We start from the raw sequence: 113,897 nt of genomic DNA, 5'->3' as shown, positions 1-113,897 counted from the left end.
GCTGCTGCGCGGCTGGCTGACGGAGCGCGGCTGATGGGCGGCGCACTGGCCAGCACCCTGGCCGGCGTGGGGGCCCGCAAGGCCGCCGTGCTGCTCGTGCAGATGGGCAAGACCCGCGCGGCGACCGTGCTCAGCCACCTCGAGGAGCACGAGGTCGAGGCCATCACCGCCGAGATCGCCCGGCTCGACTCGATCTCCGCGGCCGAGTCGGAGGCCGTGCTGGTGGAGTTCCGCGACACCATGACCGCCCGCGAGCACATCAGCCGCGGGGGCCTGGCCTTCGCCCAGCAGGTGCTCGAGCAGTCGATGGGCTCCGAGCGCGCCGCGCAGATCATCGAGCGGCTCCACGCCGCCGCGGTGCAGATGCCCTTCCAGTTCCTGCACCAGGCCGACCCCGCGCAGCTGCGCTCCTTCATCGTCGACGAGCACCCGCAGGTCATCGCCCTGGTGCTGGCCCACATGACCGCCGACAAGGCCTCACTGCTGCTCTCGGGGCTGCCCCCGGAGCAGCAGGCCCAGGTCGCCCACCGCATCGCGGTGATGGACCGCACCTCCCCCGACATCGTCCGGGCCGTCGAGGCCACCCTGGAGCGCAAGCTCTCCTCGATGCTGCAGCCCACCGACATGTCGCGCGTCGGCGGCCTCGACCCGCTGGTCAACATCATCAACGCCTCCGACCGCTCCACCGAGCGCCAGATCGTCGAGGGCCTCGAGGTGCTCGACGCCGCGCTGGCCGACGAGGTCAAGAGCCGGATGTTCATGTTCGAGGACGTCGTGCACCTCGACGACCGCTCCGTGCAGCAGGTGCTGCGCCAGGTCGACACCGCCCAGCTGGCGCTCGCGCTCAAGGGCGTCGCCGACGCCGTGCGCGACAAGATCACCCGCAACCTCTCCAGCCGTGCCGCCGAGGGCCTGGTCGAGGAGATCGAGCTGCTCGGCCCGGTGCGCCTGACGCAGGTCGAGGAGGCGCAGCAGGGCGTCATCCGCACGATCCGCCAGCTCGAGGAGCGCGGCGAGATCATGGTGCGGCGAGGGGGCGACATTGAGTTCGTCGACTGAGGCCCTGCTGCGCGGGGCCCCCGCCGAGGCCGCCACGGTCGCGGCCACCCCCGAGCTGCGTGACGGCTCCTGGACCCGCCTCGGCGGGAGCAGCGTGCTCGGCGACCTGGTCACCGAGCAGGCGCTGGCCGGGCTGGCCGAGAGCACCCGCACCGCCGCCCGCGCCCAGGGCTACGCCACCGGCTGGGCCGAGGGGCGCCGCGAGGCGGCCGCCGAGGCCGCCGCCGTCGCCGCGCGGGCCGAGCAGGAGCGCGTGGCCGCCGAGACCCGCCGCGAGGCCGAGCACCGCGCCGCCCTCGCCGGTCTCGAGCGCGCCGCGAGCGCCCTGCAGCGCACGGGCGCCACGGTGGCCGCCGACCTCGAGGAGCAGGCCCTGCGCCTGGCCCGCGAGCTGACCCGGGAGCTGGTCGGCCACGAGCTGCGCACCTCCCCCGACCCCGACGCCGACGTCGTGCGCCGCGCGCTGGTCGTGCTGCCCTCCGGCGTGCCGGTCACCGTGCGCCTGCACCCCGAGGTCGCCGCCAGCACCGTGGCCGCCGACCTCGCCGGCCTGGCCGGCCCGGCCGGCCAGCAGCTCACCGTCGTGCCCGACGCCGGGCTCGAGCGCGACGACGCCGTCGTCGAGACCGCCGAGCAGGTCGTCGACCTGCGCGTCGGCGCCGCCCTCGAGCGCGTCGCGGAGGCCCTGCGATGAGCGCCGTCACGACCTCCCCCGTCACGCACCCCGTCACGCATCCCGCCGGCGCCACGTCGCTGCGCGAGCGCCTCGACCGCGGCCGCGGCGGGGCCCTGCGCGCCGCCGCACCGCTGCGGCTGGGCCGGGTCAGCGAGACCGTGGGCCTGCACCTGCGCGTGGTCGGGCTGCGCGGCGCCGTGGGCGACCTGCTCGAGGTGCGCCCCGCCGACCGTGCGCCCGTGCTGGTCGAGGTGGCCGCCAGCTCCACCGAGGGGCTGGTCTGCCTGCCGCTGGGCCGCACCGCCGGCATCGAGGTCGGTGCTCCGGTGCACCACACCGGCGGGCCGCTGCGGGTGCTCGTCGGCGACGCCCTGCGCGGGCGGGTGCTCGACGGCCTCGGCCGCCCCGTCGACGGCGGGCCGGCGCTCGACACCCTCCCCGGGCTGGCGCTGGTCGACGTCGACCACGCGGCCCCCGACGCGCTCTCGCGACCGCGGATCGACCGGCAGCTCGGCCTCGGCGTACGCGCCCTGGACACTCTGGTGCCCTGCGGCCTGGGCCAGCGCCTGGGCATCATGGCCGGCTCCGGGGTCGGCAAGTCGAGCCTGCTGTCGATGATCGCCCGCGGCACCGACGCCGAGGTCTCGGTGATCGCGCTGATCGGCGAGCGCGGCCGCGAGGTCCGCGAGTTCATCGAGAACGACCTCGGCCCCGAGGGCCTGGCCCGCTCGGTGGTGGTCGTCGCGACCTCCGACGCCCCGCCCGTCGAGCGGCTGCGCGCCGCCTTCGTCGCCACCCGCATCGCGGAGTCCTTCCGCGAGGCCGGCCGCCACGTCGTGCTGATGATGGACAGCCTGACCCGCGTGGCCATGGCCCAGCGCGAGATCGGGCTCTCGGCCGGCGAGCCGCCCGCCACCCGCGGCTACCCGCCCAGCGTCTTCGCCCTGCTCCCGCGCCTGCTCGAGCGGGCCGGCACGGCCCCCGGCGGCTCCATCACCGGGCTCTACACCGTGCTGGTGGAGGGCGACGACCTCCAGGACCCCATCGGCGACACCGCGCGCTCGATCCTCGACGGCCACGTCGTGCTCACCCGGCGCCTGGCCACCGCCGGGCACTTCCCCAGCATCGACGTGCTCGAGTCGATCTCGCGCACCACCGGCGCCGTCACCGGCCCGGCCCAGCGTGCCGACGCCGTGGCCCTGCGCCGCATGCTGGCCGCCCACCGCGACGTGCGCGAGCTGGTGGAGATCGGCGCCTACGTCGCCGGCACCGACCCCGACGCCGACGCCGCCCTGGCGCGGATGCCCCGCATCGAGTCCTTCCTGCGCCAGGACATGGAGGACAGCACCCCGCTGCCCGAGGCCTGGTCCCGACTCCAGGAGCTGGTGGCGCCGTGAGCCGCACCGTCCACGACCCCGGGCTGCGCGCCGTCGCCCGCGTGCGCGGCGTGCGCGAGCGCGACAGCCGCCTCGGCCTCCAGACCGCCCTGCGCGAGCAGCGCACCCACGAGCTGCGCGTGGCCGAGCTCGAGCAGGCCGTGCGCGACCACGCCGGCTTCGTCTCCGGCGACCTCGCGGAGTTCGTGGCGCTGCGCCAGTCGCTGGCCGCGCTGCGCCACGCCGCGGTCGAGGCCCGCTCCGACCTCGACACCTCCCGCCGCCTGGCCCTGGACGCCGGCGCCTGGTGGCGCGCCGACAAGGCCCGCCTCGGCGCCGTGGAGGGGCTGCTCGAGCGGCGCGCCGACGAGCGCGCCGCCGAGGCCGCCCGCGGCGAGGCCGTCGAGCTCGACGAGGTCGCCGGCCGGCTGTGGCTGCGCGCCGAGCAGGCCGCGCAGGTCGGCGAGCCCGGCGCCACCACCACCACCGCCACCACCACCACCGGGAGGGCCGCGTCGTGAGCGTCAGCGAGATCACCTCCCGGATCGCCCAGATCCAGTCGCAGCTCGCCCTGCTCGGCCCGTCGCAGAGCAGCGGCAGCGCCTTCGCGGCGAGCCTCAGCGCGGCCTCCTCCGCGGCGGGCGCCTCGGCCACCGGCGCCGCGGGGTCCGGCTCGTCGTCCGGCGGCGGCTCGGCCCTGGCCGCCGACGTCATCGCCGAGGCCAAGAAGTACGTCGGCATGCCCTACGTCTGGGGCGGCAGCAGCCCGGCCGCGGGCGGCATGGACTGCTCGGGGCTGGTGCAGTACGTCTACGGCAAGTTCGGCGTCGACCTGCCCCGGGTCTCAGCCGACCAGGCCCGCGCCGGGCAGCCGGTGGCCTCGATGGCCGAGGCCCGCCCCGGCGACCTCATCGCCTGGGACAACTCCAGCCGCAACAACGGCGCCGACCACATCGCCATCTACCTCGGCGGCGGCAAGATGCTCGAGGCACCGCGCACCGGCCTCGACATCCGCATCGTCGACGTGCCGAGCACGCCCGACTACATCCGCCGGGTCCTGCCCGACGCCCCCGTCGGGGCGGCCGGGGCGCCCGCGGCCGCGGGCAGCAGCCGGGTCAGCGGCGTCCCCTTCAGCGACCTCTTCAACGCCGCGGGCCAGCGCTACGGCGTCGACCCCGTGCTGCTGGCCTCGGTGGCCCGCCAAGAGTCGGGCTTCGACCCGAAGGCGGTCAGCCCCGCCGGCGCACAGGGCCTCATGCAGCTCATGCCCGGCACCGCCGACGGCCTCGGCGTCACGAACTCCTTCGACCCCGCGCAGGCCGTCGACGGCGCCGCCCGGCTGCTGCGCGACCTGCTCGACCGCTTCGGGCGCACCGACCTGGCCCTCGCCGGCTACAACGCCGGCCCCGGCGCGGTGCTGCGCTACGACGGCATCCCGCCTTACCCCGAGACGCAGCACTACGTGCGCTCGGTCATGGCCATGGTGCGTGCCGCATGAGCGTGATGCCCCAGGGCGCCGCCCTGCCCGCCACGGCCCGCGCCGCCTCCCGCCCCGGTACGCCGACCAGCGCCACGACGCCCGGCCCGGCCGGCGCGGGCGCGGTCGACGGCGCCGCCTCCGGCGGGGGCTTCGCCGCCCTCGTCGCCGGCCTCGTCGACGCCATGGCCGACCACGACGGCGGCGGGCCCGGTGCGCCCGGGACCGCCACCGCGGCAGGTCCTGCCACGGGCGCCGGCCCCGACAGCGGCAGCGAGGGCGGGACCGACGGCGAGGCCGGGGCCGAGCAGGCAGGCACCCTGGCCGTGGTCGACCCCACCGCGGTGCTCCTCGCCGCCCTGCCGCTGCCCCAGCAGCCCGGGGCCACAGGGCAGCAGGCGGCGACCGCCGGGGCCGGGACGACCACCGGTGCAGGCACCGGCTCGAGCACCGACGGGTCCGCCCCCACCGACCTCACCGAGCTCACCGCCCCCACCGCCCCCGAGGCGCCCACCGCCGCCGGGTCGCAGCAGCACGGGGCGCAGCAGCACGGGGCCCAGCAGCACGGGGCGGAGACCGCAGCCGCGGCCCCGGCGCAGACCGGACCGCAGGACACGGCGTCCACCCGCGCCGACCGGACCGTGCAGCCGGGACAGGGAGGGGCGGACCTCGCGGCGCTCGACGGCGCGTCACCCGCCACCGCCCCGGACGCCGCGGGAGGCACGGGCGCCACGACCGCGCCGGCCGGCACGACGCCGGCCCCGCCGTCCCCGTCGACTCGCCAGGTGACCAGCCAGGTGACCGGCCAGGTCTTCCCCGAGGTGGTGCGGCTCGCGCAGACCCAGGCCGGCCCGGGGCAGCGCACCACCCAGCACCTCACGCTGCGTCTCGACCCCGGCACGCTGGGCGAGGTGCGGGTGACGCTGAGCATGGGCGAGCACGGCCTGCGGGTGCGGATGGTGGCGGCCCACGAGGGCGCGCGCGACGCCCTCCAGCAGGGCGCGCCCGAGCTCCAGCGGCTGCTCGAGCACCTCGGCGAGACCCGTGTGAGCGTGCGCGACGCCGCCGGTGCGCCGGCAGCCGCGGCAGCCACCCCCGGGGGCACGAGCGCGCAGGACGCGCGCGGCGACGCCCCCGGCTCCTGGTCGGGCTCCGACCACACCGACTCCGGAGAGCGTCCCTCGGGCGACGCGAGCCGGCAGCAGGAACGGCAGGCACGGACGTCTGCCGACCACATCGCCAGGGATGGCACCACGAGACCGGCCCACCCAGGATCCCTGGGAGCCGGCTCAGCCGACCCGCAGACGTCAGGGGCCCGTCGGGCCCTCGACGTCAGCATGTGAGGAGGACCCGTGTCGATCTCGGCCACGGAGGCGGTCACCGGGGGTGGACTGCAGGCGCTCGCGCCGGCGACCACGTCCGCGTCGTCGCCCGACAAGGACATGTTCCTGCAGCTCCTCGTGGCGCAGCTGCGCTACCAGGACCCGATGAACCCCGCCGACACCGGGGAGTTCCTCTCCCAGTCGGCGCAGTTCACCGCCCTGGAGAAGATGCAGGACGTCGCCGACCAGACCGCGCTCGTGCTCGGCGCGCAGATGGCCTTCGGGGCCAGCAGCCTGGTCGGGCGCGAGGTCAGCTACACCCTCGCCGACGGCACCGAGGGCACCGGCACCGTGCAGGGCGTCACGTTCGAGGCCAGCGGCCCCGTGCTCGACGTCGACGGCACCGACGTACCCCTCGTCAACGTCCTCACCGTCGCCGGCGGAGCCTCCGCCCCGACGGCCGCCGGCAGCGGCACCAGCTCCGCCAGCACGTCCGCCACCCCCGCCCGACCCTGACCAGCACCTCCGAGAGGACCCCCTCATGCTTCGCTCGCTCTTCGCCGGCATCTCCGGCCTGCGCGTCAACCAGACGATGCTCGACGTCACCGGCAACAACATCGCCAACGCCAACACCACGGGCTTCAAGTCCAGCACCACCGTCTTCAGCGACACCCTCAGCCAGATGCTGACCGGCGCGTCGGGCGCCAACGCCAACCGCGGCGGCACCAACCCGATCCAGGTCGGCCTCGGCGTGCAGGTGGCCGGCACCGCCAGCAACCTCAGCCAGGGCTCGGCGCAGATGACCGGCCGCTCGACCGACCTGATGATCCAGGGCGACGGCATGTTCGTGGTGCGCTTCGGCAACGAGCAGCTCTACACCCGCGCCGGCGCCTTCACCTTCGACGAGTCCGGCACCCTGGTCACCCCGTCGGGCGCCCGCGTGCAGGGCTACGCCCTCGACGCCGCCGGCGACCCCACCGGCGGGCTGGTCGACATCACCCGCGACACCGCCGGCCTGACCCCGGCGGTGCCCGCCGGCGTGGAGCTCACCTCCTACTCCTTCGGCAGCGACGGCAAGCTCCGCGGCGTCTTCTCCGACGGCGTGCAGCGCGACATGGCCCAGCTGGCGCTGGCCGACTTCAACAACCCGATGGGCCTCGAGCGCGTCGGCGAGACGGCCTTCCGCGAGTCGGCCAACTCCGGCCCGGCCGACCTCGGCGTCTCCGGCCAGGGCGGCCGCGGCACCCTGATGGCCGGTGCGCTGGAGATGTCGAACGTCGACCTCGCCGCGGAGTTCACCAACCTGATCCTCGCCCAGCGCGGCTTCCAGGCCAGCAGCCGCGTCATCACCACCTCCGACTCGGTGCTCGAGGACCTCGTCAACATCAAGCGCTGACGCGACCGCGCCGTCGCACGGCGCGCTCGTCGTCGCCCCGGCCCGCGGCCGGTCGCCCACCCGGGCGGCCGGCCGCGCTCGCGGGGAGGACCGGACTGATCCCGTGCCGACCCCTCAGGTCGGCCCCGCCCCGACCGATGGACATCGTGACGGCCACGGACGGCTGTCGCTCGACCGCACTAAGGATGGTGCCCCGCATGATCTCGCTGACCCGTCTCTCGGGCTCGGTGTTCGCCCTGAACTCCGACCTGATCGAGCGCATCGACTCCACCCCCGACACCGTCATCACGCTGGTCGACGGGTCCAAGTACGTCGTCGCGGAGAGCATGACCGCGGTCGTCTCGATCATCCGGCACCACCGCGCCGAGCTCATCGCCCTCAGCGGCTACGTGCGCATCGGGGAGCAGACCCCCGAGGCCCTCGGCAGCGCCCGGGCTGCCCTCGACGTCGACCTCGGCGAGCAGCTCGCCGGGCGTCGCCCGGCCCTGAGCGTGGTGGCCCACCACGCGCCGCGCGCCGCCGAGACGGGGCCCGACGCCGGGCTGGCCACGGGTCTCGACACGGGGCTCGACGTCGGCGCGGACCACTCGGCGCTCGCGCCGCTCGGACCGGGAGCCACCCGATGAAGGACGCCGCCACAGCCATCGGCATCGGCCTGGGCCTGGTGGTCATCGTGACCGCCAACGTGCTCGAGGGCGGCAACCCGATGAGCCTGCTGCTGCTGCCGCCGATGCTGCTGGTCTTCGGCACCACGCTGCTGGTCACGGTGGCCGGCGGCACCATGGCCGACGCCAAGGGGGCCGTGGCCTCGCTCAAGCGCGCCTTCACCGGCGGCGACGTCAAGCCCGCCGGCGACGTCGTCCCGGCGGTCGTCTCCCTGGCCGAGAAGGCCCGGCGCGAGGGCCTGCTGGCGCTGGAGGACATGGTCAAGGACGTCGACGACCCCTTCCTGGTCAAGGGCGTCACGATGGCCATCGACGGCACCGACCCCGACGAGGTCCGCGACATCCTCGAGGCCGAGGTGGCCGCGAAGCGCAAGGCCGACAAGCAGTCGGCGAAGTTCTGGGCCGACGCGGGCGCCTACGCCCCCACCATCGGCATCATCGGCACCGTCATGGGCCTCGTGCACGTGCTGGAGAACCTCGCCAGCCCCGAGGAGCTCGGCCACCTCATCGCCGCGGCCTTCGTCGCCACGCTGTGGGGCGTCATGTCGGCCAACGTGCTCTTCCTCCCCCTCGGCAACCGGCTCAAGCGCCTCGGCGAGCTCGAGGTCGCCCGCATGGAGATCGTCATCGAGGGCGTCGCCGCCATCCAGGCCGGCTCCAACCCCCGCGTGATCGCCGCCAAGCTCACCTCGCTGCTGCCCGCCGGCGAGCAGCCCGCGGCCGTCGCCCCCGGCCAGGCCCAGGCGGCCTGAGCCGTGTCGGCCCGACGCAAGCGCCACGAGGAGCACGAGGAGCACGAGAACCACGAGCGGTGGCTGGTGACCTACGCCGACATGGTCACGCTGCTCATGGTGCTCTTCATCGTCATGTTCGCCATGAGCCAGGTCGACGAGAAGAAGTTCGCCGAGCTCAAGGAGGGCCTCGCCGCCGGCTTCGGCGCCAGTGACCAGGTGCTCCAGGGCGCCTCGTCGATCCAGGAGCAGCCCGGCTCGGCCGCCGTGGCCCCGGTGCGCCCGCAGCTGGCGCTGGCCGACCTGTCGGAGAAGGACCGCGCCGTCGTCGAGGAGGCGCTCGCCGAGACCGAGCGCCTCGAGCAGGACCGCCGCCGCGCGGAGGCCGGGTCGGAGGCCGAGCGCCTCGACGAGGTGCGCGAGCGCCTCGAGCGGGCGCTGCGGGCCCAGGGCCTGCAGGACGACGTCAAGGCCACCTACGACGAGCGCGGCCTGGTGCTCAGCCTGGTCTCGCGCCACGTCGTCTTCGAGTCCGACCTCGCCACCCTCACCGCCCGCGGCGAGGAGGTCGTCGACACCCTCGCCCCGGTGCTGCTGGCCATCCCCGACCGGCTGCAGATCGACGGGCACACCAACCAGGTCGACGTGCAGCCGAAGTACTTCGCCACCGACTGGGACCTCTCGGCCGCCCGCGCCCTCACCGTGCTCCGACGGCTCGACGAGCGCTTCGGGGTGCCGGCCGAGCGGCTCTCCCTGGCCGCCTACGGCCACGAGAAGCCGCTGGTCGACCCGTCGGAGCCCGGCTCCCAGGCGGTCAACAAGCGCGTCGACATCGTCGTGCTCACCCGCCTGCCCCGCGAGGTCGCGCAGCTGCTGCCCGACGCCGCCGGAGCCCTGCCCCGCGACGGCGCGCCCGGCGGTGACCGGCGCGGTGCGGGCGAGCCCCGCGAGGAGGACGCCACCCCGACCCCCGGCGGGTCCACCGACGACGGCGCCGTGCGCGCCGACGGCCTGCCCGCCGATCCCACCGACCCGACCGACCCCTCCCAGGGAGCCCCCCGATGACCACCACGACACTGCCGGCGGCCGAGGCGACCGCGGCCGAGCCGAAGAAGAGCAAGAAGAAGCTGATCGTGATCGCCCTCGTGCTGGTGCTGGCCGCGGGTGCGGCGTACTGGTTCGTCCTCAAGCCCTCGGGCGCCGAGGCCGCGCCGGAGCCCGGCGAGGTGCTCGTGCTCGAGCCGGTGCAGGTCAACCTCGAGTCGGGGCACTACCTGCGCGTCGGCATCGCGCTGCAGCTCACCGCCGACGCCCACGAGGCCGACGGCAGCAAGGCCCTCGACGCCACGATCGAGCTCTTCAGCGGCCGCACGGTCGAGGAGCTGGCGGTGGGCGAGGACCGCGAGAAGCTGAAGGAGAAGCTCAACCACACGCTGGAGGAGGAGTACCACGGTGACGTGATGGAGGTGTACTTCACCGAGTTCGTCACCCAGTAGCCCCGCCGCTCCACCCTCCTCAGACGGCCGTCGCCACGACGGCCGGGGGTCCGTCGACCCGTTTCTCCTCAGGTGCTCCCACGCGCCGCCGATGGGCGGGGCGTGAGCCTGCCGACCGCGTTGCCGTCCTCCCCGGTCGCCGACCCCCGACGGCTCGGACCGACGGGTCGCTCGCGCCGCCGCGACGGCGCCGCCACGGCCGTGCCCTACGACTTCCGTCGCCCGATCCAGCTCTCGCGCGAGCACCTGCGCATCCTCCAGGTGGGCTTCGACGGCTTCGCCCGGCAGGCCACCACGGTCTTCACCTCCGCGCTGCGCTCGGTGTGCCAGGTGAGTCTGGCCGGCATCGACCAGCGCACCTACGCCGAGTACGTCGACAGCCTCGCGCCGACCACCTACCTCACGCTCTTCGCCCTCGACCCGGTGCCGGGCCGCGGGGTGCTCGACCTCCCGCTCAACGCGGTGATGTCGTGCGTCGACCACATGCTCGGCGGGCCCGGCCAGGCCGACCAGCCGCAGCGCCCGCTCACCGAGATCGAGAGCGGCGTGATCGCCGGCCTGGTCGAGCGCCTGCTGGCCGAGATGCGCTACTCCCTGGCCGCCATCGTCACCCTCGACCCCGAGGTGACCGGCGTCGAGTACAGCCCGCAGTTCGCCCAGGTCGCGGGCGCCGCCGACGTCATGGTCTCGGTGGGCCTCGACCTGCGTATCGACGAGCGCGCGCACCGGATGTCGCTGTGCCTGCCCTTCGGCGGGCTGCTGCCGCACCTCACCGCGGCCGCCGCGCCCGCGCCCGTCTCCAGCCGTGAGCGGACCCAGCGCGCCGAGGCCGCCGCGCTGCTGCACGAGACCTTCCAGGAGGTGCCGGTCGACGTGGCCGTCCGCTTCCGCAGCACCGCGGTCGACCCCGCCACGCTGTCCGACCTGCGGCCCGGCGACGTGCTGCGCCTGGCCCACCCGGCCTCGGCCCCGCTCGACGTGACCGTCGACGAGCAGGCCTTCGCCCACGCCACCGCGGGCACCCAGGGCGCGCGTCTGGCCGCCCTCATCGTCGCGGCCGGCGCCGCTCACACCCAGGAGAACCGATGACCAGCACCCTGCCCGCCGGGGGCTCCCCCGCCGACGCCCTCGCCCTGGCCGCCGCGGAGGCCTGCGCCACCGTGCTCCCCGCCAGCGAGCCGCTCTCGGCCGGCGACCCCCAGCCCGGCACCGAGCACGTCGTGGGCGTCTTCGCGGGCGCGGCCGTCGCCGACCTCAGCGGTCCGGCCGGCGGCCGGGTCTCGGTGCTCGTGGGCGAGGAGCTCGTCTCCGCGCTCCAGGCCAGCCCGCTCGGCGGCCTCGATCTCGGCGCCGCCGTGCAGCCGGCGCTCGACGCCGCTGCCGCCGCGCTGGGCGCCACCGCCCAGGCCGCCCGCTCGGTCGACCTCGAGCTGCTCGTCCCCGAGCTGACCGGGCCCAGCGGCGGCGGCTTCACCGCCGTGCCGCTGCTCGGCGCCGGCATCGTCGCCGCCCTCCTGGTGCCCGACACCACCCTGGCCGCCGCGCTCGCCGCCCAGGCGGCCCAGTCAGCCCAGGCGTCCCAGGCCGGCCAGGCGGGCCAGGGCTCCCCGGCCGGCGGCCCGGCGGCCACCACGGTGGACCCCTTCGGCCAGCCCGTCGCCGGCCGTCCCCTGCCCGCCACCGGCCAGGCCGACAACGTCCGCTCCATCGCCGACGGCCGCCGCGGCATCGAGATGCTCCACGGTGTGGAGATGGAGGTCACCGTCGAGCTCGGTCGCACCCGCATGCCCGTGCGCGACCTCCTCGCGCTGGCCCCCGGCGCCGTGCTCGCCCTCGACCGGGCCGCCGGCAGCCCCGCCGACCTGCTGGTCAACGGCCGCCTCATCGCCCGCGGCGAGGTCGTCGTCGTCGACGAGGACTTCGGCCTGCGCGTCACCGAGATCCTCGACCAGGGCGCGGTGGGCTGAGCATGGCCGAGCTCGCCCTCCGGATGGTGGTGTCGCTGGCGGTGGTCGTGGGGCTGCTGCTGCTCATCGCCCGCCTCGGCGCGCGCCGCTTCTCCGGCCGCGCCGGCGCCGCCGTGCAGGTGCTCCACCGCCAGCAGCTGGGCCGCGGCTCCGCGCTCACCGTGGTCACCGTCGGCGGCCGCACCCTGGTCCTCGGCACCACCGAGCAGCAGGTGCGCGTGCTCGCCGAGCTCGACGCAGACGAGGCCGCCACCGTTGCCGGACAGGACGGCGCCGCGCTCGACACCGACGCCGACGCCGACGCCGGCACCGGCACCGGCGACGGCGACCGCGAGGACGTGACCACGCGGTCGCCCCGGCTCGCCACCGTGACCGCGCTGCCCTCGCTCAGCGTCGTGCCCGCCCCCGCCGACGAGCCCGAGCCCGCCACCGAGCAGCCCGAGCAGACCTCCCCCACCGACCTCGGGGACCCGGTCGACCACAGGAGCGAGGGCCCGCAGCAGCAGGGGACGGCGGTCACCGTCGTCACCGACGACGCCCCGGCCCAGTCCGCGTCGTCCGCCCCGGCCGCCCCGGCCGTCGCGGCCGTCGCGGCGGTCCTGCCCGCCCTCGGCGAGCAGCCGGGCCCCTACGCCGGCCACGCCGCCGCGATCCTCGGCCGTCTCGCCCCGGCCGGCACCAGCGCCGGAGCCGGCCCCCGCCCCACGCACGAGGCCACCGTCGGGACGGCCGCCGAGGCCGCCCCCGACCTCACCGGCGACCTCACCGGCGGGCTCACCGCTCCGGACACCGCCGTCGACACCGGGTCGCTCGCCGCGGCCGCCGTGTCGGGCCGCCACCGCTCCGACCACCCGGCCCTCACCGGCCCGGCCCCCGCGGCCGCCTTCGAGCCCGTGCGCCCCGACCCGACCGCGCCTCGCGTCGTCGCCCGTCACCGGGTCGCCACCACCGCCCCGGCCCTCGGCCCCGGCGCCACCCCGGTCGCTCCCGCCGTCGCGGCACCCGCAGACGTGCCGGCGGTCGTGCCCGCGCTCGTGCCCGCGGTCCTGCCCGCGGCGGGCACCGCCGCCGTCCCCGCTCCCCCGCTCGGAGCCACCGCGCCTGCCACGGTCTCCGGGCTCCCCGCGGCCGCGGCCGTGGCGGTCCCGGCTGTCAACCCCGCCGAGCTGCTGCTCGCCCAGGAGACCGCGACCGCCGCCACCACGGCAGCCACCGTCACCGTCGACACAGCGACCCCGGCCACCGCGGTCCCCGCGGCCGACGACTTCGCGGCCCAGCTCGCCGCGTGGCTGGCCGACCCCACGCCCCTCACCACCACCGCGGCCGACGCGACCGGCACCGCCACCACCGGCACCGCCACCACCGGCGCCACGCCCGGCACCGAGGCACCGGCGGCCGGCCCCGGGCGCGCGACCCGCACCGAGCGGCGCACGGCCCGCGGCCTGGTGCGGCGCGCGCGCCGTACGGTCACGGAGCCCGCCGCCACCCAGGCCGCGCCGGCCGCCCCCGCGACCCCCGCGCCGGCCCCCGCCCCCGCCCGGCCCGCTGCCCGCGGCACGGCCCCGGCGACGCCCACCACGTCGGGCCCGCTGGCCGGATCGGTCCTCTCCCCCCAGACCTGGCGGCAGGCCCTCGCCGCGGTGTCGGGGCGCGCGTCGTGACCCCGGCGCGCCTCGGGCGCGCGACCCGGGCCCCCCGACGGGTGGGCGCGCTGGTCGCCGCTGCCCTCGTGACCGGTCTCGTCACCCTCGCCGCGACCGCCGTGCTGCTGCTCGGCGCGTCCGCTCCCGCCTCGGCCACCGACCTCGCCCCGGCGCCGACCGCCCCGGCCTCCCCCGCCCCGACCGCCGGAGCCACCGACCCCGCGCCGGCCGGCACGGGCGCCCAGCGGCCCGGTGCCGGGCTCACCGGCCCCGCCGGCCCGACCGCCGACCCCGGCGGCGACGTCACCATCGACCTCACCGGCCTCACCGACAAGCCCAGCTCCTCGGTGACCCTGCTGGTCACGCTGACCCTGCTGTCGCTGGCGCCGGCGATCCTGCTGACCTGCACCAGCTTCACCAAGATCCTCATCGTGCTGGGCCTGACCCGCAACGCGCTGGGCCTGCAGCAGACCCCGCCCAACCAGGTGCTCGCCGGGCTGGCGCTCTTCCTCAGCCTCTTCATCATGACCCCGACGCTGTCGGCCATGAACGACGCGGGCGTGCAGCCCTACCTCGACGGCGACAAGACCTCGGCGCAGTCCTTCGAGGACGGCATCGAGCCGCTGCGCGAGTTCATGCTCGACCAGACCGGCGACGAGGAGCTGCGGCTGCTCACCAACGTCGCGCGCCGCGACCTGCCGGACGACCGCGACGACGTCGGCATGACCACCCTCGTGCCGGCCTTCATCCTCAGCGAGCTCAAGGCCGCCTTCATCATCGGCTTCATCATCTTCATCCCCTTCCTCGTCATCGACATCGTCGTGAGCGGGGCGCTGATGGCGCTGGGCATGATGATGATGCCGCCGGTGATGGTCTCCCTGCCCTTCAAGCTGCTGCTCTTCGTGCTGGTCGACGGCTGGGCCCTGGTGATCAAGGCGCTCGTGTCGAGCTACGGCACCACCTAGCTGCCCCCACCGCCCCGCGCCCACCACGCCGCCACCACCCCGCGCGCCACCGCCGCCTGTCCGAGGGACCCACGCCGATGACCGACACCGCCATCATCGAGATCGCGATGCAGACCATGATGGTCGCGCTCAAGCTCTCCGCACCGATCCTGGTGACCGCCCTCGCGGTCGGCTTCGCGGTCTCGCTGTTCCAGTCGATGACCCAGATCCAGGAGTTCACGCTCGCCTTCGTGCCGAAGGTCGTGGCCGTCGGCATCGCCATCCTGGTCAGCGGCAACTGGATGCTCCACACGCTCGTGGTCTTCACCCAGGACCTCTTCGACATGATCCCGCGCCTGCTCGCCTGAGCCGGCCACCGGACCAGCCCCCGACCCGCACCAGACCCCGCCCCAGACCGAGACCCAGACCGAGACCGAGCGAGCACCAGATGACCGTCACCGTCACGGGCGAGCCGCTGCTGGCCTTCGTGCTGGCCGCGGTACGCATCGTCGCGTGGCTGGTGGTCGTGCCGCCCTTCGCGTCGCGGTCGATCCCGACCACGGCCAAGGTCGTCCTCAGCCTGGGGCTGGCCTTCGCCGTGGCGCCGCTCATGGCCGACTCCACCATCCCGGTCGACACCTTCGGGCTCCTCACCACCGTGCTGACCCAGGTGATGATCGGGCTGTCGATGGGCTTCCTGACCTCGCTGCTGTTCGCGGCCGTGGCGGCGGCGGGCAGCATCATCGACGTCTTCGGCGGGTTCGCGCTGGCCGCCGCCTTCGACCCGCTGGCGATGAACATGAACACCGTCTTCGGCAAGTTCCACCAGATGCTGGCCACGGTGCTGCTCTTCGTCAGCGGCGGCCACCTGCTCGTCGTGGGCGGGCTGCTGCGGACCTTCGAGATGCTGCCCATCGGCCGGACGCCCGACCTCGACGGCGGCGCCGACCTGCTGCTGCGCGCCTTCGGGGTCTTCTTCGTCACCGCCGTGCAGGTCGCCCTGCCGATGATCGCGGTGCTCTTCGTCGCCGACCTCGGCCTGGCCCTGATGACCAAGGTCGCGCCGCAGCTCAACGCCATCAACGTGATGTTCCCGGCCAAGATCGGCCTGACCCTCATGCTGCTCGGCCTGTCGTTCCCGGTGCTGCCGGGCCTGGTGCGCCGCCTGGTCGAGCTCTCCCTCGAGCTCACCGCGGCCTTCGCGGGAGGAGGCTGAGGTGAGCGGGTCCAGCGGGGAGAAGACCGAGAAGCCGACACCGAAGAAGCTCAAGGAGTCGCGCAAGGAGGGCCAGGTCGCGCGCACCCAGGAGCTCGGCCCGTGGATCGCGCTGACCCTGGCCGCGATGGTGATGCCGCTGCTGCTGACCCGCGAGCTCGACGCGATGCAGCGGCTGATGACCGCCTGCCTGCGCGCGGTGGAGGACCCCTCCCCGGAGCGGGCGATGGCGCTGCTGGGCGAGGGCGTGGGCGGGGCCTTCCTGGCCCTGGTCGTGCTCGCCTCGGCCGTCGCGGTCGTCAGCGTCGCCGGCACCCTGGCCCAGGGCGGCTTCTACCTCGCCACCAAGGCGGTCAAGCCCACCTTCTCCAAGCTCGACCCGATCAAGGGCGCCAAGCGCATCTTCGGCCCGCAGGCGCTGTGGGAGGGCGTGAAGATGCTGGCCAAGTGCTCGGTCGTCGCGATCCTGGTCTGGTCCTCGATCAAGGCGCTGATGCCGCTGCTGGGCGGCATGGTGCCGATGGGCGTCGTGCTCACCGCGGGCGGCGAGCACGCGCTCGCCCTGCTGCGCAACGTCGCCGTCGCCGGCGTGCTGCTGGCCGGCGTCGACTACGGCATGCAGCGGCGCCGGGTCGGCAAGCAGACCCGCATGACCAAGGACGAGGTCAAGCAGGAGCACAAGATGTCGGAGGGCGACCCGCTGGTGAAGAGCGCCATCCGCGCCCGCCAGCTCGCCGCCGCCCGCAACCGCATGATCGCCGACGTGCCCACCGCCGACGTCGTGCTCGTCAACCCCACCCACGTCGCCGTGGCCCTGAGGTACGACGCCCAGCGCGGCGCCCCCCTCGTGGTGGCCCGCGGGGCCGGCGCGGTCGCGGCGCGCATCCGCGAGGTCGCCACCGAGGCCGAGGTGCCGCTGGTGCAGGACGTGCCGCTGGCCCGGGCGCTGCACGCCTCCTGCGAGGTCGGCCACGAGATCCCCGCCGAGCTCTTCGGCGCCGTCGCCCACGTGCTGGCCTTCGTGATCAGCCGCAAGCGCCAGGGCCGCCGCGGCGGCAGCCACCGCAGCCCGCGCCTCGACGCCGCGCTGCCCACCGTGCCCCGGGCGGGCCGGCGCCGGCGGCGTACCGCTCCGGTCGTCCCGGCCATTTCCTCAGACCCGGCGCCGAGCGGCCGATAGGCCGGGCGACGCCAGGACGGTGTCGGCTGCGCCACGGACGGCGGGGACCCGCGATCGACCCGATCGCCCCTGACGCAGACGACCCCGGAAGGCGGCTCCATGGACGGCTCGCTCAAGCGGCTGACCCAGCTCGGCGTGCCCGTCGGCATCGTCATGATCGTCGTGATGCTGGTCATCCCGCTGCCGGCCGCCGTGCTCGACCTCCTCATCGCCGCCAACATCACCGGCGCGCTGCTCATCCTGCTCACGGCGATGTTCGTGACCCGCCCGCTCGACTTCGCGTCGTTCCCGGCGCTGCTGCTGGTGATGACGCTCTTCCGCCTGGCGCTCAACGTGAGCGCGACCCGGCTGGTGCTCATCGACGGCTACGCCGGCAAGGTGATCGAGACCTTCGGCCACTTCGTGGTGGGCGGCTCGCTGATCGTCGGGCTGATCATCTTCTCGATCCTGCTGATCATCCAGTTCGTCGTCATCACCAACGGCGCGGGCCGCGTCGCGGAGGTCGGCGCCCGCTTCACCCTCGACGCGATGCCCGGCAAGCAGATGGCCATCGACGCCGACCTCAACTCCGGTCTCATCGACGAGGACCAGGCCCGCCAGCGCCGCGCCGAGGTGCACGCCGAGGCCGACTTCTACGGCGCGATGGACGGCGCCTCGAAGTTCGTCAAGGGCGACGCGATCGCGGCCATCATCATCACGCTGGTCAACCTCGTCGGCGGCTTCGCCGTCGGCATGGCCCAGATGGGCATGTCGGCCGGCGACGCGGTGACGACGTACTCGCTGCTGACGGTCGGTGACGGCCTGGTCTCGCAGATCCCCGCCCTGCTGCTGTCGGTGGCCACCGGCCTGGTCGTCACCCGCAGCGCCGGCGAGGGCGACATGGGCTCCGACATCGTCCGCCAGATCACCGCCAACCGGATGCCGCTGCGCATCGCCGGCTTCGCGGGCATGGCGCTCTGCCTGATCCCGGGCCTGCCCAAGATCCCCTTCCTGCTCACCGGCGGGGCGCTGCTGCTGCTCTCGACCCGCGTGCCCGACGACGCCCCCGCCACCCCCGGCAGCCCGGCGGCGCTGGCCGCCGCCGCGGAGGCCGCCGCGATCGAGGCGCCCTCGCGCGACCACCCCGAGACCCTCGCCGAGGAGATCCAGGTCGACCCGCTGGGTCTGGAGCTCTCGGCCGACATCATCGACCTCGTCGACGTCGGCTCCGGCGGCGACCTGCTCGAGCGGGTCAAGGCGCTGCGCCGCAAGGTCGCCGGCGAGCTCGGCGTGGTGGTGCCGCTCGTGCGCACCCGCGACAACCTCGACCTGCCCTCGCGCACCTACGTCATCAAGCTCTTCGACATCGAGGTCGCGCGCGGCGAGGCGCCCCCGGGCACCGTGCTGGCCATCGGCGACTTCCTGGGCTCGCTGCCCGGTGAGCCCACGCAGGAGCCGGTCTTCGGCCTCGACGCCAAGTGGATCCCCGCCGAGCTGCGCAGCCAGGCCGAGCTCAGCGGCGCCACCGTCGTCGACCGCAGCGCCGTCATCACCACCCACCTGGCCGAGGTGGTCTCCTCCCACGCCGCGCGCCTGCTGGGCCGCGAGGACGTGCGGATGCTCACCGACGTGGTCAAGCGCAGCCACCCCAACGTCGTCGAGGAGCTCACCCCGGGCGCCCTGTCGCTGGGCGAGGTGCAGCGGGTGCTCCAGCACCTGCTCGACGAGGGCATCTCGATCCGCGACCTGGTGCGCATCTACGAGGCGCTCTCGCTCAAGGCGCAGTCGAGCAAGGATCTCGACGGCCTCGTCGAGGCCGCCCGGGCCGCGCTCGGCCCGGCCGTGGTCGCGCCGCACCTGGTCGACGGCGTCGTGCACGTGATCAGCTTCGAGCCGCAGTTCGAGCAGCGGATGCTCGAGTGCCTGCGCATCACCGAGCAGGGCGCCATGATCGCGCTCGACCCGGTGACCCTCCAGACGGTCATCGGCGGGCTGGCCCAGCTGCTGGTCGACGCCGAGAACCGCAACGTGCGCCCCGTGCTGGTGTGCGCGCCCGGGCTGCGGCCCGCCGTACGCCGTCTCATCCGACCGGCGGTCGACCGGCTGCCCGTGCTGTCCTACCCCGAGCTCACCGGCACCGCCCAGGTCCGCTCCGCGGGCGTGGTCAGCGGCGAGCGCGTCATGGAGGTCACCTCGTGAACCTGCTCTCCGGCCCGGTGCTCGGCGCCGCGGCGCTCGTCGCCTCCCCCGCGCTCTACGGCGGGTTCGTCTCGGGCGCGGTCACCGTCGACGTGGCCGTCACCCGCTGGCTCGTGGCCGTCGTGGTCTGCTGGGTCGCGATCTCGCTGGTGGCGATGATGGTCGGCGAGCCGCCGGCCGCGCAGCCGGCCGTCGTGCCGGCCGACGAGACCCCGACCGAGGAGCTGCCCGCCCAATGAACGGGTCCGGTGAACGGGTCCGGTGAGCTGGGCCCGGACGTGGGACGACCCGCAGGTGTGGCTCCGGGGAGCCGCTCCGGCGGACGTGCGACCGGATCACCTGCGGGTCGGGTGACTGCTGAGGATTCACCAGCAGCCGGAGGGACTTCCACCCCTCGTTGGCGCTGGGCTGCTAGCGGGCAGCCACCTCACGCGTCCTAGAAGAAATCATTCTTCGGACCACCTCCTTTCCCGTGTGCGACCACGGTAGGTCGACGTCGGCGGCGTCACAAGGGGTTTTCGTCGGGCCCCTGGACCGACCCCCGGACCGCCCCCTGGACCGCCCCGTCGGCCGGGGCCTCGACCGCGGCGAACTGGCTGGCGTGCAGCCGGGCGTAGGCCCCGGCGGCGGCGAGCAGCTCCTCGTGGGTGCCCTGCTCGACGATGGCCCCGTCCTCCATCACCAGGATGAGGTCGGCGTCGCGGATGGTGGAGAGCCGGTGGGCGATGACGAACGACGTGCGGTCGGCGCGCAGCGCCGCCATCGCGTGCTGCACCAGCACCTCGGTGCGGGTGTCGACCGACGACGTCGCCTCGTCGAGGATGAGCAGCGCGGGCGCGGTGAGGAAGGCCCGGGCGATCGTGACGAGCTGGCGCTCCCCCGCGGAGAGGTTGGAGCCCGACTCGTCGACGACGGTGTCGTAGCCCTCGGGCAGCGAGCGCACGAAGCGGTCGACGAAGGTCGCCCGCGCGGCCTCGAGCACGTCGTCGGCCGACGCCCCCGGCCGGCCGTAGGCGATGTTGTCGCGGATGGTGCCCTCGAAGAGCCAGGTGTCCTGGAGCACCATGCCGATCTGCCCGCGCAGCCGCGCCCGCGACATCGACGACACGTCGACGCCGTCGAGGGTGATGCGGCCGCCGTCGAGCTCGTAGAAGCGCATGACGAGGTTGACCAGCGTGGTCTTGCCCGCCCCGGTCGGCCCGACGATGGCCACGGTCTGGCCCGGCCGGGCCACGAGGGAGAGGTCGGTGATGAGCTCGCGGTCGGGGCTGTAGGAGAACGACACGTGCTCGAAGGCCACCTCACCGCGTCGTACGCCGGAGCCCGCAGCCACCGTCGTGCCCCCGGCCCCGGCCTCGGTCGCCTCGTCCGGGTCGGGGCGCTCGAGGTCGGCGTCGAGCAGCTCGAAGACCCGCTCGGCCGAGGCGACGCCCGACTGCAGCAGGTTGGCCATCGAGGCGACGGTGGTGAGCGGCTGGGTGAACTGGCGGGTGTACTGCACGAAGGCCTGGACCTCGCCCAGGGTCAGCGAGCCGCTGGCCACGCGCAGGGCGCCCACGACGGCGACGACGACGTAGTTGAGGTTCCCGATGAACATCATCGCCGGCATGATCAGGCCGCTGACGAACTGCGCGCGGAAGCTGGCGTCGAAGAGCGCGTCGTTCTCCTCGGTGAAGCGCTGCTCGACCTCGCGGCGACGACCGAAGACGCTGACCAGCTCGTGGCCGGAGAAGGCCTCCTCGACCTGGGCGTTGAGCTGGCCGGTGCGCTTCCACTGGGCCACGAACTGGCCCTGCGAGCGGCGCATGATGGCCCGGGTCACCAGCAGCGACAGCGGCACCGACACCAGCGCCACGAGGGCCAGCAGCGGGGAGATCCACAGCATCATCGCGAGCACGGCCACCACGGTCATCAGCGAGGTGAGCAGCTGGCTCATCGTCTGCTGGAGGGTCTGGCTGACGTTGTCGATGTCGTTGGTGACCCGGCTGAGCAGCTCGCCGCGGGGGCTGCGGTCGAAGTAGGTGAGGGGCAGCCGGTTGAGGGTCTCCTCGACCTCCTCGCGCATCCGGTAGACGGTGCGCTGCACCACCCCGTTGAGCACGTAGCCCTGCAGGAAGGCCAGCAGCGAGGCCGCGACGTAGACCCCGAGGGCCAGCAGCAGCACCTGACCGACGGCGTCGAAGTCGACGCCGCGCCCGGGCACGACGTCGAGCCCGCGGGCGGCGTCGGGGAGCTCGGCCGCGTCGGCCCCGGCGTACTGACGGCCCAGCAGGCCCGCGAAGACGAGGTCGGTGGCGCGCCCGAGGATGCGGGGGCCGACGGCCATGAGCAGCACGCTGACCACGCCGAGGGCGACCACGAGCAGCGCCGCGGTGCGCTCCGGGCGCAGCCGCGCGACCAGGCGCTTGGCCGACGGGCCGAAGTCCATGGCCTTCTGCGCCACGCCCCCGCCGCCCATCGGGCCGCGGCCGGGGCCTCCCGCCGGCGGCGGGGGCCGGTCGGTCGCGCGCAGCTGGCCGGGGCGCTCCTCGGTCGTGCTCACGCGCCCACCCCCGCGGTCGCGCTCTCCTGCGAGGCCACGATCTCCTGGTAGGTCGGGCACGAGGCGAGCAGCTCCTCGTGGGTGCCCTGGCCGACCACCCGCCCGTCGTCGAGCACGACGACGAGGTCGGCGTCGCGCACGGTCGAGATCCGCTGCGCCACGACCACGACGGTGGCGTCGCGGGTCACGGGCCGCAGCGCGGCGCGCAGCCGCGCGTCGGTGGCCAGGTCGAGGGCGGAGAAGGAGTCGTCGAAGAGGTAGAGCCCGGGGCGGCGCACCACGGCGCGCGCGATCGCGAGGCGCTGGCGCTGCCCCCCGGAGAAGTTGGTGCCGCCCTGGGCCACCGGCGCCTCCAGGCCCTCGGGCAGCCGCTCGACGAAGTCGCGGGCCTGGGCGATCTCGAGCGCGCGCCACAGCTCCTCGTCACCGGCGTCGGCGCGGCCGTGCCGGAGGTTGGAGCGGATGGTGCCGCTGAAGAGGTACCCCTGCTGCGGCACGAGACCGATCTGCTCCCACAGCACGTCGGGGTCGAGGTCGCGCACGTCGACGCCGGCCACCCGCACCTGGCCGGCCGTGGCGTCGACCAGGCGGGGCACGAGGTTGACCAGGGTGGACTTGCCCGAGCCGGTCGAGCCGACGACGGCCACCACCTGCCCCGGCCGGGCCGAGACGGTGACCCCCGAGAGCACCGGCGACTCCGCGCCGGGGTAGGAGAAGCCGACGTCGACCAGGTCGAGGTGGCCGCGGCGGGCGGGGTCGGGCGTGGTCGGCGTGGCCGAGGGCACCACCGAGCTCGACGTGCCGAGCACCTCCGCGATCCGGTCGGCGCACACCGCCGAGCGCGGCACCTGCATGAGCATGAAGGTCGCCATCATCACCGACATCAGGATCTGCATCAGGTAGGACAGGAAGGCCGTCAGAGCCCCGACCTCCATCTGGCCGCTGTCGACGCGCTGCCCGCCGAACCAGATGACCGCCACGCTGGAGACGTTGACCACGATCATCACCAGCGGGAACATCGCGGCCAGCCAGCGCCCGGCCCGGGTCGCCACGGCGGTCAGGTCGGCGTTGGCGTCCGCGAAGCGCTCGGTCTCGTGGGGCTCGCGCACGAAGGCGCGCACCACGCGCACCCCGGTGATCTGCTCGCGCAGGACGCGGTTGACCTCGTCGATGCGCGACTGCATCAGCCGGAAGCTCGGCACCATGCGGCTCACCACGAAGCCGACCGTCACGAAGAGCGCCGGCACGACCACGGCGAGCACCCAGCCCAGCCCGACGTCCTCGCGCAGCGCCATCACGACGCCGCCCACCATCATGATCGGGCTCGACACCGCGATGAGGCAGGCCATCAGCACGAGCATCTGCACCTGCTGCACGTCGTTGGTGCCGCGGGTGATGAGCGAGGGCGCACCGAAGTGGTCGACCTCGCGCTTGGAGAAGGTGCCGACCCGGGCGAAGAGCTCCCCGCGCAGGTCGCGACCGAGGCTCATCGCCGTACGCGCCCCGAACCAGGCGGCGCCCACCGAGCACACGATCTGCACCACCGAGACCGCGAGCATGACGGCGCCGACGCGCCAGATGTAGGCGGTGTCGCCGGTGGCGATCCCGCGGTCGATGATGTCGGCGTTGAGGCTGGGGAGGAAGAGCATCGCCAGCACGCCGACGAACTGGAGCCCGACCACGGCCAGCAGCCAGGGCCGGTACGCCGCGAGGCGCTCGCGCAGCAGCGGGATCAGCACGACGCCTCCTCCCGCACCGGCCGCGCGGGCCGCGCCGGTGTGGTGGCGCGCTCGGCCGGGACGACGGGGTCGGCGGGGTCGGCGGGGTCGGCGGGGTCGGCGCAGGTGGGCCTCGCTGCGGGGGCGAGCAGTCCGGTCAGCACGGTGTCGACGATCTCCTCGGGGCTCAGCAGGCGGCCGTCGGCCACCTGCTCGTGGCTGCCGGCGAAGGTGAGCAGGCGCAGCCGGTGCACCATCTCCCCCGGCTCGACGCTCAGGTGCTCGGCGTCGGCACCGACCAGCTCGACGCACGCCCGCTCGAGCCGGGCCCGCACGGCGTCGGCCTCCGCGGAGTCGTGCAGGTGGGCGGGCGGCCCGAGCATCCCGACCTTGCGGATCAGCCCGAAGGTCGCGCGGAAGCGCTGCTGCAGGATCGACACCAGGCGCACCATCCGGTCGCGCAGGTGGAGCGCCGGGTCGATCTCGGCGATGCGGTCGAAGATCGCGCCGTGGTCGAAGGCCCGCACGAGCGCCGCGTCGACCAGCTCGTCCTTGCTGGCCACGACCCGGAAGATCGTGCCCTCCGCGATCCCCGCGGCCTCCGCGATCTGCTTCGTGGTCACCGCGCGGCCGTGCTCGCGCAGCAGGCGCAGGGTGACGTCGACCAGCTGGTCGTGGCGCTCCTGCGGGGTCATCGGCGCGGCGCGGGGAGGCATGCCTTCGAGCGTAGATGAGTGAGCACTCACTCACAAGGCTGTCCGGACCTCCTGCGCAGACGTGGCGGCCCAGGACGGCTCGGGGCCGCCGACCCGCTGTACGCCACCCTTCCGCCACCCGCCGCGACCGCCCGCCGGAGCAGCGGCGCGCCGGCTCCCGCGACTGACGACCCCCGCCGGGTCCGGCGCGCCTGACAGCCACGGTGGACTCGCGGCGCCCGCGACCGATGTCCACCGCAGCCGGCGCCCGCCGCCACCCCCGACAAGTGGCGGCAAACGACGAGCCGGAGGGTCACCAGCCTGTCGTTCGCCGCCACTCGGCGACCAGCGGACGACCCCCGCCAGCGCCGGCGCGGCACCCACGGTGGAGTCGCGGCGCCCACGACGGACGCCCCCGACAGCCGGCGCGCGCCGACGTCCGCGACAAGTGGCGGCAAACGACGCACGCGGGCGCCACCGAGCTGTCATTCGCCGCCATTCCACGACCAGCCCCGCCAGGTCGGGCGCGCCCCAACACCCACCGCGGTGCGGCGCGCCAGCAGTGGGGTCGCGGCGCCCACGACGGACGCCCCCCGCAGCCGGCGCGCGCCGACACCAGCGACAATTGGCGGCAAACGACACACGCGGGCGCCACCGAGCTGTCATTCGCCGCCACTCCACGACCTGCCGAGCCCGTCGACCGGGACGGGTGCGCCCCACGCCCGCGACGAAGTGGCGGCAAACGACGCACCCGAGGGCCACCAGCCTGCCGTTCGCCGCCACTCCACGACCGGCCGAGCCCGGCGACCGGGACGGGTGCGCCCCAACGCCCGCGACGAAGTGGCGGCAGACGACGCCCCATAGGGCCGCCAGCCTGTCGTTCGCCACCACTCCACGACCAGCGGACGACCTTCCTCGGGGCGTGCGCGGCAGGGCCCGCGGTGGAGTGGCGACACCCGCGACGAAGTGGCGGCAGACGACGCACCGGAGGGCCACCAGCCTGTCGTTCGCCGCCACTTCGCGACCTGCGGAGGACCTTCCTCGGGGCGGGTACGCGACAGTGCCCACGACGGAGTCGTGACCGGTGAGCCGTCGGCGGCGCCCGTCCCCGGGAGCACGTCGGGTCGCAGCACTCACCGACCGGCCGCTCACCGGCCTTCGACTGACCGCCCGACCACCGAGGTCGGCGCGGCGCCGGCGTGGGCGCCACCGTCCCCACCTCCGAGCTCGTCGGCCAACGAGACCACGAAGCCGCCGAGCATGAACGCCGCGATGGCCGCGACCAGCGTGGAGGTGGCGGGGGCGGGCACGAACCGCCGCAGCCCCACCACCTCGACCGTCGTCGCGTGGAAGGCGTGCGTGAGGGCGTGCCCCTTGCCGCGGGCGAGGAGCCGCCGGTTGACGGGGTAGGCCGCCGCGAAGGCGGCGAGCAGGGCGATCGACATCGACAGCCAGAAGGTGGTGTTGACCAGCCCCGCGTCCATGGCGCCCGGGATGAGCGCCATGACGGCGTTGTCGACCAGCTCCATCGTGGCGATCGAGAGCGTGTCGGCGGCGAGCACCACCGACAGCGCGGCGCCGAGCCCCAGCCCGGCCCGCAGGAGCGGCAGGGTCGAGAGGAGGTAGCCGAAGAAGAAGGCGAGCGAGACGGCGAGCAGCACGGTCCAGCCCGTGCTCAGGCCGATCGCGGTGCCGATCATCAGCCCGAGGATCTCGCCGACGGCGCAGCCGGTGAGGCAGTGCAGCGTCGCGCTCACGGCCATCGACCGTGACCCGAGGTCGTGCCCTGCGTGCCCTGCGTGGCTCTCGCGGCCGGCGTCGTCGTGGCCGTCGTGGTGGTCGTGCTGGTGGTCCTGGGTGGTGCTCATCGTCTCCTCCTCGGGTGGTCTCACAGACACAACATATACCCCCAGGGGGTATATGTTGTCTAGGCTCCCGGCATGGAGGACGCCAGCGCCGCGCAGCGGTCGAGCGACGGGACCGACCGCTTCGTCGCCCACGGCCTCGTGGAGCGCTGCGGGCGGTACCTGCTGCTCAGGCGCCGCGAGGGGCGCTACCTCGGCGGGCAGTGGGACGTGCCGGGCGGCACGGTCGAGCCCGGCGAGTCACCGGCCGCGGCCGCGGTGCGGGAGTGCTGGGAGGAGGCGGGGCTGACGGTGCGCGCCGGCGCCGAGGTCAGCCACCACCGCAACCGCGACACCGAGGGCCGCGACCTGGTCTTCCACACCCTCACCTACGCGCTGCAGGAGACCGGACCGCCCGTCGAGGTACGGCTCAGCGCGCACGAGCACGACGCCCACCGGTGGGCCACGCCGCAGGAGGCGGGGTCGCTGCCCCTGGTGTGGCACGTCGCCCTGACCCTCGCCGCCGTCAGCGCCGCACCCGAGGCCTGAGCGACAGGACGAGGCGGGACGGGTCGGCTCAGGCGGGCGCCGAGGCGCCCTGCCAGCTGGCCAGCATCGGCAGCACCCGCGCGGTCCGCGAGTCGGGCTGCGCGGTGTAGACGACCAGACGCTGGTCCTGGTCGTGGGGCGGGGAGACGATCTCGATGTCGAAGGCCAGGTCGCCCGCCACCGGGTGCGCGATCTGCTTGGCCACCGAGGCGTAGTCGCGCACGGCGTGGTCGACCCACCAGCGCTCCACGTCGGGGTCGCGGCGCAGCTCGGCCACCAGGTCGCGCAGCCGCGCGTCGTGGGGATGGCGGCCGAGGTCACGGCGCAGCGCGGCCACGGCGGTCGCGGCGAAGTGCTCCCAGTTCACGATCCGCTCCCTGGCGAGCGGATCCAGGAAGAGGAAGCGCACGAACGACGTGCCCGGCGCCAGCGGTCTCAGCACCGCCGCCAGCAGCGCGTTGGAGGCCAGCACCTCGGTGCGCTGGCCCAGCAGCACCACGGGCAGGTGGTCGAGCGCGGTCATCAGCCGCAGCAGTCCCGGGTCGGGACGCTGCGACGCGGTGGTGGACCGCGCGGTGCGGGCGGGCGGTCCCGCCAGGTCGACCAGGTGGGCCTGCTCGGTCTCGTCGAGTCGCAGCGCCCGGGCGAGCGCGTCGAGCACCTCGCGCGAGACGTTGGCCTGCCGCCCCTGCTCGAGGCGGCTGTAGTAGTCGGGGCTGACCCCGGCCAGCACGGCCAGCTCCTCCTTGCGCAGGCCCGGCACGCGCCGCGGCCCCGGGAACGGGTCCATCCCCGCCTGCGCCGGGGTCAGCCGGTCACGCCGCGAGCGCAGGAACGCCCCCAGCTCCGCCCGGTCCCGTCCCATCACCCCAGCCTAGGCGCGCCGCGCGGCCCCTGCCTGGTCCTGGCGTGCCCAGGTCGGACCCGCCCTGGCGCACGGCCCACCGAGCCCGTTGGCTGGCGCGGTGACCTCCACCGGACCCACCACCGCACCCACGTCCCCCACCACCGACCCCGCCACCGACCCCGCCACCGACCCCGCCCGCTTCCTCGCCGGCCGCACCGCCCTCGTCACCGGCTCCAGCAGCGGCATCGGCGCGGCGATCGCGACCGACCTCGCCGCCGCCGGGGCCCACGTCGTCGTCAGCGGCCGCGACGTCGCCCGCGGCACGGCCGTGGTCGAGCGGCTCCGCGCCGCCGGCGGCCGCGCCGACTGGGTCGCGGCCGACCTCACCGCGTCGTACGCCGACCTGCGCCGCTTCGCCGGCGAGGTCACCGAGGTGCTCGGCGGGGGTGTCGACGTCCTCGTGCACAACGCCGCGGTGTGCCCGCCGGTGGACACGCTCGGCCTCACCGACGAGGACCTCGACACCGCGCTGGCGGTCAACGTCCGCGCGCCGCACGTGCTGACGGCCGCCCTGGCGCCGGGCATGCTCGGGCGCGACGGCGCCTGCATCGTGGTGATCGGCTCATGGATGGCCGGCGTGGGGCACCCCTTCGTCGGCCTCTACTCCGCCACCAAGGCCGCCGAGGCGCAGCTGGCGCGCAGCTGGGCGGCCGAGTTCGGCCCGCGCGGCGTCCGGGTCAACACCGTCTCACCGGGCCCGACCCGCACCCCCATCAACGACTCCGACGGCGACGTCATCGCCTCGATGGTCGCGGGCACCCCCGCCGGTCGCGCGGGGCGACCGGAGGAGGTCGCCGCCGCGGTCACGTGGCTGGTCTCCCCCGCAGCCGCCTACCTCCACGGGGTCGACCTGCCGGTCGACGGCGGCATCACCGCCACCCGCCCGGTCTGAGACGACCGGGCGGCACGACCGTGGGGCCACGGCCGGGCGAGAGACGCTCAGGGCGCGAGGCGCCGCGTGGTCCAGCCGGCGCCCTCGCGCCGGTAGACCAGCCGGTCGTGCAGGCGGCTGGGCCGGCCCTGCCAGAACTCCACGACCTCGGGGCGCACGACGTAGCCGCCCCACTCCTCCGGCACGGGCACGTCGCCGCCCGCGAAACGCTGCGCGGCGGCGGCGTAGGCCCGCTCCAGCTCGGCGCGGTCGGCCACCTCCGAGGACTGGTGGGAGGCCCAGGCGCCCAGCTGGGAGCCGCGCGGGCGCACCGCGAAGTAGGCCTCGACCTCGGCCCGCGGGAGCCGGGCGGCCGTGCCCTCCACGCGCACCTGGCGCTCGAGGTCGTGCCAGGGGAAGAGCAGCGCGCAGCCGGGGCGGGCGTCGAGGTCGCGGCCCTTCGCGGAGGAGTGGTTGGTGTAGAACACGAAGCCCCCCTCGCGGCCGTCCCCGTCGGCGCCGTGCAGGCCCTTGAGCAGCACGGTGCGCGACGTCGGCGTGCCGGCGGCGGTGACGGTCGAGACGACGACGGCGTTGGGCTCGCCGATCCCGGCCGCCACGGCCTCCTCCAGCCAGGTGCGGAAGAGCTCGAGCGGGTCGTCGGTCAGCTCGGTCTCGGCGAGGCCGCGGGCGGCGTACTCGTGGCGGAGCGTTCGCAGGTCGGTGGCCATGTACCTGACAGTAGGACGGCTGACACAATGCCGAGGTTGCCCACCGCGGCGACCCCCTCTGACCATCCGACACAGGAGTCGAACGCATGCCCGAGGTACACCACGGACTGGAAGGCGTCGTCGCCTTCGAGACGGAGATCGCCGAGCCCGACAAGGAGGGGTCCGCGCTCCGCTACCGCGGCGTCGACATCGAGGACATCGTCGGCCGGGTGCCGTTCGAGAACATCTGGGGCCTGCTGATCGACGGCACCTACGCCCCCGGCCTGGCCCCCGCCGAGCCCTACAACCTGCCCGTGCACACCGGCGACGTGCGCGTCGACGTGCAGGCCGCCGTGGCCATGCTGGCGCCGGCCTTCGGCTTCGGCCAGACCTACGACATCTCCGACGAGCAGGCCCGCGAGGACCTCGGCCGCGTCGCCGTCATGGTCCTCTCCTACGCCGCGCAGTCCGCCCGCGGCCTGCACGCCCCCGTCGTGCCCCAGAAGCTCGTGGACGAGGGCAGCACCCTCGCCGAGAAGTTCCTCCTCCGCTGGAAGGGCGAGGCCGACCCGCAGCACGTCAAGGCCATCGACGCCTACTGGAGCAGCGCCGCCGAGCACGGCATGAACGCCTCCACCTTCACCGCCCGCGTCATCACCTCCACCGGTGCCGACGTCGCCGCCGCCTTCTCCGGAGCCATCGGCGCGATGAGCGGCCCGCTGCACGGCGGCGCCCCGAGCCGCGTGCTCGGCATGATCGCCGACGTCGAGGAGTCCGGCGACGCCGAGGCCTACGTCAAGGGCCTGCTCGACCGCGGCGAGCGGCTGATGGGCTTCGGCCACCGCGTCTACCGCGCCGAGGACCCCCGCGCCCGCGTGCTGCGCCGCACCGCCAAGGAGCTCGACGCCCCCCGCTACGAGGTGGCCGAGGCCCTGGAGAAGGCCGCCCTGGCCGAGCTGCGCGAGCGTCGCCCCGACCGTGTGCTCGAGACCAACGTGGAGTTCTGGGCCGCGATCGTCCTCGACTTCGCCGAGGTCCCGGCCACCATGTTCACCTCGATGTTCACCTGCGCCCGCACCGGCGGCTGGTCGGCGCACATCCTCGAGCAGAAGCGCACGGGCCGCCTCATCCGCCCCTCGGCGATCTACACCGGCCCCGCCGCCCGCGGCGCCGACGAGGTCGACGGCTGGAAGGCCGAGTGGGCCGGCTGAGCCCGCTCCGCACCTCCTGACGGGCGCCCGGTCACGCCGCACCGCCCGCCCCCGAGCCCCCCGCCCCGCCAGGGACGGGGGGCTCAGTCCTTCGCGGGGAGCCGGTCGTCGTACCAGCTGGTGAGGCCGCGCCCGGCCCGGCGGGTGAGGGAGACGTGCACGTGGTCGCGGTGGCGCAGCGTCTGGCTGCACTTCTTCTTCGTGGCGCACGACGAGCTGAGGTAGGGCGCGGGCTCGAAGGCGTTCCACGCGCTGTAGATCTCGTCGTCCCAGATCAGGTACATGATGCCCATCCGGCGCGCCCAGGCGTCCTCGCGCCCGGCCCCGTCGGCGCGGAAGAGCCGCTCGAAGACCTCCTTCACCTCGCGGCGGTCGGCCTTGGTCCGCGCGCTCATCATCCAGTCGAAGGCGCGGCCCTCCTGGTGCTCGGAGGTGGTGTGCTTCGCGCAGGTCGACCCGATCCGGCCGAAGCCGCCGCCGTGGTGGCGCACCAGCCAGCGCCCCAGCGCCACCGTGCCCGGCTTGGCCTGGGGCGAGCAGCGGGTCTGCGGCTGGTAGGAGGCGTAGTCCTCCAGCGGGCGGGGCTCGGCGTGCGCCGCGCCCGGCACGAGCGCGGCGCCGAGCAGGACGACGAGGGTCACGAGGGCCGCCGCGGCGGCCCTCAGGTGCTGGTGCTGGTGCTTGTGCTGGTGCTGGGTCATGGTCGGTCCAGGGAGGGGGCGGCGCGGGGGCGCCGGGTGGCGGGTGTCGGTGACCGTCACTACGGTCGCGGCGTGGACGACCTGAGCGGACCGCCCCGATCCGAGCCGACCGACGACCCCGGGCTGGCCGGGCGCATCGCGGTGTGGGACGGCGAGGCGGCGGCCTACGACGACCCCGCCGACCACGGCCTGCGCGACCCGGCGGTGCGCGCCGCGTGGTCGGCGCTGCTGCTGCCCCTGCTGCCGCCGGCCCCGGCCCGGGTGGCCGAGCTCGGCTGCGGCACCGCCACCCTCAGCGCGCTGCTCGCCCGCGCCGGTCACCACGTCGACGCCGTCGACTTCTCCCCCGCCATGCTCGAGCGGGCCCGGGCCAAGGTGGCCGGGCTGCCCGGGTCGCCCGTGCGGGTGCTCGCCGGCGACGCCGCCCACCCGCCCCTGACGGCCGACTCCTACGACGTCGTCCTGTGCCGCCACGTGCTGTGGGCCCTGCCCGACCCGGTGGCGGTGCTGCGGCGCTGGGCGGCGCTGCTGCGCCCCGGCGGCGTGCTCGTGCTGGTTGAGGGCAGCTGGTCGACCGGAGCCGGCATCACCGGCGCGGGGTGCGTGGCGCTGGCCGAGGAGGCCGACCTCGAGCCGGCCCACACGCCGCTCGTCGACCCCGCGCTGTGGGGCCGCGAGATCAGCGACGACCGCTACCTCGTGGTGGCGCGCCCCCGCAGGTCGGTGGCGAAGCAGCGCGAGAGCGGCGAGTCGCGGTAGTGGCCGAAGCCGGGCACCGGCACGTAGCCCGCCGAGGTGTAGAGCGCGATCGCCTCGGGCTGCAGCGTGCCGGTCTCCAGCACCAGCACCTCCACGCCGGCCTCGGCCGCGGTGGCCTCGAGGTGGGCCAGCATCCGGCGGGCCAGGCCCCGGCGCTGGGCGCGCGGCACGACGTACATCCGCTTGACCTCGGCGGTGACCGAGGACCCCAGCGCCTCCACCGGGCTGCGGCGCCAGGCGCCGGTGGCGACGGCGTCGCCGTCGAGGTAGCCCACGAAGAAGGCGCCCGAGGGCAGCGCGAAGACCTCCTGGTCGAAGGGGCTGGCGTCGGGCGAGCCGTAGCGCGCGACGTACTCGGCCTGGACCTCCTCGACCAGCCGCACCGCGTCGGGGTGGTCGGCCGGCACGCGCACGACCTCGAGCGTCCCGGCCGCCACGCGCCGGCCGGGGTCGGGCTCGCCGACGGGCTCAGAGCCCGGTGCCGCAGCGGTCACAGAACCGCGCCTCCTCGTCGTTGAGCGCTCCGCAGCGAGCGCAGGTGCGGGTCCGCACGGTCTCGGGCGGCGCCGAGGTCCTGGGCGGTGAGCTGCCGAAGCCCTGCTCGACCACCACCCGCGACCAGCCGCCGGCCGATCGGAACGCGGCGGCCCGGGCGAACGCGACCACGCCGAGACCGACCACCATAGCCAGTCCGCCGCCCGCGAAGAGCAGCAGGTCGGAGCCCGGCCCGTCGTCGGCGCCGGGGGCGGGGAAGGGCTCCGACTGCGACCCGACGGAGCCGGTGAAACCGACCACCAGGGCGACCAGCCCGCCGAGGAGCAGGAGCACGCCAGCCACGAGCGCCGCGGCCTGCGCCGGCGTACGCCGACCGGTGGCCGGCGCGCTGCGGGCGGAGGGGTCGTGGGGGGTCATGGGCTCTCCCGAGGGTTGGCGGCGCGAGGGGCCGGGGGTGGCGCGGTGACAGAATAGGACCGCCCGATCCACCGGGTGGCCCCGGCCGTGCCGCCCTCGACGGAAGAAGCACATGACCCGCCCACCGCGCATCCCCGACCACCTGCTGCCCGCCGACGGGCGCTTCGGGTCGGGCCCCTCCAAGGTGCAGCAGTCCCACCTCGACGCCCTGGCCGCCACCGGGTCCACGCTCATGGGAACCTCGCACCGCCAGGCGCCGGTGCGCGGCCTGGTCGGCCGGGTCATGGAGGGCGTCGCAGGTCTCTTCGACCTGCCGGAGGACTACGAGGTCGTGCTGGGCAACGGCGGGTCCACCGCCTTCTGGGACGTCGCCACCCACGGCCTGCTCACCCGCCGCAGCCAGCACCTGGTCTGCGGGGAGTTCTCCTCCAAGTTCGCCACGGCCGCCACGGCCGCACCCTGGCTCGAGGAGCCGTCGGTGATCTCCTCCGCGCCGGGCTCGCGGCCGGCCCCGGCCGCCGAGGCCGGCGTCGACGCCTACGCCTGGGCCCACAACGAGACCTCGACGGGCGTGATGACCCCGGTGCTGCGACCCGAGGGCACCGACCCGGGGTCGCTGGTGCTCGTCGACGCCACCTCGGGTGCGGGCGGGCTGCCCGTCGACGTCGCCCAGAGCGACGTCTACTACTTCGCGCCCCAGAAGGGGTTCGCCTCCGACGGCGGGCTCTGGGTGGCCCTGATGTCGCCGGCGGCCCTGGCGCGGGCCGAGGAGGTCGCGGCGGGCGGGCGCCACGTGCCGGCGTTCCTCGACCTGCCCACCGCGATCAGCAACTCGCGCAAGCAGCAGACCTACAACACCCCCGCCGTCGCCACGCTCTTCCTCATGGCCGAGCAGCTGGACTGGATGCACGCCCAGGGCGGGCTCGACGCCATGGTCGCGCGCACCACGGAGTCCTCGGGCGCGCTCTACGCGTGGGCCGAGGCCTCGTCCTACGCCACGCCGTTCGTCGCCGACCCCGACCACCGCTCGCTGGTCGTCGGCACGATCGACCTCGACGAGGACGTCGACGCCCCCGCGGTGATCGCGACGCTGCGCGAGCACGGCGTGGTCGACGTCGACCCCTACCGCAGCCTGGGCCGCAACCAGCTGCGCGTGGCGATGTTCCCCGCGATCGACCCCGACGACGTGCGCGCCCTCACCGCCTGCGTCGACTGGGTCGTCGAGCACTCCTGAGCAGACGCGCCTAGCGGCCCAGCACCGAGCGCACGTCGACGTAGGCCGTGCGGCCGAAGGCGACGATGGTGGCCGTCTCCACCTGAGTGGGGGTCGCGCGCAGGGTCTCGATCGCCGCGGCCACGGCGTCGGCGCGGGGCCAGCCGTAGACCCCGGCGCTGACCAGCGGGAAGGCCATCGTGCGCACCCCGAGCTCGTCGGCGACCTCGAGCGCACGGCGGTAGCAGGACTCGAGCAGCCCGCGGTCGGTCTGGCCCGCCGCGTGGTCGGGACCCACGACGTGGATGACCCAGCGGGCGGGCAGGTCGCCGGCGGTGGTCCAGCCGGCGTCGCCGGTGGCCAGCCCGTCGGGGAAGCGCGCGACGCAGTCGGCGAGCACCGCGGGCCCGCCGACGCGGTGGATGGCGCCGTCGACGCCTCCCCCGCCGCGCATCGCGGTGTTGGCGGCGTTGACGACCGCGTCGACGCGCTGGGTGGTGAGGTCGCCCTCGACGACGTTGAGCTGCATGGTGCTCCGTCCTGCCGCCCCGGTAGCCGGGACGGTCGACCAGGAGCGGCCCCCCGACGGGGGGCTCAGCTCTCCTTGATCAACCTCAGGGTCGCACGCTCCAGGGCGGCCTGCCGCACGTCGGGGCTGTCGTGGTGGCGCCGGGTGGTGCCGACGATGGTGCGGCCGTCCTCGTAGGCCTCGATCACGCGGGGGTCGACGTAGGAGGAGCGCGCCAGCGTGGGGGTGTTGCCGAGGAAGGAGGAGACCTCCTTCATCGCCCCCGACACCGCCCGCTTCTGCGAGGCCCGGGTCTCCCCGTGCTCGGGGGTCTCGGCCAGGGCGGCCGCGGCCAGCACGGTCGCGTGCCAGGTGCGGAAGTCCTTGGCCGTGGCCTCGATCCCCGTCGAGGAGCGGACGTACTCGTTGACCAGCTCCGGCAGCACCGAGCGCCACGAGCGCCCGGTGCGGTAGGACAGCAGCCGCAGGTCCTCGCCGCGGCGGCGCCGCATCACCTCGATCGCCTCGATGACCACGGCGTCGTCGATGCGGATCTCGTGGGAGACCCCCGACTTGCCCACGAAGGTGAACACCAGCTGCTCCTGGCGCCGTCGCACGTGCCGACGCTCGAGGGTGGTGAGCCCGAAGCTGCCGTTGGTGTCGGCGTAGACGTCGTTGCCGATGCGGAAGTAGCCCAGGTCGATCAGCCGGACGGCGGCGGCGCACGCGCGCTCCAGCGGCATGCCCTCGCGGCCGAGGTCGGCCACCACCAGCTCGCGGGCCCGGGTCAGGGCCTTCCCGAACTCCAGCATCCGGTCGAACTTCTCCGCGTCGCGCCGGGTGCGCCACTCGGGGTGGTAGAGGTACTGCCGGCGCCCGGCCTCGTCGGTGCCGACCGCCTGCAGGTGGCCGTTGGCGTGGGGGGTGACCCAGACGTCCTGCCACGCCGGCGGGATGACGAGGTCGCGCACCCGCTGGGCGTCGTCGGCCGGCAGCCGGTCGCCGGCCGCGTCGAGGTAGCTGAAGCCGCTGCCCGCGCGGCGACGCGTCCACCCCGGCTGGTCGGGTGAGGTGCGGCGCAGGCGGACCATGGCCCGAGACTAGGAGCGCCCCCGCGCCCGCGGCTCACCCTCAGCGGCGACGGCGCAGCAGCAGCACCACGAGCCCCACCAGCAGGCCCAGCACCGCCAGCGCGCCCCCGAGCATCCAGCCGGTGAGCAGGGTCAGCTCCGCGGTGTCGGTCACGGTGACGAGGTCGGGGTCGCGCCCGGCCTCCCGTCCGGCGCGGTCGGCCTGGCCGGCCCGGTCGGCCCGGTCGGCGACGGAGCCGTCGACGACGGCCCGCACGTCCGCGGGCAGGTCGAGCTCCAGCACCTCGGCGTACTGCCCCTCGCTGGAGAGCAGCACCCGCCCGTCCTCGTCGACCGCGATCCCCTCGCCCTGCTGCTGCGCGGGCAGGTCGAGGTCGGCGACCTCCTCCATCGAGGGCCAGGCGTAGACGACCGCGCCGCCGTAGCCGCGCACCACGAGGTGGCGCCCGTCGGGGAAGAAGGCGCCGTCGGTGGCGATCGACAGCACCGAGCCGACCGGCTCGAGCCGGTTGGGGGCGTCGGGCGAGAGCCGCGCCGGGGCGCGGTAGAGCGTGCCGCCCAGGAAGGCCTTGGAGGCCACCAGCAGCCGCCCGCTGCGCGGCTCCACCAGCAGCGTCTCGGCGTCCTGCCCGCCGTCGGGGTAGACCAGCTCGTACGTCGTGCCCGCGGCCCCCAGCGCGCCCCGGCCCACGGCCACGCGGGTCACCGACACCGAGGTCCGCTCGCCGGGGTTGTCGCCGATGTCGCCGACCCAGACCTCGCCGGGTCGCGCGCCGGGCCCGTCGGCGGGGGCGAGCGCCTCGACGTCGACGGGGTCCTGGCTCCAGGTGGTGACGCCCACGGTGCGGCCCGTGGCGGGGTCGACGGCGAAGACGCGCCCGGTGTCACCGGAGTCGTTGGTGGTGAGCACGAGCCCGTCGCGGGCGACCAGGCCGCTCGACTCCACGACGGCGGGGTCGCGGAAGGCGAAGGCGACCTCGGCGTCGGGTCCGCCCGGCCCGACCCCGAGGCCCACGGCGAAGGGCAGCGCGACCGCTGCGGCGAGCAGGCCGTCGATCACGCGCTCACGCACCGGCCCGGTCGGCCTCGAGCAGCTCGGCGAGGCGGGGCCGGACGCCCCAGGCGCCCACGAGCTCGTCGTACTCCTCGCGCGCCTCGGGGGCCTCGCCCCCGGTGCGCACGGCGCGCAGCATGGTGTTGCGCGGGGTGTGCTGGCTCTCCACGAACTGCACGACGTCGACGCGGTAGCCGCGCTGGCGCAGCAGCGAGGCGCGCAGGCCGTCGGTGAGGGTGTCGGCGAGGCGCTCGCGCAGGATGCCGTGGCGGGTGAGCATGGCCCAGGGCGCCGGGGTGGGCAGGCGTCGCAGCTGGGCGGCGACGTCGTGGTGGCAGCAGGGCGCGGCGAGCACCAGCGGCGCCTCCCAGCCCACGGCCCGCGCCAGCGCCTCGTCGGTGGCGGTGTCGCAGGCGTGCAGCGCCAGCACCACGTCGGGCGGCTGCGGGAGCTCGACGTCGGCGATCGAGCCGACCACGAACTCCGCGTCGACGCCGAGGCGGGCGGCCACGGCGCTGTTGTGCTCGCGCGACTGCTCCTTGACGTCGGCCCCCGTGACGACCACCGGCAGCCCGCGGGTGGCGGTGAGGAAGCGCTGGGCGGCGAAGGTGAGGTAGGCGTTGCCGCAGCCGAGGTCGACGATCCGCAGCGGGTCCTCGGGCGTCGGCCGGCGCAGGTGACCCTTGGACCGGGCCTCGGTGATCGAGGCGTCGAGCAGCCGGAGGAACTCCTCGACCTGGCGGTACTTCGCCTGTCGGGTGGGCTTGAGCCGGCCCTGGGCGTCGGTCAGGCCGAGCTCGCGGAAGACGGGGTCGTCCTCGGCCAGCAGCCGGGGCTTGTCGCGGTCGTGGGCGCGGTCGACCGCGACGGCCTCGGCACGGCGCGCGGTGTGCACGACGGCGTCGAGCTTCTTGGTCACCCGCAGCTGCACCGTCTCGGTCGTGGTCTCGACGTGCCAGTTGCCGAAGGGCAGCGCCAGCAGCGCGTCGAGGGCGTCGGCGGCGTCGGCGCCGGTGAGGGCGTGGTTGGAGGTGTGGGCCTGCGTGGCGTCGTAGGCCGTGACCTGCAGGTGGGGCCCGGCCTTGAGGTCGACGTGGCGCAGCTCGAGGCGCCGCCACCGCGGCGGCTCCTGGCCCTTGCGCCGGCCCGACGCGACCGCGCGCACGAGCCGCTCGGGGTCGAGCAAGGGCGCCCGCAGGCGCGCGAGCGCCTCCTCCAGGGCCCCTCCCGTCGCGCCGCTCACCGGTCGAGGACCGAGGTCACGACCACGATGAGCAGCAGCGCGGCGAGGGCGACCGGGATGATCCAGCGGCGCTGGCGGGGGCTCACGCGCGGTCCCCGCGGGCGCCGGCCGGCAGCCGGGAGGCCCACAGCTCGGCCAGGTGCATCGTCGGCACGTCGGCGAGGTCGTCGAGCTGGACCCGGCACGACATGCCGTCGGCGAGCACGACGGCGTCGGGGTGCGAGCGCACCGCCGGCAGCAGGTGGGTCTCCGCCACGGCCACCGACACCTCGTAGTGGCCCTTCTCCATGCCGAAGTTGCCGGCCAGGCCGCAGCAGCCCGACACCTTCGTCACCGAGGCCCCGGCCCGCTCCAGCAGGGAGCGGTCGGCCTCCCAGCCGAGCACGGCGTGCTGGTGGCAGTGGGGCTGGGCCACGACCTCGACGCCCGTGAGGTCGGGCAGCGGCAGGTCGAGGCGGGTGGCGAGCTCGGCGAAGGTCAGCACCCCGCCGGCGACCTCCGCGGCCCGCGGGTCGGCGGTCAGCTCGGTCGCGTCGCTGCGCAGCGTGGCCAGGCACGACGGCTCGAGCCCGACGACCGGCACCCCGGAGGCGACGTACGGCGCGAGCGTGGCCACCGTGCGCTCCATGATCGCCCGGGCCTTGTCGAGCTGACCCGTGGTGATCCAGGTCAGCGCGCAGCAGGCGTCGTCGGAGATCACCCGCACCCGCAGCCCGGCGGCCTCCAGCACCTCGATGGCCGCGAGGCCGCTGCGCGGGAAGAAGTGGTCGGTGAAGGAGTCGGCCCACACCCACACGTCGGGCGCCCGGTCGCCGCCGCGGCCCCTGGTCGTGCGGCGCAGCGTCTTCGGGGCGAAGGCCGGGATCGAGCGGCGCTGGTCGATGCCGGCGCTCGCCCGCGCGGCGCTGGCGACGGGGCGCAGGCGCATCATCGCGTTGGCCACCGGCGCCACGGGCGCGGCGAGGGCGGCCCAGCGCGGCAGCCGACCGAGCAGGTAGTGGCTGCGCGGGCGGCGGGCGGTCGCGTCGGGACCGTCGTACTTCTGGTGGAGCGCCTCGGCCTTGTAGGTCGCCATGTCGACCCCGGTCGGGCAGTCCGACGCGCAGCCCTTGCAGGCCAGGCACAGGTCGAGGGCCTCGGAGACCGCGGGGTCGCCCAGGCCGCCGACCAGGGAGCCGTCGACGGCCTCCTGGAGCACGCGTGCGCGGCCGCGGGTGGAGTCCTTCTCGTCGCGGGTGGCCTGCCACGAGGGACACATCACGCCGGTCGCCGAGGGCGCCACGCACTTGCCGACGCCGGTGCAGCGGTGCACGGCGTCGCCGAAGGACCCGCCGTCGTGGGCCAGCCGCAGCAGCGGGCGCACCCCCGCGCGCGGCCGGGCCGGGCGCAGGGAGGCGTCGAAGGGGTCGGGGTCGACCAGCACGCCGGGGTTGAGCAGGCCGTCGGGGTCGCAGACGGCCTTGGCCGCGCGGAAGAGCCGCAGCGACTCCTCGTCGTACATGTGGGTCAGCAGCTCCGAGCGGGCGCGGCCGTCGCCGTGCTCGCCCGAGAGCGAGCCGCCGTGCTTCGACAGCTCGCGGGCGCAGTCCTCCACGAAGGCCCGGAAGCGGCGCGGGCCGGCGGCGGCGTCGCTCTCGCGGTCGGTGAAGTCGAAGTCGATGCGCACGTGCACGCAGCCGTCGCCGAAGTGGCCGTAGGGCACGCCCTGCAGGCCGTGCTCGAGCAGCAGCGCGTCGAAGTCGCGCAGCCACGCCCCGAGCCGGTCGGGGGGCACGGCCGCGTCCTCCCAGCCCGAGAGGGCCTGGCGCTGCGTGCTCCGCGCGGCGAGGCCGGCTCCGTCCTCGCGGATCCGCCACAGCGCGGCGGCCTCGCGGGGGTCGGTGACCAGGCGGTGGTCGAGGGCCCCGGAGACCGCGACCAGCGGCGCGACCAGACCCGGGTCGGTGACCTCGACGAAGAGCCAGCCTGCCCCGCGGGGCAGGTCGGGCACGGCGCCGCGGGCGCGCACCAGGTCGACGATGCGAGCGTCGATGCCCTCGCAGGCGACGAGCCCGGCGCCCGCGGTCTCCATGCCGGCGGGGCTGTCGACGGGGGTGCCGGCGGCGGCCAGCAGGGCCGGCACGGCGTCGGCGGCCTCGACCATCGAAGGGTAGCCGAGCACGACGAGCTGGCGCGAGGTCTCGTCCACGACCAGCCGCACGGTGGCGTCGAGCACCAGGCCCAGGGTGCCCTCCGAGCCGGTGAGGAACCGGTCGAGGCGGCGACCGTTCTCCGGCAGCAGCTGCTCCATGGCGTAGCCGCTGACCTGGCGGGTGAACCGGCCGAAGGAGGTGCGCACGTGCTCGAGGCTGGCGTCGGTGATCGCGGCCAGGCCGTCGGCCACCGCACCGCCGCCGCCCGACCAGACCTCGCCGGTGCCGAAGGCGACCCGCAGCGACTCGACGTTGTCGGAGGTGCGGCCGTAGCCCAGGGCGCGCGAGCCGCAGGCGTTGTTGCCGATCATGCCGCCGATGGTGCAGCGGGTGTGGGTGGAGGGGTCGGGGCCGAAGCGCAGTCCCTGGGCCTGGGCCTGCTGCTGCAGCGTCGCGTGCACCACGCCGGGCTCGACGCGCGCCGTGCGGGCCTCGGCGTCGATCTCCAGCACGCGGCCGAGGTGGCGGGAGGTGTCGACGACGATGCCGGGACCCACCGCGTTGCCGGCGATCGAGGTGCCGGCGCCGCGCATCGTCAGCGGGGTGCCGCTCGCCCGGGCGACGTCGAGCACGGCGAGCAGCTCGTCGGTGTGACGCGGCCGAGCCACCACCTGGGGCAGCACGCGGTAGAGCGAGGCGTCGGTGGAGTAGAGCGCCCGGGTCAGCACCGAGTCGTCGACGTCGGTGACGCCCCGGCGGCGCAGCTCGCCGAGCAGGTCGCCCACCCCTGCGCCCCCGGAGGTGCTGTCGGGGCCGGCGTGGTCGGGGAGGTGCAGGGTCACCAGTGCTCCATCGAGCCGCGGAACACCGCGGCCAGGTCGTCGGGGGTCGCCTCGCGCGGCGCGGTCGCGAGCAGGCGCTGCTGCTGCAGCGCTCCGCCCACGAGGTCGTCGACGTCGCCGTCGCCGTAGCCGACCTCGGCCAGGCCGCTGGGCAGGCCGATGTCGCGCATCAGGGTCGAGATGACGTCGGGCAGGACGTCGGGGCCGGTGCCGGTGGCCGAGGGGTCGAGCAGGCGGGCGGCGGCCAGGTGGCGCTCGGGCGCGGCCTCGTAGGTGAACCGGAAGGCCTCGGGCGCGGTGAGCGAGACGGCCATGCCGTGCGGCACCATCGCCTCGTCCTGGGGGTAGCCGGCGGGGCGGTAGTCGCGCACGCGCCCGGCGATCGGGTAGGCGTTGGCGTGGGGGATGTGCACGCCGGCGTTGCCGAAGCCCAGCCCGGCGAAGGTCGCGGCCATCGCCATCTGCTCGCGCGCCAGCTGGTCGGTGCCGTCGGCCACCGCGGCGCGGAAGGAGCCCGCCAGCAGGCCCATCGCGCGCTCCGACCACAGGTCGGCGATCGGGTTGGCGCCGCAGTAGGGCACCCGCTGCTCGGGGCGCTTGGCGTCGAAGTCGGCGTACCACTTCGCGGTGTAGCTCTCCAGGGCGTGGCACAGGATGTCCATGCCCGAGGCGGCCGTGACCATCGACGGCTGGCCCAGCGTGAGCTGCGGGTCCACCACGGCCAGGGTGGGGCGCAGGGCGGGGTGGCTGATGCCGGTCTTGACGTGGAGGCTCAGCACGTCGAGCACGCAGATGGTGGTGCTCTCGCTGCCGGTGCCGGTGGTGGTCGGCACCGCGACGAGCGGCAGCAGCCGGTTGACCGGGGCGAGCGCCTTGCCGACGGGGGCGTTGATGTAGTCCATCAGCTCGCCGGGGTTGGTGGTGAGCAGGTTGACCGCCTTGGCGGTGTCGATCGACGACCCGCCCCCCACGGCCACGACGGCGTCGAAGGGCCCGGCGTCGCGCGCGAAGTCGATCGCCAGCTGCAGCGACTCGTCGGTGGGCTCGACGTGGGCCTGGTCGAAGACGACGACCTCGATGCCGCTCGCCCGGACCTGCTCGGCGATGCGCTGGGGGTGGCCGGTGGCCGCGAGGCCGGGGTCGGTCACCAGGATCACGCGACGCGCGCCGAAGCCGGCGAGGTCGTGGCCGACCTCGGCCGAGGACCCGCTGCCGAACTTCAGGGCCGGTGCGGCGTAGGTGAAGATGGTCTCGCTCAAGGTGTGCCTCCTGGGTCCAGGCCACGATATCCGCCGGGTCCCACCAGGCCGGCACCGTCTCGGCCGTCCGCGCCGTGGAGCGCCTCAGCGGCGGGTCGGCGGCGGGTCAGCGGCGGGTGAGCGCGGCGCGCACGACCTCGAGCACCTCGACCGCTCCGGCCTCGACCTCGGCGACGTCGACCCAGGCCACGGCGTCGGTGGTGCCGTCGGCCTCCACGACCCGCGGCGCGACGTCGGGGTCCACCTCGGCCCGGAAGACCAGGTGCACGCCGTGGAAGTCCTCGTGGCGCCCCGAGGGCGCGGTGCCGGCGAGGTGCACGTCGTCGACGGCCACCACGTCGCCGACCACGCCCGCGAGCCCGCACTCCTCGGCCAGCTCGCGGCGCACGGCGTCGCGTGGGGCCTCGCCGTGGTCGACGCCGCCGCCCGGCAGGGTCCAGCAGCCGGCGTGGTGCCCGCGCGCGGAGATCCGGGTCAGCAGCACCTGGGCGCCGCCGGCCCGGGTGACCAGCGCGTAGGCGCCGACCCGCTGCCGTCGGGCGGGGGTGTGGTCGGCGAGGGCCTCGCGCACCAGCGCGCTGACCCGCACCCGTCCCGAGCGCACCGCCGCGAGGGGGTGCCAGGCGGCGTCGACGGTGGTGCCGTCGACCTCGACCACGCGCGGGGCCGGTGCGTCGCGCGGCACCCAGCCCTCGTAGACGATGCGCAGGGACCAGGAGTCGACCCGGCGCCCGCCCCGGCGGTCGCGGCGCTGGCGCTGGGAGTAGACCCGGGAGGTGTCACCGACCCGCACGTCGAGGCCGGTCTCCTCGTGCACCTCGCGCACGACCGCGTCACGGGGGTCCTCGCCGTGCTCGAGACCCCCGCCGGGCAGCGTCCAGAGCTCGGAGCGGCTCAGGCGCGGCGCGAGGCGGCTGAGCAGGACCTGCTCGTCGCGCACGACCACGGCGTAGGCCGCGACCCGTTGCGTGCGCGGCAGACCCCCCATGTCCTCACCGTAGCCGCGCGCGGCCCCCGGGCTCCGTGCCGGGCCCCCAGGTGGGCGCGAGCGCCGCGCGGGGCACCGAGTCCCAGGCCCGCGCCGCCTCCCGGTCGGGCGCGGCGCCGCCGAGGTGGGCCGGGTGCCACACGGCACGCTCGCCGGGCCGCGGCCGGTGCTCGGAGCGCTGCTGGAGGTCCTCCAGCAGCCCGGTCAGCACGTGGCCGAGCCGCCGGGTCGTCGTGACCAGGTCGTCCTCCGGCGCCACCCTCATCGGCTCGCCGAAGGACACGTCCACCACCCGCCCCCGACGCAGGCTCGGCGCGGGCTTGCGCCCGTCGACCGGCAGGCCCACCGACCACATCCGCTGCGTGCCCCACACGGCCACCGGCACCAGCGGCGCCCCGGTCTCGCGGGCCAGCGCGGGCAGGCCGCGCATCAGGGAGCGCACGGTGTAGGACCACGAGATGCCGGCCTCCGGGAAGCCGCACACCACCTCCCCCGCGCGCAGCAGCCGGCGGGCCTGCAGGTACGCCGCCGCCGGCGCCTCCCGGTCGACGGGCACGTGGCCCATGGCCGTCATGGGAGCCGCGACCGGGCTGTGCCAGATGTCGTGGCGGCACAGGAAGCGCACGTGGCGCCCCTGCTCGAGCCCGGCCTTGCCGACGAAGAGGAAGTCGGGGTAGCCCACGTGCACGCTGGCCATCACGGCCGGGCCGGTGCGAGGCAGGTGCTCGGCGCCGTGGACGCGGGTGGTGACGTCGAGGGCGCGCAGGGCCACCCGGCCCAGCGCGATCGTCAGGTCGTAGGTGCGATCCCCCACCGCCGGCTCCCGACGGCTCAGGAGAAGGGCGGACGGTGGTCGACCGCCAGCGAGCGCCGCCCGGCCCAGCGCCACACGCGCGCGGCCCGGTCGCGGTCGTCGTCGGTCACCAGGTTGCCCATCCAGCGCAGCGCCAGCGTCATCAGCCAGTCCGAGCGCATGCCCGCCGGCCCGAGCGTCGGCAGCAGCCGGGGCACCGTGACCAGCCCGGCCAGGCGCCGGGCGATGGAGAAGGACTCGCCGTAGTGCTCGCGCAGCAGCGCCGGCCAGCCGGCGGCGAGGTCGCCGCTGTCGGCGATCATCTCCGCCACGAGGCGACCGGTCTCCAGGCCGTAGTCGATGCCCTCGCCGTTGAGCGGGTTGACGCAGCCCGCGGCGTCACCGATCAGCGCCCAGTTGGGGCCGGCCACGTGGCTCACCGCACCGCCCATGGGCAGCAGCGCCGAGGTCGGGGCGCGCAGGTCGCCGTCGAGGTCGAACTCCTCGCGGCGCTGCTCGGCGTAGAAGGCCATGAGGGGCTTCACGGCGATGTCGGCCGGCCGCTTGGCCGTGGCGAGCGTGCCGACGCCGAGGTTCACCTGGCCGCCGCCGAGCGGGAAGATCCAGCCGTAGCCGGACAGGATCGCCCCGTCCTCGCCGCGCAGCTCGAGGTGGGAGCTGATCCAGGGGTCCTCCGAGCGCGAGGAGTCGACGTAGGACCGCCCGGCGACGCCGTAGACGGTCTCGCGGTGCCACTCGCGGCCCAGGACCTTGCCCAGCGGCGAGCGCACGCCGTCGGCGACCACGAGGTGGCGGCAGCGCACCTCGAAGCGCTCGCGGCTGCCGTCGCCGCGGCGCTCGAAGACGACGGCGGCGACCCGGTCACCCTCGCGCCGGACGTCGACCGCGCGGACGCCGTCGAGGGCCGAGGCGCCCCAGGAGACCGCGGTGGTGCGCAGGTGGTCGTCGAGCTCGGTGCGCGGCACCGCGCTGCCCCAGTCGGGCAGGGTGCCGCCGGGCCAGGGCAGGTGGAGGGTCTGGCCGAAGCCGTGGGCGCGCAGGCCCCGGCTGGTGACCCGCTCGCGCAGCCAGGGCTCCAGGCCCAGGCGCTGCAGCTCGCCGACCGCACGCGGGGTCAGGCCGTCGCCGCAGGTCTTGTCGCGCGGGAAGGTCGCCGCATCGGTGAGGAGGACGTCGAGGCCGGCACGCGCGGCCCAGGCCGCCGCGGCGGACCCCGCCGGCCCTGCGCCGACCACGAGGACGTCGGTCTCGACCGGAGTGGTGCTCACGCCCCGATTCTCGCAGGCGGGTGGGCACCGGGCCACGCCGCCTCGACCCGCTGCGGGGTCGGGGCGGCGTGCGCGGGCTCAGGTGTCCTGCTCCTCCACCGGCGGGAACACCGCGGGCGCCTCGTCGTAGCCCTCGGCGTCGGTGAACATCGCCTTCTCGGCGTCGAACTCCCGGTCGGTGTTGTCGACCTCGGCGTTCTGCGGGCGGTGGTCGGGGTCGAGGCGCTCGTCGCGCTCGGCGGCCACCTCCTCGGGGCTCGCCTCGGCGATCGGCTCGTCGTGGGGCTGGCTCATGGGGCCATCGCCTCACGCGCTCTGCTGCGTGTCAACCGTCACGGTCGACGGAAGGAGCGGTGCGACAGCAGGTGCACCTCGTCGTCGCGGCACCCGGTGGTGGCGTGCTCGACGAACTGCGACCGGGTCGCGTCGGGCACGTAGACCCGGAAGCCGTCGACCGCGGTGGGGCGGCACTCCTTGCGCGGGAAGTTCGCGGCGTCGAGCTCGTCGACCCGGCTCACCACCCGCTGACCGGGTCGCAGGGTCACCGCGGGAGCGGCCTCGCCCGTGCGGTCGGCGGCCGCGCCCACCTGCGTGCCGTCACCTCCCCCGACGTACGACAGACCGCCGAAGCCGCGCACGCGGCAGCTGCTGTCGGAGGTGTTGGTCAGCCGGATCCGGCCGTAGGTGTGACCGGCCGCGCCCTCCCCGCCGTGGTAGGACGCGGTGAGGTCGGCGTTGCCGCACGTGCGCACCGCCGGTGCGGGGGCCGCGCCGGCGGGGCCGGCGAGGACGACCGTGCCGGCGGCGAGAGCCGCGGCGAGGACGAGCCGGAACGAGCTGCGGGGGGTTGTCATGGTGCCTCCTTCGACAGTGGGTGACCCTCACCCACCTGACATGAGACGCCGCCGGGGCCGTGGTGGTTGGCGCAGGAGCCTGAGAAGACGCGAAGAACCCCCGCCGCCCGGGTGGGCGACGGGGGTCCGTCGGTGGTGCGGTGCTGCGGGGCTACGCCGGGGTCAGTTCTGGTACGACCCGAAGTCGAAGTCGTCCAGGGCGACGGCCTGGCCGGCTCCGGCGTTGCCGAACTCGTAGTCGTAGGAGTCGTAGCCGGTGACGGAGTACGCCGCGGCCCGTGCCTCCTCGGTGGGCTCGACGCGGATGTTGCGGTAGCGCTCCAGGCCGGTGCCCGCCGGGATCAGCTTGCCGATGATCACGTTCTCCTTCAGGCCGCGCAGCGAGTCGGAGCGGCCGTGGATCGCGGCGTCGGTGAGCACGCGGGTGGTCTCCTGGAAGGAGGCCGCCGAGAGCCACGACTCGGTCGCGAGCGAGGCCTTGGTGATGCCCATGAGCTCGGGACGACCCGAGGCCGGCTTGCCGCCCTCGGAGACCACGCGACGGTTCTCCTCCTCGAAGAGCACGCGGTCGACCAGGTCGGAGGGCAGCAGGTTGGTGTCGCCCGACTCGATGACCGTGATCCGGCGCAGCATCTGCCGCACGATGATCTCGATGTGCTTGTCGTGGATCGACACGCCCTGGCTGCGGTAGACCTGCTGGACCTCGTCGACGAGGTGCTGCTGGGTGCGACGCACGCCGAGGATGCGCAGCACCTCCTTCGGGTCGGGCGTGCCGAGCGTCAGCATCTGGCCGACCTCGATGTGGTCGCCGTCGCCGACGAGCAGGCGCGAGCGGCGGCTCACGACGTACTCGATGACGTCGGAGCCGTCGTCGGGGGTCACCAGCACCTTGCGCGCCTTGTCGGTCTCCTCGATCTCGACGCGGCCGGCGGCCTCCGAGATCGGGGACAGACCCTTGGGCGAGCGGGCCTCGAAGAGCTCGACCACGCGGGGCAGACCCTGCGTGATGTCGTCGGCCGAGGCCACACCACCGGTGTGGAAGGTGCGCATGGTCAGCTGCGTGCCGGGCTCACCGATCGACTGGGCCGCGATGATGCCGACGGCCTCGCCGATGTCGACGAGCTTGCCGGTCGCCAGCGAGCGGCCGTAGCACTTGGCACACGTGCCGGTGCGGGCGTCGCAGGTCAGCACGGAGCGGACCTTGACCGACTCGATGCCGGCCTCGACCAGCTCGCCGATCTTGACGTCGCCCAGGTCCTCGCCCGCGGTGGCCAGCACCTCGCCGGTCTCCGGGTGGGTGACCTCGGTGGCCGCCGAGCGGGCGTAGGCCGCGGTCTCGGCGTTCTCGTGCTTGACCACGGTGCCGTCGGGACGGCGCTCGCCGATGACCTTGGGCAGACCGCGCTCGGTGCCGCAGTCGTCCTCGCGGATGATGACGTCCTGCGAGACGTCGACCAGACGACGGGTGAGGTAGCCCGAGTCGGCGGTGCGCAGGGCGGTGTCGGCCAGACCCTTGCGGGCACCGTGGGTGGAGATGAAGTACTCCAGCACGGTCAGGCCCTCGCGGAAGTTGGCCTTGATCGGGCGCGGGATGATCTCGCCCTTCGGGTTGGCCACCAGACCACGCATGGCGCCGACCTGACGGATCTGGTTCATGTTTCCGGACGCACCCGAGTCGACCATCATGTAGATGGGGTTCGACTTCGAGAACGCCTTCTCCATGGCGTCTCCGACCTTCTTCGAGGCCTCGGTCCAGATCTCGACGAGCTCCTGACGACGCTCGTCGTCGGTGACCAGACCGCGCTCGAACTGCTTCTGCACCTTGGCGGCCTGCGCCTCGTAGCTCTCGAGGATCTGGAGCTTGTCGGCGGGGGTGGTGACGTCGTCGATCGAGACGGTGACACCCGAGAAGGTCGCCCAGCGGAAGCCGGCGTCCTTCAGCGCGTCGAGCGAGGCGGCCACCTCGACCTTGGTGTAGCGCTCGGCGAGGTCGTTGACGATCGCGCCGAGCTGCTTCTTGCCCACCTCGTAGTTCACGAAGGGGTAGTCGGCGGGCAGCGTGTCGTTGAAGAGGGCGCGACCCAGCGTCGTCTCGACGATGAGCGGCTGACCCTGCTCCCAGCCCTCGGGCAGGGCCTGGTCGGCGGCCGGGACGATGTCGTCGAGGCGGATGCGGACCTTGCTCTGGATCGAGATCTCGCCGCGGTCGAAGGCCATGATCGCCTCGGCCGGGGAGGAGAAGACCCGGCCGTCGCCGACCTGGTCCTCACGGTCGGTCGTCAGGAAGAACAGGCCGATGATCATGTCCTGGGTGGGCATGGTCACCGGACGGCCGTCCGACGGCTTGAGGATGTTGTTGGTCGACAGCATCAGGATCCGGGCCTCGGCCTGGGCCTCGGCCGACAGCGGCAGGTGCACCGCCATCTGGTCGCCGTCGAAGTCGGCGTTGAAGGCCGAGCAGACGAGCGGGTGGATCTGGATGGCCTTGCCCTCGATCAGCTGGGGCTCGAAGGCCTGGATGCCGAGGCGGTGCAGCGTGGGCGCACGGTTCAGCAGCACCGGGTGCTCGGTGATGACCTCCTCGAGCACGTCCCACACGACCGGACGGGCGCGCTCGACCATGCGCTTGGCCGACTTGATGTTCTGCGCGTGCGACAGGTCGACCAGGCGCTTCATCACGAAGGGCTTGAACAGCTCGAGCGCCATCTGCTTGGGCAGACCGCACTGGTGCAGCTTGAGCTGCGGGCCCGAGACGATGACCGAGCGGCCCGAGTAGTCGACGCGCTTGCCGAGCAGGTTCTGACGGAAGCGGCCCTGCTTGCCCTTGAGCATGTCGGACAGCGACTTCAACGGCCGGTTGCCCGGGCCGGTGACGGGACGACCGCGGCGGCCGTTGTCGAACAGCGAGTCGACGGCCTCCTGGAGCATCCGCTTCTCGTTGTTGACGATGATCTCGGGCGCGCCGAGGTCGAGCAGCCGCTTGAGGCGGTTGTTGCGGTTGATGACGCGGCGGTACAGGTCGTTGAGGTCGGAGGTCGCGAAGCGGCCACCGTCGAGCTGCACCATCGGGCGCAGGTCCGGCGGGATCACCGGGACGGCGTCGAGGACCATGCCCTGGGGCTTGTTGCCGGTCTTGCGGAAGGCGTCGACGACCTTGAGGCGCTTGAGCGCGCGGACCTTCTTCTGGCCCTTGCCGTTGGCGATGGTGTCGCGCAGCGACTCCACCTCGGCGGGGATGTCGAAGTCCTGGAGGCGCTTCTGGATCGCCGTGGCGCCCATGTGGCCCTCGAAGTACTTGCCGAACCAGTTCTTCATCTCGCGGTAGAGCATCTCGTCGCCCATCAGGTCCTGGACCTTGAGGGACTTGAAGGTGTTCCACACCTCGTCGAGGCGGTCGATCTCGCGCTGCGCACGGTCGCGCAGCTGCTTCATCTCGCGCTCGGCGCCGTCGCGCACCTTGCGGCGGGCGTCGGCCTTGGCGCCCTCGGCCTCGAGCGCGGCGAGGTCCTCCTCGAGCTTCTTGCTGCGGTCCTCCAGCGACTGGTCGCGACGCTTCTCGAGGCGCTCGCGCTCCAGGCCGACCTTGTTCTCCAGCGAGGAGAGGTCGCTGTGGCGGGCCTCCTCGTCGACGGAGGTGATCATGTAGGCCGCGAAGTAGATGACCTTCTCGAGGTCCTTCGGGGCCAGGTCGAGCAGGTAGCCCAGCCGGCTGGGCACGCCCTTGAAGTACCAGATGTGCGTCACGGGAGCGGCCAGCTCGATGTGGCCCATGCGCTCGCGACGCACCTTGGAGCGGGTCACCTCGACGCCGCAGCGCTCGCAGATGATGCCCTTGAAGCGCACGCGCTTGTACTTGCCGCAGTAGCACTCCCAGTCCCGGGTGGGACCGAAGATCTTCTCGCAGAAGAGGCCGTCACGCTCGGGCTTGAGCGTGCGGTAGTTGATGGTCTCCGGCTTCTTGACCTCGCCGTGGCTCCAGGTGCGGATGTCGTCCGCGGTGGCCAGGCCGATCTGAAGCTGGTCGAAGAAGTTCACATCGAGCACGGTGGCTGTTGTCCTTCGTTAGATCTGTGTGAAACGAGTCGTGGACTGGCGGGGGCGGGGCGCCGCTGGGGGCGCCCCGCCGTCACGCTCAGACTTCTTCGACGCTGCTGGGCTCGCGACGCGACAGGTCGATGCCCAGCTCCTCGGCGGCGCGGAAGACGTCCTCCTCCGCGTCGCGCAGCTCGATCGACGAGCCGTCCTGGCTCAGGACCTCGACGTTCAGGCAGAGCGACTGCATCTCCTTGACGAGCACCTTGAACGACTCGGGGATGCCCGAGTCGGGGATGTTCTCGCCCTTGACGATCGCCTCGTAGACCTTGACGCGTCCGGGGACGTCGTCGGACTTGATCGTGAGCAGCTCCTGCAGGGCGTAGGCGGCGCCGTAGGCCTCCATCGCCCAGACCTCCATCTCGCCGAACCGCTGGCCGCCGAACTGGGCCTTACCGCCCAGGGGCTGCTGCGTGATCATCGAGTAGGGGCCGGTGCTGCGCGCGTGGATCTTGTCGTCCACAAGGTGGTGCAGCTTGAGGATGTACATGTAGCCGACCGAGACCGGGTCGGGGAACGGCTCGCCGGAGCGGCCGTCGAACAGGTCGGCCTTGCCGGTCTCGTCGATCATCCGCACGCCGTCGCGGTTGGGGATGGTCGCACCGAGCAGGCCGGTGATCTCGTCCTCGCGCGCACCGTCGAAGACCGGGGTCGCGACCTTGGAGTTCGCGGCGGCCTTGTCGGCGTGGATCTTGATCAGGCGCTGCTTCCAGTCGGCGTCGCTCTTGTCGTCCGACAGGTCGAGGTCCCAGCCCTGCTTGGCGAGCCAGCCGAGGTGGAGCTCGAGGATCTGGCCGATGTTCATGCGTCGCGGCACACCCAGCGGGTTGAGCACGACGTCGACGGGGGTGCCGTCCTCCATGAACGGCATGTCCTCGATCGGCAGGATCTTGGCGATGACGCCCTTGTTGCCGTGACGACCGGCCAGCTTGTCGCCGACCGAGATCTTGCGCTTCTGGGCGACGTAGACGCGGACCAGCTGGTTGACGCCCGGGGGCAGCTCGTCGCCGTCCTCGCGGTCGAAGACCCGGACGCCGATGACCGTGCCGGACTCACCGTGGGGCACCTTCATCGAGGTGTCGCGCACCTCGCGCGCCTTCTCGCCGAAGATCGCGCGCAGCAGGCGCTCCTCGGGGGTCAGCTCGGTCTCGCCCTTCGGGGTCACCTTGCCGACGAGGATGTCGCCGGTCTGCACCTCGGCGCCGATGCGGATGATCCCGCGCTCGTCGAGGTCGGCCAGCATCTCCTCGGAGACGTTGGGGATGTCGCGGGTGATCTCCTCGGGGCCCAGCTTGGTGTCGCGGGCGTCGACCTCGTGCTCCTCGATGTGGATCGAGGTGAGGACGTCCTCCTGCACCAGGCGCTGGCTGAGGATGATCGCGTCCTCGTAGTTGTGGCCCTGCCACGGCATGAAGGCGACGAGCAGGTTGGTGCCCAGCGCCATCTCCGCGTCGTCGGTGCAGGGGCCGTCGGCGATGGGGCTGCCGACCTCGAGGCGGTCGCCCTCGGCGACCAGCGGGCGCTGGTTGATGCAGGTGCCCTGGTTGGAGCGGCGGAACTTCGCCAGCTTGTAGCTGGAGTAGGTGCCGTCGTCGTTCATGGTCTCGATCAGGTCGGCCGAGACCGACGAGACGACACCGGCGGCGGTCGCGGTGACGACGTCACCGGCGTCGACGGCGGCGCGGAACTCGATGCCCGTGCCGACGAAGGGCGAGTCGCTCTTGATGAGCGGCACGGCCTGGCGCTGCATGTTGGCGCCCATGAGCGCGCGGTTGGCGTCGTCGTGCTCGAGGAACGGGATCAGCGCGGTCGCGACCGACACCATCTGGCGCGGCGAGACGTCCATGTAGTCGACCTCGTCGGCCAGGATCTCCGAGACCTCGCCGTCGCGCTGGCGCACCAGCACGCGCTCCTCGACGAACTTCCCGGCGTCGTCCATGGCCGCGTTGGCCTGGGCGATGACGAAGCGGTCCTCGTCGTCGGCGGTGAGGTAGTCGATCTGGTCGGTGACGGTGCCGTCGACGACCTTGCGGTAGGGCGTCTCCACGAAGCCGAACGGGTTGATCCGGCCGTAGGAGGCCAGCGAGCCGATCAGACCGATGTTGGGACCCTCAGGGGTCTCGATCGGGCACATGCGGCCGTAGTGCGACGGGTGGACGTCGCGGACCTCCATGCCGGCGCGGTCACGGGACAGACCACCGGGACCCAGCGCGGAGAGGCGACGCTTGTGCGTCAGGCCCGCGATCGGGTTGGTCTGGTCCATGAACTGGCTCAGCTGCGAGGTGCCGAAGAACTCCTTCAGCGCCGCGACGACGGGGCGGATGTTGATCAGCGACTGCGGGGTGATGGCCTCGACGTCCTGGGTCGTCATCCGCTCGCGCACGACCCGCTCCATGCGCGCCAGGCCGGTGCGGAGCTGGTTCTGGATCAGCTCGCCCACGGTGCGCATGCGGCGGTTGCCGAAGTGGTCGATGTCGTCGGGGGAGATCGGGAGCTCGCCCTGGGGCGTCTCCAGCTGCTCCTGGCCGTCGTGCAGCGCGACGATGTACTTGATCGCGGCGACGATGTCCTCGACGGTCAGCGTCTGCTGGTCGAACGCCTGCGTCAGCCCCAGCTTCTTGTTGATCTTGTAGCGACCGACCTTGGCCAGGTCGTAGCGCTTGGGGTTGAAGTAGTAGTTGTTCAGCAGCGTCTGGGCGGCCTCGCGCGTCGGCGGCTCGCCCGGGCGCAGCTTGCGGTAGATGTCGAGCAGCGCGTCGTCCTGGCCCTGGGTGTTGTCCTTCTCCAGGGTCAGCATCATCGACTCGTACTGCCCGAACTCCTCGCGGATCTGCTCGTTGGTGTAGCCGAGCGCCTTGAGGAGCACCGTGACGTTCTGCTTGCGCTTGCGGTCGAGGCGCACGCCGACCATGTCGCGCTTGTCGATCTCGAACTCCAGCCACGCGCCGCGGCTCGGGATCATCTTGGAGGTGTAGATGTCCTTGTCGGACGTCTTGTCGGCCGAGCGCTCGAAGTACACGCCCGGCGAGCGGACGAGCTGGCTGACGACGACACGCTCGGTGCCGTTGATGATGAACGTGCCCTTGTCGGTCATCAGGGGGAAGTCACCCATGAAGACCGTCTGGCCCTTGATCTCACCGGTGTCGTTGTTGGTGAACTCGGCGGAGACGTAGAGCGGTGCGGAGTAGGTGAAGTCCTTCTCCTTGCACTCGTCGACGGTGTACTTGGGGTCGTAGAAGACCGGGTTCTCGAACGAGAGCGACATGGTCTCGGAGAAGTCCTCGATCGGCGAGATCTCCTCGAAGATCTCCTGCAGACCGGACTTGCTGGAGACGTCCTCGCCCTCGGAGCGGCGACGCTCGACGACGGCGTCCCACTTCTCGTTGCCGACGAGCCAGTCGAAGCTGTCGGTCTGGAGGGAGAGGAGCTGCGGCACCTCGAGCGGTTCGGTGATCTTCGCGAACGAGATGCGGGACTTGCTTGCGACGGAGGAGGCAGTGGTGCTGCGCGCGGCCAAGAGGGAGTCCTTCGAGAGAACGCTGGGCGAGAGGCGCCGACCGACCACACGTCAGCCACCGGGAAGGCTGAGGGCATCTGAGGGCAGGCGCAAAGCGCAACAGTACCCGAACAGAGGGCGCGCGACAACTGCGGCAGGCACCTCGCAGGTGAGCGTTCGCGACGATGATGACTGCCGGCACCGGCGAGGTCAAGCACCGCCGCGGCGAGGCTGTGGACGGTCCGGTCGCCGACGGCTGCGCGCTACTCCCCCGCGGCCGGGCCGGCGCCGGTGGTGACGAGCTTGTCGATGAGCCAGTCCTCGCCGTCCTTGACCATGGTGACGACCACCCGGTTCTGGTAGGTCTGCGGCTCGGTGAAGCGCACGTTGGTGGTGGGCTGGTCGACGAAGAGCAGCACCTCGACGCGGTCCTCGCCGGTGCGCACGACGCCGGAGTCGACGACCTCGGCCTCGACCACGGTCTCGGTCTCGGCGACGTTCTCCTGGAGCACCGCGAAGAGCGGGTCGTAGTCGCGCGTCTTGAACGCCGAGGTCATGTAGGTGCTCGCCGCCGCCGCGCTCTCGTCCATCGAGCGGTAGTCGTAGGACAGCACCGGCACGATCGCGCGGACCGCCACCTCGCGGGCCTCCTCCGCGTCGGCCTCGCCGGAGGCGGCCGGGCTGACGAGGGCCAGGACGGTCAGCGCCGCCAGCGCCACCGCGAGCACCCCCGCCACCACCAGCGACCAGCCCGGGACGACCCGGGGGCTGCGCGGCGGGCGCGGCCCCGAGGGCACACGGGTGGTGACCGGCGCAGCGGTGCCGCCGTCCGCTGCGTCGGTGTCGGTGTCGGTGCCGGTGTGGGTGTGGGCGTCGATGTGAGCGTCGGCGTCGGCGTCGGCGTCGGGCTCGAGCGTGGCGTCGTAGGCGGCGCGGCGCTCGGGGTCGAGCAGCACCTCCGCGGCCTGGTTGAGCGAGCGGAAGCGCCGGTCGGCGGGGTCGAGGTCGGCGATGGCGGCGCGCCAGGCGGCGCGCACCTCGTCGGTGCTCGCGTCGGGGTCGACGCCCAGGACGTCGTACCAGCTCGGGGTCACGGGGTGGCTCCTCCGCTCGGTCGTCCGCTGCCGCCGCCCTGGCCCGGCGACGGCGCGGTGGAGGCGCCGGGAGCAGCGCCCGAGGGCAGCTCGACGCCGTCGCCGGTCGCGGGGACGAAGTCGTCGACCAGCCACTCGCCGTCGACCAGGAGCACGGTGACGACGAGGCGGAACTGCGCCGGCCGGTCCTGGAAGGGCTCGCCGTCGTCGGCCTGGGTGTAGGTGTTGGTGAACTCCCCGGCGACGAGCACCTCGGCGGAGTCCTCGTCCATCGAGGAGACCCCCGAGGCGAAGACGTCGCACGTGCGCTCGAGGTCGGCCTGAGCCACGGTCTGCTCGGCGAGGTTGACGCTCTGCTCGAACTCCGTGCGGAACTTCGGCGTGATGACCTCCGACACCGAGGCGCGGTAGCCCGGCATCTGACCGGAGTCGTCGAGGTCCTCGGGGCCGTAGCTGTTGAGGCGGAGCACGAACTGGGTCGCGGCGTCCATGACCTCCTCGCGCTGGGCCTGCTCGCCGTCGTCGGAGGACCCGACGAGGCTGCCCAGGCGCTCGCCCAGGCCACCGTCGGCGCGGGTCGCGGCCAGCGTCACCAGCGAGGCGACCGAGGCCAGCGCGACCGCGACGAGGACCACCAGCAGGGCGAACCGGAACCGCGCCGACGCGCGGGAGGGCGCCGCCGGTGCCGGCTGGGTGCGTGCGGGGTCGTCGGTGCGGCTGTCGTCCGTCAGTCCTGAGACATCAGGGGCTGGAGGAACAGCCACTTCCACGACTCCTCTCCCAAGGTCGGAGGCGCCACCGTACCCCGGCTCTCCAGACGCTGCGCACGCTCGGCGCCCCAGACCAGCTCGCCGGTCGCGGGGTCGTAGGTCGCGGCGGGAGCCGAGTAGTCGGCGGCCGGGCGGGGCGCGTTCTGCGCACCGCGGGGGTTGGTGACCGTCGGGGGCTCGTCGCAGCGCGCGTCGACGTTGAGCGGCCGGTTGCCCCGGTCGTCGGGCGGGCGGGTGTCGGTGCCCTGGTAGCCGCGCTCGCAGAGCTGCGCCGGGGTCAGCACCAGGCCGAAGTGGGCGTCGTAGAGACCCGTGTCGGGCGACTTGGAGACCACCGTGACACCGCCCTCGACGACGTAGGGGTAGATCACCAGGAGCTGCTCGATGCCGTCGAGGTGTCGCGTGACCACCTCGCCGGTGGTGATGAGGTTGTTGATGAGGTCGCCGAGCTCGACCTGGTTGTCCTCGATCAGGCGCCGCAGCTGGGTGGCCGCGGGGCTGGCATTGTCGATGAGGCGGCGCAGGTCGGGGTCGGCGTCGGCGAGGGTGTCGCTGAAGAGGCCGAGCTGGTCGGCGAAGGTGCGGATCGAGCTCTCGGAGTCGATCTGGGTGCCGAGCACCGTGTTGGCGTCGCGGATGAGGTCGGTGGTGACCTCGAAGTTGTCGTCGGCGGCCTGGATGAAGGAGTTGCCGGTGTCGAGGATCCGCTGGAGGTCCTCGCCGGTCCCGGAGAACGCCGCACCCAGCTCGGTGATCGTCGTCTTGAGGGCCGGCCGGTCGACGGAGGAGACGGTGTCGGAGAGGTCCTCCAGCAGCTTCTCGGTGCGGATGGGCGTCTCGGTGTCGGCGACGTCGATCTGGGAGTCGTCGGAGAGGTAGGGCTTGGAGTCGGTCCGCGGCTGGAGCTCGACGTACTGCTCGCCCACGGCGGAGCGGTTGCCGACCAGGGCGAGGGTGTCGGCCGGGATCGAGTCGTAGCGGTTCTCGATGTCGAGGTAGACGTCGACGCCGCTGTCGGTGAGCTCGAGCTTCTCGACCTTGCCGATGCCGACGCCGCGGTAGGTCACCTCGCCGCCGGCGAAGATGCCGCCGGACTCCGGGAAGTGCGCCACGACGGTGTAGGAGCTGTCGTAGAACAGCCGGTCGAGGCGCGCGTAGCGGGCCCCGACGTAGCTCACGCCGACGATGGTGATGATGACGAAGACCAGCAGCTGGATCTTCGTGCGACGGGTGATCACCGGACCACCGCCGCGGGCACGAGCAGCTGGACCAGGCCGGGATCGAACATCTGGGTCATCTCCTGCATGGTCGGGCCGCGCTCGCCGAAGGCCTGCGAGGCGGTGCCGTCGCCGGGCAGCGCGCCCGGGCGCAGCAGGCCGTCGAGCAGGCCGCCGCCGCCGGTGCTGCCGCCGAGGCCGGGGAGGTCGGGCAGCCCGGGGAGCTCGGGCAGCCCGGGCACCTGGTTGAGCAGCGTGCACACGGCCTTGTCCTTGTTCTTCGGCTTGCGGCACAGCTCGCGCAGCTCCAGCAGCGCGGCTGGGGTGTTGAGCACGTCGCGACAGGCCTTGCTCGTGAGGTCGCCGCTCTGGAGGCACTTGAGCACGTTGTCGACGATCGCGGTCGGGTCGAGCTCGGTGGGCAGCAGCGTCGGCAGCTCGGTGGGGATGCCGGTGATGCCGAGGGAGAGGTCGAGGTCGAGCTGCACCGACAGGTTGGTGTAGTCGCCGACCTGCAGGTTGCGCGCGACCTGCGGGTCGCGGCCGACGACCTCGTCGACGAAGGGGTAGGTGAGGAAGACGTTGAAGGCCTTGACGAAGTTGTCGCCCGAGGCGGCCAGCTGCCCCAGCACGGGCTGGAGCTGGCGCACCACCTCGATGGTGTCGGCCTTGGAGGCGCGGATGACCCGCACGCCCACGTCGCCCAGCCGGTTCAGCGACTGGAGCATGCGCACGAGGTCGTCGCGCTGGCGGTCGAGCGAGGTGATCGCGCTCGGCAGCTCCTCGAGCGCGGCGTTGATCGTCGGCTGCTCCTTCTTCACCGCGAGCGCGAGCCGGTTGAGGGACTCGATCGCCTCGACGATGTCGGCCTTGTTGTCGTCGAGGTTGCTCACCAGCGTGTCGACCTGGGTCAGCACGGAGCGGGCGGAGTCCTCGCGGCCCTCCAGGGCGTTGTTGAGCTCTCCCGCGATGGTCTTGAGCTGGGCGACGCCGCCGCCGTTGAGCACCAGGCTCAGCGCACCCAGCACCTCCTCGACCTCGGGGTTCTGCCCGGTCCGCTCGATCGGGATCTCGTCGCCGTCCTCCAGCCGGCCGCTGCCGCCGTCGGTGGGCGCGGCCAGGGAGACGAACTTCTCGCCGAGCAGGCTGGTCTGGCGGATGGTGGCCACGGCGTCGGCGGGCAGCTCGGTGCCGTCCTGGATCTCCAGCGTCACCGTGGCGGCGTAGTCCTCCAGCTCGATGTCCTTGACCTGGCCCACCGTGACGTCGTTGACCTTGACCGTCGACTGGGGGACGAGGTCGAGCACGTCGGAGAAGACGACCTCGATCTCCATCGGGTTGTCGCCCACGTCGGGGCCGCCGGGCAGCGGGATCTGGTAGACGTCGAAGTCGCAGCCGCTCAGCAGCATCGAGCCGAGCGCCAGGCCCACCAGGGCCCGGGCGCCGCGGCGCACCGGGCGGCGGCGCTCGGCGGGTCGTGTCGCGTGTCGCCTCATCAGGGCACCTCCACCAGTCCACCGAGCGAGGAGTCGAACAGCGGACCGCTGCGGGCGGCCCCGTCTCCCCCGCCGCGCAGGGCCTTGAGCGCCCCCGGGCGCGGGAGCACGCCGTCGAGGAGGTCGCACAGGTTGCCCGTCGAGTCGGCCTGGTCGACGATCGTGCACAGCAGCAACGCGGGATCGTTCTGGATCTGACCCAGGGCGTTCTGGATGTTGGCGCTGACGTCGAGGGTGCCGGCCTGCGGGTTGTAGGTGAGGGCGAGGTTGTTCAGCGCCAGGGGCGCCACCTCGAGGGTCTCCTCCAGCGCGGCCCGCTGGCGCACCAGGACCTTGGCCACGCGGTTGAGGCCCTCGATGTCGCGACCGAGCACCTCGCGGTTGGTCTCGACGAAGGTCGACACCTCGCCGAGAGCGGTCGACAGGTTGGCTAGCGACGAGGCCAGCTCCTGGCGCTCGCCGGCAAGGACCTCGGAGACGCCCGCGAGGGACTGGTTGAAGTCGCGCACCGTCTGGTCGTTGCGGGCCAGCGTGCCGATGAAGCTCTCGAGCTCGTTGACCGAGGCGAAGAGCTCCTCCTTGTTGTCGTCGAGGGTCGTCGACAGCTTGCCGAAGTCGGAGATGGTCTGGTTGAGCTGCTCGCCCTCGCCGCCGAAGTTGCGGGCGGTGACCTGGAGCAGGTCGGTGAGGGCGCCCTCGGCGTTGGCGCCGTTGGGGCCCAGGGCCACGGTGAGCTCGTCGATGCTGGAGTAGATCTGGTCGAGCTCGAGCGGCACGCCGGTGCGGTCCTCGCCCAGGATCTCCTCGTCGCCGATCTCCTGGTCGCCCTCGGCGAAGGTCGGGGTCAGCTGGATGTAGCGGTCACCCACGACCGCCGGGGCGACGATGAGGGCCTTCGCGTCGGCCGGGATCTTCACCTCCGCGTCGTAGGACATCGTGACGACCACGTCGGTGCCCGACGGGGTCACGGTGTCGACCGTGCCGACCGGCACCCCGAGCACGCGCACGTCGCTGCCCTCGTAGATCGACACGGTGCGCGGGAAGTGGGCGGTGAGGGTCTTGAGCTCCTCGCGACCGGTCAGGAACACCACGGCGGTGACGACGACGAGCAGCAGGATCACCGGGGCGATGAGCCGCTGGAGGACGTTCATCCCAGACCACCTCCGTTGGCGAGGTCGGGCACGGGCGGGAAGTTCTGGATGTAGGTGTCGAACCAGGGGCCGTTGCCGAGGGTGTTGGCGAAGACCCGGTAGAACGGCGCCGCCAGGCGGATCGCGTTGTCGATGTTGTCCTCGTTCTTGTTCAGCACGGCCAGCACGTCCTCGACCTGGTCGAGGGCCGGCTTGAGGTCGCTGCGGGTGTCGCGCACGAGCGTGGTCAGCTCGCGCGAGAGCGTCGAGGTCGAGACCAGCAACCGGTGGACGGCGTCACGGCGGGCGATGAGGGCCCGGAAGAGGACGTCGCCGTCCTGCATGAGCGCCACGATGTCCTCGTCGCGGTCGTCGAGCACCGACGAGACCCGCTGGAGGTTCTTGAGCAGGCTGTTGATCTGGTCGTTCTTGGCGGCGATGTTGGTCGAGAGCGCCGAGACGCCGTCGAGAGCCCCCTTGAACTCCTCGGGGGTGTTGCGGGTCAGGTCGGCCAAGGTGGTGAGCGACTGGGCGAGCTGGTCGGTGTCGATGCCCTCGGAGGTCTCGGCCAGGCCCTCGAAGGCGTCGACCACGTTGAAGGGCGAGCTGGTGCGCGCGACCGGGATGGTCGAGCCCTCCTCGAGCTGGCCGGAGCCGGCCGGCTCCAGCGACACGAACATCGCCCCCAGCAGGGTCTTGACCTTGATCGCGGCCCGGGTGTCGGGGCCGAACTCCGAGGGGGTGTCGACCCGCATCCCGACCATCACCTGGTCGCCGTCGAGCTCGATGCTCTCGACCTTGCCCACGCGGACACCGGCGATCCGCACCTCGTCGTTGACCTTGAGGCCGCCGGACTCGGAGAAGGCGGCGTAGTAGGTGTCTCCCCCGCCGATGAGCGGCAGGTCCTGCGCACGGAAGGCGGCGAGGACCATCAGCACGATCACGGCCATGCTGATCGCGCCGATCATCACGGGGTTGCGCTCCCGGAAGGGCTTGCTCATCGCCGGGCTCCCCTCGTGGTCGTGTCGCTGGTCGGTGTCGGTGTCGGTGTCGGTGTCGGTGCGTGGGCGGCGGGACTCATCCGAGGTCGCACCTCGCTCCCCCGGTGTTGTAGGTGAGCGGCACGCTCGAGCCGCCCGGCAGTCGCACCCGGCCCTGGAACTGGCACAGGTAGAAGTTGAAGTACGAGCCGTAGGTCGCCGTGCGGCCGACCTTGTTGAGCTTGATCGGCAGCACCTGGAGCGCCCGGTCGAGCTCGCCGCGGTTGGCGTTGATGTTGCCGGCGAAGCGCCGCAGCTGCTTCACGTCCTCGGTCAGCGGCTCGCGGATGCCCGAGACCAGGCCCGCGGTCTGCACCGACAGCTCGGAGATCTGGTCGAGGGAGTCGAGGATGGCCACGCGGTCGTCCTTCAGCCCGCCGACGAGCTGGCGGAAGTTGATGATGAGCTGGCTCAGCTGCTGGTCGCGGTCGCCGAGGTTGTCGAGCACGCCGTCGAGGTTCTCGATGAGGGCGCTGATGACGTCGTCGCGTGCGGCCAGCGTCTTGGTCACCGAGGCGGTCGAGGCCAGCAGGCTCTCGAGCGTGCCGCCCTCGCCCTGGAAGACCTGGACGACCTCGTAGGAGAGCTTGTTGATGTCGGAGGGCGACAGCGCCTGGAAGAGGGGCTTGAAGCCGTTGAAGAGCACGGTCAGGTCGAGGGCGGGCGAGGTGTTGGCGACCTCGATGGTGTCGCCGTCCTCGAGCGGCTGGGTGTCACCGACGCCCTCGGTCAGCGAGATGTAGCGCTGCCCGACGAGGTTGCGGTAGCGGATGCTGGCCTGGGTGGCCCCGGTCAGGCGCACGTCCTCCTCGACCGAGAAGCTGACGACCGCGCGGGTGCGGTCGACGATCTGCACGTCCTTGACCGAGCCGACCTTGACGCCGGCGACACGGATGTCGTCGCCCTTGACCACGCCGGTGGCGTCGACGAAGACCGCGCGGTAGTCGGTGCTGGGCTTGAAGGAGATGTTGCCGATCGTGATGACCAGCAGGCCCGTGGCCAGGGTCGTCACCACGATGAAGATCAGCAGTCGGACGAGGTCGCCCGTGGTCTTCTTGTCCAGCAGCTTCATCGCAGCTCCACCTCCGCGCCGCGCGCCAGCGGACCGACGAGCAGGCCGCCGAGGTCGGGCACGTCGTCGGCCGCCACACCCATGCCGGGCGCCAGCAGCGAGTTGATCAGGTCGGTCTCGGCCGCGCTGCCGGCGTAGCCGTCGCCGGAGCGCAGCCAGTAGCTCGGCGCGACGCGCGAGGTGCCCTTGCCGGTCGGCTCGTCGACACCGTCGTCGAAGTTCGGCACCGAGCGCAGCGGGTTGTCCTGGTCCCAGGGCGGGTTCGGCAGGTTGAGGCAGCTCGGGCCTCGCGACTCGCCGTAGCGGGGCGCGTCGGCGGCGGTGTACTTGCGGGGCTGGTTGGGGATCGTCTCGAGCACGATGTGGAGGGTGTAGTCGCGGAAGGCCTCGGCCTGCCGCGAGCCGGCGTTGACGACTCCACCCAGCAGGCAGGGGAACTCCGGGGCGTACTTCGCCAGCAGCCCGACCTGGGGCACGGAGAGGTCGGCGAGACGGATGAGGTTGTCACCGTTGGTCTCCAGGAAGCCGCGGGTGGTGTCGGAGAAGGCGGTGACGTCGGTGAAGACCGCCTGCAGCCGCTCCTCGCGGTCCTCCAGGGTCGAGGTGGTCGTGATCGTGTTGCGCAGGATCTGACCGACCTCCGGGAGCACGTCGGAGTAGATGTCGGAGACCTCGGCCGTCAGGCGCAGGTCCTCGACGAGGGCCGGGACCTGGGGGTTGAAGCGCTTGAGGTAGGCGTCGAGGGTCTCGATCGTCTCGCCGAGGTCCTCGCCGCGACCCTCGAGCGCGGTGGCGAGCGCGTTGAGCGTCATGTTGAGCTCGGCCGGCTGCACGGTGCGCAGCAGCGGGTAGAGGTCGGAGAGCACCCGCTCGACCTCGGTGGAGACCACGGTGCGGTCGATGGTCGCGCCGGCCTCGATGTGGTCGCGGGCGGGGTCCTGGGGCACCACCAGGGAGACGTACTTCTCGCCGAAGAGGGTCTTGGGCACGATCGAGCCGGTCACGTCGGCGGGGATGGTGTCGATCTCGTCGGGGAAGATCCCGAGCGTGAGCGTGGCTCCCGAGGCGGTGGTCTCGGCGTCGAGCACCTCGCCCACGATGACGCCGCGGATCTTCACGTCGGCGCGGTTGGGCAGCTGCAGGCCGATGCTGGAGGTCTCCAGCGAGACCTCCTGGTAGTCGGTGAACTTCTTGGTGAAGACGGCGTAGGTCAGCCACACCGCCCCCACGGCGAGGGCCAGGAAGACCACGCCGAGGACCTTGACGTACTTGAGGATCGCCATCAGCCCGCCAACCTCACCGTCGTGGTCGTGCCCCAGATCGCCATGGACAGGAAGAGGTCGATGACGTTGATGGCCACGATGCTCGTGCGCACCGCGCGGCCCACGGCCACGCCCACGCCGGCGGGTCCGCCGGAGGCGTTGTAGCCGTGGTAGCAGTGCACCAGGATCACCACGACGGCGAAGATCAGCACCTTGCCGAAGGACCACAGCACGTCGCCGGGTGGCAGGAAGAGGAAGAAGTAGTGGTCGTAGGTGCCGGTGCTCTGGTCGAAGAACTGCGTGATCGTCAACCGCGTCGCGAAGTACGACATGAACAGGCCCACGACGTAGAGCGGCACGATGGCGATGAGCCCGGCCACGATGCGCGTGGTCACCAGGAACGGCAGCGACGGGATCGCCATGACCTCGAGCGCGTCGACCTCCTCGGAGATCCGCATGGCCCCCAGCTGCGCGGTGAAGCCGCAGCCGACGGTGGCCGCCAGCGCGATCGCCGCCACCACGGGCGCGATCTCGCGGGTGTTGAAGTAGGCCGAGACGAAGCCCGACAGCGCGGCGGTGCCGATCTGGTTGAGCGCGGCGTAGCCCTGGAGGCCGACCTCGGTGCCGGTGAAGAAGCACATGGCGGTGATGACGCCGACGGTGCCGCCGATGACGGCCAGCGACCCGGAGCCGAGGGTCACCTCCGCGAGGATGCGGAGGATCTCCTTCTTGTAGCGCCGGATCGTGCGCGGGGTCCAAGCCAGTGCCTTGATGAAGAAGGCGAGCTCGGAGCCGAGGTTGTCGAGGGTCTTGAGCGGGCGCTCGTAGACCGATTTCACGGAGGCCATGGGCTATCCCGTCTTCGGGGGGACGAGCTGGAGGTAGATCGCGCTCATCACGAAGTTGACGAGGAACAGGAGCATGAAGGTGATGACGACCGACTCGTTGACGGCGTCGCCGACGCCCTTGGGGCCGCCACCGGCGTTCATGCCCTTGTAGCAGGCCACGATGGCGGCGATCAGCCCGAAGACCAGCGCCTTGATCATGCCCTGCCACAGGTCGGGCAGCTGGGCGAGCGCGGTGAAGCTCGCTAGGTAGGCCCCTGGTGTGCCGTCTTGGAGGACGACGTTGAAGACGTAGCCGCCGGCCACCCCGACCACGCTGACCAGGCCGTTGAGGAAGACCGCGACGAGCATGCACGCCAGCACCCGGGGGACGACCAGGCGCTGGATGGGGTCGATGCCCAGCACCATCATCGCGTCGAGCTCCTCGCGGATCTTGCGGGCGCCCAGGTCGGCCGCGATGGCCGACCCGCCGGCCCCGGCGATGAGCAGCGAGGTGGCGATGGGCCCGGCCTCCCGCACCACCGCCAGGACGGCCGCGGAGCCGGTGAACGACTGCGCACCGAACTGCTTGATCAGGCCGCCCACCTGCAGCGCGATGACCGCGCCGAAGGGGATGGCCACGAGCGCCGTCGGGATGATGGTGACCGAGGCGATGAACCACGCCTGCTGCAGGAACTCGCGCAGCTGGAAGGGACGCCGGAAGAGCCCGCGCCCGACGTCGAGACCGAAGGCGAAGAGCTTGCCCGCGGTGCCGATCGGGGCGAGGACCCGGGTGGCGGTGCCAGATGCCACCTCAGACCCCGGTGACCATGGACATGTTGTCCTCGAAGGAGCCGGGGGGCGGGGTGATGCCGTTCTCCCGGCACCAGGCGCCCGGCTCGCGCTGCGAGCGCCGGGCGATGCCGTTGGAGGGCTCGAGCTGCATGGGGATCGGCGGGATCGGCGGGAGCTCCTGGTCGGCCTCGGCGGCGAGCTCGTCGGCGTCCTTCTCCTCCGACATGCCGATCGGGCCGACCCGCTGGGCGTTGAGGAACTGGCGCACGACCGGCTCGTCGGAGCTCAGCAGCATCTCGCGGGGCCCGAACATCGCCAGGTGCTTGTGGTAGAGCAGGCCGATGTTGTCGGGCACCGTGCGGGCGGTGTTGATGTCGTGGGTGACGATGAGGAAGGTCGCGTCGATCTGGGCGTTGAGGTCGACGATGAGCTGGTTGAGGAACGCGGTGCGCACGGGGTCGAGGCCGGAGTCGGGCTCGTCGAAGAGCACGATCTCGGGGTCGAGGACCAGGCCGCGCGCGATGCCCGCGCGCTTGCGCATGCCGCCGGAGATCTCACCGGGCAGCTTGTCCTCGGTGCCGATGAGGCCGACGAGGTCCATCTTCTCCATGACGATCGCGCGGATCTCCGACTCCGACTTCTTGGTGTGCTCGCGCAGCGGGAAGGCGATGTTGTCGTAGAGGTTCATCGAGCCGAACATCGCGCCGTCCTGGAACAGCACGCCGAAGAGCTTGCGGATCTCGTAGAGCTCGCGCTCGGAGCACGAGGCGATGTCGGTGCCCTCGATGATGATCGAGCCCCGGTCGGGCTTGAGCAGCCCGATCAGGGTCTTGAGGAAGACCGACTTGCCGGTGCCGGAGGGGCCCAGCATGACGCAGATCTCCCCGGCCGGGATGGTGAGCGTGACGTCGCCCCAGATGAGCTGCTTGCCGAACGACTTCGTGAGCTCGTTGACCTTGATCTCCACGCCCATGACGTGCATCTCCCCTCGACCGTCCGACCGCTGCCTCCGCGTGACGCGCGTCCCAATCCGCGCAGCACACTGATGAGTAACAACGGGGTTACCGCGGTGAGGTTACGCAATATTGTCACCTCCGTCACGGCGAACCCAGGAACCGAGACCGACCCGAGACCCGGTGCACGACCGTGCACCCGACCGGTCGGCACACCGGACCGGGCCCGCCTCGCGCGAGGGCGCCGGGCGCGACGGCGGAGACGTCGCTGAACGACGCTGAACGACGCGGAACGACGCTGGGGGCGACCCCGCGCACGTCGTGCGCGGAGCCGCCCCCAGCGGGTGCAGCGGTGCCGGCCGGGGCCGGCGGTGGCGTGACCGCAGGGGTCACGCCGAGGTCACTTCAGGGAGACGGTGGCCCCGGCGCCCTCGAGGGCCTCCTTGGCCTTGTCGGCGGTGGCCTTGTCGACCTTCTCGACGACGGCCTTCGGCGCGGCCTCGACCAGCTCCTTGGCCTCCTTCAGGCCGAGCGAGGTGAGGGCGCGCACCTCCTTGATGACGTTGATCTTCTTGTCGCCGGCAGCCTCGAGGATGACGTCGAACTCGTCCTGGGCCTCCTCGGCCGCACCGCCGGCGGCGCCGCCGGCAGCGGGGGCGGCGGCCACGGCGACCGGGGCCGCAGCGGTGACGCCGAAGGTGTCCTCGAACTGCTTCACGAACTCGGAGAGCTCGATGAGGGTCATCTCCTTGAACGCGTCGAGGAGCTCGTCGGTGGTGAGCTTCGCCATGGTGGCGGTTCCTTCCATTCGGTGGCTCGACGCTCGCGCGCCGGGCCGGGTTTCAGGTGGTGGGTAGCCGGAGCCGGATCCTGGACGGATCAGGCCTCGGTGGCGTCGCCCTCGTCAGAGGCGTCCGCGGCAGCGGGCGCCTCGTCGGCGGGGGCATCGGCGTCGGCCGGAGCCTCGGCCGGGGCCTCCTCGGCGGCGGCCGGCGTGCCGGCACCACCTGCGAGGATCGAGGGGTCCTGCTCGGCCTTCGCCTGGAGCGCACCCGCGACGCGGGCGGCCTGGGCGAGGGGGGCGTTGAGCAGGTAGACGGCCTGGCTGAGGCTGGCCAGCATGGCGCCGGCCATCTTGCCCAGGAGCACCTCGCGCGACTCGAGATCGGCCAGCTTGGCGATCTCGGCGGCGTCGAGGGGCTGTCCGTCGAGGACACCGCCCTTGATGATCAGGGCGGGGTTGGCCTTGGCGAAGTCACGCAGACCCTTGGCCGCCTCGACGACGTCGCCCTGGATGAAGGCGATCGCGGTCGGGCCGGCGAGCAGGTCGTCGAAGCCTGAGATGCCCACCTCGTTGGCGGCGATCTTGGCCAGCGTGTTCTTGACCACGGCGTAGTTGGCGTTCTCGCCGAGGGAGCGCCGCAGTTCCTGCAGCTGCTTCACGGTGAGACCGCGGTAGTCGGTCAGCACGGCGCCCGCGGCGTCGTTGAACGACTCCACGATCTCCGCGACAGCCGCCTGCCTGTCAGCTCGCGACATGGGTCTCCTTCCGATCTGGGAGACCACCGCCCGATCCCCGGAAAAGACGAACGCCCCGAGCGCAGGCTCAGGGCGGGGATCGTTGCGATCAGCTGCTCTGCATCCTGCGCGGGTCGTCCGCTCTCGCGGAGCCTTCGATCGTGCTGCTGGTGCGACACGACAACCGGCGGTCTCTGGTTACAAGGCAGGACAGTACGCCGCGCGGCGGGGCGCACCCAAATCGCGGGCGGCCCGCCGCTGCGCCGGCACCGCACCCCTCCCGACGCCGGCACCGGCCCCCCTCCCGCCACGGACCGCGCGTGCCCGCGGCCCGCGACGCTGGCAGGATCGGGGCATGACCCAGCGAGCCCCGCTCAGCACCCTGTCCGCCGACGACCTCGCGGCCTACCGCTCGGCACGCGCCGACGACTACGCCGCCCTCCAGGCCCGCGGCCTGAAGCTGGACCTGACCCGCGGCAAGCCGTCGAGCGAGCAGCTCGACCTCTCCGACCGGCTGCTCTCGCTGCCGACCACCACCACGGACCGGGCCGGCACCGACGTGCGCAACTACGGCGGTCTCGAGGGCCTCCTGGAGCTGCGTGAGATCTTCGCCGACCTCCTCGGCGTCGAGACCGCCCAGGTGCTGTGCCAGGGCAACTCCAGCCTGACCCTGATGCACCAGGTCGTCACCGACCTCCTGCTGTGGGGGGCGCCGGGCGTCGACCGCCCCTGGAAGGACGAGGAGGTCGTGAAGTTCGTCTGCCCGGTGCCCGGCTACGACCGCCACTTCTCCATGCTGGCCGACTTCGGCATCGAGATGGTGACGGTGCCGATGCACGAGGACGGCCCCGACGTCGACGCCGTCGCCGCCCTGGTCGCCGACGACCCGAGCGTCAAGGGGCTGTGGATCGTGCCCACCTACGCCAACCCCTCGGGCTCGGTGTGCTCCCAGGAGGTCGCGGCGCGACTCATGGCGATGCCGACCGCCGCGCCCGACTTCCGCGTCTTCTGGGACAACGCCTACGCGGTGCACCACCTCACCGACGCCGAGGTCAAGAGCGCCGACGCCTTCAGCCTCGCCGCCGCCTCCGGCCACCCCGACCGCCCGATCATGTTCGCCTCGACCTCCAAGATCACCTACGCCGGCGCCGGTGTCGCCGTCGTGGCGCTCTCGGAGGCCAACAAGGCGTGGTTCCTGCGCCACCTCGGCATGGCCTCCATCGGCCCCGACAAGGTCAACCAGCTGCGCCACGCCGAGTTCTTCGGCGACGCCGACGGGGTGCGCGCGCACATGCGCAAGCACCGCGAGATCATCGCGCCGAAGTTCGCCGCCGTCGACGCGGCCCTCACCGCCGAGCTCGAGGGCCTCGACGTCGCGGAGTGGACCCGTCCCACCGGCGGCTACTTCGTCAACCTCGACGTGCTCGACGGCACCGCGTCGCGGGTGGTGGAGCTGGCGAAGGCGGCCGGCATCGCCCTGACCCCGGCAGGGGCGTCCTTCCCCCACGGCCGGGACCCCCGCGACCGCAACATCCGCCTGGCCCCCACCTTCCCCTCGCTGGGCGAGGTCGAGACCGCGATGGCCGGCGTCGCCACCTGCGTGGCGCTCGCGGCCGCCGAGTCGCTCAGCGGCTGAGCCGGCGCTCCCGGCGTACGACGAAGGCCCGGTGCCCCCTCGCGGGGGCGCCGGGCCTTCGTCGTCAGGCCGGTCGCGCGCCAGCGGCGCGCGGGACCGCAGCGCTCAGGCCGTGGCCTCGTCGTCGGAGGCGACGTTCTTCACGCGGTTCGGGTCGACCTGGACACCGGGGCCCATGGTCGTCGAGACGGTGACCTTCTTGATGTAGCGGCCCTTGGAGCTGGCGGGCTTGAGCCGCAGCACCTCCTCGAGCGCCGAGGCGTAGTTCTCGGCCAGCTGGGTCTCGGAGAACGAGGCCTTGCCGATGATGAAGTGCAGGTTGGCGTGACGGTCCACGCGGAACTCGATCTTGCCGCCCTTGATGTCGGTGACGGCCTTGGCCACGTCGGGGGTGACGGTGCCGGTCTTCGGGTTCGGCATGAGGCCGCGGGGGCCGAGCACGCGGCCGAGGCGGCCGACCTTGCCCATCATGTCGGGGGTCGCCACGACGGCGTCGAAGTCGAGCCAACCGCCGGAGACCTTCTCGATGAGGTCGTCGCCGCCGACGACGTCGGCGCCGGCCTCGCGGGCGGCCTCGGCCTTGTCGCCGTTCGCGAAGACGAGGACGCGGGCGGTCTTGCCGGTGCCGTGGGGCAGGTTGACCGTGCCGCGGACCATCTGGTCGGCCTTGCGGGGGTCGACGCCGAGGCGCATCACGACGTCGACGGTCTCGTCGAACTTCTTCTTGCTGGTGGTCTTGGCGATCTTGATCGCGGCCAGCGGGGCGTGGATCTCGTCCTTGTCGAACGACTCGGCCGCCGCGCGGTAGGTCTTGCTGCGCTGCATGTCTGGGTCTCTTTTCGTCGAATGCCAGGTGTGGTCAGGTGGGCCAGCGCGGCCCTGCCACGTGGTGCGTGGAGGTGGTGCGTCAGTCGGTGGTGATGCCCATGGAGCGGGCGGTGCCCTCGACGATCTTGATCGCGGCGTCGATGTCGTTCGCGTTCAGGTCGGGGAGCTTGGTCGTGGCGATCTCGCGCACCTGGTCCTTGGTCAGCTTGCCGACCTTCTCCTTGTGCGGGACGCCCGAGCCCTTCTTGAGGCCGGCGGCCTTCTTGATCAGCTCGGCGGCCGGAGGGGTCTTCGTGATGAAGGTGAAGGACCGGTCCTCGTAGATGGTGATCTCGACCGGGATCACGTTGCCGCGCATGGCTTCGGTCTGGGCGTTGTAGGCCTTGCAGAAGTCCATGATGTTGACACCGTGCGGACCGAGGGCGGTACCGACCGGCGGGGCCGGCGTCGCGGCGCCGGCCTGGAGCTGCACCTTGACCAGTGCGGCGATCTTCTTCTTCGGAGGCATCTCTACTTCTCTCTTCCGTGGTCATGACGGGGGCGGTCCCCCTGCCACATGTGCGTGGTGCTGGCCGCCTCGGGGGCGGCCGGGCCTCAGACCTTCTGGATCTGGCTGAAGCTCAGCTCGACCGGGGTCTCCCGGCCGAAGATCTCGACGAGGGCCTTGACCCTCTGCGACTCACCGTTGATCTCGGTGATCGTGGCGTGGAGCGTGGCGAACGGACCGTCGACCACCATGACGGAGTCGGACACGTCGAAGTCGGCGACCTCGACGGGCTTCCTGGCGGTGGTGGCGCTGCCGGGGGTCGAGGTGCCGGTCGCGACGGCCTCGGCCTCGGCGCGGGCCACGACGGCGGGGGCGAGCATGTCCTCGACCTCGCTCATGGTCAGCGGCACGGGCTGGTGGCTGTTGCCGACGAAGCCGGTGACCGACGGCGTGTGGCGCACGGCCGACCACGACTCGTCGGTGAGGTCCATGCGCACGAGGACGTAGCCCGGCAGGACGGTGCGTCGCACCATCTTGCGCTGGCCGTTCTTGATCTCCGCGACCTCCTCGGTGGGGACCACGATCTCGTGGATGTAGTCCTCCATGTTGAGGGAGATGATGCGGTTCTCGAGGTTGGACTTCACCCGGTTCTCCATGCCGGAGTAGGTGTGCACGACGAACCAGTCGCCGGGCTTGGCCCACAGCTCGCGGCGGAAGCGCTCGAGCGGGTCGTCCTCGTCGGGCTCGTCACCGTCGGACCCGCCGTCGGCCTCATCGGCCGCGTCGGCCTCGGCGTCGTCACCGGGGAGGCCCTCGGAGTCGCTGGTGTCCTCGACGACGTCCACGGGCTCGGTCGCCTGGAGGGGCAGACCCAGCTCGTCGACGGCGCCGGGCGCCTCGTCGGGGTTGCCCGACGTCTCGAGGGCCGCGTCGGTCTCCTCGGTCTCGATCGAGTCGTGCTGCTCCGTCACAAGTGCTCCATCAGGTCTGTGTCTCGTCGTCGGCACGGCGTCGGCCGGTGCCGGGTGCCCGCCCCGGGGGGCTGGCGGTGGGTGCGCGTCGCTACTGCGCGGCGTTGCCGGTGAAGACGGCGAACGCCAGGCGGCCCAGGCCGAGGTCGAGGGCCGACACGAGCGCCATCATCACGAGGACGAACACCATCACCACGAAGAAGTAGGTGACCAGCTGCTCCTGGGTCGGGTAGACGACCTTGCGGAGCTCGGCGACGACCTGGCGGTAGAACGTCGGCAGGCTCGTGCGCTTCGCGGTGCTGCTGTCGCCCGGGTCGCGGACCGCCTTGCTGTCCGACACGACCGTCACCTCTCCTCGTTGAGTCCGACCGGTCGGGTCCGACCGGTTGTCCTGCAGGGCACGAGGGACTTGAACCCCCAACCTTCGGTTTTGGAGACCGATGCTCTGCCAGTTGAGCTAGTGCCCTCCGGCGGACTGCGGGCATGCCGAAGCATGTGGACAGACCGCCAGTCGAGAACTCTACGCACTGCACCCGGCAGGCGCCAAAAACCGGTCCGGGCGCCCTGGGCGACCAGCCCTACGATGGCCGGCGTGCGCGACCTCCAGGCCCTGCCCAAGGCCCACCTCCACCTGCACTTCACGGGGTCGATGCGCCACGCCACGCTCCTGGAGCTGGCCGAGCGCGACGGCATCGCACTGCCCGACTCCCTGGTGGAGGACTGGCCGCCCCGGCTGAGCGCCGCCGACGAGAAGGGGTGGTTCCGCTTCCAGCGGCTCTACGACGTCGCGCGCTCGGTGCTGCGCACCGAGGCCGACGTGCGCCGGCTCGTGCGCGAGGCCGCGGAGGACGACGTGCGCGACGGCGGCCGGTGGCTGGAGATCCAGGTCGACCCGAGCGGCTACGGCGCCCGCTTCGGCGGCATCACCGCCTTCACCGACCTGGTGCTCGACGCCGTGGCGGAGGCCTCGCGCGCCACGGGCCTGGGCATCGGCGTGGTCGTCGCCGCCAACCGCACCCGCCACCCGCTCGACGCCCGCACCCTGGCCCGGCTCGCCGCGCAGTACGCCGGGCGGGGCGTGGTCGGCTTCGGGCTCTCCAACGACGAGCGCCGCGGGGTGACCGAGGACTTCGGCCCGGCCTTCGCCATCGCCCGCCGCGCCGGCCTCCTGCTCGCCCCCCACGGTGGGGAGCTGCTGGGGCCGGCCTCGGTGCGCCGCTGCCTCGACGCCCTGGGGGCCGACCGCCTGGGCCACGGCGTGCGCTCGGCCGAGGACCCGCGCCTGCTCGACGAGCTGGTCGCGGCCGGTGTGGCGCTGGAGGTCTGCCCGGTCTCCAACGTCGCCCTGGGCGTCTACAGCGACCTCACCTCGGTGCCGCTGCCCACCCTGCTGGCCGCCGGTGCCCAGGTCGCCCTCGGCGCCGACGACCCGCTCCTCTTTGGCTCGCGCCTGGCCGGGCAGTACGCCACGATGCGCGCCGCCCACGACCTCGACGACACCCGGCTGGCCGACCTGGCCCGGATGTCGCTGCGGGCCTCCCGGGCTCCCGACGACCTGCGTGAGCGCGCGCTCGCCGAGGTCGACGACTGGCTGCGGGCCCCTGCGCCCTAGGCTCCCGCGCCCGGCACCCGGTCGGCTGCTCCCGGCCACCCGGTCCCGATCGCCGCGGCGGCCCCCGCGAACGCGTCCCGGGTGGGAGGATCGGCCCGTGAGCGACCCCGACGAGACGATGCCCCCCACGCACCAGCCCTACGGCGGCGCCGGACGGTCAGGCGACGCTCCGGCGTCCGGGCAGGGCCAGCCGCCCGAGCCGCAGGCCCCCTACGGGTCCTCCTCCCAGCAGGGTCCCTACGGACAGCCGCCCGCGACCCAGCCCTACGGACAGCCCTACGGACAGCCCTACGGCCAGCCCTACGGACAGCAGCCCTGGGCCGGCCAGCCCTACGGGTACGCGGCCCCGACGACCACCCACCCGCAGGCCAACACCGCCCTCGTGCTCGGCATCGTGGCGATCGGCGGCATGTTCGTGTGCGGCCTGCCCGTGCTGGTGTCGCCCTTCGCGTGGTACGTCGGGGCGAGGGCCAAGCGGGAGATCGAGGCCGAGCCGGGCCGCTGGAGCGGGCGCAGCGAGGCCAACACCGGCATGGTCCTGGGCATCGTCGGCACCGCGCTGCTCGCGCTGGGCGTGCTCGCGGCGGTGCTGCTGGTCACGCTCGCGGTCGCCGGCTCCTCGGTCTGAGGACCCGGTCCGGGGTCACAGCGAGCAGCCCACCAGCACCGGCTCGTTGACCAGGCGTACGCCGAAGCGCGCCTCGACGCCGTCGCGGACCTCGCGGGCCAGCGCCAGGACGTCGGCCGCCCGCGCCGCACCGCGGTTGGTGACGGCGAGGGTGTGACGCGTCGACAGCGTCGCGGGGCCCGAGCCGTGGCCCTTGCCGAAGCCGGCGTGCTCGATCAGCCAGGCCGCCGACGTCTTGACGCGACCGTCGGGCTGCGGCCAGGCCGGGGCGCCCTCGGGGAGGTCGCCGGGGGCCACGACGGGGTTGGTGAAGAACGAGCCCGCGCTCCACGTGTCGTGGTCGGCGGCGTCGAGCACCATGGCCTTGCCGCGGCGCAGTCCGAGCACGGCCGCGCGCACGTCGGCGAGCGGGGCGCGCTGGCCGACCTCCACGCCGAGGGCGCGCGCCAGCTCGGCGTACCGGACCGGCTCGCCGAGGGTGCCGACGCGCAGCTGGAAGGTCACGCTGAGCACGACGAAGCGCCCGGGCTCGGTCTTGAAGCGGGAGTGGCGGTAGCCGAAGCCGCAGTCGGCGTTGGCCAGCGTGAGGACCCGGGAGTCCACCCGGTCCCAGACGCGCACCGAGGCGATGGTGGAGGCGACCTCCTGGCCGTAGGCGCCGACGTTCTGGATCGGGGTGGCGCCGACCGCGCCGGGGATGCCGGCGAGGGCCTCGATGCCCGCCCACCCGGCCTCGACGGCACGGGCGACGAGGGCGTCCCAGCCCTCCCCCGCGGCGACCTCGACCATGACCCCGCCGCAGGCGGCGGCCTCCTCGGGGTCGACGTCGGGCCGCACCCCACGGGTGGCGACGGCGACGACCGTGCCTGCGAAGCCCTCGTCGGCGACGACCAGGTTGCTCCCGCCGCCGAGCACGAGCACCGGGGTGGCGTCCGCGTCGGCCTCGCGCACGGCGGCGAGGAGCTCCTCCTCGGTGGTCGCGGTGACGAAGCGCTGCGCCGGACCCCCGACGCGCAGGGTGGTGTGGTCGGCCAGCCGCTCGCTCATGCGCGCACGACGGCACGGGGCATGCCGAGCACCTTCGTGCCCCCGCAGGTGACCTCGAGGGCGAGGGTGACCAGACCGTCGTCGACCTCCTTGACGCTCGCGCCCACCACGACCTCGACCCCGTCCTCGTCGTCGGGCACGACGACCGGCTGGGTGAACTTGCAGCCCAGCTCGACCACCTCGGCGCCGTCGGTCCAGTCGGCCACCGCCCGCGCGGCGAGGGCCATCGTGAACATGCCGTGCGCGATGACCCCCGGCAGACCCACCGACGTCGCGACGCGCTCGGACCAGTGGATCGGGTTGAAGTCGCCGCTGGCGCCGGCGTAGCGGACCAGGTCGGCACGGGTCACGGAGAAGGTGCGCGGCTCCAGCACGGCGCCCTTCACCAGGGCCCCCGCCCCCGGCACCGCGCTCACGCCTCGCCCCGGTGGACGAGGGTGGCGGTGGCGGTGCAGACGAGCGCACCGTCGGCGTCGGAGATGTCGCTGCTGGTGCCGATGATGTCGTTGCCACCGATCTGGCGCAGCGTCGCCACGGTCAGCTTCGCGGTGAGCACGTCGCCGGCGACCACCGGGCGGGCGTAGGTGAAGCGCTGCTCGCCGTGGACGATGCGGCGCAGCTCGACCTGCTCGGCCTCGAGGAAGTCGTTCATGGCGTCGAAGGCGAGCACGATCGGGAACGTCGCGGGGGCCGGGCCACCCTCCCAGGAGCCGCCCGAGGCCTCCGCGAACGCCCGGAGGCGCTCCTCCGAGACCGGGTAGGGCCGTGTGGGCGGGTAGGCACGACCGACGAGCGAGGAGTCGACTGGCATGCTCCCCAACCTAGTCGCAGCCGACGGCCGGGACGACGCGGCGTGGCCCTGGAGGGCGGCCCGTGGAAAGCAGACGACCCGCCCGGTGGAACCGGGCGGGTCGTGGAGCGTCGAGGACGCGGCGTCAGCGGGTCTCGCGGTGAGCCTGGTGCTGACGGCAGCGGGGGCAGAACTTCGCCAGCTCGAGCCGGTCGGGGTCGTTGCGGCGGTTCTTCTTGGTGATGTAGTTGCGCTCCTTGCACTCGACGCAGGCGAGCGTGATCTTGGGGCGAACGTCGGAGCTCTTGCTGGCCACGGGAAGTCCTTGCGGGTCGTCGATGGGTGCGGAGATTGGTAGCGGGAGCGGGACTCGAACCCGCGACACCACGATTATGAGTCGTGTGCTCTAACCACCTGAGCTACCCCGCCACACGGGCAGGAGTGCGCCCCCCAGAGTAGCCCGGGGGGCGTCACGCCTGTGCCAGAGCCCCTTTACGGAATCGAACCGTAGACCTTCTCCTTACCATGGAGACGCTCTGCCGACTGAGCTAAAGGGGCAACGACCGAGAACCATACACACGCCGGGCGGGATCGAAAAATCGGCCCGCAACGACGCTCAGGACACGGCCCCGGGAGCCGCTCCGGGCCCCCTCACGGAGGCGAACGGGCGGGCCTGCTCGAGCTCCAGCGACAGCTCGAGCAGCAGGGCCTCGCGCCCCGCGCCGGCGGACAGCACGACCCCCTGCGGGAGCCCCGAGGAGGTGGTCGCCAGGGGCAGCGACACCGACGGGTCGCCGGTGACGTTCTGCACCGGGGTGAAGGCCACCCAGGCCAGCAGCCGCTCCACGATCGTGGCGTGGTCGAGGGTCGGTGACAGGTGGCCCAGGAGCGGCGTCTCGTGGGCCACAGTAGGGGTCAGCAGAACGTCGTGACGGGCGAAGAAGGCCGCGGAGCGGTCGGGGGCCCGGCGCATCCGCAGCAGTGCCGCGGGCAGGTGGTGCACGTGGCGCCGCAGGTGCCGGTCGAGCCCGCGGGTGAGGTGGTCGAGCCGCTCGGGGTGCCAGTCGCGGCGGTGGACCAGGCGGCCGGTGCGGACCACGGCGGAGGCGAGGAAGGCCCAGTAGAGCAGGAAGTCGTCGGGGAGGGACGCGTCGGCGGGCACCTCGGCGACCTCCTCGACGTGGTGGCCGAGGTCCTCGAGGAGCGCGCCCACGCCCCGGGTCAGCGCCGCGACCTCGGGGCTGGCGCCGTGGCGCAGGCCGGTGGTGTTCAACGCCACACGCAGCCGGGCACGACCGGGGCGGGTGATGTCGCCCACGGGCGGGAGGTGGAGCGCGCGGTAGACCCGCTCGGCCTCGCGGAGGAAGGCGGCGGTGTCGCGCACCGAGCGCGTCAGCACCCCGTCGCTGACGATGCGCACGGGCATGTCGCGGTGCACGCGGTCCTGGGCCAGCCGGTCGCGCGTGGGCTTGAGGCCGACCAGGCCGTTGACCGAGGCGGGGATGCGGATGGAGCCGCCTCCGTCGTTGGCGTGGGCCAGCGGCACCGCCCCTGCGGCCACGAGCGCGGCGGCGCCGGCCGACGAGGCCCCGGCCGGGTGGTCGGTGGACCAGGGGCTGCGCACGGGCCCCAGGCGGGGGTGCTCGGCGACCGCGTTGAAGCCGAACTCCGAGAGCCGGGTCTTGCCCAGCACGACGAGCCCCGTCGCACGGACCATCCGGGCCACGTCGCCGTCGCGCCTCGCCACCGGCGCGGTGTAGGCGTCGGTGCCGTCGCCCGTGGGCATCCCCGCCGCCGCGACGTTGTCCTTGAGGTACGTCGGCACCCCGGCGAAGAAGCCCGGCCGGGGGTCGAGCGCCTCGGTGCGGGCCCGGTCGTGGGCGGCGTGGGCGACCGCGCCGAGGACCGGGTCGACCCGCTCCACCCGGGCGATGGCCGCGTCGACGACCTCGCGCACCGAGACCTCGCCGCTGTGCAGCGCGGCGACCAGGCCGACGGCGTCGTGGTCGGCCAGGGCGTCGTCGGTGAAGGCGTGCACGCGCATGCCGGGACGCTACTGCGTGACCTCGCCCCTGCGGTGGCAACCGAGCAGGTGGGGGTCGAAGACGCCGACGGCCTCCATGAGGGCGAACATCGTGGTCGGCCCGACGAAGGCGTAGCCGTGCCGCTTCAGCGCCTTCGACAGCGCCGTGGACTCCGGCGAGGTGGTCTGCTGCTCCCCGGTGTGGCGCGGGGCCGGAGGAGCCTGCGGAGCGTGCTCGAGCACCAGCGCCTCCAGGCCGCCGGAGGAGCGCAGCGCGACCGTCGCCGCGGCGTTGGTGAGCGCGGCCTCGATCTTGCGGCGGTTGCGCACGATGCGGGCGTCGGCCATCAGTCGCTCGGTGTCGGCGGCGTCGAGGGCGGCCACCCGCTCGGCGTCGAAGCCGAGGAACGCCTCGCGGAAGGCCGGGCGCTTGGCCAGGATCGTCGACCACGAGAGGCCCGACTGGAAGGCCTCCAGCGTGAGCCGCTCGAAGTACGCCGACTCCCCGGACACCGGCCGACCCCACTCCTGGTCGTGGTAGTCGCGCATCGTGCCGGGCGCACCCGCCCACGGGCACCGTGCCACGCCGTCCTCCCCCACGACGGGCCCCACCCCGGTGCCGCTCACCGGCGCTCGCGCAGCCGCACCCGCGGCAGGTCGGGGGCCGGGATCGGCGCCAGCGACTCACCGGGCACGACGCCGAAGGGACCGTCGACGGCGTGGTCGGGGGAGCCGTCGGCGCCCGCGCCGGCCTCGACCTGGGCCTGCCAGGCCGCGCGGTGGGCGACGACCTCGTCGTGGTCGCGGCCCACGAAGTTCCACCACATCACGATGGCCTCCCCGAAGGGCGGGCCGCCGAGCACCAGCAGGCGCGCCCCCTCGGCGCCGGCGTGCAGGGCCAGGACGCCCGCTCCCGGTGGCACGTAGGCGAGCTCGTGGGCCTCGACCGCCTCCCCCGCCGCGTGGACCGAGCCGGTGTCGACGAGCACCCCGTGCTCGAAGGAGGGGTCGACGTCGAGGTCGAGCCGCGCCCCGGGCTCCAGCAGCAGCTCGGCGCCCAGCAACGGGGTGTGGGTGGACACCGGGGAGGTCTCCCCCAGCAGCGACCCGAGGAACACCCGGGCCACCCAGCCGTCCCCGGTGCGCGGTGCGGGTGCGTGGTGGTCGAAGGCGGGGTCGACGAAGCGGGCGCCGTCGGGCAGGGCCACCCACAGCTGCGCGCCGTGGAGGGTGGTCGTGCCGGGGGGCGACACCTCGGAGTGGCTGATGCCCCGGCCGGCGGTCATGAGGTTGAGCTCCCCGGGGCGCACCATCGCGGCCGTGCCGAGGCTGTCGCGGTGCTGCACCTCGCCGGTGAACAGCCAGCTCACGGTCTGCAGGCCGGTGTGGGGGTGGGGTGCGACGACCATGCCGCCGGTGGAGGCGACGTCGTCGGGCCCGTAGTGGTCGAGGAAGCACCACGCGCCGATGAGGGAGCGCCCTCGCTGGGGCAGCGTGCGTCGCACCGTCATGCCCCGCGGGCCACCGAGCGGCACCAGCCGCGGGGCGACGACCTCCACGGTCGTCGACCCCGCGACGCAGGTGACCTCGTCGGGACGCTCCTCGAGGTTGCTCACCGCTGCTCCGTCCTGGGCCGGGCCGGTCAGGAGAGCTGGTCGGGCTCGACCCAGTGCTTGCCCTCGTCGTCGGCGTCGACGCTGGGGTCGAAGAGCACCCCGGCGTTGCTGTTGATCTCGTCGCCGGCGACCGCGTCGGTGGGCCGCAGCGTGACGATCACGGACTTGAAGGCCGGCTGGTTGCTGCCGAGCGCCTTGGACTCCAGCGGGACCAGGGGGTTGGTCTCGGGGTAGTAGGCCGCCGCGCAGCCGCGGGGCTGCTCGTAGGAGACGACCCGGAAGGCCGGGGCCTCGCGCCGCGAGCCGTCCTCCCACTCGCTGCACAGGTCGACCATCTGGCCGTCGACCAGGCCCAGCTCGGTGATGTCCTCGGGGTTGACGAACACCACGCGGCGACCGTTCTTCACGCCGCGGTAGCGGTCGTCGAGACCGTAGATCGTGGTGTTGAACTGGTCGTGCGAGCGCATGGTCTGCAGCACCAGCCGGCCCTGCGGCACCTCGAGGATCTCGGTGGGGATCGCGGTGAAGACGGCCTTGTCGACCTTCGTGGGGAAGGTGCGGGAGTCGCGCGGCGGGTGCGGCAGGACGAACCCGCCGGGCTGGGCGACCTTCTCGTCGTAGGACTCGCACCCGGGCACGACGCGCGCGATGCGGTGGCGGATCTCGCTGTAGTCGGAGCGGAACGCGTCCCAGGGGAGGTCGTGGCGCTCGCCGATGGTGGCCTGGGCCATCGAGCAGATGATGTCGACCTCGCTGCGCAGGTGCTCCGAGGCCGGCTTGAGCGGGCCCTTGGAGGCGTGCACGGCCGACATCGAGTCCTCGACGGTGATGCGCTGCTCGCGGCCGCCGGTGTGGTCCTTCTCGCTGCGGCCCAGCACGGGGAGGATGAGGGCCTCGGTGCCGTGCACGACGTGCGAGCGGTTGAGCTTGGTCGAGACGTGCACGGTCAGGTCGGCGTTGCGCATGGCAGCCTCCGTGACCGTGGTGTCCGACATCGCCGAGACGAAGTTGCCGCCCATGCCGAAGAAGACCTTGATCTTGCGGTCGCGCAGCTCGCACACGGCGGCCACCGCGTCGACGCCGTGCTCGCGCGGCGGGTCGAAGCCGAACTCCGCCTGGAGGGCGTCGAGGAAGTGCGCCGGCGGGCGCTCCCAGATGCCCATCGTGCGGTCGCCCTGCACGTTGGAGTGCCCGCGCACCGGGCACAGACCCGCACCGGGCTTGCCGATGTTGCCCTGCAGGAAGGCGAGGTTGGAGATCTCCTTGACCGTGGCCACGCCGTTGCGGTGCTGGGTGATGCCCATGGCCCAGCAGATCGTGGTGGCGTCGGACTCGGCGAACATCCGCGCGGCCGCCTCGATCTGCTCACGGCTCAGGCCGGTGGCGCGCAGGACGAGGTCCCAGTCGAGCGCGCGGGCGGTCTCGGCCCAGGCCTCGAAGCCGGTGGTGTGGCGCTCGATGAAGTCGTGGTCGAGGGCGTCCCACTCCAGGAGCAGCGAGCCGATGGCCTGGAAGAGCGCCTGGTCGCCGTTGATCTTGACCGGCAGGTGCATGTCGGCGATCTCGGTGCCGTTGAGCGCCATGCCCTTGGGCGTCTGGGGGTTCTTGAACCGCACCAGGCCGGCCTCGCGCAGCGGGTTGATCGCGAGGATCTTCGCGCCGTTCTTCTTGGCGATCTCCAGCGCGCTGAGCATGCGCGGGTGGTTGGTGCCGGGGTTCTGGCCGGCGATCACGATGAGCTTCGCGACGTGGATGTCCTCCAGGCTGACCGAGCCCTTGCCGATGCCGATCACCTCGGCCAGGCCGACCGAGGTCGACTCGTGGCACATGTTGGAGCAGTCGGGGAGGTTGTTGGTGCCGAAGGCGCGCACGAAGAGCTGGTAGGCGAACGCCGCCTCGTTGGAGGTCTTGCCCGAGGTGTAGAACACCGCCTCGTCGGGGCTGTCGAGGCCCTGGAGGTGGCCACCGATGAGGGCGAAGGCGTCGTCCCAGCTGATCGGCTCGTAGTGGGTGCCGCCGGCCCGCACGACCATCGGCTCGGTGAGGCGACCCTGCTGGCCCAGCCAGTAGTCGGTGCGCTCGCGCAGCTCGGCCAGGGGGTGGGCGGCGAAGAACTCCCGGCCGATGGTGCGCTTGGTGGCCTCCTCGGTGACCGCCTTGGCGCCGTTCTCGCAGAACTCGGCGGTGTGGCGGTGCGACGGGTCGGGGTCGGGCCACGCGCAGCCCTGGCAGTCGAAGCCGTCGGCCTGGTTGAGCTTGAGGAGCGTCTGCGCGGTGCGCACGACACCCATCTGCTCGATGGAGCGCTTCATGGAGACCGCGACCGCGGTCTTGCCGGCAGCGGCGTGGGCGGTGCCGCCGACCTCGAGGTCGGATTCGTCGATGTCGTGGCGGGGGGCGGTGCGGCTCATGGGCACCATCATGCTCCGGCGCACCAGCGCCACCACACCTGCCCGGGTGGCAGACCTGGCTCGCGCCCGCACCGCGCCGCTAGATTGCGGGCCCCGAGGTGTGCGAGCACCCACCGAGCCCCACCCAGGAGAGACCATGTCGTCCTACGACCCGCCGAACCCCCCGAACCCGCAGGACCCCTACGGCCAGCAGGGCGCCGGCCAGCCCGGCTACGGCGCACCCCAGTACGGGGCTCCCCAGTACGGCGCGCCGCAGTACGGCGGCCAGCCGGGCGGCCCGGTGCCCGCGGGTCTGCTCGAGCGCTTCCTGGCCCGGCTCATCGACGGCGTGCTGATGGGCATCGTCAGCTTCATCATCGGCCTGGTCTTCGGCGGCGCCGTGGTCGCCACCGGCGGCACCGGCACCGACGGCCAGAGCTACGCCGCCGCCGCGGCCGCCACCGTGCTCGGCGTCATCGTCAACCTCGCCTACTTCGGCTTCCTGGAGTCCTCCCGCGGCGCCACGCTGGGCAAGCAGCTGCTCAAGCTGCGCGTGGTCGCCCCCGAGGGCGGCAACCCGACCCTCGCCACCGCGGTGAAGCGCAACATCTTCCTCGCCTTCGGCCTGGCCGGGCTGGTCCCGTTCCTCGGGATCATCGGCAGCCTCGCGACCCTCGTGGCCGTCATCGTCATCGCCGTGCAGATCAACGGCGACAAGGCCCAGCGCCAGGGCTGGCACGACAAGTTCGCCGGCGGCACCCACGTGGTCAAGGTCGGCTGACCCGACAGCACCAGCAGCACCAGCAGCACCAGCAGCACCCAGCAGCACCGCCTCGGGGCGGGTCAGGCCGACAGCCTGGCCCGCCCCGACACGCGTGCGTGCACGGCGAGCATCGCCTCGACCGTCTGCGGCCAGGTGAAGAGCTCGGCGCGGGCCCGGGCGCCCGCCCGGCGCGCACCCTCCGGCCGGGCCGCGAGCTCCAGCACCGCGTCGGCCAGGGAGGCGGCGTCGGGCGCACCCCAGGCGCCCGAGGCGGCGTCGACCAGCTCGCGGGCGCCACCGCGGTCGGCGGTGACGACCGGGGTGCCGCAGGCCAGGGCCTCGAGCACGGCCAGCCCGAAGGTCTCCCCCGGGCACACCGACAGAGCGACGTCGGCCGCGGCCAGCCGACCGGCGACCTCGGCGCGACCGGCGACGTAGCCGTGCAGGCGCACCGGCGCGGCGCCCGCCAGCGCCTCCAGCTCGTCGCGGTGCGGGCCCTCGCCGTAGACGTCGAGACGCACGGGCACCCCGCGACGGTGGAGCTCCACGGCGGTGGCGACGGCCAGGTGCGGCGACTTCTCCCGCGAGAGCCGGCCGACGTGCACCAGGCGCAGCTCCGGCCCCGCCGTCGGGCGCGACGGGTCGGGGCGGAAGGTCGCGAGGTCGACCCCGAGCGGCACCTGCGCGACAGGGCAGCCGGCGGCTGCGGCTACCTGCGCGAACTCGCGGCGCGCGTAGTCGGAGGTCACCACGAGGGTGTCGACACTGCGCACGAGCAACCGGTTGAGCACGCGCACCGAGGCCTTGGCCCCGAGGTCGAGGCCCGTGCGCAGGGCGAGCATGTCGTCGAGGCGCTCGTGGGAGAAGAGCACGCTGCCGACCCCACGGCGACGGGCCCAGCGCGCCACGGGCAGCAGCGTCGTCTTGTCGCTGAGCTCCACCGAGGTGGGCGCGAAGTCCTCCAGCACGTCGGTGACGCGCCAGGGCTCGACGATCAGGCGGTAGCCGCCACCGACACGCGGCGCGCGCAGCTGCACGACGTCGCCCTCCGGGGTCTCGGTGCGGGCGTCGACCGGGCCCGGCACGACGAGCAGCCGTCGCGCGCCGGCCGCGGCGTACCCCTGTCCGAGCGCGGCGACGGCGGTCCGCATGCCGCCGGAGGAGGGGCCGATGAAGTTGGCCAGCTGGGCGATGCGCACGCGGGTCACCGTGGCGGCACGCGGTGAACGGACGGCGACGTCGCCGTGGCCCCGGTGTGGCCGGCTCCGGCCCTCTAGGCTGCCGGTCGTGCCCGCACCGTGGACCCACGCCCTCGCCGACGCGGTCGTGAGCGACCCCGCCCTCCCCCCGTCGTACGACGAGCGCCTCGGCTCCCTGCCGGGCGCGGCGCTCGTCGCCGACACCGACCTGCCGCGGCTGGCGCTGCCGCAGGAGGGCCGGCTCGCCGTGGCCGTCGCGGTCACCGGCGGGGCCGGCCAGCTGGCCGGTCCGGCCGGGTGGTGCGCACGCCGGCCGCAGGTGTGCCTGACGAGGCTGGCGGTGACGCTGCGCGACCTCGACGACCTGGCCGGCAACGCCCGCCGGGTCGTCGCCGCGGTCGACGCGGCGCGCGGGGAGGGCGCCCTCGCCGACGACGTCGTCGTGCAGGTGGGCGTGCCGGCGGGCCACCTCGGCCCCACCGGCCCCACGACCGCCTGGCTGGCGGCGCTCGACGAGCTGGCCGCCGCCGAGCTCGGCCTGCTGCTGCCCGCCGCCACCGAGCCCGGGCTGCTCGCGGCGCTGGTCGACGCCGCCCTCGACCGCGAGACCCCGTGGCACGCCACCGGCGCCGGCGCCGCACCGGTGCCCGCCCCCGGCCCGCTGGCGCTGCTCGGGGCCACCCGGCTGGCCTTCGACGGCGCCTCGCGCGGCGAGGTCGTCGAGGCGCTCACGACGGCCGACGCGGCCGCGCTGGTCGGCCTGGACGGGCTCGCGGGGGCCCGACGCTGGCTGACCGGCGCCGACCTGGCCTCCCCCACCGAGGTCGAGGCCCTCGGCGCGGCCCTGCGCGACCTGGGCGTGGCCCTGTGAGCCCTGTGAGCCCCGACGGCGCCGGGGACGGCGCGGCGGACGGCTTCGGCCTCGACCACCTGCCCTACGGCGTCTTCTCCCGCGACGGCGGTCCGCGCCGCGTCGGGGCGCGGCTGGGCGACCGGGTGGTCGACCTGGCCGAGGCCACCGGGCGTCCCGAGCTCGCGACGGCGTCGCTCCACGCGCTGATGGCCCTGGGGCCGGCGGTGTGGGCCGAGACCCGGGAGCAGGTGCGCGACCTGGCCGCCACCGGGGTCGCGCCCTCCCACGACCTGGCCGACGTCGTGCTGCACCTGCCCTTCGAGGTGGCCGACCTGGTGGACTTCTACGCCTCCGAGCACCACGCCACCCGCGTGGCGGAGATCCTGCGGCCCGGTCAGGACCCGCTGCCCCCGCAGTGGCGCCACCTGCCGGTGGGCTACCACGGCCGCGCGGGCACCGTGGTCGTCAGCGGCACCCCGGTCGTCCGCCCCCGCGGCCAGGGTCGTCCCTCCCGCGAGGAGCCCGACCGACCGGCCTTCGGCCCCACGCGGCGCCTGGACCTCGAGGCCGAGCTCGGCTTCGTGGTCGGCGTCCCGAGCGCCCTGGGGAGCACGGTGGGCGTGGACGCCCTGGCCGACCACGTCTTCGGCGTCGTGGGCGTCAACGACTGGTCGGCGCGCGACCTCCAGGCGTGGGAGTACGTGCCGCTCGGTCCGATGCTCGGCAAGTCCTTCGCCACCTCGGTCTCGGCGTGGGTGACCCCGCTGGCGGCGCTCGACGCGGCCTGGTGCGACCTCCCGGGCCAGGAGCCCGCCCCGCTGCCGCACCTGCGCCACGCCGACGGCTCCACCCCGCGGGGGCTCGACATCGACGTCGAGGTCGAGGTGGCGGGCACGGTGGTGAGCCGGCCGTCGTACGCCACGACCTACTGGGCGCCCGCGCAGATGCTGGCCCACCTGACCTCCAACGGCGCCGCGCTGCGCACCGGCGACCTGCTCGCCTCGGGCACGATCAGCGGGCCCGGTGACGACGAGCGGGGCTGCCTGCTCGAGCTGACCCGGGGCGGGCGCGTGGAGATCGCGGGGCGCGGCTTCCTCGAGGACGGCGACGAGGTGGTGCTGCGCTACTCCGCGCCGTCGACCACCGGCGGTCGGATCACGCTCGGCGAGGTGCGCGGCACCGTCGCTCCCGCCGCGGGCTGAGCGCCCGACGCGGGCCCCGCACCCCGGGCGGGCGCGCGCGACGGGCTGGCGTGGACGATGCGCCCGAGCCGGGCACGGGCGCGGCGGGTGAGCAGGAGCACCGGCAGCAGCGCCGCCACGAGCAGGCAGCCCAGCACGATCGCCAGGTAGGCGCCGTGCAGCGAGGAGTCGAGGGGGGCGACCAGCCCGAGCACGGTGGAGGCCGCGAGCAGCGCGACCATCCCGAGCCGGTCGAGGCGCAGCACGGCGAGGAAGGGCGCGGCCCACAGGAAGTACCACAGGTGCACGACGGGGCCGAGGACCACCGTGGCCCCGACCACCAGGGCCACCGTGGCCACCGCCGAGGCGCGGTCGCCCGCGGGCCGGCGCAGCAGCGCCCACAGGCCCAGCAGCAGGGCGGCCAGCGTGCCCGCCGTGCGCAGCACGTCGACGAGGTCCAGCGGGCCCGGGCCGAGCCCGACCAGTCCGGCGACACGGTCGAGCGCGCCGCCCACCAGCGTGGTCGACGACAGCGGGGTGCTCACGGTGCCCGGCACCCCGAGCGCGGCGACCCACCCCAGACCGAGCCCCGTGACGGCGCCGAGCCCCACCAGCACGCCGACCGCGACGCCGGCCACCGCCGCGGCGCGGCGCACCCGCTCGAGCGCCCCCGCGGCCGCGGGCAGCCCGACCAGGACGACGCCCAGGCACACCAGGCCGCCCGGCACCTTGACCGCGGCGGCGAGGCCGCCCAGCACCGCACCGGCCGCCCAGCCGTGCTCGGCGGCCACCACCAGCGCCGCGGCCATCAGGCCGACCATCAGCAGGTCGTTGTGCAGGCCTCCCACGCCGTTGGCCAGCATCAGCGGCGACACGAGCACCACCGCGCTGGCCAGGGCGGGGTCGACCCCGCTCCAGCGGGCCAGCCGCGGCACCGCCCAGGCCAGCAGGAGCAGCCCCACCAGCGCCACGCCCCGGTGGGCGACCACCAGCACCCACGGGTTGCCGGTGTGGGCGGCGGCGAGGTCGCCCAGGGCGAGCGGCAGCGGCCCGTAGGGCGCCGGGGTGTCGAGCCACATCGGGTCGACGGCCTCGACCACCGGGCCCGAGAGCACCGACGGGCCGTGCTCGTAGGGCGAGAGCCCGAGGTGGGCCAACGTGCCCTGGGCGGCGTAGGACCAGCCGTCGCGGGAGAACAGGGGCGGTGCGAGCACCAGCGGTGCCGACCAGACCACGCACGCGTGGCGCACCAGCGCCAGCCGGTCGGCGGTGCTCTCACCGTGGGGCAGCGCGACGCGACGGCACAGGCGCAGCCAGGAGGCGGCGAGCAGCCCCAGACCGGTGAGCACCACGGCCAGCCCGAGCATGCGCCCGGCCGGGTGCGCGCGCAGCGCCACCAGCGCGTCGGCGTCGAGCACGGGCGAGCTGGCCGGCAGCGTCGAGACCACCAGGCCCCCCAGGAGCACGAGCAGGCTGCCGGCGAGCCCTCGAGTCAGCACCAGCGCAGGCTAGGGAGCCCGGAGGGCCGCCGCCCGCACACGGGTCGACCCCGCGAGGAGCGGTCGGTGAACGTCAGCCGAACTCGCTCCCCGCGGGGTCGCCGGGGGTCCTGCGTGGTCGATCGGGTCGTGCGGGTCGTGCAGGTGGGACCGGGGGTCAGCGACCCGCGGGCACCGGGGCCTCGGTGAGGACGACGTAGAACGGCTTGCGGGTGCCGTCGGTGGTGACGGAGCCGTCGCTGTTGCGCGGGGAGACCACGAAGCTCTGGGCGTTCTGGGCGCCGGTGGGCGCGCAGTTGGTCGGGCCCGAGGGCGGGGTGGTCGGCGCACCGACGTTGCAGCGGCTGACCGAGATCTCGCCGGAGAACTCCGGGTTGGCGTCGGCACCGGGCGCACGGCCGGTGGTCACGCCGTCGCCGTTCTGGTCCACCGTGTTCTGCAGGGAGATCGTGGCGACCAGGCCGCTGTCGGAGATGTCGTCGCCGGCGCTGATGTAGACGTTGCCGTTGGCGCGCAGGCTGTTGTCGGGCGAGCCGGCGGGCGCGGTGTTGGGGAGCGTGGGGTAGGCCGCCACGATCGAGAAGCCGCCCGACTGGTCCACGATGCTGCCGTCGGCGCCCACGAGCACCCAGCGGCCCGCGCCGTCGGCCCCGTCGGCGCCGGCGGGACCCGCCGGGCCCTGGACCAGGGTGCCGTCGCGGAAGTCCTTGGCCTGCAGCGTGCCGTTCTTGACGTCGATCGAGGCCACCGAGTCGTTCTTGATGTCCTGGCCGGTCAGCGAGTTGTTGACGACGTCCTCGGAGCTGATCTTGACCGCGGCGTAGGAGGTGCCGCCCATGGCCACGACGAGCGCCATCACGGAGACGGCCATGGAGGGGGTGGGGCGACGCAGGCGAGGGAGGTTCACAGGACGGCCTTTCGAGGAGGGTGTGATCCGGGCCACGGAGGCGTGACTGACCCTGCTTCGGAGCCGTCGGCGTCTCGGATGGGTGCCGACGGCGTGTCGCTGCCCCGAGGTCTGGTCCGGCTCCGCCCCGTCGCGTCCGGCCCCACCCCTCGGGGCGGGGGAGGCCGCGGCGCACGCGGGTAGCGTCGGGCACGACCCGTCCCCTCGTGCGGAGGTCCGCATGCACCCCACGCACGATCCCTCGTCCGGCCCCTCCACCGAGGCCCCCGGGCGCCCGTCACCGGCCAGCACCGGCGGCCTGAGCGGCGACCACCGCGCCGCCCGCCCCGCCGTGCTCGTCGTCGGGGCCTCCTCCGGCATCGGCCTGGCCACCGCCCGGCGGCTGTCGGCCCGTGGCGCCCGCCTCGTGCTGGCCGCCCGCGACCCCGCGGCGCTCGACCGCGCCGCCGCCGCCTGCCGCGACGCCGGGGCCGCCGCCACCCTGGTGGTGCCCACCGACCTCACCGACCCCGCCCAGGTGGAGGCGTGCGTCAGGGCCGCGGTGGCGGCGTACGGTCGGCTCGACGCGGTGGTCACCACCGCGCAGGGCATGGCCTACGGCACCGTGGAGCAGGTGCCGCGCGAGGTCTTCGAGCACGTCGTCGAGACCGCGGTGCACGGCACCGCCCACCTCGTGCGCGCCGCACTGCCCGTCTTCCGGGCCCAGGGCGCGGGCACCCTCGTCGTCGTCAGCTCCCTGCTGGCCGAGGTGGCGGTGCCCTCGATGAGCACCTACGTCACCGCCAAGTGGGGCCAGCTCGGGCTGGTGCGGTCGCTGCAGCTGGAGCTGCGCGACGAGCCGGGCCTCCACGTGTGCCTGGTGTCCCCGGGCGCCATCGACACCCCCATCTACGACGAGGCGGCGACCTACGCCGGCAGCCGCGGGTCGGCCCCGCCGCCGGTGGTCGGGCCCGACCGGGTGGCCCGTGCGGTCGAGCGCTGCCTCGACCACCCGCGCCGCCGCCACGTCGAGGTGGGCCCCGCCAACCTGGCCACGATCCTCGGCTTCCGGCTCGCGCCCTTCGTCTACGACCGCGTCGTCGGTCCCGCCGTGCGGGCCGTGGTGCTGCGCGGGCCCGCCGTGGGCCCCGACGGCGGCAACGTCCTCGAGGCCGCCCCCGGCGGCCACACCGAGCGCGGCGTCTGGACCCTCCTCGGTCGCCGCCGCACCCGCGAGGGCAGCGGGGCCCGCTGGCGGCGCTGAGCCCGCCTCGCGCCCCTCGCGCCCCGCCACGACCGCTGCACCGTCCCGGCACCGTCTCGGCACCAGCCCGGCACCATCCCCTGCTCGACCCCACCGCACCAGGAGTCCCCGTGCCGTCCCTCCCCTCCTTCCTCCCCCAGCTCCCGCGCCTGCCCCTGCCGCTGCTCCTGCCGGCACCGGCCGCCGTCGCCCGGGCCGCCGGGCTGCTGCGCCGCTCCGACGCCGGACCCCACCCGCGGGTCGTGGTGGTCACGGGCGCCTCGAGCGGCATCGGCCGCGCCACCGCCCTGGAGCTGTCGCGCCGCGGTGACCACGTCGTGCTCGTCGCTCGCCGCGAGGAGGTGCTCGACGAGGTCGCCGAGGTGTGCCGCGACGAGGGCGCCGCCTCCGCGCTGGTGCTGCCCGCCGACCTCGACGCCGACGAGGACGTCGCCGCGCTGGTCGACCTCGTGCTCGAGCGCCACGGCCGCGTCGACGCGCTCGTGCACTCGGCCGGGGTCGTGGCCTACGGGCGCGCCGAGGAGCTCGACGCCGAGACCTTCGACGCCGTCGTGCGCACCAACCTGCTGGCCTCGGCCAACGTGGCCCGCCACACCATGCGCGTGCTGCGACGCCAGGAGCGCGGCGTGCTCGTGCTGGTGGGCTCCCTGCTCGGGCACGTCGCCGTGCCCGACATGACGCCCTACGTCGTGAGCAAGTGGGGCGTGCGCGCCCTGGCCCGCCAGCTGCAGATCGAGAGCTCCGACCTCCCGCACGTGCACGTCTGCCACGTCTCGCCGGGCAGCGTCGACACCCCGATCTACGACAGCGCCCTCGACTCCGCCGGCATGGTCAACCGGCCCCCGCCGCCGAGCATCAGCCCCGAGCGGGTGGGCCGCCAGCTCGTCGCCTGCCTCGACGCCCCCGGCCCGCGGGCCCAGACCGGCCTGACCAACTACGCCCTGGTCGCGGCCTTCACCCTGGCCCCGGCGGTGTGGGACCGAGCGATCGGGCCGGCCTTCGACCTGCTCTCGCGGCGCCCCGCCGGCACCCAGGACTGACCCCGACCGGGTCGGGCCCGCCTGGGCCGGGCCGCAGACGAGGAACGCCCCCGGTCGGTGGAGACCGGGGGCGCTCGTGGCAGGTGAAGGATTCGAACCTTCGAAGGCAAAGCCGACGGATTTACAGTCCGCTCCCATTGGCCGCTCGGGCAACCTGCCGGGTGTCGCTCGCCCCCGGCTTGGCCGGAGGACGACGAGGCGAAACAATAGCGCAGCCCCCGGCACAGGAGGAAAACACCGGCCGGGGCCGACCCGATCACCCGCAGCGACCAGCTGCCACCAGCGCAGAGGACCGACATGGCCGACTCGTCGTTCGACATCGTCAGCAAGCTCGACCGCCAGGAGGTCGACAACGCCCTGGGGCAGACCGCCCGCGAGATCGCGACCCGCTTCGACTTCAAGGGCACCGGCGCCACCATCGAGTGGCAGGGCGACCAGGCCATCGAGATCAGCGCCTCGGCCGACGACCGCGCCAGCGCCGTGCTCGACGTCTTCAAGGGCAAGCTCGTCAAGCGCGACGTCAGCCTCAAGGTGCTCGACGCCTCCGAGCCGCGCCAGTCGGGCCAGCAGAGCAAGATCGCGATCGCGCTCAAGGAGGGCATCACCTCCGAGGACGCCAAGAAGATCTCCAAGCTGATCCGCGACGAGGGCCCCAAGGGCGTCAAGGCCCAGATCCAGGGCGACGAGCTGCGGGTGTCGTCGAAGAAGCGCGACGACCTCCAGGCCGTGCAGGCGCTCGTGCGGGGCCAGGACTACGACTTCGCGGTGCAGTTCACCAACTACCGCTGAGGCGCCCCACCCGGCCACCGGACGAGGGGCCCGGCCGCGGGTGGGAGGGTGCGGTCCCACCCGCGGCCGGGAGTCTCAGACCCCCGAGGTGACGGCCGCGCGGCGTCCGGCCGGCGCCATCGAGGAGACCGTCGTGGCGCCGGAGGCCGGCGTCAGCCACACCTGCGTGCCGGCGTCGAGGCCGAGCTGGCGGGCGTGGGTGCGGGTCAGCACCACGGTGGTGTCGGGGCTGGCCTGGGCCGAGACCGCGGTCGGGTCACCGTCGCCGGTGCGCACCGTCACGCGGACCTCGAAGCCGACCCGCAGCACACGGGTGACCGTGCCGCGCACCGCGCCGGCGAGGCCGGGCTGGAGCGCGACCTCGACGTCGTGCGGTCGCAGCACGACGCCGCCCAGGGTGGTGACCTCGCCCAGGAAGCCCATGACGAAGTCGTTGGCCGGCTCGTCGTAGAGCTGGTCGGGCGAGCCCACCTGCTCGACGCGGCCCTCGTTGATCACCACGATCTCGTCGGCGACCTCGAGGGCCTCCTCCTGGTCGTGGGTCACGAAGACCGTGGTCACGTGCACCTCGTCGTGCAGCCGGCGCAGCCAGTCGCGCAGCTCCTTGCGGACCTTGGCGTCGAGCGCACCGAAGGGCTCGTCGAGCAGCAGCACGCTCGGCTCGACCGCCAGGGCGCGGGCCAGGGCCATGCGCTGGCGCTGGCCGCCCGAGAGCTGGGAGGGCAGGCGGTGGGAGAACTGGGAGAGGTGGACGAGCTCGAGCAGCTCCTCGACCCGGTGGGCGATCTCCGCCTTGGGCCGCTTGCGGATCTCCAGGCCGAAGGCGACGTTCTTGGCCACCGTCATGTGCTTGAAGACGGCGTAGTGCTGGAAGACGAAGCCGACGTTGCGCTTCTGCGCCGGCAGCCCGGTGGCGTCGACGCCCTCGATCGAGACGGTGCCGGAGTCGGCGGTGTCGAGGCCCGCGATGATGCGCAGCAGGGTCGACTTGCCGCCGCCCGAGGGGCCGAGCAGTGCGGTGAGCTGGCCCGTGGGCAGCGAGACCGACACGTCGTCGAGGGCGACGAAGTCGCCGAACTTCTTGGTGAGACCTGAGACTTCGATGCTCATGGGTGGCTCCTTCGGGAGGTCACGAGTCGTGCTTGGGGCGGAGGAAGGCGACGACGAGGAGGCAGGCGATGCTGACCAGGATCAGCAGGAAGGACGTCGCGTAGGCCGTCTCCTGCTGGAAGTTCTGGTACTTCTGCTCGACGACGAGGGTCGCGGTCTGGGTGCGGCCGGTGATGTTGCCCGAGACGATCTTGACCGCGCCGAACTCCCCGACCGAGCGGGCGAGGCTGAGCACCACGCCGTAGACCACGCCCCACTTGATGCTGGGCAGGGTGATCCGCCAGAACGTCTGGGGCGCGTTGGCGCCGAGGCTGCGCGCGGCCTGCTCCTGGTCGTCGCCGACCTCGACCAGCACCGGGACGACCTCGCGGATGACCAGCGGCAGGGCCACGAAGCAGGTGGCCATGATCATGCCCGGGGAGTCGAAGATGACCTGCACGCCGCGGGCCTCCAGCTCGGGCCCGACCAGGCCGTTGCGGCCGTTGTAGGCCAGCACCAGCGCGAGCCCGACCACGACCGGCGACACCGACAGCGGCAGGTCGATGAGCGCCGAGAGCACCCGCTTGCCGGGGAACTCGTAGCGCACCAGCAGGATCGAGATGGTCACGCCGAAGACCAGGTTGATCACCACGGCCCAGAAGGCGATCATCGCCGTCAGCTGCAGCGCCCCGGTGACCTGCTCGTCGCCGAGCGCGTCGACGAGGTTGCCCAGGCCGTTGCCGAAGGTCTGGCGCACCAGCAGCGCCAGCGGCCAGGCCACGAGGAAGAACACGTAGCCGACGGCCAGGACCCGCAGGCCCCACTTCACCGGCGGCGAGACCATCGTGGTGGTCGTGCCCCGGCTAGCCACGACGCGACACCCGTCGCTGGAGCACGTCGAGCAGCACGATGACCACCAGCGCGATGGCCAGCATCACCGAGGCCAGCGCGGCCGCGGAGGCGGTGTTGCCGTTCTCGATGAAGGTCAGCACCCGCACCGAGACCACCTCGGTCTCGTAGGGCTTGTTGCCGCTGAGCAGGACCAGCGAGCCGTACTCGGAGATCGCGCGGGCGAAGGACAGCGCCGCACCGGCGGTGATGGCCGGCACGAGGCTGGGCAGGATGATGCGCCGGAAGATCGTCGACCGCTTGGCCCCCAGCGAGGCGGCCGCCTCCTCGACGTCGGTCTCGAGCTCCTCCAGCACCGGCTGCACCGTGCGCACGATGAAGGGCAGCGTCACGAAGGCCAGGGCCAGCGTCACGGCGTTGGGCGTGAAGGCCCAGTGCAGGCCCAGCGGGCTGTTGGGCCCGTAGAGCGAGAGCAGCACAAGCCCGGCGACGATGGTGGGCAGGGCGAAGGGCACGTCGATGACGACGTCGAGGGCGCGCTTGCCCCAGAAGCGGTCGCGCACCAGCACCCAGGCGATGACGGTGCCGACCACGACGTTGACCAGCGTGACCAGGACGGCCTGGGAGACGGTCAGGGTGACCGCGGCCCAGGTCTGGTCGTTCTGCAGGACCGAGAGGTAGCGGCCCCAGCCGCCCTCCGCGGCCGCGGCGACCACGGCGGAGAGCGGGAGCAGCACCAGGATGCTGAACCACAGCATCGCGATGCCCAGGCCCAGGCCCGCGCCACGCGTCAGCGTGCTGCGGGGCGTCGTACGGCGCACGCGCCGGGGCCGGCGTCCCTCGGGGGACGCCGGCCGCTCGAGCACAGGGGTGCTGGTCACTCCTCGCCGACCTTGCCGGTCTCCTGCTGCAGCTCGGTGATGATGCCCAGCGGGTTGCCGTCCTCGCCGTCGCCGAAGTAGAGGTCGGCCGCCTCGCCCCAGCCACCGAAGTCGTCGTCGATGGTGAAGAGCTCCTCGGGGGTGGGGAACGGGTCGGCCGGGTCGTTGGCGCCCTCGACCTCGCCCACGTCGACGCCGTCGACGACGGGGCGGAAGCCCGACTGCGCGTAGTCGGCCTGCGCCTCGGGGCTGGTCATGAAGTCGAGGAAGGCCTGGGCGGTCTCGTCGGCGTCGACGGTGACGGCGGCGGGGTTCTCGATGAGCAGGGTGTCCGGCGGCACGACGTAGTCGATGTCGGCGCCGCTCTGCTTGGCCAGGATGGCCTCGTTCTCGTAGGACAGCAGCACGTCGCCGCTGCCGTCGGTGAAGGCCGTGGTGGCCTCGCGGCCGCTGCCGGGCAGGGCGATGGTGTTGTCGAGCAGCGAGGTCACGAAGTCGCGCGCCTCGTCCTCGGTGCCGCCGTTGCCGGCGATGTGGGCCCAGGCCGCCAGGATGTTCCACCGCGCCGAGCCCGAGGAGCCGGGGTTGGGGGTGATGACCTCGACGCCGGGCTCGACGATGTCGTCCCAGGTCTCGATGCCCTCGGGGTTGCCCGAGCGCACGACGAAGACGACGACCGAGGAGGTCGCGATGCCGTTGGTGGCGTTGTCCTTCCAGTCCTCGGCCACGAGGCCGTCGCCGACCAGGCGGGTCACGTCGGTCTCGAGGGAGTAGTGCACGACGTCGGCGTCGGCGCCGGCCTCGACCGCACGGCTCTGGTCGCCGGAGGCGCCGTAGGAGGTCGTGAAGTCGCCGACCGACATCCCCTCGCCGGCGTCGGTGCCGACGAAGTCCTCGAAGACCGGCTCGTTGGCCGCCTCCATCACCGAGAAGGCGTTGACGCTGATGGTCTCGCCCGACTCGCTGCCGCTGGAGGTGGAGCACCCGGTCAGGGCCAGCACCCCCGTCGCACCCAGCGCCAGCGCCGCCTTGAGCTGCTTGTTCATCGTGTGTCCCTTGTCCGCCCCTGCACCCAGAGGCTGCTCACCACTCCTGACGGAACAGGAGTGAACAACCAATCTCACGTAGATTACTGCACAAAAGATGTTTAAGTGACCACTGGTCTGGACAGAGTCGTCCGGCGCGTCGCGCGGGCTCTCGTGGGCGGCGCCGGCGGGGTCGTCCAGCACCTGGAAACCCGGGGCGCCTCGCGTGACGCGGGCTACAGTCCGAAGACGTCCGAGGCGAGGAGTGTCGCGAGGTGTCGAAGCAGGTCAAGCAGCTCGATCGGGTCATCATCAGGTTCGCCGGGGACTCCGGTGACGGCATGCAGCTGACCGGCGACCGGTTCACCCAGGAGTCGGCGGCCTTCGGCAACGACCTGGTCACCCTGCCCAACTTCCCGGCCGAGATCCGCGCCCCCCAGGGCACGCTGCCGGGCGTGTCCTCCTTCCAGGTGCACTTCGCCGACCACGACATCCTCACCGCCGGCGACGCCCCCGACGTCCTGGTCGCCATGAACCCCGCGGCCCTGCGGGCCAACCTGCCCGACCTGCCCCGCGGGGCGACGATCATCGTCGACACCCACGACTTCGGCGGCCGCAACCTCACCAAGGCCGGTTACGACTCCGACCCGCTGGCCGACCTCGGGTCCCCCGGCTCGCCGCTGGCCGACTTCGCGGTCCACCCCGTGGACCTCACCGGCATGACGGTGGGGGCGGTCAAGGAGTTCGGGCTCTCGCGCAAGGACGCCGCGCGGGCCAAGAACATGTTCGCCCTGGGGCTGCTGTCGTGGATGTACGGCCGCCCGACCGACTCCACCGAGGCGTTCCTCGCCAAGCGCTTCGCCAAGGTGCCGGCCATCCGCGACGCCAACCTCGCCGCCTTCTCCGCGGGGTGGAGCTTCGGGGAGACCACCGAGACCTTCGCGGTGCGCTACGAGGTCAAGCCGGCGCCGATGGCCCCCGGCACCTACCGCAACATCACCGGCAACCTCGCGCTGTCCTACGGCCTCGTCGCCGCGGGCGTGCAGTCGGGGCTGCCGGTCTTCCTGGGGTCCTACCCCATCACCCCGGCCTCCGACATCCTCCACGAGCTGAGCAAGCACAAGGCGTTCGGCGTGACGACCTTCCAGGCCGAGGACGAGATCTCGGGAGTCGGCTCGGCCATCGGCGCCTCCTTCGCGGGCCACCTCGGGGTGACCACGACCTCCGGGCCCGGCGTGGCGCTGAAGTCGGAGGCCATCGGCCTGGCGGTCATGACCGAGCTGCCCCTCGTGGTCATCGACGTGCAGCGCGGCGGACCCTCCACCGGGCTGCCCACCAAGACCGAGCAGGCCGACCTGCTCCAGGCGATGTTCGGGCGCAACGGCGAGGCCCCGGTGCCGGTCGTCGCGCCGCAGTCGCCCGGGGACTGCTTCGACGCCGCCCTCGAGGCCACCCGGATCGCGGTCACCTACCGCACGCCGGTCATCCTGCTCTCCGACGGCTACCTCGCCAACGGCTCCGAGCCGTGGCGCATCCCCGACGTCGAGGACCTCCCGCGCATCGACCCGGGCTTCGCCACCGAGCCCAACCACGTGGTCTCCCCCGACGACCCCGACACCCGCGACTTCTGGCCCTACCTGCGCGACGAGGACACCCTGGCCCGCCCCTGGGCCGTGCCGGGCACCCCCGGCCTCGAGCACCGCATCGGCGGGCTCGAGAAGGGCGAGGGCCACGGCAACATCTCCTACGACCCCGCCAACCACGACCGCATGGTCCGCACCCGGCAGGCCAAGGTCGACCGCATCGCCGCCTCGCTGCCGCCGCTGGAGGTCGACGACCCCTCGGGCGCAGCCTCGGTCCTGGTCATCGGCTGGGGCTCGACCTACGGCCCCATCGGCGCGGGCGTGCGTCGCGTGCGCCGTGCCGGCCACCGCGTGGCGCAGGTGCACCTGCGCCACCTCAACCCCTTCCCCGACGACCTCGGGGAGATCCTGCGCGGCTACGACAAGGTCCTCGTGCCGGAGATGAACCTCGGGCAGCTCTCGCTGCTGCTGCGCGCGCGCTACCTCGTCGACGCCGTGGGCTACAACCACGTGCGCGGGCTCCCGCTCAAGGCCGCCGAGCTCGCCGAGGCCATCGGCGCCCTCGTGGCCGAGGCGGAGGGCGTCGAGGTCGACCTGTCCGCACCCGCCGGCGACCCCGCCGACCACCCGGAGGACTGAGCGATGACCACCACCGACCTGCCCGTGCCCGCGATGCGCGGCACCGAGGGCGTGCCGACCTTGGCCGAGGGCGAGAGCCAGACCGGCAAGGACTTCACCTCCGACCAAGAGGTGCGCTGGTGCCCCGGCTGCGGCGACTACGCCGTGCTCAAGGCCGTGCAGTCCTTCCTGCCCGACCTCGGCCTGCGCCGCGAGAACATCGTCTTCGTCTCCGGCATCGGCTGCTCCAGCCGCTTCCCCTACTACCTCGACACCTACGGGATGCACTCCATCCACGGCCGGGCCCCGACGATCGCCACCGGCATCGCCACGGCCCGCGAGGACCTCTCCGTGTGGGTCGTCACCGGCGACGGCGACGCGCTGTCGATCGGCGGCAACCACCTGGTCCACGCGCTGCGGCGCAACGTGAACATGACCATCCTGCTCTTCAACAACCGGATCTACGGCCTCACCAAGGGCCAGTACTCCCCCACCTCCGAGGTCGGCAAGATCACCAAGTCGACCCCGATGGGCTCGGTCGACCAGCCCTTCAACCCCGTGTCGCTGGCGCTGGGCGCGGAGGCCACCTTCGTGGCCCGCACCATCGACTCCGACCGCAAGCACCTCACCGGGGTCCTCGCCGCCGCGGCGGCCCACCGCGGCACCTCGCTGGTCGAGATCTACCAGAACTGCCCGATCTTCAACGACCACGCCTTCGACGGCCTCAAGGACCGCGACTCGGCCGAGCGGGCGGTCATCCCCCTCGTGCACGGCGAGCGGATCACCTTCGGTGGCGGGACACTGGGCCTGGCGCGCGACGCCACCTCCGGCGGTGTCAGGGTGGTCGAGGTGGGCGACGTCGACGAGACCGAGCTGCTCGTGCACGACGCCCACGCCGAGGACCCCTCGACCGCCTTCGCGATCAGCCGGCTCACCGACGCGGGCTACCTCAACCGCTCGCCCATCGGCGTCTTCCGCCAGGTGGAGCGCCCCACCTACGACGACCAGACCCGCGCACAGGTCTCGGCGGCCCGCGACGCGGCCCCGGGCGAGCCGGCCGAGCGGCTGGCCGGCCTCATCGGCGGCGGCGACACCTGGACGGTCGTCTGAAGCCGGGTGGGTGGGCGCCGCGGCTGGGCGCCGAGGCCCCCGCGACGCAGCAGGGCCCCCGACCGCTGGTGCGGCGGGGGCCCTGCGTGGTCGCGCGCCTCAGGGGCGCCCGGCTCAGAGCTTGTAGATGTAGATCGCGTTCGGCGACACCGCGGCCTTGTAGCGCTCGGTGGCGCGGACCTTGACGCGGTAGTAGACGCGCTGGGCGCCACCCTGGGGGCCGTAGACCCGCTTGGTGTAGCGACCGGCGTCGTTGGTCTTCGCCTTGGCCCAGGTCTTGTAGGAGTTCTTGCAGTTGGTGTTGCGCTGGCAGACCTTGCGCTCGACGATGTACTTGATCGGGCCCGAGCCGGGGGTGATGCGGCCCTTGATGAAGAACTTCTGGCCGTCCTGGTCGCCCTTCAGCTCGATGGTGCGAGCCTCCTTGGCCGGGGCCGGCGCAGCGGTCGAGGGGGAGGTGAAGACGAGGGAGATCGAGAGGGCGAGCAGCAGCGACGCGAGGCCGGCGACGAGGCGGGTGATCCGCATGGGGGCTCCTGGGTTCAGGTGTGGGGGACGCCTCGAACCTGCCCCGCGCGGACCGCGGTAAACACCGGTCTCGACCGGACTTATGCTCCCCCGGTGTCCGACTCTCGCCGCGGCGTGGCCCTCGGGGCCGCGGCCTACCTCATGTGGGGCGCCTTCCCCCTGTACTTCCCGCTCCTCGAGCCCGCCGGCGCGCTCGAGATCCTGGCCCACCGCATCGTCTGGTCGGTGCTCACCATGGGCGTGCTCGTGCTGGCGCTGCGACGGACCGCCGGGGTCAGGGCCCTGCTCGCCTCCCGACGCACCACCGCCCTGCTGGCCCTGGCCGCGGTGACCATCACCTGCAACTGGGCCACCTACATCTACGGCGTCACCAACGGCCGCGTGGTCGAGACCTCGCTGGGCTACTTCATGAACCCCCTCGTGACGGTGCTCATGGGCGTCCTGCTGCTCGGCGAGCGGCTGCGTCCGCTGCAGTGGGTGGCGGTGGGCATCGCGGCCTCCGCGGTCGCCGTGCTCACGCTCGACTACGGCCGACCGCCGTGGGTGGCCCTCGTGCTCGCCTTCTCCTTCGGGACCTACGGGCTGGCCAAGAAGACCGCGGGCGCCCCCGCGGTGGAGAGCCTCGCGGTCGAGACGGCCTTCATCGCGCCCTTCGCCGGGGCCTACCTGGCGTGGCTGGCCACCACCGGCACCGCGCAGTTCGGGCAGCACGGCGTCGGGCACGCGCTGCTCTTCACCACCCTCGGCGTCGTCACGGCGGTGCCGCTGCTGTGCTTCGGCGCGGCCGCCACGCGGGTGCCGATGGTGACGCTGGGGCTGCTGCAGTACCTCGCGCCGATCCTGCAGTTCGCGCTCGGCGTGCTCTGGTACGGCGAGGACATGCCGGCCGGCCGCTGGGCCGGCTTCGTCCTGGTCTGGCTCGCGCTGGTGCTCTTCACCGTGGAGGCGGTCGGCCACCACCGGCGCCAGCTGCGGCTGACCGTCGCGGCCTCGAGCGCCGCCTGAGCGGCGCAGCTCGCCCGGAGGAGCCGCCGAGGGCTCAGGCCGTGCGGAGCGCCACGAGGTCGGCGAAGGCCTCCAGGGCCTCCTTCACCGGGCTGTCGGGCAGCACGTCGAGCAGCGCCTTGGCCTCGTCGGCGCGGGCCACGACGTAGGCGCGGGCCTGCTCCATGGCGGGGTGGGCGCGCAGCAGGCCCAGGGCCTCGGCGTGGCGGGCGTCGTCGGTGAGGTCACCCGCGAGGAGCTCGAGCAGGCGCGCGTCGGCGGGGTCCTCGGAGGCCCGGGCCATGAGGACGGGCAGCGTCGGCACGCCCTCGCGCAGGTCGGTGCCGGGCGTCTTGCCCGACTCCTGCGACTCCGAGGCCACGTCGAGGATGTCGTCGGAGAGCTGGAAGGCGCTGCCCACGATCTCGCCGTAGGCCGCGAGCGCCTCCTCGACCTCGCGCGGGGCGCCGGAGAAGCGGGCGCCGTAGCGCGCGGAGGTCGCGATGAGCGAGCCGGTCTTCCCGGCCACCACGTCGAGGTAGTGCTGGAGGGCGTCCTCGTCGGGGCCCGGCTCGACGGTCTCCATGATCTGGCCCTCGACGAGCCGGGTGAACGTCTCGGCCTGGATGCGCACGGCGTCGGCGCCCAGGGTGGCGGTGAGCTCGGAGGAGCGGGCGAAGAGGAAGTCGCCGGTGAGGATGGCGACCAGGTTGTCCCAGCGGGCGTTGGCGGAGTCGGCGCCGCGGCGCAGGTCGGCCTCGTCCATCACGTCGTCGTGGTAGAGCGAGCCGAGGTGGGTGATCTCCACGACGCAGGCCGCCGTGAGCACCTCCGCGGCCTCCGGGTGGGGGCCCGTCTCGGCCGCGAGGAGCACCAGCAGCGGACGGAACCGCTTGCCGCCGGCCTCGAGCAGGTGCCGCGCGGCCTCGGAGACGTAGCGGGTCCGGCCCTCGACGTGGCCGGCCAGGAGCGCCTCGACCTCCGCCATCCGACCGTGGAGACGGGCGGCCAGGGCCTCGTCGGTGACCGGGAGGGCCAGGGCGGCCGGCGCGGGAGAGGACGTCACCTGATGAATTCTCCCGCATGGCCCGCGAGGTCGAGCACCGGGCCGGGCACGATGCCGAGCAGCACCGTGGCGAGCACGCCCACCGCGATGGTCGCCGACGTCAGCAGCGAGGGCGCGACCACCGCGGCCGAGTCGGCGGTGGGTGCGGTGAAGAACATCAGGCGGATGTGGCGGACGTAGAAGTAGATGGCCACGACGCTGGAGAAGATCGCCACCAGCACCACCGGCCAGGCCCCGGCGGAGAAGGCGACGGTGAAGACCGCCCACTTGCCCACGAACCCTCCGGTGAGCGGGATGCCCGCCATCGACAGCAGCAGGAACGCGAAGGCCCCGGCGACCCACGGCGAGCGCCGGCCCAGGCCGGCCCAGCGGTCGAACGCGGTCGCCTCGCCGCCGGAGTCGCGCACCAGCGTGACGATGGCGAAGGCCGCGACCATCGAGAAGCCGTAGGTGGTGAGGTAGAAGAGGATCGCCTGGAGCGAGGTGACCTGGCCGTCGGCCAGCTCGGCGCTGGTCTGCACGCCGAGGACCCCGGTGAGCAGGAAGCCGGTGTGGGCGATGGAGGAGTAGGCCAGCATCCGCTTCACGTCGGACTGCGAGATGGCCAGCACGGCGCCGACGACCATGGTGAGGATCGCGACCACCCACAGCATCGGCTGCCAGGTCCAGCGGTCGGACCCGAAGCCGACGTAGAACAGCCGCAGGATCGCGCCGAAGGCGGCGATCTTGGTGCCGGCGGCCATGAACGCCGTCACCGCCGTCGGGGCGCCCTGGTAGACGTCGGGGGTCCAGGACTGGAACGGCACGGCCCCGACCTTGAACAGCAGCCCGACCGCGAGCAGGCCCATGCCGATCGCCAGCAGGGTGTGGTTGCCGGTGTCGGCGCGCACGGCCTGGTCGATCGCGGCGAGGTCCATCGAGCCCGCGAAGCCGTAGACCAGGGCGACGCCGTAGAGGAAGAAGCCGGAGGAGAAGGCGCCGAGCAGGAAGTACTTCATCGCGGCCTCCTGGCTCAGCAGGCGGCGACGGCGGGCCAGCCCGCAGAGCAGGTAGAGCGGCAGCGAGAGGACCTCGAGGGCCACGAACATCGTGAGCAGGTCGCCCGCGGTCGGGAAGATCATCATGCCGGCCACCGCGAACATCATCAGCGGGTAGACCTCGGTGTGGTCCAGGCCCTGGGCCTGGCGCTCGGCCTCGGTGCCCGGCAGCGCGGCCGCCTGGCCGGCGAAGGCCGAGACCCCGCCCTCGAGGCGACGCTCGGCGAAGAGCAGCACCCCGCCGACCGCGAAGATCAGGACCAGCCCCCACAGGAAGACCGCGGGGCCGTCGATCACCAGGGTGCCGCCCGCGGTGAGCAGGCCGCGCGCGGCGCCGTCGCCGACCTCGGTGAGGTCGAGGCCGACCAGCACGGTGCCGACCAGGGCGGCGACCAGGCCGGCGAGGGCGAGCACGGTCTGGGTCACGAAGCGGCGGGTGCGGGGCACGAAGGCCTCGACGACGACGCCCAGGGCCGCGACGCCCAGCACGACCAGGATCGGCCAGAGGTGGAAGTAGTCGAGGGTGGGCTTGACGAAGGTCGTGGAGTCCATGGTCTAGCTGCCTTCCTCGGCGGACGCCGGAGTCTCGGACTCCGGGGAGGTGACGGTGGGCGCGTCGTCGGTGACCCCGACCCGCTCCAGCAGCGTCCCGACGTAGGGGTTGCTGGCCTCCAGCAACGGCCCGGGGTAGAAGCCGAAGAGGACCAGCCCGACCACCAGCGGCACCAGGACGACGCCCTCGCGCACGGTGAGGTCGGTGCGGGTGGACCCGGCCCCGTCGGAGCCGGTCCCGTCGGAGCCGGCGCCCGGGTCCTCGGCGCCGGGCAGGGCGGGCACCGTCGGGCCGGTCATCGTGCGCTGGTACATCCACAGCACGTAGATCGCGGCCAGGACGATGCCGGTGACCGCGATCGCGCCGACCCACCACTGGTACTGGAAGGCGGCGATGATGACGAGGAACTCCGAGACGAAGGTGCTCAGCCCGGGCAGGCCCAGGGTGGCCAGGCCCGCGATCAGGAACAGCCCGGCGAGCACCGGGGTGACCTTCTCGACCCCGCCCATCTGGCTGATCAGCGTGGTGCCGCGGCGGCGGATGACGAAGCCGGCGGCCAGGAAGAGCGCCGCGGTGCCGAGACCGTGGTTGACCATGTAGAGCACGGCGCCGGACCCGCCCTGGGTGTTGAGCACGAAGATGCCCAGCGTGATGAAGCCGAAGTGGCTCAGCGAGGTCAGTCCGATCAGGCGCAGGATGTCGTCCTGGCCGATCGCGATGAGCGCGCCGTAGACGATCGAGACCAGGGCGAGGGCGACCACGACCGGCGTGGCCCACTGCGAGGCCTCGGGGAAGAGCCCGAGGCAGAAGCGCAGCATGCCGAAGGTGCCGATCTTGTCGAGCACGCAGACCAGCAGCACGCTCGTGGCCGGGGTCGCCCGCTCCGTGGTGTCGGCCAGCCAGGTGTGCACCGGGAAGAGCGGGGCCTTGACGGCGAAGGCGATGAAGAAGCCCAGGAAGAGCCACCGCCCGGCCTCGGTGCCGATGTCGAGCTGCTCGAGGTCGGAGAGGAGGTACGACGGGCTGCCCTGCTGGGCGGAGACGACGTAGAGCCCGATCACCGAGGCCAGCAGCACGAGGCCGCCGGCGAGCTGGAACATGAGGAACTTCAGCGCCGCGGCGCTGCGACCCTCGCGGCCGAAGCCCCCGACCAGGAAGTAGGCCGGGATCAGCGTCGCCTCGAAGACGACGTAGAAGAGGAAGACGTCGGTCGCGGCGAAGACCGCCAGCGAGAGCGCCTCCAGGGCGAGGGTCCAGGCGACGAAGGCCCGGCCGGTGCCCTGGCGGGTGCTCTCGTCCTCACCGTCGGGGCCGAGCGGCTGGTCGGTGTCGGACCAGGCGGCGAGCAGCACCAGCGGCACCAGCACGGCGGTGAGCAGGATCAGCAGCAGCCCGAGGCCGTCGACGCCGAGGGCGTAGTGGACCCCGAAGGCCGAGATCCAGTCGTGGGTCTCGGTGAGCTGCATGCCGCCGTCGACGTCGAACTGCGCGGCGACGGCCGCGGCCAGGGCGAGGGTGACCACGCTGACGGCCAGACCGGCCTGCTTGGCCTGCGCCGCGGGCAGCGGGAGCAGGGCCACGGCGACGGAGCCGACCAGCGGCACCAGCACGAGCACCGTGAGCCAGGGGAAGTCGGACATCAGGAGTTCACCACCATCAGGGCGATCACGACGATCAGGACGCCGGCGAGCACCGACAGGGCGTAGGAGCGCACGAAGCCGTTCTGCACACGGCGCAGCAGCCCGCCGACCCCGGCCACGGCCGAGCCGCCGCCGGTGAAGAGCCCGTCGGCGCCGCGGCGGTCGACGCCGAGGAGCAGCGTGACCAGCCGGCGGCCGGGCCGCACCACGACGGCGTCGTTGATCGCGTCGCCGTACAGGTCGGCGCGAGCCGCGCGGACCGCGAACGAGACGTCCTGCGGGGCCGTGCGGGCCACCTCGCGGCGACCGACGAGGAACCACGCGGCGGCGACGCCGACCGCGACGACCGCGACCGTGAGGACCGTGAGCACGATGACCGGCACCGGGGGCTCGTGGTGCGGGGCCTCGCCGACGACCGGGGCCAGCCAGCCGACGATCCAGTCGCCGAGCAGCAGGATGCCGCCGAGCACCGAGAGGGCGGCCAGCACGACGAGCGGCACGGTCATCACCGAGGGCGACTCGTGGGGGTGCACGCCCTCCTTCCACCGCTTGTCGGTGAAGAAGGTCATCAGCATGAGGCGGGTCATGTAGAAGCCGGTCACGCCGGCACCGACGAGGGCGCACACGCCCGCGACCGGGCTCTCGACCAGCGCGGTCTCGATGATCTTGTCCTTGGACCAGAAGCCGGAGAAGAGCGGGAACCCGATGATCGCGAGGTAGCCCATCGCGAAGGTCAGGAAGGTCACCGGCATCGCCTTGCGCAGCGCGCCGTAGCGGCGCATGTCGACGTCGTCGGCCATGCCGTGCATCACCGAGCCGGCGCCGAGGAACATGTTGGCCTTGAAGAAGCCGTGGGTGATGAGGTGGAAGATCGCGAAGGCGTAGCCGTACACGCCCAGGCCGGCGGCCAGCATCATGTAGCCGATCTGGCTCATCGTCGAGCCGGCCAGGACCTTCTTGATGTCGTCGCGGGCGCACCCGATCACCGCACCCCACAGCAGCGTGACCGTGGCGACCACGACCACGACGGTCTGGGCGTGGGGAGCGAGCTCGTAGACGAAGTTGGAGCGCACCACGAGGTAGACCCCCGCGGTGACCATGGTGGCGGCGTGGATGAGGGCCGAGACCGGGGTGGGACCCTCCATGGCGTCGAGCAGCCAGGCCTGCAGCGGCACCTGCGCCGACTTGCCGCAGGCCCCCAGCAGGAGCAGCAGGCCGAGCGCGGTCAGCGTGCCCTCGCCCGCGCCGGAGGTCAGCTCGCTGACCTGCGTGAAGCTGGTGGTGCCGAAGGTGACGAACATCAGGGCGATGGCCAGGCTCAGGCCGATGTCGCCGACGCGGTTGATGACGAAGGCCTTCTTGGCCGCGGCAGCCGCCGACGGCTTGTGCTGCCAGAAGCCGATGAGGAGGTAGGAGGCCAGGCCCACTCCCTCCCAGCCGAGGAAGAGCACGACGTAGTTCTCCGCCAGGACCAGCGTGAGCATCGCGGCGACGAAGAGGTTGAGGTAGGCGAAGAACCGTCGGCGGCGCGGGTCGTGCTCCATGTAGCCGATCGAGTAGACGTGGATCAGCGTGCCGACACCGGTGATGAGCAGCAGGAAGAGCGCCGAGAGCGGGTCGTAGAGGAGGTCCATGCCGACGGAGAAGCCGCCGACCTCCATCCACTCCCAGAGCCGCTGGGCGACCTGGCGCTCGGACTCCTCGCGACCCAGCAGGTCGACGAAGAGCACGACGCTGAGCACGAACGACGCGAGCGCCGTGGCCGTGCCCAGCAGGTGCCCCCAGCGGTCGGTGCGGCGACCGCCGACGAGCAGCACCGCGGCGCCCAGCAGCGGCAGGGCCACCACCAGCCACAGCAGCGTGGAGGCGCCCTCGGCCTCGAGGGGGGCGACCACGGGGATCGTGTGGCCGCCCTCTGACATGAGGTACATCTGCGGTGTCACCGGTCCTGTCTCAGTACTTCAGCAGGCTCGCGTCGTCGACCGAGGCCGAGCGACGGGTGCGGAAGATGGTCATGATGATGGCCAGGCCCACGACGACCTCGGCGGCGGCGACGACCATCACGAAGAAGGCGGCGATCTGGCCGTCGAGGTTGCCGTGCTGGCGGGCGAAGGCGACCAGCGCGAGGTTGCAGGCGTTGAGCATCAGCTCCACGCACATGAACACGACGATGGCGTTGCGGCGGGTGAGCACGCCGACGGTGCCGATCGTGAACAGGATCGCGGACAGGACGACGTAGGGCGTGGTGTCCATCAGCGGCCCTCCTCCTCGAGCGAGTGCTGCTCGGTGTTGTGGCCGGTGGCGGTGGCCTGCTCGCCGCTGGCACCGCCGGGCACGCCGTCGATGGAGCGGCGCACCTGCTCGATGTCGTCGGCCAGGGCCGGCGCGGAGCGCACGGTGCCGCGCGAGGAGAGCACCCGCGAGACCGAGTCGGGGGCGGGTGTGCCGTCGGGCAGCAGCGCCGGGGTGTCCACAGCGTTGTGGCGCGCGTAGACGCCCGGCGAGGGCAGCGGGCCGAGGTGGGTGCCCTTCTCGCTGAAGTCGCGGACCCGCTGGGCCGCCCGCTCGGCCTGGCCGGCCTTCGGGGTCAGCCGCTCGCGGTGCGCCAGCACCATCGCGCCGACCGCCGCGGTGATGAGCAGCGCGCTGGTGGTCTCGAAGGCGAAGACGTAGCGGCTGAAGAGGATGTTGGCCAGCGCCTCGATGTTGCCGCCAGCGTTGGCCTCGTCGAGGCCCACGACGGTGCCGAGGGTCAGCTGGCTGAGCCCGAGGACGAGCAGCACCCCGAGCACCAGCCCGCCGGCCACCGCGAGCACGCGCTGGCCGCGGATGGTCTCGACGACCGAGTCGGAGGCGTCGACGCCGACCAGCATGAGCACGAAGAGGAACAGCATGAGGATGGCGCCGGTGTAGACGATGATCTGCACGGCGAAGAGGAACGGCGCGTCGAGCGCGGCGTAGAGCACGGCGAGGCTGATCATCACCACCGCCAGCAGCAGCGCTGCGTGCACGGCCTTGCGGACGAACAGGATGCCGAGCGCCGCCAGCACCATGACCGGGGCGAGGATCCAGAAGGCGGTCACGCGGGGGTCTCCTCGGTGGTGGAGGACGGCGCCGGCGCGGCGTAGGCACCGCGGTAGTAGTCGCCCTCGTCGTCGCCGAGCAGCATCGCGTGGGGCGGCTGCTCCATGCCGGGCAGCAGCGGCGCGAGGAGGTCGGACTTCTCGTAGATGAGGTCGGCGCGGTTGTCGTCGGCCAGCTCGTACTCGTTGGTCATGGTCAGCGCGCGGGTCGGGCAGGCCTCGATGCACAGCCCGCACAGGATGCAGCGCAGGTAGTTGATCTGGTAGACGCGGCCGTAGCGCTCACCGGGACTGAAGCGACCGGAGTCCTCGCCGTCGGGGCCGGGACCGTCGACGTTGGAGGCGCCCTCGACGTAGATCGCGTCGGCCGGGCACGCCCAGGCACAGAGCTCGCAGCCGATGCACTTCTCCAGGCCGTCGGGCCAGCGGTTGAGCTGGTGGCGACCGTGGAAGCGCGGGGCGGTGGGCTGCTTGTCCTCGGGGTACTGCTCCGTGACGACCTTGCGGAACATCGTGCGGAACGTGACGCCGAAGCCGGCGACGGGGTCCCAGAACTGCTCCTTGAGCGTGGGGCCCTTCTCCGGGTCCCGCTTCGCGGGCTGGGCGGGTGTCGAGGCGGACATCAGTGCTCCTCCCCCGCACCGGCGGGGACGGTCGCGGGGGCCGAGTCGGACGACACGGCTCCCGGTGACGGGCTGGTGGACGCGAAGCGCAGCGGCGCGGCCGCCCCGCGACGGGCGCCGCCGGCGGGCATGGGCGGCACCGGGAAGCCGCCGGGGCGGGCCGCGGCGGTGTCGGGCGCCTCCTCCGGCTCGCCCTCGCGGGCGGAGAAGGCGAACAGGGCACCGAGCAGGACCACCGCGACGCCGACGGCGATCGCGAGGCTGACCGGGTCGCGCAGCTCGGCGAACCAGCCCTCGTTGCGCGCCAGGCGCATGGTGGCCACGGCCACGGTCCACACCAGCGCGACCGGGATGAGCACCTTCCACCCGAAGGCCATGAACTGGTCGTAGCGCAGTCGCGGCAGCGAGCCGCGCAGCCAGATGAAGAAGAAGATGAAGACGAGCATCTTGGCGAAGAACCAGACCACCGGGACGTAGCCCTCGTTGGCGCCCTCCCAGACCCGCTCGATGCCGAAGGGCGCGCGCCAGCCGCCCAGGAACAGCGTCGTCGCCACGGCCGAGACCGTGGCCATGTTGATGTACTCGGCGAGGAAGAACAGCGCGAACTTCAGCGAGGAGTACTCGGTGTGGAAGCCGCCGACCAGCTCGCCCTCGGCCTCGGGGAGGTCGAAGGGCGCGCGGTTGGTCTCGCCGACCATCGCGATGACGTAGATGACGAAGGAGGGCAGCAGGATCAGCCCGAACCACACGTCGCTCTGCGCCTCCACGATCTGCGAGGTCGACATCGACCCGGCGTAGAGGAACACCGCCACCAGCGCGAGGCCCATCGCGACCTCGTAGGAGATCATCTGGGCGCTCGAGCGCAGCCCGCCGAGCAGGGAGTACGTCGAGCCGCTCGACCAGCCGCCCAGCACGATGCCGTAGATGCCGATCGAGGCGATCGCCATCACGAACAGCACCGCGACCGGCATGTCGGTGAGCTGCAGCGGGGTGGTGCGGTCGCTGAACGGCACCCCCACCTCGGGGCCGAAGGGGATGACCGCGAAGGTCACGAAGGCCGGGATGACGGCCAGGACCGGCGCGATCACGAAGACCACCTTGTCGGCGGCCTTGGGGATGATGTCCTCCTTCAGCGCCAGCTTCACGCCGTCGGCCAGCGACTGCAGCAGGCCGAAGGGACCGTTGCGGTTGGGGCCGATGCGGTGCTGCATGCGCGCCACGACGCGCCGCTCCCACCAGATGTTGAACAGGGTCAGCAGGACCAGGACCACGAAGATGGCCACGGCCTTGACCAGCACCAGCCACCACGGGTCCTGCCCGAAGGCGGAGAGGTCGTCGGGGGTCACAGCTCGGCTCCCTTCACGGTGACGCGGGCACCCGGCGAGGCCAGGTCGGCCAGCACGCCCCGCCCGCTGGAGCGGGTGGGCACCCACACCACGCCGTCGGGCAGGTCGGCGGCCTCGGCGGGCAGGGTGACGGACCCGCGGTCGCCGGTGAGGGTGACCACCGGCCCGAGGGCGTCGAGCACGGTGCGCGGCACGCGGGCCACGGCGGGCCGCGCGGTGGCGGCGAGGTGCTTGTCGCCAGCCTGCATCGCGCCGTCGTCGAGCAGCTGCTTCCAGGTCGCGAGCACCGAGCCGGGGGCGCCCGCGGCGGTGGTCAGCGGGTCGTCGGTGCTCGGGGTGTCCAGGGCGCTCACCGGCGCGAAGGTCGCCCGCTCGCCGTCCCAGGGCCCGATCTCGGCCATCTCCGCACGCACCTCGGCGACCGTGCGGAAGCCGAGGGCGGCGCCGCGGCCGAGCCGGGCGAGCTCCTCGGCGATGCCGGAGAGCACCCGCAGGTCGGGCAGCGCGCCGGCCTCGGCCAGCACGGCCTCGAAGGGGCGGGGCCGGCCCTCCCAGGTGACGAAGGTGCCGGCCTTGCCGACCACCGGCGCGACCGGGAACACGACGTCGGCCGCGCGGGTCACCTCGGTCTCGCGCAGCTCCAGGGCCACGACGAAGCGGGCGGCCTCTACGGCACGGCGGGTCGCGTCGGGGTCGGCGGTGTCGTCGGGGTCGACGCCACCGACGACCAGGCCGCCGACCTCCCCGGTCAGCAGCGCCGCGACGATGGCGTCGGCGTCGCGACCGGGCGTCTCGGGCACGCTCTCGACGCCCCAGGAGGTGGCGGCGTCGACGCGGGCCGCCGCGTCGGCGACCGGACGGCCGCCGGGCAGCAGGCTCGGCAGGCAGCCGGCCTCGAGCGCACCGCGGTCGCCGGCGCGGCGCGGCACCCAGGCCAGGCGGGCGCCGGTGCGGGCGGCCAGCTCGGCCGCGGCGGTGTAGGCGCCGGGCACCGTGGCCAGCCGCTCGCCCAGCAGCACGACGGCGCGGGAGTCGATGCCGTGGTCGGCGTGCCCCAGCAGCCCGCGCAGCGCGCCTGGCTCGCGACCCGGCACCGTCTGCACGAGGGTGCCGGACAGCTTGCGCAGGCCGCGGGTGGCGAAGGGGGCGATCGACACGACGCGCAGCCCGCGGCGCGAGGCCTTGCGCAGGCGCAGGAAGAGCGTGCCGGCCTCCTCCTCGGGCTCGAGGCCGACGAGCACCACGCTGGAGGCCCGCTCCAGGTCGGCGTACGTGACGCCGCCGTCGCCGGGGCCGGTGAGCACGACGTGGCCGGCCAGGAAGGACTCCTCCTCGGCCGAGAGCGGGCGGGCGCGGAAGTCGACGTCGTTGGTGCCGAGCGAGACGCGGGCCAGCTTGGCGTAGGCGTAGGCGTCCTCGGCGGTGACCCGGCCGCCGGGCAGGACGGCGCAGGCACCGGCCGCGGCGAGCCCACGGGCGGCGACCGCGAAGGCCTCCGGCCAGGACGCGGGGCGCAGCGAGCCGTCGCCGCCGTTCTCGACGCGGTCGCGCACCCGGGGGTAGGTGATCCGGTCGGGCTGCGTGGCGTAGGTGAAGGCGAAGCGGTCCTTGTCGGTGATCCACTCCTCGTTGACCTCGGGGTCGTTGCCGGCGAGACGGCGCATCACCTTGCCGCGGCGGTGGTCGACGCGGATCGCGGCGCCGCAGGCGTCGTGCTCGGCCACCGACGGGCTCGAGACGAGGTCGAAGGGGCGCGAGCGGAACCGGTAGGACTCCGAGGTCAGCGCCCCGACCGGACAGATCTGGATGGTGTTGCCGGAGAAGTACGACAGGAACGGCGCGTCCTCGGCGATGCCGATCTGCTGCTGCGCGCCGCGCTCGACCAGCGCGATGAAGGGGTCGCCGGGGATCTCCTCGGCGAAGCGGGTGCAGCGCTGGCACACGATGCAGCGCTCGCGGTCGAGCAGCACCTGCGGGGAGAGGTTGATCGGCTTGGGGAAGGTGCGCTTGACCCCGCCGCTGCCGGAGCCGGCGAAGCGCGACTCGCCGCGCCCGTTGCTCATCGCCTGGTTCTGCAGGGGGCACTCGCCGCCCTTGTCGCACACCGGGCAGTCGAGCGGGTGGTTGACCAGCAGGAACTCCATGACCCCCTGCTGGGCCTTGTCGGCGACCTCGCTGGTGGCCTGGGTCTCCACGACCATGCCCTCGGCCACCGGCAGGGTGCAGGAGGCCTGCGGCTTGGGGAAGCCGCGGCCGTTGCCGGCGTCGGGCACGTCGACCAGGCACTGGCGACAGGCGCCGACGGGCGCGAGCAGCGGGTGGTCGCAGAAGCGCGGGATCTGCACGCCGACCTGCTCGGCGGCGCGGATGACCAGGGTGTCGCGCGGCACGCTGACCTGGATCCCGTCGATGGTCACCGAGACCAGGTCGGTGCGCTGCTCGACGTCGCTCATGCGAGCGCCTCCTGTCCGGCCCAGGCGGTGGAGCGGGCCGCGTCGAAGGGGCAGCCGCCGTGGGTGAGGTGGGCGAGGTACTCCTCGCGGAAGAACCTGATGGAGCTGGTGATGGGGCTGGTGGCGCCGTCGCCCAGGGCGCAGAAGGAGCGGCCCAGGATGTTGTCGCACTGGTCGAGCAGGAGGTCGAGGTCGGCCTCGCTGCCCTGGCCGCGCTCGAGCGCGGCGAGGGTCTGCACGAGCCACCACGTGCCCTCGCGGCACGGGGTGCACTTGCCGCACGACTCGTGCTTGTAGAACTCCGTCCAGCGCAGCACGGCGCGCACCACGCACGTGGTCTCGTCGAAGAGCTGGATGGCGCGGGTGCCGAGCATCGTGCCGGCCGCGGCCATGCCCTCGAAGTCGAGCGGCAGGTCGAGGTGCTCGGCGGTGAGCAGCGGCGTCGAGGACCCGCCGGGGGTCCAGAACTTCAGCTCGTGGCCCTCGCGGATGCCGCCGGCCAGCCCGATCAGCTCGCGCAGCGTGATGCCGAGCGGTGCCTCGTACTGCCCGGGGCGGGTGACGTGGCCCGAGAGGGAGAAGATGCCGAAGCCCTTGGACTTCTCAGTGCCCATCGAGGCGAACCACGCGGCGCCGTGACGCACGATGCTGGGCACCGAGGCGATCGACTCCACGTTGTTGATCACCGTGGGGCTGGCGTAGAGACCCGCGACGGCCGGGAAGGGCGGGCGCAGGCGCGGCTGCCCGCGACGACCCTCGAGGCCCTCGAGCAGCGCGGTCTCCTCCCCGCAGATGTAGGCGCCGGCACCGGCGTGGACCACGACGTCGAGGTCGAAGCCGGAGCCGTGGATGTCGCGTCCGAGGTGGCCGGCGGCGTAGGCCTCGGCCACCGCGGCCTGCACCCGGCGCACCACGTGCAGCACCTCGCCGCGGATGTAGATGAAGGCCGTGTGGGCCCGGATGGCGACGCAGCTGATGATCACGCCCTCGACCAGGGTGTGGGGCGAGGCCATCATCAGCGGGACGTCCTTGCAGGTGCCCGGCTCGGACTCGTCGGCGTTGACGACGAGGTACTTCGGCTTCGGGTTGTCCTGGGGGATGAAGCCCCACTTCATGCCCGTGGGGAAGCCCGCCCCTCCCCGCCCGCGCAGGCCGGAGTCCTTGACCTCGGCGATGACGTCGTCGGGGCTCATGGTGAGCGCGCGGCGCAGGCCCTCGTAGCCGCCGCTGGCGGTGTAGGAGTCGAGGGTCCAGCTGCGCTCGTCGGCCCACGTGGCGGTGAGCACGGGGGTCAGGGTGTCTGGTGCGGTCATGTCGCCTCTCCCTTCTCGGCGGCGGTCTCGGACGAGCCGCTCTCCGCCTCCACGACGGCCTGCTCGGCCTGGTTGTCGTCGGACTCGCGCGCGGCCGCGAGCTCCTCGCCCGGCTCCTCCGGGACGGCGTCGGCCGCACCGTCACGGTCCGACGGGGGCGCCGACCAGCCGCGCTCACGGGCGATGCCGAGCCCGACCAGCGAGGCCGGTCCGGCCGACGGCCCCTCGTCGGCGCGGCCGTCGGGGAAGCCGGCCAGCACCCGCTCGGCCTCGCGCCAGGTGCAGATGCGCGGGCCCCGGGTCGAGGTGACCTCCCGCCCGGCGCGCAGGTCGTCGACCAGGTCGACCGCCGAGGTGGGCGTCATGGTGTCCATGAACTCCCAGTTGACCATCATCACCGGGGCGTAGTCGCAGGCCGCGTTGCACTCCAGGTGCTCCAGCGTCACGGTGGCCCGGTCGCCGTCGCGCAGCCGGGTGGTCTCGTCGTTGCCGACGTCGAGGTGCTCCTTGAGCCGGGCGAAGATCTCGTCGCCGCCCATCACCGCGCACAGCGTGTTGGTGCAGACCCCCACGTGGTAGTCGCCGACCGGCTTGCGCTTGTACATCGTGTAGAACGTCGCGACCCCGCTGACCTCGGCCGCGGAGATCCCGAGGATGTCGGCGCAGGTCTCGATGCCCTCGGGGGTCACCCGTCCCTCGACCGACTGCACGAGGTGGAGCATGGGCAGCAGGCCCGAGCGGGCCTCGGGGTAGCGCGCGGCGATCGCCGTGAGCTCGTCGTAGGTCTCCTGGCTGATCATCAGCGGTCCACGCCTCCCATGACGGGGTCGATGCTCGCGATCGCGACGATGACGTCGGCGACCATGCCGCCCTCGCTCATCACGCTCGTGGCCTGCAGGTTGGTGAAGGACGGGTCGCGGAAGTGGGCGCGGAAGGGGCGGGTGCCGCCGTCGGAGACGACGTGGGCTCCGAGCTCCCCGCGAGGCGACTCCACCGGCACGTAGGCCTGGCCCTCCGGCACCCGGAAGCCCTCGGTGACCAGCTTGAAGTGGTGGATGAGGGCCTCCATCGACTCGCCCATGATGTGGCGGATGTGGTCGAGGCTGTTGCCCATGCCGTCGGAGCCGATGGCCAGCTGGCTGGGCCAGGCGATCTTGCGGTCGGCGACCATGACGGGCGCGCCCTCGAGGCCGGCGAGCCGGGCCGCGGCCTGCTCGACGATCCTCAGCGACTCCCACATCTCCGCCAGGCGCACCCGGAAGCGGCCGTAGGCGTCGGCGGTGTCCCAGGTCTGGACGTCGAAGTCGTAGTCCTCGTAGCCGGAGTAGGGCTGGGTCTTGCGCAGGTCCCACGGGTAGCCGCTGGCGCGCAGCGGGGGTCCGGTGAGACCCAGGGCCAGGCAGCCCTCCAGGTCGAGGTGGCCGACGCCCTCCAGGCGGGCCTTGAAGATCGGGTTGGCGTTGCACAGCGCGGCGTACTCCGGCAGGCGCTTCTTCATCAGCGCCACGAAGGAGGCGATCTCCTCCAGGGCTCCGGCGGGGAGGTCCTGCGCCACGCCGCCGGGACGGATGAAGGCGTGGTTCATACGCAGCCCGGTGATGAGCTCGAAGAGGTCGAGCACCAGCTCGCGCTCGCGGAAGCCGATCGTCATCACGGTCAGCGCGCCGATCTCCATGCCGCCCGTGGCGATGGCCACGAGGTGGGAGGAGATGCGGTTGAGCTCCATGAGCAGCACCCGCATGACCTGGGCCTTCTCGGGCACGTCGGCCTCGATGTCGAGCAGCCGCTCGACGCCGAGGACGTAGGTGGCCTCGTTGAAGAACGGGCTGAGGTAGTCCATGCGG

At 73.3% G+C, this 113,897-nt stretch carries 106 protein-coding genes and 4 tRNA genes (2 of these 110 running past the window's edge); 39 read left to right on the top strand and 71 right to left on the bottom strand.

What is annotated here, in order from left to right; translation table 11 throughout:
• From fliF to ASF50_RS17925, 22 genes are all read left to right on the top strand, one after another.
• On the top strand, positions 1-34 hold the 3' end of the coding sequence (gene fliF / locus ASF50_RS18030; protein ID WP_056864736.1) for a flagellar basal-body MS-ring/collar protein FliF. The gene continues 1,544 nt to the left of window position 1, outside the view; the window shows 34 of its 1,578 coding nt (coding positions 1,545-1,578); the start codon falls outside the window, past its left edge; its stop codon occupies positions 32-34.
• Positions 34-1,059 (top strand): flagellar motor switch protein FliG, encoded by a 1,026-nt coding sequence (gene fliG / locus ASF50_RS18025; RefSeq protein ID WP_056905377.1) that lies wholly within the window; start codon positions 34-36, stop codon positions 1,057-1,059. Before fliF ends, fliG begins: the two co-directional genes overlap by 1 nt.
• On the top strand, positions 1,043-1,753 hold the full coding sequence (locus ASF50_RS18020) for a FliH/SctL family protein (RefSeq protein WP_056905376.1): 711 nt from the start codon (positions 1,043-1,045) through the stop codon (positions 1,751-1,753). Before fliG ends, ASF50_RS18020 begins: the two co-directional genes overlap by 17 nt.
• Complete coding sequence (locus tag ASF50_RS18015) at positions 1,750-3,132, top strand: FliI/YscN family ATPase (RefSeq protein WP_082503343.1); 1,383 nt, start codon at positions 1,750-1,752, stop codon at positions 3,130-3,132. The genes ASF50_RS18020 and ASF50_RS18015 overlap by 4 nt, the downstream gene beginning before the upstream one ends.
• On the top strand, positions 3,129-3,632 hold the full coding sequence (locus ASF50_RS18010; RefSeq protein ID WP_056905375.1) for a flagellar FliJ family protein: 504 nt from the start codon (positions 3,129-3,131) through the stop codon (positions 3,630-3,632). The genes ASF50_RS18015 and ASF50_RS18010 overlap by 4 nt, the downstream gene beginning before the upstream one ends.
• Positions 3,629-4,609 carry a transglycosylase SLT domain-containing protein gene (locus tag ASF50_RS18005; RefSeq protein ID WP_200920230.1) on the top strand — a complete coding sequence of 327 codons (981 nt, stop codon included), beginning with the start codon at positions 3,629-3,631 and terminating at the stop codon, positions 4,607-4,609. Before ASF50_RS18010 ends, ASF50_RS18005 begins: the two co-directional genes overlap by 4 nt.
• Positions 4,606-5,931: a flagellar hook-length control protein FliK gene (locus ASF50_RS18000; protein ID WP_056905374.1), complete on the top strand. Its 1,326-nt coding sequence runs from the start codon at positions 4,606-4,608 to the stop codon at positions 5,929-5,931. The genes ASF50_RS18005 and ASF50_RS18000 overlap by 4 nt, the downstream gene beginning before the upstream one ends.
• A gap of 9 nt (positions 5,932-5,940) precedes the next feature.
• The gene (locus ASF50_RS17995) at positions 5,941-6,426 is read left to right on the top strand and encodes a flagellar hook capping FlgD N-terminal domain-containing protein (RefSeq protein WP_056864741.1); all 486 of its coding nucleotides are present in this window, start codon (positions 5,941-5,943) and stop codon (positions 6,424-6,426) included.
• Positions 6,427-6,451: 25 nt separating this feature from the next.
• Positions 6,452-7,306 carry a flagellar hook-basal body complex protein gene (locus ASF50_RS19985; RefSeq protein ID WP_056864742.1) on the top strand — a complete coding sequence of 285 codons (855 nt, stop codon included), beginning with the start codon at positions 6,452-6,454 and terminating at the stop codon, positions 7,304-7,306.
• A gap of 197 nt (positions 7,307-7,503) precedes the next feature.
• Positions 7,504-7,932: a flagellar FlbD family protein gene (locus tag ASF50_RS18655; RefSeq protein ID WP_082503341.1), complete on the top strand. Its 429-nt coding sequence runs from the start codon at positions 7,504-7,506 to the stop codon at positions 7,930-7,932.
• On the top strand, positions 7,929-8,723 hold the full coding sequence (locus tag ASF50_RS17980; protein WP_056864743.1) for a motility protein A: 795 nt from the start codon (positions 7,929-7,931) through the stop codon (positions 8,721-8,723). The genes ASF50_RS18655 and ASF50_RS17980 overlap by 4 nt, the downstream gene beginning before the upstream one ends.
• A 3-nt stretch (positions 8,724-8,726) precedes the next feature.
• A complete protein-coding gene (locus ASF50_RS17975; protein ID WP_056905373.1) occupies positions 8,727-9,767 on the top strand; it encodes a flagellar motor protein MotB in 1,041 nt (346 codons plus the stop codon).
• Complete coding sequence (fliL, locus tag ASF50_RS17970; RefSeq protein ID WP_056905372.1) at positions 9,764-10,198, top strand: flagellar basal body-associated protein FliL; 435 nt, start codon at positions 9,764-9,766, stop codon at positions 10,196-10,198. Before ASF50_RS17975 ends, fliL begins: the two co-directional genes overlap by 4 nt.
• 102 nt (positions 10,199-10,300) lie before the next feature.
• Positions 10,301-11,287, top strand: coding sequence for a flagellar motor switch protein FliM (locus tag ASF50_RS17965; protein ID WP_056864746.1), 987 nt, complete (start codon positions 10,301-10,303; stop codon positions 11,285-11,287).
• Entirely contained in the window at positions 11,284-12,165 is an 882-nt protein-coding gene (gene fliN, locus ASF50_RS17960; protein WP_056905371.1) for a flagellar motor switch protein FliN, read from the top strand. Before ASF50_RS17965 ends, fliN begins: the two co-directional genes overlap by 4 nt.
• A 2-nt stretch (positions 12,166-12,167) precedes the next feature.
• A complete protein-coding gene (locus ASF50_RS17955; protein WP_056905370.1) occupies positions 12,168-13,826 on the top strand; it encodes a flagellar biosynthetic protein FliO in 1,659 nt (552 codons plus the stop codon).
• On the top strand, positions 13,823-14,773 hold the full coding sequence (gene fliP / locus ASF50_RS17950; RefSeq protein ID WP_235557733.1) for a flagellar type III secretion system pore protein FliP: 951 nt from the start codon (positions 13,823-13,825) through the stop codon (positions 14,771-14,773). Before ASF50_RS17955 ends, fliP begins: the two co-directional genes overlap by 4 nt.
• 77 nt (positions 14,774-14,850) lie before the next feature.
• Positions 14,851-15,120, top strand: coding sequence for a flagellar biosynthetic protein FliQ (locus ASF50_RS17945; RefSeq protein WP_056864749.1), 270 nt, complete (start codon positions 14,851-14,853; stop codon positions 15,118-15,120).
• An 80-nt stretch (positions 15,121-15,200) separates the two neighbouring features.
• Positions 15,201-15,968: a flagellar biosynthetic protein FliR gene (locus tag ASF50_RS17940; RefSeq protein ID WP_056905369.1), complete on the top strand. Its 768-nt coding sequence runs from the start codon at positions 15,201-15,203 to the stop codon at positions 15,966-15,968.
• 1 nt (position 15,969) lies between these two features.
• The gene (locus ASF50_RS17935) at positions 15,970-17,148 is read left to right on the top strand and encodes a flagellar biosynthesis protein FlhB (protein ID WP_056905368.1); all 1,179 of its coding nucleotides are present in this window, start codon (positions 15,970-15,972) and stop codon (positions 17,146-17,148) included.
• Positions 17,149-17,247: 99 nt separating this feature from the next.
• Positions 17,248-19,326: a flagellar biosynthesis protein FlhA gene (flhA, locus tag ASF50_RS17930; RefSeq protein ID WP_056864752.1), complete on the top strand. Its 2,079-nt coding sequence runs from the start codon at positions 17,248-17,250 to the stop codon at positions 19,324-19,326.
• On the top strand, positions 19,323-19,565 hold the full coding sequence (locus ASF50_RS17925; RefSeq protein ID WP_056905367.1) for a hypothetical protein: 243 nt from the start codon (positions 19,323-19,325) through the stop codon (positions 19,563-19,565). The genes flhA and ASF50_RS17925 overlap by 4 nt, the downstream gene beginning before the upstream one ends.
• A gap of 266 nt (positions 19,566-19,831) precedes the next feature.
• On the opposite strand, the gene ASF50_RS17920 is transcribed toward ASF50_RS17925, so the two are convergent.
• The 4 genes from ASF50_RS17920 to ASF50_RS17905 form a co-directional block, all read right to left on the bottom strand.
• The gene (locus ASF50_RS17920) at positions 19,832-21,784 is read right to left on the bottom strand and encodes an ABC transporter ATP-binding protein (RefSeq protein WP_082503376.1); all 1,953 of its coding nucleotides are present in this window, start codon (positions 21,782-21,784) and stop codon (positions 19,832-19,834) included.
• An 80-nt stretch (positions 21,785-21,864) separates the two neighbouring features.
• The gene (locus tag ASF50_RS17915) at positions 21,865-23,607 is read right to left on the bottom strand and encodes an ABC transporter ATP-binding protein (RefSeq protein ID WP_056905365.1); all 1,743 of its coding nucleotides are present in this window, start codon (positions 23,605-23,607) and stop codon (positions 21,865-21,867) included.
• Positions 23,601-24,302: a TetR/AcrR family transcriptional regulator gene (locus tag ASF50_RS17910; RefSeq protein ID WP_082503340.1), complete on the bottom strand. Its 702-nt coding sequence runs from the start codon at positions 24,300-24,302 to the stop codon at positions 23,601-23,603. Before ASF50_RS17910 ends, ASF50_RS17915 begins: the two co-directional genes overlap by 7 nt.
• Positions 24,303-25,429: 1,127 nt before the next feature.
• Positions 25,430-26,149: a DUF4396 domain-containing protein gene (locus ASF50_RS17905; protein WP_235557732.1), complete on the bottom strand. Its 720-nt coding sequence runs from the start codon at positions 26,147-26,149 to the stop codon at positions 25,430-25,432.
• A 72-nt stretch (positions 26,150-26,221) separates the two neighbouring features.
• Between ASF50_RS17905 and ASF50_RS17900 the strand changes: the two genes are divergently transcribed.
• Positions 26,222-26,674, top strand: a complete 453-nt coding sequence (locus ASF50_RS17900; protein WP_056905363.1) for an NUDIX domain-containing protein — start codon at positions 26,222-26,224, stop codon at positions 26,672-26,674.
• A 28-nt stretch (positions 26,675-26,702) separates the two neighbouring features.
• Here ASF50_RS17900 and ASF50_RS17895 read toward each other — a convergent pair whose 3' ends face one another.
• Positions 26,703-27,539 (bottom strand): helix-turn-helix transcriptional regulator, encoded by an 837-nt coding sequence (locus ASF50_RS17895; RefSeq protein WP_056905468.1) that lies wholly within the window; start codon positions 27,537-27,539, stop codon positions 26,703-26,705.
• Positions 27,540-27,639: 100 nt separating this feature from the next.
• On the opposite strand from ASF50_RS17895, the gene ASF50_RS17890 reads away from it, so the two are divergent.
• Positions 27,640-28,473, top strand: a complete 834-nt coding sequence (locus ASF50_RS17890; protein WP_082500369.1) for an SDR family NAD(P)-dependent oxidoreductase — start codon at positions 27,640-27,642, stop codon at positions 28,471-28,473.
• A 47-nt stretch (positions 28,474-28,520) separates the two neighbouring features.
• On the opposite strand, the gene pdxH is transcribed toward ASF50_RS17890, so the two are convergent.
• Positions 28,521-29,183 (bottom strand): pyridoxamine 5'-phosphate oxidase, encoded by a 663-nt coding sequence (gene pdxH / locus ASF50_RS17885; RefSeq protein ID WP_056905362.1) that lies wholly within the window; start codon positions 29,181-29,183, stop codon positions 28,521-28,523.
• An 86-nt stretch (positions 29,184-29,269) separates the two neighbouring features.
• On the opposite strand from pdxH, the gene ASF50_RS17880 reads away from it, so the two are divergent.
• Complete coding sequence (locus tag ASF50_RS17880) at positions 29,270-30,373, top strand: citrate synthase 2 (protein ID WP_056905361.1); 1,104 nt, start codon at positions 29,270-29,272, stop codon at positions 30,371-30,373.
• Positions 30,374-30,456: 83 nt separating this feature from the next.
• On the opposite strand, the gene ASF50_RS17875 is transcribed toward ASF50_RS17880, so the two are convergent.
• A complete protein-coding gene (locus tag ASF50_RS17875; protein WP_156718372.1) occupies positions 30,457-31,074 on the bottom strand; it encodes a hypothetical protein in 618 nt (205 codons plus the stop codon).
• Positions 31,075-31,146: 72 nt separating this feature from the next.
• Between ASF50_RS17875 and ASF50_RS17870 the strand changes: the two genes are divergently transcribed.
• Positions 31,147-31,833, top strand: coding sequence for a class I SAM-dependent methyltransferase (locus ASF50_RS17870; RefSeq protein ID WP_200920228.1), 687 nt, complete (start codon positions 31,147-31,149; stop codon positions 31,831-31,833).
• Here the strand turns inward: ASF50_RS17870 and ASF50_RS17865 are convergent.
• Complete coding sequence (locus ASF50_RS17865; protein WP_235557731.1) at positions 31,767-32,327, bottom strand: GNAT family N-acetyltransferase; 561 nt, start codon at positions 32,325-32,327, stop codon at positions 31,767-31,769. The two genes, ASF50_RS17870 and ASF50_RS17865, sit on opposite strands and share 67 nt — an antisense overlap.
• Complete coding sequence (locus ASF50_RS17860) at positions 32,302-32,745, bottom strand: zinc ribbon domain-containing protein (protein WP_056864761.1); 444 nt, start codon at positions 32,743-32,745, stop codon at positions 32,302-32,304. Before ASF50_RS17860 ends, ASF50_RS17865 begins: the two co-directional genes overlap by 26 nt.
• 112 nt (positions 32,746-32,857) lie before the next feature.
• Between ASF50_RS17860 and serC the strand changes: the two genes are divergently transcribed.
• The gene (gene serC, locus ASF50_RS17855) at positions 32,858-33,979 is read left to right on the top strand and encodes a phosphoserine transaminase (RefSeq protein ID WP_056905359.1); all 1,122 of its coding nucleotides are present in this window, start codon (positions 32,858-32,860) and stop codon (positions 33,977-33,979) included.
• Between the two features lie 10 nt (positions 33,980-33,989).
• Here the strand turns inward: serC and ASF50_RS17850 are convergent, their stop codons facing one another.
• The 26 genes from ASF50_RS17850 to rplJ form a co-directional block, all read right to left on the bottom strand.
• Positions 33,990-34,487, bottom strand: coding sequence for a macro domain-containing protein (locus ASF50_RS17850; RefSeq protein WP_056864763.1), 498 nt, complete (start codon positions 34,485-34,487; stop codon positions 33,990-33,992).
• A gap of 65 nt (positions 34,488-34,552) precedes the next feature.
• Positions 34,553-35,557: a DNA topoisomerase IB gene (locus tag ASF50_RS17845; protein ID WP_056864764.1), complete on the bottom strand. Its 1,005-nt coding sequence runs from the start codon at positions 35,555-35,557 to the stop codon at positions 34,553-34,555.
• Positions 35,558-35,597: 40 nt separating this feature from the next.
• Positions 35,598-36,629 (bottom strand): hypothetical protein, encoded by a 1,032-nt coding sequence (locus tag ASF50_RS17840; RefSeq protein WP_056905358.1) that lies wholly within the window; start codon positions 36,627-36,629, stop codon positions 35,598-35,600.
• Positions 36,622-37,854 (bottom strand): class I SAM-dependent methyltransferase, encoded by a 1,233-nt coding sequence (locus ASF50_RS17835; protein ID WP_056905357.1) that lies wholly within the window; start codon positions 37,852-37,854, stop codon positions 36,622-36,624. The genes ASF50_RS17840 and ASF50_RS17835 overlap by 8 nt, the downstream gene beginning before the upstream one ends.
• Positions 37,855-37,936: 82 nt before the next feature.
• Complete coding sequence (locus ASF50_RS17830; protein WP_082503375.1) at positions 37,937-40,822, bottom strand: FAD-binding and (Fe-S)-binding domain-containing protein; 2,886 nt, start codon at positions 40,820-40,822, stop codon at positions 37,937-37,939.
• A 2-nt stretch (positions 40,823-40,824) separates the two neighbouring features.
• A complete protein-coding gene (locus ASF50_RS17825; RefSeq protein WP_056864767.1) occupies positions 40,825-42,087 on the bottom strand; it encodes a hydroxyacid-oxoacid transhydrogenase in 1,263 nt (420 codons plus the stop codon).
• A 106-nt stretch (positions 42,088-42,193) separates the two neighbouring features.
• A complete protein-coding gene (locus ASF50_RS20025) occupies positions 42,194-43,075 on the bottom strand; it encodes an NUDIX hydrolase (protein ID WP_056864768.1) in 882 nt (293 codons plus the stop codon).
• A gap of 4 nt (positions 43,076-43,079) precedes the next feature.
• Positions 43,080-43,889, bottom strand: coding sequence for a lysophospholipid acyltransferase family protein (locus tag ASF50_RS17815; protein ID WP_056905356.1), 810 nt, complete (start codon positions 43,887-43,889; stop codon positions 43,080-43,082).
• A gap of 17 nt (positions 43,890-43,906) precedes the next feature.
• On the bottom strand, positions 43,907-45,157 hold the full coding sequence (locus tag ASF50_RS17810) for a geranylgeranyl reductase family protein (RefSeq protein ID WP_056905355.1): 1,251 nt from the start codon (positions 45,155-45,157) through the stop codon (positions 43,907-43,909).
• Between the two features lie 78 nt (positions 45,158-45,235).
• Positions 45,236-45,451 (bottom strand): hypothetical protein, encoded by a 216-nt coding sequence (locus tag ASF50_RS17805; protein ID WP_056864771.1) that lies wholly within the window; start codon positions 45,449-45,451, stop codon positions 45,236-45,238.
• Positions 45,452-45,489: 38 nt separating this feature from the next.
• The gene (locus ASF50_RS17800) at positions 45,490-46,011 is read right to left on the bottom strand and encodes a DUF4232 domain-containing protein (protein WP_056905354.1); all 522 of its coding nucleotides are present in this window, start codon (positions 46,009-46,011) and stop codon (positions 45,490-45,492) included.
• Between the two features lie 162 nt (positions 46,012-46,173).
• On the bottom strand, positions 46,174-50,055 hold the full coding sequence (locus tag ASF50_RS17795; protein ID WP_056864773.1) for a DNA-directed RNA polymerase subunit beta': 3,882 nt from the start codon (positions 50,053-50,055) through the stop codon (positions 46,174-46,176).
• An 88-nt stretch (positions 50,056-50,143) separates the two neighbouring features.
• A complete protein-coding gene (gene rpoB, locus ASF50_RS17790) occupies positions 50,144-53,620 on the bottom strand; it encodes a DNA-directed RNA polymerase subunit beta (RefSeq protein ID WP_056864774.1) in 3,477 nt (1,158 codons plus the stop codon).
• 242 nt (positions 53,621-53,862) lie between these two features.
• Complete coding sequence (locus ASF50_RS19980; protein WP_056905353.1) at positions 53,863-54,693, bottom strand: J domain-containing protein; 831 nt, start codon at positions 54,691-54,693, stop codon at positions 53,863-53,865.
• A complete protein-coding gene (locus ASF50_RS19335; RefSeq protein WP_162242391.1) occupies positions 54,690-55,457 on the bottom strand; it encodes a hypothetical protein in 768 nt (255 codons plus the stop codon). Before ASF50_RS19335 ends, ASF50_RS19980 begins: the two co-directional genes overlap by 4 nt.
• Positions 55,421-56,701 carry an MCE family protein gene (locus ASF50_RS17775; RefSeq protein WP_056864777.1) on the bottom strand — a complete coding sequence of 427 codons (1,281 nt, stop codon included), beginning with the start codon at positions 56,699-56,701 and terminating at the stop codon, positions 55,421-55,423. Before ASF50_RS17775 ends, ASF50_RS19335 begins: the two co-directional genes overlap by 37 nt.
• Entirely contained in the window at positions 56,698-58,176 is a 1,479-nt protein-coding gene (locus ASF50_RS17770; protein WP_082503338.1) for an MCE family protein, read from the bottom strand. The genes ASF50_RS17775 and ASF50_RS17770 overlap by 4 nt, the downstream gene beginning before the upstream one ends.
• A complete protein-coding gene (locus tag ASF50_RS17765) occupies positions 58,176-59,327 on the bottom strand; it encodes an MCE family protein (RefSeq protein WP_056905350.1) in 1,152 nt (383 codons plus the stop codon). Before ASF50_RS17765 ends, ASF50_RS17770 begins: the two co-directional genes overlap by 1 nt.
• Entirely contained in the window at positions 59,324-60,307 is a 984-nt protein-coding gene (locus ASF50_RS17760; protein ID WP_056905349.1) for an MCE family protein, read from the bottom strand. Before ASF50_RS17760 ends, ASF50_RS17765 begins: the two co-directional genes overlap by 4 nt.
• A gap of 76 nt (positions 60,308-60,383) precedes the next feature.
• Positions 60,384-61,418, bottom strand: a complete 1,035-nt coding sequence (locus ASF50_RS17755) for an MCE family protein (protein WP_056905348.1) — start codon at positions 61,416-61,418, stop codon at positions 60,384-60,386.
• A complete protein-coding gene (locus ASF50_RS17750; protein ID WP_056864782.1) occupies positions 61,415-62,701 on the bottom strand; it encodes an MCE family protein in 1,287 nt (428 codons plus the stop codon). The genes ASF50_RS17755 and ASF50_RS17750 overlap by 4 nt, the downstream gene beginning before the upstream one ends.
• Positions 62,701-63,528 carry an MlaE family ABC transporter permease gene (locus ASF50_RS17745; protein ID WP_056864783.1) on the bottom strand — a complete coding sequence of 276 codons (828 nt, stop codon included), beginning with the start codon at positions 63,526-63,528 and terminating at the stop codon, positions 62,701-62,703. Before ASF50_RS17745 ends, ASF50_RS17750 begins: the two co-directional genes overlap by 1 nt.
• Before the next feature lie 3 nt (positions 63,529-63,531).
• Positions 63,532-64,317, bottom strand: a complete 786-nt coding sequence (locus tag ASF50_RS17740) for an MlaE family ABC transporter permease (RefSeq protein WP_056864784.1) — start codon at positions 64,315-64,317, stop codon at positions 63,532-63,534.
• Between the two features lies 1 nt (position 64,318).
• Positions 64,319-65,272: an ABC transporter ATP-binding protein gene (locus ASF50_RS17735; protein ID WP_056865225.1), complete on the bottom strand. Its 954-nt coding sequence runs from the start codon at positions 65,270-65,272 to the stop codon at positions 64,319-64,321.
• A gap of 380 nt (positions 65,273-65,652) precedes the next feature.
• On the bottom strand, positions 65,653-66,042 hold the full coding sequence (gene rplL, locus ASF50_RS17730) for a 50S ribosomal protein L7/L12 (protein WP_056864785.1): 390 nt from the start codon (positions 66,040-66,042) through the stop codon (positions 65,653-65,655).
• 89 nt (positions 66,043-66,131) lie between these two features.
• Positions 66,132-66,791 carry a 50S ribosomal protein L10 gene (gene rplJ, locus ASF50_RS17725; protein ID WP_056864786.1) on the bottom strand — a complete coding sequence of 220 codons (660 nt, stop codon included), beginning with the start codon at positions 66,789-66,791 and terminating at the stop codon, positions 66,132-66,134.
• Positions 66,792-67,125: 334 nt separating this feature from the next.
• Here rplJ and ASF50_RS17720 point away from each other — a divergent pair, with 334 nt between their 5' ends.
• Positions 67,126-68,406, top strand: coding sequence for an aminotransferase class I/II-fold pyridoxal phosphate-dependent enzyme (locus tag ASF50_RS17720; RefSeq protein WP_056864787.1), 1,281 nt, complete (start codon positions 67,126-67,128; stop codon positions 68,404-68,406).
• 105 nt (positions 68,407-68,511) lie between these two features.
• Here ASF50_RS17720 and rplA read toward each other — a convergent pair whose 3' ends face one another.
• The 5 genes from rplA to ASF50_RS17695 form a co-directional block, all read right to left on the bottom strand.
• Entirely contained in the window at positions 68,512-69,231 is a 720-nt protein-coding gene (gene rplA, locus ASF50_RS17715) for a 50S ribosomal protein L1 (RefSeq protein WP_056864788.1), read from the bottom strand.
• Positions 69,232-69,313: 82 nt separating this feature from the next.
• The gene (gene rplK, locus ASF50_RS17710; RefSeq protein WP_056864789.1) at positions 69,314-69,742 is read right to left on the bottom strand and encodes a 50S ribosomal protein L11; all 429 of its coding nucleotides are present in this window, start codon (positions 69,740-69,742) and stop codon (positions 69,314-69,316) included.
• A gap of 86 nt (positions 69,743-69,828) precedes the next feature.
• Complete coding sequence (gene nusG / locus ASF50_RS17705) at positions 69,829-70,692, bottom strand: transcription termination/antitermination protein NusG (RefSeq protein WP_235557730.1); 864 nt, start codon at positions 70,690-70,692, stop codon at positions 69,829-69,831.
• Positions 70,693-70,783: 91 nt separating this feature from the next.
• Positions 70,784-71,032, bottom strand: a complete 249-nt coding sequence (gene secE, locus ASF50_RS17700) for a preprotein translocase subunit SecE (RefSeq protein WP_056865227.1) — start codon at positions 71,030-71,032, stop codon at positions 70,784-70,786.
• Positions 71,033-71,086: 54 nt separating this feature from the next.
• A tRNA-Trp gene (locus ASF50_RS17695) sits at positions 71,087-71,159 on the bottom strand.
• 116 nt (positions 71,160-71,275) lie between these two features.
• On the opposite strand from ASF50_RS17695, the gene ASF50_RS17690 reads away from it, so the two are divergent.
• Complete coding sequence (locus ASF50_RS17690; protein WP_056864790.1) at positions 71,276-72,304, top strand: adenosine deaminase; 1,029 nt, start codon at positions 71,276-71,278, stop codon at positions 72,302-72,304.
• Positions 72,305-72,401: 97 nt separating this feature from the next.
• Entirely contained in the window at positions 72,402-72,932 is a 531-nt protein-coding gene (locus ASF50_RS19975; RefSeq protein ID WP_056905347.1) for a DUF4190 domain-containing protein, read from the top strand.
• A 15-nt stretch (positions 72,933-72,947) separates the two neighbouring features.
• On the opposite strand, the gene ASF50_RS17680 is transcribed toward ASF50_RS19975, so the two are convergent.
• From ASF50_RS17680 to ASF50_RS17635, 10 genes are all read right to left on the bottom strand, one after another.
• Positions 72,948-73,979, bottom strand: coding sequence for a UDP-N-acetylmuramate dehydrogenase (locus ASF50_RS17680; RefSeq protein ID WP_056905346.1), 1,032 nt, complete (start codon positions 73,977-73,979; stop codon positions 72,948-72,950).
• Positions 73,976-74,395, bottom strand: coding sequence for a MaoC/PaaZ C-terminal domain-containing protein (locus ASF50_RS17675; RefSeq protein ID WP_414855748.1), 420 nt, complete (start codon positions 74,393-74,395; stop codon positions 73,976-73,978). The genes ASF50_RS17680 and ASF50_RS17675 overlap by 4 nt, the downstream gene beginning before the upstream one ends.
• Positions 74,392-74,790, bottom strand: a complete 399-nt coding sequence (locus ASF50_RS17670; RefSeq protein WP_056905345.1) for an FAS1-like dehydratase domain-containing protein — start codon at positions 74,788-74,790, stop codon at positions 74,392-74,394. The genes ASF50_RS17675 and ASF50_RS17670 overlap by 4 nt, the downstream gene beginning before the upstream one ends.
• A 124-nt stretch (positions 74,791-74,914) precedes the next feature.
• A complete protein-coding gene (gene rpmG, locus ASF50_RS17665; RefSeq protein WP_056864794.1) occupies positions 74,915-75,085 on the bottom strand; it encodes a 50S ribosomal protein L33 in 171 nt (56 codons plus the stop codon).
• A 36-nt stretch (positions 75,086-75,121) separates the two neighbouring features.
• Positions 75,122-75,198 (bottom strand) — tRNA-Met (locus ASF50_RS17660).
• A 56-nt stretch (positions 75,199-75,254) separates the two neighbouring features.
• Positions 75,255-75,327, bottom strand: a tRNA-Thr gene (locus tag ASF50_RS17655).
• Between the two features lie 58 nt (positions 75,328-75,385).
• Positions 75,386-76,813, bottom strand: a complete 1,428-nt coding sequence (locus ASF50_RS17650) for an amidase (RefSeq protein WP_056905344.1) — start codon at positions 76,811-76,813, stop codon at positions 75,386-75,388.
• 9 nt (positions 76,814-76,822) lie between these two features.
• Complete coding sequence (locus tag ASF50_RS17645) at positions 76,823-77,419, bottom strand: DNA-3-methyladenine glycosylase I (RefSeq protein WP_056905343.1); 597 nt, start codon at positions 77,417-77,419, stop codon at positions 76,823-76,825.
• Entirely contained in the window at positions 77,416-78,408 is a 993-nt protein-coding gene (locus ASF50_RS17640) for a pirin family protein (protein ID WP_056905342.1), read from the bottom strand. The genes ASF50_RS17645 and ASF50_RS17640 overlap by 4 nt, the downstream gene beginning before the upstream one ends.
• Positions 78,409-78,434: 26 nt before the next feature.
• A complete protein-coding gene (locus tag ASF50_RS17635) occupies positions 78,435-80,819 on the bottom strand; it encodes an FdhF/YdeP family oxidoreductase (protein ID WP_082503373.1) in 2,385 nt (794 codons plus the stop codon).
• Between the two features lie 136 nt (positions 80,820-80,955).
• Here ASF50_RS17635 and ASF50_RS17630 point away from each other — a divergent pair, with 136 nt between their 5' ends.
• The gene (locus ASF50_RS17630; RefSeq protein ID WP_056905341.1) at positions 80,956-81,579 is read left to right on the top strand and encodes an RDD family protein; all 624 of its coding nucleotides are present in this window, start codon (positions 80,956-80,958) and stop codon (positions 81,577-81,579) included.
• A gap of 62 nt (positions 81,580-81,641) precedes the next feature.
• Here ASF50_RS17630 and ASF50_RS17625 read toward each other — a convergent pair whose 3' ends face one another.
• Positions 81,642-82,769 carry a glycosyltransferase gene (locus ASF50_RS17625; RefSeq protein WP_082503337.1) on the bottom strand — a complete coding sequence of 376 codons (1,128 nt, stop codon included), beginning with the start codon at positions 82,767-82,769 and terminating at the stop codon, positions 81,642-81,644.
• Positions 82,770-82,848: 79 nt separating this feature from the next.
• Between ASF50_RS17625 and ASF50_RS17620 the strand changes: the two genes are divergently transcribed.
• Positions 82,849-83,631 carry a hypothetical protein gene (locus tag ASF50_RS17620; RefSeq protein WP_056905340.1) on the top strand — a complete coding sequence of 261 codons (783 nt, stop codon included), beginning with the start codon at positions 82,849-82,851 and terminating at the stop codon, positions 83,629-83,631.
• Positions 83,628-84,815, top strand: coding sequence for a fumarylacetoacetate hydrolase family protein (locus ASF50_RS17615; RefSeq protein ID WP_056905339.1), 1,188 nt, complete (start codon positions 83,628-83,630; stop codon positions 84,813-84,815). The genes ASF50_RS17620 and ASF50_RS17615 overlap by 4 nt, the downstream gene beginning before the upstream one ends.
• Here ASF50_RS17615 and mptB read toward each other — a convergent pair.
• Both mptB and ASF50_RS17605 read right to left on the bottom strand, forming a co-directional pair.
• On the bottom strand, positions 84,737-86,293 hold the full coding sequence (gene mptB, locus ASF50_RS17610) for a polyprenol phosphomannose-dependent alpha 1,6 mannosyltransferase MptB (RefSeq protein ID WP_156718369.1): 1,557 nt from the start codon (positions 86,291-86,293) through the stop codon (positions 84,737-84,739). The two genes, ASF50_RS17615 and mptB, sit on opposite strands and share 79 nt — an antisense overlap.
• A 157-nt stretch (positions 86,294-86,450) precedes the next feature.
• Positions 86,451-87,200 carry a hypothetical protein gene (locus ASF50_RS17605; RefSeq protein WP_056905337.1) on the bottom strand — a complete coding sequence of 250 codons (750 nt, stop codon included), beginning with the start codon at positions 87,198-87,200 and terminating at the stop codon, positions 86,451-86,453.
• 220 nt (positions 87,201-87,420) lie between these two features.
• On the opposite strand from ASF50_RS17605, the gene ASF50_RS17600 reads away from it, so the two are divergent.
• Positions 87,421-88,443: an SDR family NAD(P)-dependent oxidoreductase gene (locus ASF50_RS17600; RefSeq protein ID WP_082503336.1), complete on the top strand. Its 1,023-nt coding sequence runs from the start codon at positions 87,421-87,423 to the stop codon at positions 88,441-88,443.
• A 110-nt stretch (positions 88,444-88,553) separates the two neighbouring features.
• Entirely contained in the window at positions 88,554-89,483 is a 930-nt protein-coding gene (locus tag ASF50_RS19330) for an SDR family NAD(P)-dependent oxidoreductase (protein WP_056864804.1), read from the top strand.
• Positions 89,484-89,560: 77 nt separating this feature from the next.
• On the opposite strand, the gene ASF50_RS17590 is transcribed toward ASF50_RS19330, so the two are convergent.
• A tRNA-Tyr gene (locus tag ASF50_RS17590) sits at positions 89,561-89,642 on the bottom strand.
• A 138-nt stretch (positions 89,643-89,780) separates the two neighbouring features.
• Here ASF50_RS17590 and ASF50_RS17585 point away from each other — a divergent pair.
• Positions 89,781-90,272, top strand: coding sequence for a YajQ family cyclic di-GMP-binding protein (locus tag ASF50_RS17585; protein WP_056864805.1), 492 nt, complete (start codon positions 89,781-89,783; stop codon positions 90,270-90,272).
• Positions 90,273-90,347: 75 nt separating this feature from the next.
• On the opposite strand, the gene ASF50_RS17580 is transcribed toward ASF50_RS17585, so the two are convergent.
• Genes ASF50_RS17580 through ASF50_RS17565 form a run of 4 tightly spaced genes read right to left on the bottom strand, consistent with a single transcriptional unit; the run spans position 90,348 to position 94,137 of the window.
• Entirely contained in the window at positions 90,348-91,382 is a 1,035-nt protein-coding gene (locus tag ASF50_RS17580) for a sulfate/molybdate ABC transporter ATP-binding protein (protein WP_056864806.1), read from the bottom strand.
• Between the two features lie 19 nt (positions 91,383-91,401).
• Positions 91,402-92,232, bottom strand: coding sequence for a sulfate ABC transporter permease (locus ASF50_RS17575; protein WP_228943171.1), 831 nt, complete (start codon positions 92,230-92,232; stop codon positions 91,402-91,404).
• The gene (gene cysT, locus ASF50_RS17570; RefSeq protein ID WP_056864808.1) at positions 92,225-93,091 is read right to left on the bottom strand and encodes a sulfate ABC transporter permease subunit CysT; all 867 of its coding nucleotides are present in this window, start codon (positions 93,089-93,091) and stop codon (positions 92,225-92,227) included. The genes ASF50_RS17575 and cysT overlap by 8 nt, the downstream gene beginning before the upstream one ends.
• A complete protein-coding gene (locus ASF50_RS17565; protein WP_056864809.1) occupies positions 93,088-94,137 on the bottom strand; it encodes a sulfate ABC transporter substrate-binding protein in 1,050 nt (349 codons plus the stop codon). The genes cysT and ASF50_RS17565 overlap by 4 nt, the downstream gene beginning before the upstream one ends.
• Positions 94,138-94,391: 254 nt before the next feature.
• Between ASF50_RS17565 and ASF50_RS17560 the strand changes: the two genes are divergently transcribed.
• Both ASF50_RS17560 and ASF50_RS17555 read left to right on the top strand, forming a co-directional pair.
• Positions 94,392-96,338, top strand: a complete 1,947-nt coding sequence (locus tag ASF50_RS17560; protein ID WP_056905336.1) for a 2-oxoacid:acceptor oxidoreductase subunit alpha — start codon at positions 94,392-94,394, stop codon at positions 96,336-96,338.
• Between the two features lie 3 nt (positions 96,339-96,341).
• Complete coding sequence (locus ASF50_RS17555) at positions 96,342-97,427, top strand: 2-oxoacid:ferredoxin oxidoreductase subunit beta (RefSeq protein WP_056864811.1); 1,086 nt, start codon at positions 96,342-96,344, stop codon at positions 97,425-97,427.
• Between the two features lie 114 nt (positions 97,428-97,541).
• On the opposite strand, the gene ASF50_RS17550 is transcribed toward ASF50_RS17555, so the two are convergent.
• Positions 97,542-97,955, bottom strand: coding sequence for a hypothetical protein (locus ASF50_RS17550; protein WP_056905335.1), 414 nt, complete (start codon positions 97,953-97,955; stop codon positions 97,542-97,544).
• Positions 97,956-98,048: 93 nt separating this feature from the next.
• Between ASF50_RS17550 and rarD the strand changes: the two genes are divergently transcribed.
• Positions 98,049-98,960 carry an EamA family transporter RarD gene (rarD, locus tag ASF50_RS17545; RefSeq protein WP_056864813.1) on the top strand — a complete coding sequence of 304 codons (912 nt, stop codon included), beginning with the start codon at positions 98,049-98,051 and terminating at the stop codon, positions 98,958-98,960.
• Between the two features lie 34 nt (positions 98,961-98,994).
• On the opposite strand, the gene ASF50_RS17540 is transcribed toward rarD, so the two are convergent.
• The 12 genes in view from ASF50_RS17540 to ASF50_RS17485 are tightly spaced (at most 26 nt apart) and all read right to left on the bottom strand, a layout consistent with a single transcriptional unit that may run on beyond the window.
• Positions 98,995-100,005 (bottom strand): polyprenyl synthetase family protein, encoded by a 1,011-nt coding sequence (locus tag ASF50_RS17540; protein ID WP_056905334.1) that lies wholly within the window; start codon positions 100,003-100,005, stop codon positions 98,995-98,997.
• Entirely contained in the window at positions 100,002-101,594 is a 1,593-nt protein-coding gene (gene nuoN / locus ASF50_RS17535) for an NADH-quinone oxidoreductase subunit NuoN (protein WP_056864815.1), read from the bottom strand. Before nuoN ends, ASF50_RS17540 begins: the two co-directional genes overlap by 4 nt.
• A 3-nt stretch (positions 101,595-101,597) precedes the next feature.
• Positions 101,598-103,235, bottom strand: a complete 1,638-nt coding sequence (locus ASF50_RS17530) for an NADH-quinone oxidoreductase subunit M (protein ID WP_056905333.1) — start codon at positions 103,233-103,235, stop codon at positions 101,598-101,600.
• Positions 103,235-105,166, bottom strand: coding sequence for an NADH-quinone oxidoreductase subunit L (gene nuoL / locus ASF50_RS17525; RefSeq protein ID WP_056905332.1), 1,932 nt, complete (start codon positions 105,164-105,166; stop codon positions 103,235-103,237). Before nuoL ends, ASF50_RS17530 begins: the two co-directional genes overlap by 1 nt.
• Before the next feature lie 22 nt (positions 105,167-105,188).
• Positions 105,189-105,488, bottom strand: a complete 300-nt coding sequence (gene nuoK, locus ASF50_RS17520) for an NADH-quinone oxidoreductase subunit NuoK (protein WP_056864818.1) — start codon at positions 105,486-105,488, stop codon at positions 105,189-105,191.
• Positions 105,488-106,288 (bottom strand): NADH-quinone oxidoreductase subunit J, encoded by an 801-nt coding sequence (locus ASF50_RS17515; protein WP_056865230.1) that lies wholly within the window; start codon positions 106,286-106,288, stop codon positions 105,488-105,490. Before ASF50_RS17515 ends, nuoK begins: the two co-directional genes overlap by 1 nt.
• Before the next feature lie 26 nt (positions 106,289-106,314).
• A complete protein-coding gene (gene nuoI / locus ASF50_RS17510) occupies positions 106,315-106,941 on the bottom strand; it encodes an NADH-quinone oxidoreductase subunit NuoI (protein ID WP_082503334.1) in 627 nt (208 codons plus the stop codon).
• Complete coding sequence (gene nuoH, locus ASF50_RS17505; RefSeq protein WP_056905331.1) at positions 106,941-108,287, bottom strand: NADH-quinone oxidoreductase subunit NuoH; 1,347 nt, start codon at positions 108,285-108,287, stop codon at positions 106,941-106,943. Before nuoH ends, nuoI begins: the two co-directional genes overlap by 1 nt.
• Complete coding sequence (locus ASF50_RS17500; RefSeq protein WP_056905330.1) at positions 108,284-110,740, bottom strand: NADH-quinone oxidoreductase subunit G; 2,457 nt, start codon at positions 110,738-110,740, stop codon at positions 108,284-108,286. Before ASF50_RS17500 ends, nuoH begins: the two co-directional genes overlap by 4 nt.
• Positions 110,737-112,053: an NADH-quinone oxidoreductase subunit NuoF gene (gene nuoF, locus ASF50_RS17495; protein WP_056905329.1), complete on the bottom strand. Its 1,317-nt coding sequence runs from the start codon at positions 112,051-112,053 to the stop codon at positions 110,737-110,739. The genes ASF50_RS17500 and nuoF overlap by 4 nt, the downstream gene beginning before the upstream one ends.
• Positions 112,050-112,853, bottom strand: a complete 804-nt coding sequence (nuoE, locus tag ASF50_RS17490) for an NADH-quinone oxidoreductase subunit NuoE (RefSeq protein ID WP_056864822.1) — start codon at positions 112,851-112,853, stop codon at positions 112,050-112,052. The genes nuoF and nuoE overlap by 4 nt, the downstream gene beginning before the upstream one ends.
• On the bottom strand, positions 112,853-113,897 hold the 3' portion of the coding sequence (locus ASF50_RS17485; protein ID WP_056905328.1) for an NADH-quinone oxidoreductase subunit D. 296 nt of this gene lie beyond the right edge of the window; the window shows 1,045 of its 1,341 coding nt (coding positions 297-1,341); its start codon lies off the right edge, out of view; the stop codon is at positions 112,853-112,855. The genes nuoE and ASF50_RS17485 overlap by 1 nt, the downstream gene beginning before the upstream one ends.

Origin of the sequence: Nocardioides sp. Leaf307, from assembly GCF_001423135.1 — a bacterium.
GTDB classification, from domain to species: Bacteria; Actinomycetota; Actinomycetes; order Propionibacteriales; family Nocardioidaceae; genus Nocardioides; species Nocardioides kribbensis.
Note: the sequence above shows the minus strand (reverse complement) of the source record. Positions and strands in the feature narration are given on the sequence as shown.

Coding starts and splice junctions, on each gene's coding strand:
- fliG (WP_056905377.1), top strand. CDS start 34: ATGGGCGGCGCACTGGCCAGCACCCTGGCCGGCGTGGGGGCCCGCAAG.
- ASF50_RS18015 (WP_082503343.1), top strand. CDS start 1,750: ATGAGCGCCGTCACGACCTCCCCCGTCACGCACCCCGTCACGCATCCC.
- ASF50_RS18000 (WP_056905374.1), top strand. CDS start 4,606: ATGAGCGTGATGCCCCAGGGCGCCGCCCTGCCCGCCACGGCCCGCGCC.
- ASF50_RS19985 (WP_056864742.1), top strand. CDS start 6,452: ATGCTTCGCTCGCTCTTCGCCGGCATCTCCGGCCTGCGCGTCAACCAG.
- ASF50_RS18655 (WP_082503341.1), top strand. CDS start 7,504: ATGATCTCGCTGACCCGTCTCTCGGGCTCGGTGTTCGCCCTGAACTCC.
- ASF50_RS17980 (WP_056864743.1), top strand. CDS start 7,929: ATGAAGGACGCCGCCACAGCCATCGGCATCGGCCTGGGCCTGGTGGTC.
- fliL (WP_056905372.1), top strand. CDS start 9,764: ATGACCACCACGACACTGCCGGCGGCCGAGGCGACCGCGGCCGAGCCG.
- fliN (WP_056905371.1), top strand. CDS start 11,284: ATGACCAGCACCCTGCCCGCCGGGGGCTCCCCCGCCGACGCCCTCGCC.
- ASF50_RS17955 (WP_056905370.1), top strand. CDS start 12,168: ATGGCCGAGCTCGCCCTCCGGATGGTGGTGTCGCTGGCGGTGGTCGTG.
- ASF50_RS17945 (WP_056864749.1), top strand. CDS start 14,851: ATGACCGACACCGCCATCATCGAGATCGCGATGCAGACCATGATGGTC.
- ASF50_RS17940 (WP_056905369.1), top strand. CDS start 15,201: ATGACCGTCACCGTCACGGGCGAGCCGCTGCTGGCCTTCGTGCTGGCC.
- flhA (WP_056864752.1), top strand. CDS start 17,248: ATGGACGGCTCGCTCAAGCGGCTGACCCAGCTCGGCGTGCCCGTCGGC.
- ASF50_RS17920 (WP_082503376.1), bottom strand. CDS start 21,784: ATGGGCGGCGGGGGCGTGGCGCAGAAGGCCATGGACTTCGGCCCGTCG.
- ASF50_RS17910 (WP_082503340.1), bottom strand. CDS start 24,302: ATGCCTCCCCGCGCCGCGCCGATGACCCCGCAGGAGCGCCACGACCAG.
- ASF50_RS17905 (WP_235557732.1), bottom strand. CDS start 26,149: ATGAGCACCACCCAGGACCACCAGCACGACCACCACGACGGCCACGAC.
- ASF50_RS17900 (WP_056905363.1), top strand. CDS start 26,222: ATGGAGGACGCCAGCGCCGCGCAGCGGTCGAGCGACGGGACCGACCGC.
- ASF50_RS17895 (WP_056905468.1), bottom strand. CDS start 27,539: ATGGGACGGGACCGGGCGGAGCTGGGGGCGTTCCTGCGCTCGCGGCGT.
- pdxH (WP_056905362.1), bottom strand. CDS start 29,183: ATGGCCACCGACCTGCGAACGCTCCGCCACGAGTACGCCGCCCGCGGC.
- ASF50_RS17880 (WP_056905361.1), top strand. CDS start 29,270: ATGCCCGAGGTACACCACGGACTGGAAGGCGTCGTCGCCTTCGAGACG.
- ASF50_RS17875 (WP_156718372.1), bottom strand. CDS start 31,074: ATGACCCAGCACCAGCACAAGCACCAGCACCAGCACCTGAGGGCCGCC.
- ASF50_RS17860 (WP_056864761.1), bottom strand. CDS start 32,745: ATGACCCCCCACGACCCCTCCGCCCGCAGCGCGCCGGCCACCGGTCGG.
- serC (WP_056905359.1), top strand. CDS start 32,858: ATGACCCGCCCACCGCGCATCCCCGACCACCTGCTGCCCGCCGACGGG.
- ASF50_RS17850 (WP_056864763.1), bottom strand. CDS start 34,487: ATGCAGCTCAACGTCGTCGAGGGCGACCTCACCACCCAGCGCGTCGAC.
- ASF50_RS17845 (WP_056864764.1), bottom strand. CDS start 35,557: ATGGTCCGCCTGCGCCGCACCTCACCCGACCAGCCGGGGTGGACGCGT.
- ASF50_RS20025 (WP_056864768.1), bottom strand. CDS start 43,075: ATGGGGGGTCTGCCGCGCACGCAACGGGTCGCGGCCTACGCCGTGGTC.
- ASF50_RS17805 (WP_056864771.1), bottom strand. CDS start 45,451: ATGAGCCAGCCCCACGACGAGCCGATCGCCGAGGCGAGCCCCGAGGAG.
- ASF50_RS17800 (WP_056905354.1), bottom strand. CDS start 46,011: ATGACAACCCCCCGCAGCTCGTTCCGGCTCGTCCTCGCCGCGGCTCTC.
- ASF50_RS17770 (WP_082503338.1), bottom strand. CDS start 58,176: ATGAGGCGACACGCGACACGACCCGCCGAGCGCCGCCGCCCGGTGCGC.
- ASF50_RS17765 (WP_056905350.1), bottom strand. CDS start 59,327: ATGAACGTCCTCCAGCGGCTCATCGCCCCGGTGATCCTGCTGCTCGTC.
- ASF50_RS17760 (WP_056905349.1), bottom strand. CDS start 60,307: ATGAGCAAGCCCTTCCGGGAGCGCAACCCCGTGATGATCGGCGCGATC.
- ASF50_RS17755 (WP_056905348.1), bottom strand. CDS start 61,418: ATGAAGCTGCTGGACAAGAAGACCACGGGCGACCTCGTCCGACTGCTG.
- ASF50_RS17750 (WP_056864782.1), bottom strand. CDS start 62,701: ATGGCGATCCTCAAGTACGTCAAGGTCCTCGGCGTGGTCTTCCTGGCC.
- ASF50_RS17745 (WP_056864783.1), bottom strand. CDS start 63,528: ATGGCCTCCGTGAAATCGGTCTACGAGCGCCCGCTCAAGACCCTCGAC.
- ASF50_RS17735 (WP_056865225.1), bottom strand. CDS start 65,272: ATGGGCGTGGAGATCAAGGTCAACGAGCTCACGAAGTCGTTCGGCAAG.
- rplL (WP_056864785.1), bottom strand. CDS start 66,042: ATGGCGAAGCTCACCACCGACGAGCTCCTCGACGCGTTCAAGGAGATG.
- rplJ (WP_056864786.1), bottom strand. CDS start 66,791: ATGTCGCGAGCTGACAGGCAGGCGGCTGTCGCGGAGATCGTGGAGTCG.
- ASF50_RS17720 (WP_056864787.1), top strand. CDS start 67,126: ATGACCCAGCGAGCCCCGCTCAGCACCCTGTCCGCCGACGACCTCGCG.
- rplA (WP_056864788.1), bottom strand. CDS start 69,231: ATGCAGCGCAGCAAGACCTACCGCGCGGCGGCCGAGTCGTTCGACAAG.
- rplK (WP_056864789.1), bottom strand. CDS start 69,742: ATGCCTCCGAAGAAGAAGATCGCCGCACTGGTCAAGGTGCAGCTCCAG.
- ASF50_RS17690 (WP_056864790.1), top strand. CDS start 71,276: ATGGCCGGCGTGCGCGACCTCCAGGCCCTGCCCAAGGCCCACCTCCAC.
- ASF50_RS17680 (WP_056905346.1), bottom strand. CDS start 73,979: ATGAGCGAGCGGCTGGCCGACCACACCACCCTGCGCGTCGGGGGTCCG.
- ASF50_RS17670 (WP_056905345.1), bottom strand. CDS start 74,790: ATGCCAGTCGACTCCTCGCTCGTCGGTCGTGCCTACCCGCCCACACGG.
- ASF50_RS17650 (WP_056905344.1), bottom strand. CDS start 76,813: ATGCGCGTGCACGCCTTCACCGACGACGCCCTGGCCGACCACGACGCC.
- ASF50_RS17635 (WP_082503373.1), bottom strand. CDS start 80,819: ATGAGCCGCACCGCCCCCCGCCACGACATCGACGAATCCGACCTCGAG.
- ASF50_RS17630 (WP_056905341.1), top strand. CDS start 80,956: ATGTCGTCCTACGACCCGCCGAACCCCCCGAACCCGCAGGACCCCTAC.
- ASF50_RS17600 (WP_082503336.1), top strand. CDS start 87,421: ATGCACCCCACGCACGATCCCTCGTCCGGCCCCTCCACCGAGGCCCCC.
- ASF50_RS17585 (WP_056864805.1), top strand. CDS start 89,781: ATGGCCGACTCGTCGTTCGACATCGTCAGCAAGCTCGACCGCCAGGAG.
- ASF50_RS17580 (WP_056864806.1), bottom strand. CDS start 91,382: ATGAGCATCGAAGTCTCAGGTCTCACCAAGAAGTTCGGCGACTTCGTC.
- ASF50_RS17565 (WP_056864809.1), bottom strand. CDS start 94,137: ATGAACAAGCAGCTCAAGGCGGCGCTGGCGCTGGGTGCGACGGGGGTG.
- ASF50_RS17555 (WP_056864811.1), top strand. CDS start 96,342: ATGACCACCACCGACCTGCCCGTGCCCGCGATGCGCGGCACCGAGGGC.
- ASF50_RS17550 (WP_056905335.1), bottom strand. CDS start 97,955: ATGCGGATCACCCGCCTCGTCGCCGGCCTCGCGTCGCTGCTGCTCGCC.
- nuoN (WP_056864815.1), bottom strand. CDS start 101,594: ATGGACTCCACGACCTTCGTCAAGCCCACCCTCGACTACTTCCACCTC.
- ASF50_RS17530 (WP_056905333.1), bottom strand. CDS start 103,235: ATGTCCGACTTCCCCTGGCTCACGGTGCTCGTGCTGGTGCCGCTGGTC.
- nuoL (WP_056905332.1), bottom strand. CDS start 105,166: ATGTACCTCATGTCAGAGGGCGGCCACACGATCCCCGTGGTCGCCCCC.
- nuoK (WP_056864818.1), bottom strand. CDS start 105,488: ATGGACACCACGCCCTACGTCGTCCTGTCCGCGATCCTGTTCACGATC.
- ASF50_RS17515 (WP_056865230.1), bottom strand. CDS start 106,288: ATGGTGCTGGCGGCGCTCGGCATCCTGTTCGTCCGCAAGGCCGTGCAC.
- nuoI (WP_082503334.1), bottom strand. CDS start 106,941: ATGTCCGCCTCGACACCCGCCCAGCCCGCGAAGCGGGACCCGGAGAAG.
- ASF50_RS17500 (WP_056905330.1), bottom strand. CDS start 110,740: ATGAGCGACGTCGAGCAGCGCACCGACCTGGTCTCGGTGACCATCGAC.
- nuoF (WP_056905329.1), bottom strand. CDS start 112,053: ATGACCGCACCAGACACCCTGACCCCCGTGCTCACCGCCACGTGGGCC.
- nuoE (WP_056864822.1), bottom strand. CDS start 112,853: ATGATCAGCCAGGAGACCTACGACGAGCTCACGGCGATCGCCGCGCGC.